At 45.7% G+C, this 115,343-nt stretch carries 110 protein-coding genes, 4 tRNA genes, 1 pseudogene and 1 other annotated feature (2 of these 116 cut by a window edge); of the genes and pseudogenes, 14 read left to right on the top strand and 101 right to left on the bottom strand.

Going from position 1 to position 115,343, the window contains the following annotated elements:
- On the bottom strand, nt 1–426 hold the 5' portion of the coding sequence (locus MKX68_RS21090; protein WP_340914002.1) for a YdhK family protein. 141 nt of this gene lie to the left of the window's left edge; only the first 426 of its 567 coding nucleotides appear in the window; its start codon is at nt 424–426; its stop codon lies beyond the left edge, outside the window.
- Between the two features lie 170 nt (nt 427–596).
- A complete protein-coding gene (locus MKX68_RS21085; protein ID WP_017687397.1) occupies nt 597–1,016 on the bottom strand; it encodes an organic hydroperoxide resistance protein in 420 nt (139 codons plus the stop codon).
- Between the two features lie 258 nt (nt 1,017–1,274).
- Between MKX68_RS21085 and MKX68_RS21080 the strand changes: the two genes are divergently transcribed.
- Nucleotides 1,275–2,486, top strand: coding sequence for a chromate transporter (locus tag MKX68_RS21080; RefSeq protein WP_340914001.1), 1,212 nt, complete (start codon nt 1,275–1,277; stop codon nt 2,484–2,486).
- A gap of 170 nt (nt 2,487–2,656) precedes the next feature.
- Here the strand turns inward: MKX68_RS21080 and MKX68_RS21075 are convergent, their stop codons facing one another.
- The 8 genes and pseudogenes from MKX68_RS21075 to MKX68_RS21040 all read right to left on the bottom strand — a co-directional run bounded on the left by MKX68_RS21075 (nt 2,657) and on the right by MKX68_RS21040 (nt 11,136).
- Nucleotides 2,657–3,343, bottom strand: coding sequence for a hypothetical protein (locus tag MKX68_RS21075; RefSeq protein ID WP_338587899.1), 687 nt, complete (start codon nt 3,341–3,343; stop codon nt 2,657–2,659).
- 2 nt (nt 3,344–3,345) lie between these two features.
- A complete protein-coding gene (locus MKX68_RS21070; RefSeq protein WP_338587900.1) occupies nt 3,346–4,344 on the bottom strand; it encodes a hypothetical protein in 999 nt (332 codons plus the stop codon).
- Nucleotides 4,331–4,603: a hypothetical protein gene (locus MKX68_RS21065; protein ID WP_338587901.1), complete on the bottom strand. Its 273-nt coding sequence runs from the start codon at nt 4,601–4,603 to the stop codon at nt 4,331–4,333. Before MKX68_RS21065 ends, MKX68_RS21070 begins: the two co-directional genes overlap by 14 nt.
- 182 nt (nt 4,604–4,785) lie before the next feature.
- Nucleotides 4,786–6,996: a M1 family metallopeptidase gene (locus tag MKX68_RS21060; protein ID WP_340914000.1), complete on the bottom strand. Its 2,211-nt coding sequence runs from the start codon at nt 6,994–6,996 to the stop codon at nt 4,786–4,788.
- Nucleotides 6,997–7,613: 617 nt separating this feature from the next.
- The gene (locus MKX68_RS21055; protein ID WP_340913999.1) at nt 7,614–7,805 is read right to left on the bottom strand and encodes an HNH endonuclease; all 192 of its coding nucleotides are present in this window, start codon (nt 7,803–7,805) and stop codon (nt 7,614–7,616) included.
- Between the two features lie 283 nt (nt 7,806–8,088).
- Nucleotides 8,089–8,952, bottom strand: coding sequence for a hypothetical protein (locus MKX68_RS21050; RefSeq protein ID WP_340913998.1), 864 nt, complete (start codon nt 8,950–8,952; stop codon nt 8,089–8,091).
- A gap of 297 nt (nt 8,953–9,249) precedes the next feature.
- Nucleotides 9,250–9,645 (bottom strand): annotated as a pseudogene (locus MKX68_RS21045) (transposase); the annotation flags it as partial.
- Between the two features lie 483 nt (nt 9,646–10,128).
- On the bottom strand, nt 10,129–11,136 hold the full coding sequence (locus tag MKX68_RS21040) for a YecA family protein (protein ID WP_340913996.1): 1,008 nt from the start codon (nt 11,134–11,136) through the stop codon (nt 10,129–10,131).
- Between the two features lie 788 nt (nt 11,137–11,924).
- On the opposite strand from MKX68_RS21040, the gene MKX68_RS21035 reads away from it, so the two are divergent.
- Complete coding sequence (locus MKX68_RS21035; protein WP_340913995.1) at nt 11,925–12,245, top strand: hypothetical protein; 321 nt, start codon at nt 11,925–11,927, stop codon at nt 12,243–12,245.
- Nucleotides 12,246–12,629: 384 nt separating this feature from the next.
- Here the strand turns inward: MKX68_RS21035 and MKX68_RS21030 are convergent.
- Nucleotides 12,630–12,702, bottom strand: a tRNA-Val gene (locus MKX68_RS21030).
- Between the two features lie 144 nt (nt 12,703–12,846).
- Here MKX68_RS21030 and MKX68_RS21025 point away from each other — a divergent pair.
- The 3 genes from MKX68_RS21025 to MKX68_RS21015 all read left to right on the top strand — a co-directional run bounded on the left by MKX68_RS21025 (nt 12,847) and on the right by MKX68_RS21015 (nt 14,136).
- Nucleotides 12,847–13,104: a hypothetical protein gene (locus MKX68_RS21025; protein WP_253439181.1), complete on the top strand. Its 258-nt coding sequence runs from the start codon at nt 12,847–12,849 to the stop codon at nt 13,102–13,104.
- Between the two features lie 238 nt (nt 13,105–13,342).
- Nucleotides 13,343–13,786 (top strand): GNAT family N-acetyltransferase, encoded by a 444-nt coding sequence (locus tag MKX68_RS21020; RefSeq protein ID WP_036614958.1) that lies wholly within the window; start codon nt 13,343–13,345, stop codon nt 13,784–13,786.
- A gap of 113 nt (nt 13,787–13,899) precedes the next feature.
- Nucleotides 13,900–14,136 (top strand): DUF3892 domain-containing protein, encoded by a 237-nt coding sequence (locus MKX68_RS21015; protein WP_017687389.1) that lies wholly within the window; start codon nt 13,900–13,902, stop codon nt 14,134–14,136.
- Nucleotides 14,137–14,211: 75 nt separating this feature from the next.
- Here the strand turns inward: MKX68_RS21015 and MKX68_RS21010 are convergent, their stop codons facing one another.
- The 4 genes from MKX68_RS21010 to MKX68_RS20995 form a co-directional block, all read right to left on the bottom strand.
- Nucleotides 14,212–14,493, bottom strand: a complete 282-nt coding sequence (locus tag MKX68_RS21010; RefSeq protein ID WP_340913994.1) for a hypothetical protein — start codon at nt 14,491–14,493, stop codon at nt 14,212–14,214.
- Nucleotides 14,477–14,698 (bottom strand): hypothetical protein, encoded by a 222-nt coding sequence (locus MKX68_RS21005; protein WP_076328059.1) that lies wholly within the window; start codon nt 14,696–14,698, stop codon nt 14,477–14,479. The genes MKX68_RS21010 and MKX68_RS21005 overlap by 17 nt, the downstream gene beginning before the upstream one ends.
- A 195-nt stretch (nt 14,699–14,893) precedes the next feature.
- Nucleotides 14,894–15,214: a DUF3889 domain-containing protein gene (locus MKX68_RS21000; protein ID WP_036614744.1), complete on the bottom strand. Its 321-nt coding sequence runs from the start codon at nt 15,212–15,214 to the stop codon at nt 14,894–14,896.
- A gap of 56 nt (nt 15,215–15,270) precedes the next feature.
- Nucleotides 15,271–15,579, bottom strand: a complete 309-nt coding sequence (locus MKX68_RS20995; protein ID WP_340913993.1) for a hypothetical protein — start codon at nt 15,577–15,579, stop codon at nt 15,271–15,273.
- Between the two features lie 262 nt (nt 15,580–15,841).
- Between MKX68_RS20995 and MKX68_RS20990 the strand changes: the two genes are divergently transcribed.
- Entirely contained in the window at nt 15,842–16,744 is a 903-nt protein-coding gene (locus tag MKX68_RS20990) for a manganese catalase family protein (RefSeq protein WP_340913992.1), read from the top strand.
- Between the two features lie 221 nt (nt 16,745–16,965).
- On the opposite strand, the gene MKX68_RS20985 is transcribed toward MKX68_RS20990, so the two are convergent.
- The 10 genes from MKX68_RS20985 to MKX68_RS20940 all read right to left on the bottom strand — a co-directional run bounded on the left by MKX68_RS20985 (nt 16,966) and on the right by MKX68_RS20940 (nt 25,623).
- Nucleotides 16,966–17,259: a DUF6809 family protein gene (locus MKX68_RS20985; RefSeq protein ID WP_340913991.1), complete on the bottom strand. Its 294-nt coding sequence runs from the start codon at nt 17,257–17,259 to the stop codon at nt 16,966–16,968.
- Between the two features lie 144 nt (nt 17,260–17,403).
- Entirely contained in the window at nt 17,404–17,583 is a 180-nt protein-coding gene (locus MKX68_RS20980; RefSeq protein WP_076328061.1) for a ribbon-helix-helix protein, CopG family, read from the bottom strand.
- Nucleotides 17,584–17,884: 301 nt separating this feature from the next.
- Entirely contained in the window at nt 17,885–18,970 is a 1,086-nt protein-coding gene (locus MKX68_RS20975) for a DUF3626 domain-containing protein (RefSeq protein ID WP_340913990.1), read from the bottom strand.
- 84 nt (nt 18,971–19,054) lie between these two features.
- The gene (locus MKX68_RS20970; RefSeq protein WP_340913989.1) at nt 19,055–19,456 is read right to left on the bottom strand and encodes a DUF5071 domain-containing protein; all 402 of its coding nucleotides are present in this window, start codon (nt 19,454–19,456) and stop codon (nt 19,055–19,057) included.
- A gap of 49 nt (nt 19,457–19,505) precedes the next feature.
- Complete coding sequence (locus MKX68_RS20965; RefSeq protein WP_340913988.1) at nt 19,506–20,075, bottom strand: DUF3221 domain-containing protein; 570 nt, start codon at nt 20,073–20,075, stop codon at nt 19,506–19,508.
- Nucleotides 20,076–20,201: 126 nt separating this feature from the next.
- A complete protein-coding gene (locus tag MKX68_RS20960; RefSeq protein ID WP_340913987.1) occupies nt 20,202–20,531 on the bottom strand; it encodes a hypothetical protein in 330 nt (109 codons plus the stop codon).
- A gap of 232 nt (nt 20,532–20,763) precedes the next feature.
- Nucleotides 20,764–22,479, bottom strand: a complete 1,716-nt coding sequence (locus MKX68_RS20955) for an ABC transporter ATP-binding protein (RefSeq protein ID WP_091028558.1) — start codon at nt 22,477–22,479, stop codon at nt 20,764–20,766.
- Nucleotides 22,480–22,523: 44 nt separating this feature from the next.
- Nucleotides 22,524–23,555 (bottom strand): FecCD family ABC transporter permease, encoded by a 1,032-nt coding sequence (locus MKX68_RS20950; RefSeq protein WP_237174416.1) that lies wholly within the window; start codon nt 23,553–23,555, stop codon nt 22,524–22,526.
- 2 nt (nt 23,556–23,557) lie between these two features.
- A complete protein-coding gene (locus MKX68_RS20945) occupies nt 23,558–24,613 on the bottom strand; it encodes a FecCD family ABC transporter permease (protein ID WP_036614761.1) in 1,056 nt (351 codons plus the stop codon).
- 272 nt (nt 24,614–24,885) lie between these two features.
- On the bottom strand, nt 24,886–25,623 hold the full coding sequence (locus tag MKX68_RS20940; RefSeq protein WP_340913986.1) for a glycerophosphodiester phosphodiesterase: 738 nt from the start codon (nt 25,621–25,623) through the stop codon (nt 24,886–24,888).
- 231 nt (nt 25,624–25,854) lie between these two features.
- Between MKX68_RS20940 and MKX68_RS20935 the strand changes: the two genes are divergently transcribed.
- Nucleotides 25,855–26,121, top strand: a complete 267-nt coding sequence (locus tag MKX68_RS20935; protein ID WP_036614763.1) for a hypothetical protein — start codon at nt 25,855–25,857, stop codon at nt 26,119–26,121.
- A 217-nt stretch (nt 26,122–26,338) separates the two neighbouring features.
- Here the strand turns inward: MKX68_RS20935 and MKX68_RS20930 are convergent, their stop codons facing one another.
- The 5 genes from MKX68_RS20930 to MKX68_RS20910 form a co-directional block, all read right to left on the bottom strand.
- On the bottom strand, nt 26,339–26,467 hold the full coding sequence (locus MKX68_RS20930) for a hypothetical protein (RefSeq protein WP_255319930.1): 129 nt from the start codon (nt 26,465–26,467) through the stop codon (nt 26,339–26,341).
- A 120-nt stretch (nt 26,468–26,587) separates the two neighbouring features.
- Nucleotides 26,588–27,172 (bottom strand): LOG family protein, encoded by a 585-nt coding sequence (locus tag MKX68_RS20925; RefSeq protein ID WP_340913985.1) that lies wholly within the window; start codon nt 27,170–27,172, stop codon nt 26,588–26,590.
- 458 nt (nt 27,173–27,630) lie between these two features.
- On the bottom strand, nt 27,631–28,050 hold the full coding sequence (locus MKX68_RS20920; RefSeq protein ID WP_017687369.1) for a hypothetical protein: 420 nt from the start codon (nt 28,048–28,050) through the stop codon (nt 27,631–27,633).
- A gap of 19 nt (nt 28,051–28,069) precedes the next feature.
- A complete protein-coding gene (ung, locus tag MKX68_RS20915; RefSeq protein WP_340913984.1) occupies nt 28,070–28,738 on the bottom strand; it encodes a uracil-DNA glycosylase in 669 nt (222 codons plus the stop codon).
- A gap of 241 nt (nt 28,739–28,979) precedes the next feature.
- A complete protein-coding gene (locus MKX68_RS20910) occupies nt 28,980–30,200 on the bottom strand; it encodes a MalY/PatB family protein (RefSeq protein ID WP_340913983.1) in 1,221 nt (406 codons plus the stop codon).
- Nucleotides 30,201–30,450: 250 nt separating this feature from the next.
- Here MKX68_RS20910 and MKX68_RS20905 point away from each other — a divergent pair, with 250 nt between their 5' ends.
- Complete coding sequence (locus MKX68_RS20905) at nt 30,451–31,158, top strand: helix-turn-helix domain-containing protein (protein WP_017687366.1); 708 nt, start codon at nt 30,451–30,453, stop codon at nt 31,156–31,158.
- A 151-nt stretch (nt 31,159–31,309) separates the two neighbouring features.
- Here MKX68_RS20905 and MKX68_RS20900 read toward each other — a convergent pair whose 3' ends face one another.
- The 3 genes from MKX68_RS20900 to MKX68_RS20890 all read right to left on the bottom strand — a co-directional run bounded on the left by MKX68_RS20900 (nt 31,310) and on the right by MKX68_RS20890 (nt 35,693).
- On the bottom strand, nt 31,310–34,231 hold the full coding sequence (locus MKX68_RS20900; protein WP_340913982.1) for an insulinase family protein: 2,922 nt from the start codon (nt 34,229–34,231) through the stop codon (nt 31,310–31,312).
- 464 nt (nt 34,232–34,695) lie between these two features.
- Nucleotides 34,696–34,781 (bottom strand) — tRNA-Leu (locus MKX68_RS20895).
- A gap of 462 nt (nt 34,782–35,243) precedes the next feature.
- Nucleotides 35,244–35,693, bottom strand: coding sequence for a general stress protein (locus tag MKX68_RS20890; protein ID WP_124116048.1), 450 nt, complete (start codon nt 35,691–35,693; stop codon nt 35,244–35,246).
- A 207-nt stretch (nt 35,694–35,900) separates the two neighbouring features.
- Here MKX68_RS20890 and MKX68_RS20885 point away from each other — a divergent pair, with 207 nt between their 5' ends.
- Nucleotides 35,901–36,125: a hypothetical protein gene (locus tag MKX68_RS20885; RefSeq protein WP_017687353.1), complete on the top strand. Its 225-nt coding sequence runs from the start codon at nt 35,901–35,903 to the stop codon at nt 36,123–36,125.
- Between the two features lie 193 nt (nt 36,126–36,318).
- Here MKX68_RS20885 and MKX68_RS20880 read toward each other — a convergent pair whose 3' ends face one another.
- On the bottom strand, nt 36,319–36,801 hold the full coding sequence (locus MKX68_RS20880) for a NucA/NucB deoxyribonuclease domain-containing protein (protein ID WP_340913981.1): 483 nt from the start codon (nt 36,799–36,801) through the stop codon (nt 36,319–36,321).
- A gap of 109 nt (nt 36,802–36,910) precedes the next feature.
- On the bottom strand, nt 36,911–38,059 hold the full coding sequence (locus MKX68_RS20875) for a sensor histidine kinase (RefSeq protein WP_340913980.1): 1,149 nt from the start codon (nt 38,057–38,059) through the stop codon (nt 36,911–36,913).
- Between the two features lie 307 nt (nt 38,060–38,366).
- Here MKX68_RS20875 and MKX68_RS20870 point away from each other — a divergent pair, with 307 nt between their 5' ends.
- The 3 genes from MKX68_RS20870 (at nt 38,367) to MKX68_RS20860 (ending at nt 39,915) form a co-directional block, all read left to right on the top strand.
- Complete coding sequence (locus tag MKX68_RS20870; RefSeq protein ID WP_036614780.1) at nt 38,367–38,561, top strand: DUF6199 family natural product biosynthesis protein; 195 nt, start codon at nt 38,367–38,369, stop codon at nt 38,559–38,561.
- A 141-nt stretch (nt 38,562–38,702) separates the two neighbouring features.
- Nucleotides 38,703–39,095 (top strand): hypothetical protein, encoded by a 393-nt coding sequence (locus tag MKX68_RS20865; RefSeq protein ID WP_340913979.1) that lies wholly within the window; start codon nt 38,703–38,705, stop codon nt 39,093–39,095.
- A gap of 46 nt (nt 39,096–39,141) precedes the next feature.
- Entirely contained in the window at nt 39,142–39,915 is a 774-nt protein-coding gene (locus tag MKX68_RS20860; protein ID WP_340913978.1) for an MFS transporter, read from the top strand.
- A 40-nt stretch (nt 39,916–39,955) separates the two neighbouring features.
- Here MKX68_RS20860 and MKX68_RS20855 read toward each other — a convergent pair whose 3' ends face one another.
- From MKX68_RS20855 to pyrR, 21 genes are all read right to left on the bottom strand, one after another.
- On the bottom strand, nt 39,956–40,285 hold the full coding sequence (locus MKX68_RS20855) for a DUF1904 family protein (RefSeq protein WP_133385522.1): 330 nt from the start codon (nt 40,283–40,285) through the stop codon (nt 39,956–39,958).
- Between the two features lie 158 nt (nt 40,286–40,443).
- Nucleotides 40,444–40,557 carry a YjcZ family sporulation protein gene (locus MKX68_RS20850; RefSeq protein WP_082219140.1) on the bottom strand — a complete coding sequence of 38 codons (114 nt, stop codon included), beginning with the start codon at nt 40,555–40,557 and terminating at the stop codon, nt 40,444–40,446.
- A 116-nt stretch (nt 40,558–40,673) separates the two neighbouring features.
- A complete protein-coding gene (locus MKX68_RS20845) occupies nt 40,674–41,348 on the bottom strand; it encodes a hypothetical protein (RefSeq protein ID WP_340913977.1) in 675 nt (224 codons plus the stop codon).
- A gap of 171 nt (nt 41,349–41,519) precedes the next feature.
- Nucleotides 41,520–41,687: a hypothetical protein gene (locus MKX68_RS20840; RefSeq protein ID WP_338587935.1), complete on the bottom strand. Its 168-nt coding sequence runs from the start codon at nt 41,685–41,687 to the stop codon at nt 41,520–41,522.
- A gap of 140 nt (nt 41,688–41,827) precedes the next feature.
- A complete protein-coding gene (locus tag MKX68_RS20835; protein ID WP_340913976.1) occupies nt 41,828–43,384 on the bottom strand; it encodes a tetratricopeptide repeat protein in 1,557 nt (518 codons plus the stop codon).
- 240 nt (nt 43,385–43,624) lie between these two features.
- Nucleotides 43,625–44,047 carry a hypothetical protein gene (locus tag MKX68_RS20830; protein ID WP_036614795.1) on the bottom strand — a complete coding sequence of 141 codons (423 nt, stop codon included), beginning with the start codon at nt 44,045–44,047 and terminating at the stop codon, nt 43,625–43,627.
- A 242-nt stretch (nt 44,048–44,289) separates the two neighbouring features.
- Nucleotides 44,290–44,363 (bottom strand) — tRNA-Ile (locus MKX68_RS20825).
- Between the two features lie 56 nt (nt 44,364–44,419).
- Nucleotides 44,420–44,493, bottom strand: a tRNA-Met gene (locus MKX68_RS20820).
- A gap of 70 nt (nt 44,494–44,563) precedes the next feature.
- A complete protein-coding gene (locus tag MKX68_RS20815) occupies nt 44,564–44,755 on the bottom strand; it encodes a hypothetical protein (protein ID WP_047843730.1) in 192 nt (63 codons plus the stop codon).
- 106 nt (nt 44,756–44,861) lie between these two features.
- Nucleotides 44,862–46,313: an ABC transporter substrate-binding protein gene (locus tag MKX68_RS20810; RefSeq protein WP_340913975.1), complete on the bottom strand. Its 1,452-nt coding sequence runs from the start codon at nt 46,311–46,313 to the stop codon at nt 44,862–44,864.
- A gap of 20 nt (nt 46,314–46,333) precedes the next feature.
- Nucleotides 46,334–47,197 carry an ABC transporter ATP-binding protein gene (locus MKX68_RS20805; RefSeq protein WP_340913974.1) on the bottom strand — a complete coding sequence of 288 codons (864 nt, stop codon included), beginning with the start codon at nt 47,195–47,197 and terminating at the stop codon, nt 46,334–46,336.
- A gap of 2 nt (nt 47,198–47,199) precedes the next feature.
- Nucleotides 47,200–50,121 (bottom strand): ABC transporter permease, encoded by a 2,922-nt coding sequence (locus MKX68_RS20800; RefSeq protein WP_340913973.1) that lies wholly within the window; start codon nt 50,119–50,121, stop codon nt 47,200–47,202.
- Complete coding sequence (locus MKX68_RS20795; protein WP_017687338.1) at nt 50,121–51,230, bottom strand: efflux RND transporter periplasmic adaptor subunit; 1,110 nt, start codon at nt 51,228–51,230, stop codon at nt 50,121–50,123. Before MKX68_RS20795 ends, MKX68_RS20800 begins: the two co-directional genes overlap by 1 nt.
- The gene (locus MKX68_RS20790; RefSeq protein ID WP_340913972.1) at nt 51,193–52,122 is read right to left on the bottom strand and encodes an ABC transporter ATP-binding protein; all 930 of its coding nucleotides are present in this window, start codon (nt 52,120–52,122) and stop codon (nt 51,193–51,195) included. The genes MKX68_RS20795 and MKX68_RS20790 overlap by 38 nt, the downstream gene beginning before the upstream one ends.
- Nucleotides 52,123–52,412: 290 nt before the next feature.
- Complete coding sequence (gene pyrE, locus MKX68_RS20785) at nt 52,413–53,054, bottom strand: orotate phosphoribosyltransferase (protein WP_340913971.1); 642 nt, start codon at nt 53,052–53,054, stop codon at nt 52,413–52,415.
- Nucleotides 53,051–53,791, bottom strand: a complete 741-nt coding sequence (gene pyrF / locus MKX68_RS20780; RefSeq protein WP_339790545.1) for an orotidine-5'-phosphate decarboxylase — start codon at nt 53,789–53,791, stop codon at nt 53,051–53,053. Before pyrF ends, pyrE begins: the two co-directional genes overlap by 4 nt.
- Nucleotides 53,792–53,893: 102 nt before the next feature.
- The gene (gene carB / locus MKX68_RS20775) at nt 53,894–57,112 is read right to left on the bottom strand and encodes a carbamoyl-phosphate synthase large subunit (protein ID WP_253439279.1); all 3,219 of its coding nucleotides are present in this window, start codon (nt 57,110–57,112) and stop codon (nt 53,894–53,896) included.
- A gap of 1 nt (nt 57,113) precedes the next feature.
- Entirely contained in the window at nt 57,114–58,256 is a 1,143-nt protein-coding gene (gene carA, locus MKX68_RS20770) for a glutamine-hydrolyzing carbamoyl-phosphate synthase small subunit (protein ID WP_047843735.1), read from the bottom strand.
- 362 nt (nt 58,257–58,618) lie between these two features.
- Nucleotides 58,619–59,923 carry a dihydroorotase gene (locus MKX68_RS20765; protein ID WP_074095838.1) on the bottom strand — a complete coding sequence of 435 codons (1,305 nt, stop codon included), beginning with the start codon at nt 59,921–59,923 and terminating at the stop codon, nt 58,619–58,621.
- A 126-nt stretch (nt 59,924–60,049) separates the two neighbouring features.
- Nucleotides 60,050–60,961: an aspartate carbamoyltransferase catalytic subunit gene (locus tag MKX68_RS20760; RefSeq protein WP_036674848.1), complete on the bottom strand. Its 912-nt coding sequence runs from the start codon at nt 60,959–60,961 to the stop codon at nt 60,050–60,052.
- Entirely contained in the window at nt 60,961–61,524 is a 564-nt protein-coding gene (gene pyrR, locus MKX68_RS20755; protein ID WP_017687330.1) for a bifunctional pyr operon transcriptional regulator/uracil phosphoribosyltransferase PyrR, read from the bottom strand. The genes MKX68_RS20760 and pyrR overlap by 1 nt, the downstream gene beginning before the upstream one ends.
- 708 nt (nt 61,525–62,232) lie before the next feature.
- Between pyrR and MKX68_RS20750 the strand changes: the two genes are divergently transcribed.
- Complete coding sequence (locus tag MKX68_RS20750; RefSeq protein WP_340913970.1) at nt 62,233–64,908, top strand: YhgE/Pip domain-containing protein; 2,676 nt, start codon at nt 62,233–62,235, stop codon at nt 64,906–64,908.
- Between the two features lie 91 nt (nt 64,909–64,999).
- Here the strand turns inward: MKX68_RS20750 and MKX68_RS20745 are convergent, their stop codons facing one another.
- From MKX68_RS20745 to lspA, 8 genes are all read right to left on the bottom strand, one after another.
- Complete coding sequence (locus MKX68_RS20745) at nt 65,000–66,304, bottom strand: DUF6080 domain-containing protein (protein WP_340913969.1); 1,305 nt, start codon at nt 66,302–66,304, stop codon at nt 65,000–65,002.
- A 59-nt stretch (nt 66,305–66,363) separates the two neighbouring features.
- Nucleotides 66,364–66,666, bottom strand: coding sequence for an EamA family transporter (locus MKX68_RS20740; protein ID WP_036614963.1), 303 nt, complete (start codon nt 66,664–66,666; stop codon nt 66,364–66,366).
- Nucleotides 66,667–66,670: 4 nt separating this feature from the next.
- Complete coding sequence (locus tag MKX68_RS20735) at nt 66,671–66,961, bottom strand: EamA family transporter (protein WP_197997836.1); 291 nt, start codon at nt 66,959–66,961, stop codon at nt 66,671–66,673.
- Between the two features lie 26 nt (nt 66,962–66,987).
- Nucleotides 66,988–67,620, bottom strand: coding sequence for an HAD-IB family hydrolase (locus tag MKX68_RS20730; RefSeq protein WP_036614827.1), 633 nt, complete (start codon nt 67,618–67,620; stop codon nt 66,988–66,990).
- An 18-nt stretch (nt 67,621–67,638) separates the two neighbouring features.
- Nucleotides 67,639–68,529, bottom strand: a complete 891-nt coding sequence (locus MKX68_RS20725) for a decaprenyl-phosphate phosphoribosyltransferase (RefSeq protein WP_133386011.1) — start codon at nt 68,527–68,529, stop codon at nt 67,639–67,641.
- 203 nt (nt 68,530–68,732) lie between these two features.
- Nucleotides 68,733–69,986, bottom strand: coding sequence for an LL-diaminopimelate aminotransferase (locus MKX68_RS20720; RefSeq protein WP_036674844.1), 1,254 nt, complete (start codon nt 69,984–69,986; stop codon nt 68,733–68,735).
- 110 nt (nt 69,987–70,096) lie between these two features.
- Nucleotides 70,097–71,059: an RluA family pseudouridine synthase gene (locus MKX68_RS20715; RefSeq protein ID WP_370739101.1), complete on the bottom strand. Its 963-nt coding sequence runs from the start codon at nt 71,057–71,059 to the stop codon at nt 70,097–70,099.
- Entirely contained in the window at nt 71,052–71,546 is a 495-nt protein-coding gene (gene lspA / locus MKX68_RS20710; protein WP_340913968.1) for a signal peptidase II, read from the bottom strand. The genes MKX68_RS20715 and lspA overlap by 8 nt, the downstream gene beginning before the upstream one ends.
- A gap of 220 nt (nt 71,547–71,766) precedes the next feature.
- Between lspA and MKX68_RS20705 the strand changes: the two genes are divergently transcribed.
- Nucleotides 71,767–72,504: a TraR/DksA C4-type zinc finger protein gene (locus MKX68_RS20705; protein ID WP_338587951.1), complete on the top strand. Its 738-nt coding sequence runs from the start codon at nt 71,767–71,769 to the stop codon at nt 72,502–72,504.
- A gap of 40 nt (nt 72,505–72,544) precedes the next feature.
- On the opposite strand, the gene MKX68_RS20700 is transcribed toward MKX68_RS20705, so the two are convergent.
- The 37 genes from MKX68_RS20700 to MKX68_RS20520 all read right to left on the bottom strand — a co-directional run.
- Complete coding sequence (locus tag MKX68_RS20700; protein ID WP_017687319.1) at nt 72,545–72,904, bottom strand: DUF5665 domain-containing protein; 360 nt, start codon at nt 72,902–72,904, stop codon at nt 72,545–72,547.
- A 165-nt stretch (nt 72,905–73,069) separates the two neighbouring features.
- Nucleotides 73,070–76,168 carry an isoleucine--tRNA ligase gene (gene ileS, locus MKX68_RS20695; protein ID WP_340913967.1) on the bottom strand — a complete coding sequence of 1,033 codons (3,099 nt, stop codon included), beginning with the start codon at nt 76,166–76,168 and terminating at the stop codon, nt 73,070–73,072.
- Nucleotides 76,169–76,918: 750 nt separating this feature from the next.
- Nucleotides 76,919–77,211 (bottom strand) — a binding site (T-box leader).
- 57 nt (nt 77,212–77,268) lie between these two features.
- A complete protein-coding gene (locus MKX68_RS20690; protein ID WP_062835445.1) occupies nt 77,269–77,778 on the bottom strand; it encodes a DivIVA domain-containing protein in 510 nt (169 codons plus the stop codon).
- 239 nt (nt 77,779–78,017) lie between these two features.
- Complete coding sequence (locus MKX68_RS20685; RefSeq protein WP_091014083.1) at nt 78,018–78,800, bottom strand: YlmH family RNA-binding protein; 783 nt, start codon at nt 78,798–78,800, stop codon at nt 78,018–78,020.
- Nucleotides 78,801–78,815: 15 nt separating this feature from the next.
- A complete protein-coding gene (locus MKX68_RS20680; RefSeq protein WP_260632824.1) occupies nt 78,816–79,085 on the bottom strand; it encodes a YggT family protein in 270 nt (89 codons plus the stop codon).
- A 7-nt stretch (nt 79,086–79,092) separates the two neighbouring features.
- A complete protein-coding gene (locus MKX68_RS20675) occupies nt 79,093–79,560 on the bottom strand; it encodes a cell division protein SepF (RefSeq protein WP_036614853.1) in 468 nt (155 codons plus the stop codon).
- Nucleotides 79,551–80,252 (bottom strand): YggS family pyridoxal phosphate-dependent enzyme, encoded by a 702-nt coding sequence (locus tag MKX68_RS20670; RefSeq protein WP_036614854.1) that lies wholly within the window; start codon nt 80,250–80,252, stop codon nt 79,551–79,553. The genes MKX68_RS20675 and MKX68_RS20670 overlap by 10 nt, the downstream gene beginning before the upstream one ends.
- A gap of 6 nt (nt 80,253–80,258) precedes the next feature.
- On the bottom strand, nt 80,259–81,158 hold the full coding sequence (gene pgeF / locus MKX68_RS20665) for a peptidoglycan editing factor PgeF (RefSeq protein ID WP_340913966.1): 900 nt from the start codon (nt 81,156–81,158) through the stop codon (nt 80,259–80,261).
- A gap of 51 nt (nt 81,159–81,209) precedes the next feature.
- Entirely contained in the window at nt 81,210–81,602 is a 393-nt protein-coding gene (locus MKX68_RS20660; protein ID WP_017687310.1) for a YlmC/YmxH family sporulation protein, read from the bottom strand.
- A 174-nt stretch (nt 81,603–81,776) separates the two neighbouring features.
- The gene (gene sigG, locus MKX68_RS20655) at nt 81,777–82,559 is read right to left on the bottom strand and encodes an RNA polymerase sporulation sigma factor SigG (RefSeq protein WP_017687309.1); all 783 of its coding nucleotides are present in this window, start codon (nt 82,557–82,559) and stop codon (nt 81,777–81,779) included.
- A gap of 111 nt (nt 82,560–82,670) precedes the next feature.
- A complete protein-coding gene (sigE, locus tag MKX68_RS20650) occupies nt 82,671–83,393 on the bottom strand; it encodes an RNA polymerase sporulation sigma factor SigE (protein WP_017687308.1) in 723 nt (240 codons plus the stop codon).
- An 11-nt stretch (nt 83,394–83,404) separates the two neighbouring features.
- Complete coding sequence (spoIIGA, locus tag MKX68_RS20645; RefSeq protein ID WP_091014080.1) at nt 83,405–84,385, bottom strand: sigma-E processing peptidase SpoIIGA; 981 nt, start codon at nt 84,383–84,385, stop codon at nt 83,405–83,407.
- A gap of 261 nt (nt 84,386–84,646) precedes the next feature.
- Complete coding sequence (gene ftsZ, locus MKX68_RS20640) at nt 84,647–85,762, bottom strand: cell division protein FtsZ (protein ID WP_017687306.1); 1,116 nt, start codon at nt 85,760–85,762, stop codon at nt 84,647–84,649.
- Nucleotides 85,763–85,912: 150 nt separating this feature from the next.
- Nucleotides 85,913–87,196, bottom strand: a complete 1,284-nt coding sequence (gene ftsA, locus MKX68_RS20635) for a cell division protein FtsA (RefSeq protein ID WP_036614863.1) — start codon at nt 87,194–87,196, stop codon at nt 85,913–85,915.
- Between the two features lie 293 nt (nt 87,197–87,489).
- Nucleotides 87,490–88,257, bottom strand: coding sequence for a cell division protein FtsQ/DivIB (locus tag MKX68_RS20630; protein WP_149846753.1), 768 nt, complete (start codon nt 88,255–88,257; stop codon nt 87,490–87,492).
- Between the two features lie 58 nt (nt 88,258–88,315).
- Nucleotides 88,316–89,599: a UDP-N-acetylglucosamine 1-carboxyvinyltransferase gene (murA, locus tag MKX68_RS20625; RefSeq protein ID WP_338587958.1), complete on the bottom strand. Its 1,284-nt coding sequence runs from the start codon at nt 89,597–89,599 to the stop codon at nt 88,316–88,318.
- A 17-nt stretch (nt 89,600–89,616) separates the two neighbouring features.
- Nucleotides 89,617–90,522: a UDP-N-acetylmuramate dehydrogenase gene (gene murB, locus MKX68_RS20620; protein WP_340913965.1), complete on the bottom strand. Its 906-nt coding sequence runs from the start codon at nt 90,520–90,522 to the stop codon at nt 89,617–89,619.
- A gap of 149 nt (nt 90,523–90,671) precedes the next feature.
- The gene (murG, locus tag MKX68_RS20615; protein ID WP_340913964.1) at nt 90,672–91,781 is read right to left on the bottom strand and encodes an undecaprenyldiphospho-muramoylpentapeptide beta-N-acetylglucosaminyltransferase; all 1,110 of its coding nucleotides are present in this window, start codon (nt 91,779–91,781) and stop codon (nt 90,672–90,674) included.
- Nucleotides 91,782–91,788: 7 nt separating this feature from the next.
- On the bottom strand, nt 91,789–92,886 hold the full coding sequence (gene spoVE, locus MKX68_RS20610) for a stage V sporulation protein E (RefSeq protein ID WP_074095851.1): 1,098 nt from the start codon (nt 92,884–92,886) through the stop codon (nt 91,789–91,791).
- Nucleotides 92,887–92,934: 48 nt separating this feature from the next.
- Nucleotides 92,935–94,356, bottom strand: coding sequence for a UDP-N-acetylmuramoyl-L-alanine--D-glutamate ligase (gene murD, locus MKX68_RS20605; RefSeq protein ID WP_340913963.1), 1,422 nt, complete (start codon nt 94,354–94,356; stop codon nt 92,935–92,937).
- A 3-nt stretch (nt 94,357–94,359) separates the two neighbouring features.
- Nucleotides 94,360–95,328 carry a phospho-N-acetylmuramoyl-pentapeptide-transferase gene (mraY, locus tag MKX68_RS20600; protein WP_047843751.1) on the bottom strand — a complete coding sequence of 323 codons (969 nt, stop codon included), beginning with the start codon at nt 95,326–95,328 and terminating at the stop codon, nt 94,360–94,362.
- 12 nt (nt 95,329–95,340) lie between these two features.
- Nucleotides 95,341–96,753 (bottom strand): UDP-N-acetylmuramoyl-tripeptide--D-alanyl-D-alanine ligase, encoded by a 1,413-nt coding sequence (locus tag MKX68_RS20595; protein ID WP_047844438.1) that lies wholly within the window; start codon nt 96,751–96,753, stop codon nt 95,341–95,343.
- Nucleotides 96,753–98,240 (bottom strand): UDP-N-acetylmuramoyl-L-alanyl-D-glutamate--2,6-diaminopimelate ligase, encoded by a 1,488-nt coding sequence (locus MKX68_RS20590; protein ID WP_074095853.1) that lies wholly within the window; start codon nt 98,238–98,240, stop codon nt 96,753–96,755. The genes MKX68_RS20595 and MKX68_RS20590 overlap by 1 nt, the downstream gene beginning before the upstream one ends.
- Nucleotides 98,241–98,380: 140 nt before the next feature.
- Entirely contained in the window at nt 98,381–100,333 is a 1,953-nt protein-coding gene (locus MKX68_RS20585) for a stage V sporulation protein D (protein WP_036614879.1), read from the bottom strand.
- A gap of 94 nt (nt 100,334–100,427) precedes the next feature.
- Complete coding sequence (locus tag MKX68_RS20580) at nt 100,428–102,770, bottom strand: penicillin-binding transpeptidase domain-containing protein (RefSeq protein WP_340913962.1); 2,343 nt, start codon at nt 102,768–102,770, stop codon at nt 100,428–100,430.
- A gap of 12 nt (nt 102,771–102,782) precedes the next feature.
- A complete protein-coding gene (locus MKX68_RS20575; protein WP_339790217.1) occupies nt 102,783–103,211 on the bottom strand; it encodes a hypothetical protein in 429 nt (142 codons plus the stop codon).
- Between the two features lie 27 nt (nt 103,212–103,238).
- A complete protein-coding gene (gene rsmH / locus MKX68_RS20570; RefSeq protein ID WP_338587969.1) occupies nt 103,239–104,189 on the bottom strand; it encodes a 16S rRNA (cytosine(1402)-N(4))-methyltransferase RsmH in 951 nt (316 codons plus the stop codon).
- An 18-nt stretch (nt 104,190–104,207) separates the two neighbouring features.
- Nucleotides 104,208–104,645: a division/cell wall cluster transcriptional repressor MraZ gene (gene mraZ / locus MKX68_RS20565; RefSeq protein WP_017687291.1), complete on the bottom strand. Its 438-nt coding sequence runs from the start codon at nt 104,643–104,645 to the stop codon at nt 104,208–104,210.
- A gap of 273 nt (nt 104,646–104,918) precedes the next feature.
- Nucleotides 104,919–106,184, bottom strand: a complete 1,266-nt coding sequence (locus MKX68_RS20560) for an adenosylhomocysteinase (RefSeq protein WP_047843755.1) — start codon at nt 106,182–106,184, stop codon at nt 104,919–104,921.
- A gap of 44 nt (nt 106,185–106,228) precedes the next feature.
- Entirely contained in the window at nt 106,229–107,860 is a 1,632-nt protein-coding gene (gene bshC, locus MKX68_RS20555) for a bacillithiol biosynthesis cysteine-adding enzyme BshC (RefSeq protein ID WP_340913960.1), read from the bottom strand.
- Between the two features lie 157 nt (nt 107,861–108,017).
- On the bottom strand, nt 108,018–109,787 hold the full coding sequence (locus MKX68_RS20550) for an ABC transporter ATP-binding protein (RefSeq protein WP_091028470.1): 1,770 nt from the start codon (nt 109,785–109,787) through the stop codon (nt 108,018–108,020).
- A gap of 17 nt (nt 109,788–109,804) precedes the next feature.
- Nucleotides 109,805–110,686: an ABC transporter permease gene (locus tag MKX68_RS20545; protein ID WP_371129057.1), complete on the bottom strand. Its 882-nt coding sequence runs from the start codon at nt 110,684–110,686 to the stop codon at nt 109,805–109,807.
- Between the two features lie 47 nt (nt 110,687–110,733).
- A complete protein-coding gene (locus tag MKX68_RS20540; protein WP_076211567.1) occupies nt 110,734–111,666 on the bottom strand; it encodes an ABC transporter permease in 933 nt (310 codons plus the stop codon).
- Between the two features lie 189 nt (nt 111,667–111,855).
- A complete protein-coding gene (locus MKX68_RS20535) occupies nt 111,856–113,553 on the bottom strand; it encodes a peptide ABC transporter substrate-binding protein (protein ID WP_091028467.1) in 1,698 nt (565 codons plus the stop codon).
- Nucleotides 113,554–113,706: 153 nt separating this feature from the next.
- Nucleotides 113,707–114,081: a DUF3397 domain-containing protein gene (locus tag MKX68_RS20530; RefSeq protein WP_047843759.1), complete on the bottom strand. Its 375-nt coding sequence runs from the start codon at nt 114,079–114,081 to the stop codon at nt 113,707–113,709.
- The gene (locus MKX68_RS20525) at nt 114,081–115,040 is read right to left on the bottom strand and encodes a ketopantoate reductase family protein (RefSeq protein WP_338587973.1); all 960 of its coding nucleotides are present in this window, start codon (nt 115,038–115,040) and stop codon (nt 114,081–114,083) included. Before MKX68_RS20525 ends, MKX68_RS20530 begins: the two co-directional genes overlap by 1 nt.
- A 150-nt stretch (nt 115,041–115,190) precedes the next feature.
- A protein-coding gene (locus MKX68_RS20520; RefSeq protein ID WP_076211575.1) for an RsfA family transcriptional regulator crosses the window boundary here: on the bottom strand, nt 115,191–115,343 show its 3' portion. 498 nt of this gene lie beyond the right edge of the window; only the last 153 of its 651 coding nucleotides appear in the window; its start codon lies off the right edge, out of view; its stop codon occupies nt 115,191–115,193.

Genomic DNA, 115,343 nt, shown 5'->3' with positions numbered 1-115,343 from the left:
TTTCATGTGATCAGCGCTCAACACTACCTCAGAACCTGCCGCATACGGTTGTTCCTTATGGTCCTGTATTTCCTCATGGATAACCCATTTATGATTTTGCACGGGATCTCCGCCTGTTGTTGGTGTATACGTAACTGCATATACCGTAGTTTCATATGCTCCAACGACCTGTGCTCTCGCACCCTTCATGCCTGACATGTGGTCGGCACTCATCAGCGCCTGGCTTCCTACTGGGAAGGTGGGGTTGTTTTTTTCCCGCAGTCCTTCCGGTAGCTCTCCCGATTCAGAATGGTGCATCTCACCTGCGGCAGCTGTATGACTGTCATCGTTGCTTTCAATAGTTTGCCGAGTCTCCTTGCCACATCCACTCAAAATCAAACTGCCTGTAATCAATATAGTCGATAGGGTCAGTAAATATTTTTTCATGTTTTGCACTCCTTTAATTCTATTTGTATCATTCATTATACCCCCTACAGGTATATTGCAATCATTATTATTGCTTTTTCCGGGCAGACGTATCTTACAACGGAGCAAAATAATACAAAAAAACCTCCGATTTCTCGGAGGCTTCTTTTAACAACAAATAGTTTCAATGATTACGCCAGTTCCACGTTAACATTCACGTTCCCTTTAATTCCTTTGGAATATGGGCAGTAGTCATGGGCAAGTTTCACAAACTTCTGTGCTGTTTCCTCATCCAGACCGAGAATCTTAACTTCCAAATCCACTTGAAGCTTCACACCGTTGTCCTCAGAGTCCGTCACCAACATTACAGTAGCAGCTACGGTACTTCTTTCAATTTCAACTTTGTGTTTCTTCAATTGAAACTCCAGTGCGGAGTTAAAACAAGCACTATACCCTGCTGCAAACAACTGCTCCGGATTTGTAGCTGTCGTCACTTGTCCTCCGAGTTCAGGCGGTGCAGCAACATCCAACATAAACACGTTATCTGGGGATTGTACGATTCCTTGACGTCCGCCTGTATTGATGACTGTTGTTTCATATAATGTTTTCATTTGTGAAAACTCCTTTAGTTGATTAGATTTATTTTGACTTAATTTTGACTTCTGTTGTATCGCTAACAATTACATTGTACACAATTAAATTGCGTATGTAAATAGATAATATAAAAAAAATAATATAGTTTAATGCTGCATTTAAATGAATAGCGATGAGGAGGATTATAATGTAGTTATCGGTAGAGGAAATGTATCCTTCCTTAACTTTCATCCATCGGATAACCTAAGTCGAACCGTTAAGGAGGAATAACACGTTTGGAGAATAATTCATTTCTAACCCCAGACAAGCCCAAACATAAAGTCAGAGCACTTTCTGAGGTGTTGGCTGTATCAACCAAACTCGGCTTGACTTCATTTGGAGGACCAATCGCTCATCTTGGTTACTTTCATGAAGAATATGTTCGCCGTAGAAATTGGATGGATGAACGAAGCTATGCAGATTTAGTTGCGCTATGTCAATTTTTGCCCGGACCTGCCAGCAGTCAAGTCGGGATTGGAATTGGCATCATCCGCGGCGGTTTGCTGGGGGGACTGATGGCTTGGCTTGGTTTTACACTTCCTTCTGTCATTGCGTTAGTATTGTTCGCTTTCCTTCTGCAAGGATTTGATATCAGCAGTACTGGCTGGATTCACGGTCTGAAAATTGTTGCTGTAGCAATTGTCGCTCAAGCGATATTGGGCATGGGACAAAAACTAACTCCTGACCGTTACAGGGCAACCATCGCTATCTTTACTGCAGCGGCGACTCTTGTGTGGCCAACTGCGTTCACCCCAATCCTTTTTATTGTTATTGCAGGCATGATAGGTATGATCCAACTTAGAAAAATGACAGGGATTAATACGGTAGACTTGTCTGTCCCTGTGAGTCGTAAGTTGGCAATCGTCTGTTTGGTTACGTTCTTTGGAATCCTGATTCTGCTCCCGTTACTCACACCCTTTGATCGTTCGGGATGGCTGTTATTCTTTGATAGCTTCTACCGTTCAGGATCACTTGTATTTGGTGGAGGGCATGTTGTCCTTCCGTTACTGGAACGTGAATTCGTCCCTACAGGTCTGATGAACAAGTCCGACTTTTTGGCGGGATATGGGGCAGCACAAGCTGTACCTGGACCATTGTTCACCTTTGCCAGTTATTTAGGTGCGATGATGCGTGGGGTTCCAGGTGCTTTGGTTGCAACGATCGCTATCTTTTTGCCAGCGTTCCTTCTGATCGTAGGAGCATTGCCCTTCTGGAATTCTTTATGTAGAAGCTCGAAAATTCAAGGAGCATTAATCGGAATTAATGCAGCCGTAGTAGGTATTTTGTTGGCTGCGTTGTACGATCCGCTCTGGACAACTGCGATCCTAACTCCTGTTGATTTTGCACTGGTATGTATGTTATTTCTAATGCTCGTTTTTTGGAAAGTACCACCGTGGATCGTTGTTGTTACTGGTGCAGCAGGCGGTACAATCATCAATCTTCTCTAATAAAAAAGGTACCCAAACACTGCACTTCTTTATCAAAGTGTCCGTGTTTAGGTACCATTTTACTGCACGTATGTCTTTTTACCGATCCATGCAGATTATCTATTTATTCTGTTCGTCATTCCAATTCAAATCATGCACCTTATTCATCTTCCGGCGTCTCCCCAGTTTGATTAATTACTCCAGATATCCACTTTCATCTGTGCACATTTGAAATACTTGGCCTCTGCCTTACTTGTAGTCAGTTTCAACAGACATTGCAGTTCTCCATGTTGGAACACCCCACCGCTAAGGTCAGCGGCAACACCTCCATATTGATCATCCGCACCAAGCCATACGGACGGTCTCTCGAACCCAGCTGAGAACTGTAATCCGGTACATAGCAGCACAGTGAGATTCTTACGGTTCTGTGCTTCATCTCCTGCTACGCCATGGGTGGTGAAGAACACCATGTTTTGATTAAAATCCGTGTACGTTCCATCTGCTTTATAGGCACGGACCATACCATACTTTTGATTTACGTTTTGAAAAAAGGTGATTCCGGCCTTGCTATCCTTCGATTTAATGCCAACCTGAACTGAGATTCCAATGTTCCCGTTTAATTGTAGCGCTTCCAAAGTGATTGCAATTGCGGTTACTTTCGAGCTGTCAATCAGATATTTCATTTTCAACTCTGCCGTGGCTCCTGCCGTTGTCGGTGTTGTAACGGTTATGGTCCCTCTGTCGGGCAACGGCTCAAACGTAGGGGTGCCCACCACCTCCACCCAATCCGGTAACGTTCCGTAAAGAAAATCGGCCACAAGCTGTTTGTGGACCTTTCCAAAGGGCACGATTTGACCCGCTGCATCACGTATAACCATCTCTACACCCCCACTGAATAGGCTACACCGATATTATGATCGGTATTGTAATACACGTACACTACGCCGTCCATAACGGACACCATCAAGGATTGCATGTTGGTCGTTTCCCAATTCAATGCCGGAAAATATATATCTGTAGGTTTGTCCAACAGTTGACGAAAGTCTGCGCTGATCTTGGCAATGGCAGGCCGAGCTACAGTCGTAACTCCACCGGAAGCATAAGCCGATAACATACCCAGCCACCACATGCTCCCTTTGTACATAAATACACCAGCATTGGGTCTCGAAATGTTTTCTCCTGCACTTAAAGTGGCATCATTACCACCCATTAATGGTCTTGGATCAGCTAACCAGCTACGTCCGTCATGTGAATGCCAGATACATTTACGACCAAAATCCCCACCGCCCATCACCGAGAAACCGATCCATTTGCCGCCATTTCTGAAACACGAGAAGTAACCGGTATGACCATCACCTGGGAACCCGGGAGGTTTGTCCAAAATCAAACCTACTCTTGTCCAGTTGATCATGTCTACAGAGGTTGCAAGTGCCGTTGATTGATTGATCCCCAGTCCGTTTTGTTGATAATACATAAAGAACAATTGTTCTTCATCGTTCCAGATCACAAATGGAGTTTCCGTCGAATTCCCAACCACAGTATCGAGATACACCTGTCCGTGTTTGGTCCATGGTCCTGTCGGGCTGTTGGAGTAGGCTAGTCCAATTCCTCCGATGTGATTATGGTTGGTAGAATACGTAGCATAATAATCTGCTTTTGCATCAGGGATAAGCCCCTTCACCTTGATCGCCCGAAACCAATAGATCGATTGAAGGCCCGCCATTGCAGCGGTATACATAGGATTGTCCATTTTTTTATCAAATTGAGGCGTGTACATCCGTCTGGATTCTGCATCGCAATAATCATAAGGCGCAACGGACCTGTTTGCCTTCATCGCTGCGCCCAGTGCTGCCTGAGCAATATTTTCAGTCATAGACATGGGAACTCAACTCCTTCGTGAGCAGGGTATTACCATTTACCGGTCGCGAATATAGAACATCCGAAGTGTCCTTTAATAGGATTGAAAAATCAACAACATTACCCTCATTCGCAGTCGGCTCCTGAGTAATACAAATGATAGGACAAATTCTAGCATTATATGAATACGCTTTCATTTTGTTCATTCCTTTATTTCCTTTACAGTTGTAATCAGCAACTGTCCCTTTCATTGGTACGCCCGGATAATGTTGATCCTTCATATTAATCCCTCCTATTGTTTTCTCCCGATAAGTATATTCATGAAGTTGCCTTTCTGTTAAAGCATTATGCCCATCTTGCAGCCTATTATTCTAAGTCTGGTTTTCATATAAAACATAAACAGGCTAACCAATACGAATTGGCTAACCTGTTTGAACAAAGAAACTGCAAAACCAATTACTTATTAGTCCGCAAAAAGTGAAGATATGGGATTCGCAACTTTTTTATTGGATTTCTCCTTGCCTTGGTTATCCAATACATAGTACTGATAAAAGTCGTTAGTGAATCCGATAGACTCCTGTATTTTCAGCTTAAAAGCTTCAAATGCCGCATCACTCAGATGATCCTCATTCCAGAAATAATGAAGCAGCAATCGATTCTGGTTATATGGATGTTGGATAACATATGCACCCGCGGCGAGAGGTTGATTCATGGTATTCTTCCAAGCGAAACCCGTCTGTTTCGTCCGATCGATAATGTTGAATTTTAAAGCCTGCACCAATCCGTTTGATTTGGCATTACCAATGACAATAAGGTTGCTGTTGCCGATCTCTTTTTTCATCTTTTGCTTCAGTTCCTTGCGATCCCTTATAATGTCGTATCTCATACCGGTCATATCAAGGAATCCGGTCAACTGATTAACCATATCTTCCTGCTGTTTAGTTGCAAGCTTACTCACCTGATCGCTGAGCACAATGGTTAATTCCTCGCCTTGAAGGGCTTTGTCCATCAATCGATTCATCACTTCATAAGGCAGATTGGGGATCATACCCATGACAGCCTGATATTGCAGTTGTAACATGTCATGTACATAGGCGGCGGTCTCTTCCTGTGATAATTGGTATTCCGGCTTTAAGACAAAGTTAGGCTGATATAGAGCCATCTGCATTTCTGAACGTACTTCCTTACCAAGCACATCTTCAATGGTTTGAAGCAGCCCCTCTATTGTTGCATTTTGATACACGTAGCGTTTGAAATATGTTCTCATCAACTCGTCAAATTTCTCTTCACCTACGGAACGGTAAAGCTGATAGATCGCTTGTCTCCCCTTCTGATAATACACCAAACCTGCCAAATCCCCAGCTTCATCGTTTGTTGACGCAATTGCCATATCTACGGGCGCAGTATCAAACTGTATGGATCTGAACCCATTTATTTTATCTCCCTGTTTCTCGGCAAAATACACCATGGAGAAATCAGCAAAGCCTTCATCCAGGAAGGATTCGGTCTCCGAGTTATTACCGATCAATGCATGGAACCACTGATGCGCTATTTCATGAACAAATGTTGTATCTTCTTCTGGAACAGCACCATTTTGAATCTGTCCCATCTGAATGAGCCTCGTATACTCCACGGCAACGCCTTGTACATACGTCTCGACAATTCGGAACTCTGGATAGGGATACTTGCCATATTTCTCACTATAGAAATCAATGACCTTGAATGCCTGATTAATGTACCGGTCAACGATCTCTTTCTTGGATGGATCATCGTTAAAATAGTAGTATTCCACCGTCAGACCGTTACGGGTAGCGCGTTCCACTTGAAGATTAGGACTTGCAAAGAAAACAAACTCCCTCGTATTCTCTGCTACAGCGGACACAATTTTACGTCCATGTTCTGTACTATTTTGAGTGGTGATCATGCCCGGCATGGCTACCTGATACTCATCAGGAACATTTAATTGAACTTCAAAGTCTGACGAGGTGTAATAATCACTCTCGAATGTTTGACTATACGGTGCCTTATTCCACTGATGTTTAACCTCGTCGTATACAGACATCACCGGGAACCAGTGCGCACCATTGATCATGTCCTTGTAGTAGGAAACTCGCTCTGAGCCAAAGGGTATATTCAACTGAAACTCCAGTTGGAATGATACCGATTCGCCGGGTTGAACGGGCTCTTTCAACTGAATGGTCAACGCTTGGTTTTCCTTATGGAAATCCAGCGATTGGCTATCTGCGGTTACAGCCTGAATATCGATGCCACCCAGAAAGTCCTCCGCTGTCTTCTCCGGATGATCTTCACTAATCTTTTCATTATGCTGTTGGTACATGCTGGCCTGTGTAGACTTGGAGAGGTTTGCATCAGCATATGTATGAAGGACCAGCTGCTGGAGGGTATCCTTGCTTGTGTTGCGATACGTGACCTTCTCGCTCCCCTTGATTGTCATGTCCTTCTCATTCAGCCGAGCCTGGATCTGGTATTGAATCGGCGTCTGCTCTAAAGAGTCTTTAGGTGTGTTATATATCTTCGTAGATACAGGTGCTGGGCCTGCTTCCGCGGCAACAACCCCCATGTTGGCAAGTGGGCTTGCTGCCAGTATTAAAGCCAGTGTACCCGCGATCCCTACTCTGGCTAACTTTGATGTAAATGGGTTTGAATAATTCATAAGTTCTCTCCTCTTTGTCGTGTCTGTTGACGTCAGAACCAAGTATAGGAGACAAACCTTACGTTGAATTTATGTTTTATTTAAGTTTTGTTTAAAAAGAGAGAAAAATGAAGCACTCGGAAACGTCTCATGTTTGTATGTGAAAAAAAAGAAAAGAAGCCTTACATCGTAAGGCTTCTCGTGTATGATCTGTAGTGGGCTCGAACCACTGACCCCTTTGGTTCCGTTAGTCTTTCGCCTCCATTTTCAATAAAGGCGTAGAAGATCATTTCTGTCCATCTGGTGACGTGTGTATGCGTAATAAAAAAGACATTCTTATGAATGCCCTCAATTGAGCAACTTCTTTATCTCGAACCTCAATCCAGCTATCCGAGTCACAAATCTGTCTGTTAAAGGATCTCTACGCAACTTTGTCGTGAATTCATTCCATAGTTGGAATGCGTATGTAGCCACGAGGTTTTCCTTTTTCTTGCTCTTGTCGTTCTTGATCTGATCCATGTATCCCTAAGCGGATGGTTGATATTCACTTAGAACAGCATCCATTCATCATAATTGAGTTCCTTCTGCTGCTTTGCATACTCTTAATTCATTCATGTATTACCGCAGGTCCATTGTCCTCACCTCGTGTCTAATGATCTCGCATTATTGACAAAACCATCATTCTGTGTAACCGTCTTGATGTCATGGCATCTCTTGCATAACGCTTGCCAGTTGTTTAAATCCCAGAACAATATATCATCGCCTTTGTGTGGTGTGGTGTGATCGGCCACAGTGGTCGTTGTGCCTTGTCCCTCTGACTCGCATTCCACACAGATAGGAAGCTTACGCAGATATCCTTCTCTAGCCTTACGCCACTGACCGTTATATCCACACTGGGTTGATGTTCCTCGCCTCTGGTCAATCTCTCTTGCTCTTTACTTCTTATGGGCAGAACAGGAGGCTTCACTTGAAAGCTCGAGGCAGCCAGGATAGTTGCAAGGGCACTTAATTTTAATCGGCACCGCTTGTGCACTTGCAACTCTTATACTCGTACATCCATACCCTCCATCTGAATAACTTAAAAACAAAAAGACGGCTTAAGCCGCCTGTTTACTAATCATTTGAATTATTTCTTTTTGAGCCGTATAACCATTCATAGTGCAAAGGAGCGTCATGATTTAACTCTTGAACATTTATGAATTGAGGTAATAGATCTCTCACTCTTTCATCTTCTGCACAACCGAAATAATAAAACAGCAAATATTGTTCTTCTTTTGAGAATTGAGAAAACAGGATTACGGCATGTTCCGAGTCCTTAGTTTCTTGATTCAAATTTCGAGAATGCTTTTTGATAAGGTTTAACATGCAAACAATATTGTTTAAATAATGAGCTATGCTAAACATTGGGTCACCTACAACTTTGTTCACCCTGGAAACTAATTGTTCTTTGGTTTCGATATTAATTAATGCTGAGGACAGTGCTACATATTTGCCGTGAACAGCAGCTCTTCCACCTCCTGTATGAGAGGACAAAGATTGAACGATAGTGTAGTGAAGCTCGATTAATTTAAAAAATGTATTCTCAAAGCTCTGCTCTATCATTATATTTTTTTGTTCTTCCAACTGATCACCATTTCGAGCCACTTCTTTTCTTTGCATCTCCAGCTCTTTTCTTTGTAGAGAGAGTTCATATCTTTGTATAAAAAGAGTGTATACCAATCCTCCAAATGCAAATGCAGAGAACAAAGCGTTAATTGCCCCAAACGTATCTCCAAAAGTGCCTCTCTCACTCCAATCATCAAAAAACGGATAGATCAACAGAGCAGATAAACCCCATATTATGAAGAAGGCTAAAAGAATTGAACGGAGTTTCCACACCACAAAGCCTTTCGTCTTATCTTTGTCCTGATTTGATTCGTTCGTTTCTAAATTCTCTACAATATACTTATTGTAGAACTTCTGAATCATTTTTTTCATGTGTACAATTCTCCTTTAGTAGGTTTGCTAGGGAAAATTATACATAAGCTCTCAAAGGTTTACTATAGAAGTTATCCGGTTTTCCGAAAATGAACTATACTCTCCGGCCACAAAATTAAGGCATGTATATCCCTTGTCATATTGTTTCTCCTTCTTACAACGTGGAATCTTACATATCTGTATTCCACCTTTAGACCCTCCCTTCATATTTACAATCACTTGGGAGTATCGGCGCAAAAAAAGCCATCGGGTTATGGTCATAACCCTGTCAAGTAGACAATTCAAAAAAGACAAGATTTAAGCTGCGGCCGTTTCCCGGTATTCTACCGGGGAACGGTCGTTTAGTTTTTTTTGAAATCGGTTTTGGTTATAAAACAATATGTATTCGCTTACTTGCTGTTCAACCTTTGCTTTGCTTGCCGCTTTATTTAAATAAATTTTCTCAGTCTTCAAATGAGAAAAGAACGACTCGATACAGGCATTATCTAAACAATTCCCACGCCTGGAGTGACTCCCTAGGATGCCGAGTTGTTTCAGTTTACGGTTAAATGGCTTCGAGGTATATTGAAATCCTTGGTCCGAGTGCAGAATTACGCCACCCAGATCCACATGCTGACAGAGTCTATCCAACGTGTCATGAACCAAAGCGAGGTCATTTCGTTCAGAAAGATGCCACGCTACAATTTCGTTATCGACAAACATCTCTTTTCCCCTTTATTTATAAACAGGGATCAAACTAATTAGTTCAAAGACTCATTTCATCAAGAGATTACATTAATCTAGGAATTTTTGCAAAAAAACAATTCGCTATTGAATGGCATTTTAAAAAATATGAATAAAAATTTAAAGGTCTTTCCAGGACTTGAACTCCGCTATTTCAAACAGGCCACAATAGTATCCGTATTTATATCCCGCCCGGATGGAGCGGCTTTGGGGAATCTAACCCCATCCCCACACTGCACCCTTGATAATCCATGTCTAAGGAAACACCTTCCCACAGCGCAACCTAGTTCGTTGCAACAACGAACAGGCACACCGGGGAAAGAATTATCCTTCCCTATGTGCCTAGTTTAAGCCTGAATCACAGACGTTGTGCCGACTTACTACAGACGCTATTAGCTCCACTCAACATGAGATTAAAATAACTATCAATTACTGAGAGCAACAATAACAAAATCAATCAAAAATATTAAACATACTCTTTCTAGTTTCCTCAGAATGCAAAGGATAAGTGATAGGTTCCCAAAGAGAATAAGTCGCATTATCCGTGTGAACATTTGAATTTAAAGCCTCGATGTCAATCTCAACCATTATAGAGTTGTAATCTAAATCATAGTAGTGGCTATATCCCAAATTTTCTATGTTTGGAAAGTTGTTTTTAAGCAGTTTATTATACTTAGGTTTGAAATAGTTTATCATAGCAGCTTCAATGACGTTAATCATATGACTGTGTAACCTCAAAGGGTTAGAGCCCATTACTTCCCTCATGTGAGCGATATCCTCTTCATCACTTTTCTCATAGTCTTTGCTGACACCATCAAATGAAGTAATTAATTGAGGAGTGAACTCCAATAGAGAAATCACTATCTCACCGCTAGGTTCATTAAAAAGAAAATCCGATTGAATCTCCTGAAGGGTGCTATGTGAGATGAGGCGATCTTTGGCAGTTCGATTTCCGGATGTTCCAAAGGCTCGGCCAATATACAAAATTTCCGAATTTAATTCTAACGTTGTACGTTTTAGGTAAAAATATAATGCCCTTTCTGCGATACCATGCCCATTATTATCAGTGATTTCAATAGTTTTTGAAGCATTATCAAAGTTAATATGTAGGTTTCTATGATCTGATACACCACTAAAATTAAAATCAAATCCTCTTATCTTCTCTTCTTCTTTAATTTTCATGGACATTTCTATATAAATTTTTTCCTTATCAATTCTTAGAGAACTTTTGATAAATGTGAGTTTAGGGATCATATTTATTGTATAGATGTGATACTTTTCATCAAATTCTAATTTCCTTAAATCATTTGGATAAAACGTTATACAATGAGATGTGTAAGCGTTTAGTCCAAACTCTGACATGAATTTTCGTCTAGCAGTATTAATACAACAATTTTTATGCTTCTTTCCACTTCCACATGGACACAAGTCATTACGTCCTACCTTTATGTCTCTTCTCATGTCTTAGCTCCCCTTATAGATAATAGTACGCCAGTTTCCTGGCGCACTTTTCATTATCCTATTAATTTCAAGGTTTCTGCAAGGAATTTTACTCCGCGTACAATCCTTCTGTCAACCGATCTGTCGGTTATATTATAAAACTTACTAACTGTTCCCCATCGGGGTAATCCACGAATGAAGTGGTAATACATATCCCCGAACAATTACACAATTTGAAAATGTAACTTTGCCCTTTCCAGCCGCAAGGCTGTTTACCATACAAAAAACAGAACTTGTGCTCTATGAGAAGGGATCTAGTGGAAAAAGGAAGCGTTGAAAAAAGAGGTGAAATTAAATGGAGGCTTACAGTTGATTTTGGATTAAAAGGGGACGGACTCGCAATCGTCCTCGGAGATCAGTCACAATTGAGGATGCAGCATTATTAAGAATCGAAGTAGAAGCAGGCGCTTATATAGCTCCGGAAAAAACGAAATTCGTTGACTTATTGAAGAATGGCGTAACAAATATGTCAGTAACCCAAAAAACCTTTCTCTAACTACCTAAACTGTATGCGAGAATGTTATTGGATATCGATTAATACCCACATTTAAGAATGATCGTATAGATCAAATTAGCACATTAAAACTCGTGTCTTTTTTCACGATCTAGAAAAACCAAGAACAAGGAAACCTTCTAGTAGCAAGAAACCCCAAACTGAAAAACAAAAAGCCAAGCAGCTTGAACCACCGATGCCAGCACACTAGCACACATCCATCGCGTGCTAAAAATATATTTTTCCGAGCAGTCGAGTGGAAAATAATAAAAGAGAACCCCATGGACGGCGTAAGGAAACCAACCGCAAAAAACGCAAAAGAGAAATTAATTGCGCAAAGGGAAAAACCCAAATAATTGATGAAATGGAGGCGCATGAAGTTGTCGATGCGTTATATAAAGAAACAAGAAAATGGCGGCTTTTAATTTTAGGATCAATGTTAGGAGGATTCAGTCGTGGTGAACTGAACGGATTAGAATGGCCTGAAGTTCTATTCGACAATAACGCGATAAGAATTAAAAACAACATCCCTCTAACTTTGAAGGGTCTGCCCGTTAAAAAGGACCGCAGTCTTTAGCTTCATATAGAGATGTCGAAATGCCAGATTGGTATATGAATGAGCTGAAAATTTATAAAAAAGAGTGGTTAAAAGAAAAGATTTTTTAGAAGACAAGTGGCTTGGTGCTGATCGGCAATATGTATTCCACAATGGAACAGGTACACCCTACTATTACCAACATCCTTCAAAATGGTAGAAGCGATTTTGTGATAGGCATAGTCTACGATACATTTAGTTCCATGGCTTACGACACAGTGCAGGAACCTTGCTACTTGAAGACGAGGATGAGGCTAATTATCATTCGATTCTTCGTCCCCAGTTTGTCCCCAAATCCAATATTACGGCCCTTTATCAGAGCATAGAAAATAAAAAAAGCCCCTGCTGAACAAGGACTCTTACGTATGATCTGTAGTGGGCTCGAACCACTGACCCCTACCCTGTCAAGATAGTGCTCTCCCAGCTGAGCTAACAGATCATGATATATAATTGTTTCCCAATCAAGTAACAGTATCATATCAAGTAACCGTGTTCATTGTCAATGATTTATTTGGTTATAATTCACCCGAAATGGTGCACAATAAAGGAAAGATTACCATTTCTACAACGAGGTGAATTCCCTATGAGAAACTTAACAAAACGGTCAAAATCCAATAAATATACATTTACCAAATGCTTCTTTCTCTTCGCTGGGCTTACGATTCTCATTATAACCGCTACTGGTTGCGGGTTGGAGCGGGATGAACATACGGTTCAATTCCAACAGTTAAAACAACCCAATGAAAATGTTGAATCTCTGCCCGTTTGGCTGGACGTATACTCCAAATCTGTAATTCAAGATGTATATTCTCCACGAGGAAGCAGTGAAGTCTTGCCGTGAAGGTTAACAGGTGAATCACTCCTCTTCATCCCACTTGCGTGAGTATGCTTTCTTCGTAACGAAATACAACAGAGTAATCATTCCCGCCGACATTAACAATGTAATTACCAGGATGCCTGTCATGCCCATCACTACCCCCTCCTCTCCCAATATGTTCCAGACTTCACTATACAGGAAAAACATTTTTTTGTATAATTCAGTCTGATATGTCGCGCAAGAGCAGAAAGAAGGAATGGAATTGGCAGCTGAGATTAGTTATGTATCGACAGAAGAACAACTGGAGCAAGCCTTGGGAATTCGCCATCACGTTTTTGTGATCGAGCAACAGGTGCCTGCCGAGATTGAGATTGATCAATATGATGTCATCAGTCCAGATGTGCATCATGTATTGTTAAGTACGGATGGCCAAGCTGTAGCCACAGGACGTCTGATCTATTACAGCAAGGATACGGCCAAAATGCAGCGGATCGCAGTGCTTGAATCTCATCGTTCATTTGGTTATGGACGTGTGCTTCTGCTCGCGATGGAGGAGCTGGCACGTGAACTCGGCTTATCCTATTCTGTACTGGATGCTCAATGTCAGGCACAGAAATTCTATGAAAAACTGGGTTATGAAGTGATTTCAGAAGAACCTTTTTATGATGCAGATATTCTGCATGTTCGGATGAGAAAGAGCTTGTAAACCCTCGGCATTGGCAGGTCTTTATCAGCATATGATGCATACTTCCGAGGAAATCGGATAGGCTAATCAGGTATACAGATTCCTATCTCGTCATATAAGGAGAGTGTGACATCATGGATCAAACAACACGCGAGAGTTTCACAGCCGTACAGAAAAATGGTGACGGTGACCTGACAGCTTTTCAGACTTCAGCAGGACGTGTACTGGATTATCAGCAGGCACTTGCAGAAGTAAAGGCTGGCGCTATTGCCGGTGTGAATGTATTTAAAGGCAAGGATGGCGAAATGTACATTCGCGGCGATGCCGACGGTGACCCCACCAACAACCTGGACCAACTTCCCCATTTCTAAAATAGATGCACACGTCGTATGTGTGACACAGTAAGCGCCGATCCGGATATCCGGGTTGGCGTTTTCTTATTAGAATTAGTAGTCCGTAAAATATTTTATGGAGTCCCCGGAAGGTTGGCTTTTGCGAATCGGCTGTTGTACCTGTTCCCATGCCTGCAAAATCTGTATCCCTTCGAGAGTAGACCGATTCTCCCACGCGATGTGCCCTGTGCGTTCAAGCTCCAGCAATGACTCATGAATGTAAGCTCTGCTTCGTCCCGTCTTGGTCTCCAGTTCATCCATACGCGGCAGCCTGCGCCGTTGTCCTGCATAGTTCACCATAATACGTAAAATCTTGCGTTCAAAGTCGTTCAGCATACTTTACCTCCCCATTCAGGTCCTTAACAGGACGCCATGCCAGAATACCTTGCTCCAGAAAGGTTCGGGGTGAGCCTTCTTTTCCCGCTGATGCTCTAATCATCCCGCCACGTACACTGTTAATTCGAATCTGTCGCTGCGTTATCTGCCCTGCACGATCCATGTAGACAAGCTCCACCATCTGGCCAATATATTTCCCTAGCATAATCATCCCTCCGATAAGAACGTTTGTTTGTATTTCATATTATATGCGAACATAAGTTCTTTATTCAATAGTAAAAAAAGGATTTTGTAAAATAAAAAAACCAGACTTTCACCTTAACGATCAAGGGAGTCTGGTTCCTCTAATAATGCTGCTCATATAACTACGTGACTTGTAATGACCAAGTTCAGTGACGGATCAGTGTCGGTCCGATTCCGAAAATTGTACTTTCTTTAACTGCTGTGTAGATGGATTAAAATCAACATTTACATAAACTGCGAATTGTTTGCCGTCTTTCGCACGAACCCATAGCTTGAACTGTTCCCGTGATTGATCCGCTGTTAGAGAGGTGCGACCGATATGCTTATAGTCCAAAATATCCACATTATACTTGGTCTGTGTTTCTTTGACCGCAATAATTCCCCACTTCGCATAATCAGGGATGGCGGCGCCTGTGCCTGATGTAATTCCGGCTAAACTCAGGACTACCGACATGACGGTAACGATGAGCATTCTCATTTCACTCACTCCTTGGGACAATATGTTTCTGTTATATTGCCCGTCCGGGTTTCATTTTACACGAATAAACGAAAGATCCAGGCCAGTGGCCATAGGGAAAAAGGAACCACATGAACAAGCCGGTCAAACGAATCAGTAGGCTCCGTCCGGAAACTCATTCCCCAGTCACCCGAGAAAACGTGTTGTTGTGTCTTCGGCTCCTCAGGACGATCCAACCCGTATTTCTTTTCAAGTAACTCCCGCGTTTCTTCATCCACCTGAACCTCGTTCGTAACGACATATGCTGTGGCAGGCTTGCTGCTTATGTACATCAGAATCATTAGAAACATCACAATCCCAACTATTTGTATCCAATGCTTGTTCATCTCTTACTCCTTTATGGATTCATGACTCACTTCTCTTGTAACGTGAAGACTCGTTCGAATGTTTGATTATACATAAAATTCACCGTATTGGAAATAACAAAAGGGAGAAGAGATGAGGCATGCGTTATGCGATGCTTAAGTCCCATTTGGTTGATTTTTTGTTTAAAAAACCCAATAGACGTGTAATAGGGCATGACAGAGTGACTTCACGATCTGAAATTCTACACGATCTGCAATACCAATCTGAGGAGGTTACACCCGAATGTTCAAACGCTTGGATGAAATCCTGATTGAGATTCCCAATGTCGAGAAGCCAGATCCGAATGCTGCGGCAGCTATACAAGAATTACTCGGCGGCAAATTCGGAGAAATGTCAACGTTGAACAACTACCTCTATCAATCGTTTAATTTTCGTTCCAAAGAAAAGCTGAAGCCCTTCTACGACCTCGTCATGAGTATTACCGCCGAAGAATTGGGTCATGTTGAGCTCGTGTCTCATGGCATTAACAAGTGCCTCAGAGGTTCAACCGAGTACAAAGAACCTGACGATACGCCGCTAGGTTCCGTGAAGGATGCTCGTCTGTCATATCACTATCTGGCAGGTGCACAAGGCGCAATGCCTTTTGACTCTATGGGTAATCCATGGACGGGAGCAAACGTCTTCAACAGTGGTAACCTGGTCGAGGATCTGTTGCATAACTTCTTCCTAGAATGTGGCGCTCGTACCCATAAAATGAAAGTATATGAAATGACGGATCATCCGGCCGCCCGGGAAGTGGTTGGTTACCTGCTTGTTCGCGGTGGTGTGCATGTGGTTGCTTATGCAAAGGCGCTTGAGATTGCAACTGGCGTAAATGTGACCAAGCTGGTTCCTATTCCTTCACTGAACAACAAAGCCTTCAACGAGGCTCGTAAATATGAAGAAAAAGGGGTACACACCAAGCTGTATACCTATAGTGATAAAGATTTCAACACGATTGGACAGATCTGGAAAGGAACTCACCCCGAAGATGGACAACCTCTTGAAGTCATCCAAGGGATTCCTGAAGGATTCCCGATTCCAGAAGATCCTGCGGTCGAGGAAGAATTTGCACCAGGTATATCGCAAGAAGACTTTAAGGAAATTGCGCGTCGCCTAAAAATGGCGGGGAATATTGCGGATTAAGGAACAATTTTGTTTAACAGATTCTTTCCATATATATATTGTTAACTCTATGTTTAAGTAAAGCCCTCGAACCCTGCTGCTGAATGCAGAGAGGATTTGAGGGCTTTGTTATAATCAATTTTTGATACCATTTTATGATGCAAAATAAGTATGTTGTATGCCGTCATTTTCTGAGAATTTAGCCGTAAAAGTAAACCGGATCTCTGCTCACATCGTTAAACTTAGTTAAACTCCAACACCGATTCCTCCCGCTGACTCATGACTTCAATCAGCATGTTGGCACCCAGACGAAAACCTTGTGCAAACGCTGCTTCCGTATGCATGCCCTCACATCTGCCACACAAGTCAAATAACTGTTCAAGCTCATGGAATTCTTCATCGCTCAATCGATTCTTCCATTGCTCTGTCAGAGATGCAATCTGCCGCCCTAACGCTTGGTATTCAGGATGTGTCGGCATCATCATCTCATCCGGTCGAAGTCGTCCATTATATAATGCTTCTAATATCGAATTCATGTGCATCCTCCTGTATATCAATTCGCACCTCACTTGAATGAACGTTCTACACATGATAGGATATTTATGCAGTCGCTCATTCAACAAGTGATTGTGGGTTAGGAAGCAGCGTGTTCTTCGTGGGACTTACGCTGCTTCCTTTTTTCATTTTTGGAGTTCGTCGTAAATCTTCTCAATCCCTTTGCGAACGATGTCTGATCGATTCGTATTCAGCTTCTCAGCCGAAATATCGAGCTTGTTCATAATTTCCTGATCAACACGGATTTTGATCGTTTCACTTTTGGGATTGTCAGACAGCGGACGTCCCATCTTCTTGGCGGACATTGCTTCACCTCACTTTTTGTGCCAACAATAATAGTATAGTTGTTGTTGGCACAAAAAGTCAATTCACTTGTAAAACATACGTTCGTTTTTGTCACAACAGATTCATAGATAAATTTATAGTCAGTAATCCGTTTTAATGATAAAAAAACAACCTTGAACGTTTAGGCGCTCAAGGTTGTTAGAGTACTATTATTGAGTAACCATTAAGATTCAGGAGACACGCAAACAAGTACGAAGGAGAATTTGGTGCTTTAGCATTTTCATCACTACGTATTCAATATATTTATCTCGAAAACCGTTTTCACTTTTCCATTGGCTTTCCATATCTCACCAAGACATGCCAGAGTAATTTTAACTCTTGTAGAACTTCTTTGTAGGTTCCTCTATCACTCCAATGGCTTGGATTTTGTTTCAATTCCATAGCTGCAGAACCAATGATATTTGCATCAATCAAATCACTTTTTGCAATTCTTTTGGCCAGTGAAGGCATCGAAGGACCTCGAAAATCCATTGGAACGTCATCAACTAATAGTGTAAAGCCCATGTGCCAGTGGAGATCAATTGAATACTTTAAACATATTTGCTCTAAGATTCTTCCTGTATGGGTACCTTTAAATGATGGGTCGGCAACAAGCATCTTGACATCTTTTTCAAGGGAAATATCACCATGAACCTGAGCTTCGATATAATGGTCCAGATTTCGGTTTGGCTCTTGGTTTGATGGATTTTGGAACGGTTTCTCAAGATTAACGAGCATATGGTCGATCAACTTTTGAACTGTTAGATTTCTTTCACCAATGGCAAAATTACTATAAAATACATCCCTCAAGAGAGCAGCCAAAATGAGATCAAATTCCTCGTACGTTCCCTTTTCCTCAGGTTCTTGGTGAGAATCCAAATATGTATACGTGCAACGATGAGAGACCTCAGCGGATAAAAGGAAATAACATGATCCAAAACGCGGAGCAGGTCCATCGGGATGTAACATGACATTGAGTGCCCCATACTTGGGTCGTTCGCTATTGGTTGAGCCATTTATTTGGTACGCTCCGCCAAACATTTTATTTTCCCAAACGTCACGTTCACCACCTGAAAATGCGGATACACTTCCATTCGATAAGAAAGTCTCAAATTGACTTTTATAAACTCCCTGCTCAAATAGTGCTTCAGCCACGCTTTTCATATTCGGATCTAATCGGTCTGGGTGAAAGTGTAGCGCGATACTTGCATGAGATTTTAGTTTAGTGATAGCATCTTCAAATGTCTTCAGCTCGATGTTGGACACACGAAGGATTTCCTTAATGGTTTGCTCCGCCTCATTTTTGCGGCTTCTTGCATATTTGGTTACATGCTCTTGAGCTAATTGCTGAGACCTTGATAGTTCCATGGGCAGAGGAGTCCTTTCCCTTTTTATAAAATCATAATGGCGTTTTGCTTGTTTATCATATAGATTGTAGCCTAATATCTCCGCCTATCTCTCGTTGGTCTCCCTTATCTTTTCCAAAAGCTCCAAGATAACCCCATCCAACTCCTCAAGTACCTCATCTGGTGTAGGAGATTCCAGTATCCTTACCAAATCCGTCTGTAGCATACTTAGATGAGATACAGGTAATCGATCAATTAATCCGACCAAAATGAAATATTCCCACTGTGGATCTTGGGTTTTTAATACATCCTTGAGATGAGGAATTAAATCCTCCCCCAATCTCAATAGTAGATCCTCTACCGGCTTAGAGATAGGCCAATTCCCGTCTTGCAACCACTCCATAAGCTCTGGGATGATAACTTTTAATTCGACATCACTGAACTCGCTTAACTTACGCACCGCTTCATAATCAAACTTATCGCGGGGAAGGCACTCCCTAATATCCATTTTAATTTCCTTCCTCAATCTCAATGTGCAAAATCATACCCCACCTGTGTTACTCGACTGCCGCTACATCGTCTACTTTGATATCAATCTCATCTTGATTCTCCGTAGTTGACATCGCATCTCTCATGCGAATCGTCCACGTTCCTGCATCCTGATCAAATTGTACATCTTCAATCACAGGAACACGTAATTTTTCTCCATCTGGTGAGTATAGTCCACCCCGAATGGCGTCTGCCTCACTTAGATGGGCACCGTCTGGAGTATTTGGACAAGATACCGCTATCTTTTCTGCTCTGGCCTGCCCAGGATAGGGCTGATTTTCCGGGCCTCCATCCGTCCAGACTTCAACATAGGAGCCGATCTGCGGATCAGGCGCATTGGAGAACCATTTTGCCGGATAATACCGATTTCCTCCTCCGTTCGCACTGAAATCCTCATATGCAGGATCAACCACAAGAATGGAATTGTCTTTGCGTTCAACCACATAACCAGTGAATCCATCTTCACTTGGTGCATTGGCTTGAGTCTGCACAGAGTTGCATTCGTTTGATCCTGAACATCCCGTAAGGCATATGATTAGGGTTGAGAGCAACATAAAGATTTGACGAAGATAGGACATATGTAAATCCCCCTTTACTAACACCTCTTTCTAAGCTTAACGTTTCATATCAGGTTATTGTTACAAATACAGCTGTTAGCTCACCCTTAACTTCCTGACGGACCCAGCACCGATCAACCCAAATAATCACTTCTTTGATTCCCTTTTGTACACGTACCTTCCCCATACCACCAACGCCGCACACAACAAGATTACACAATAAGCCCATACAAAAAACATGGCAAGCCCCAAACCGATGTTGGCATCCAGGCGCTTATCAAAGATCTCTGTGTATAGCGAAAAACCGAGTGGCACAGCGCCAACAATGAAAAGTCCAATGGACCATCCACCCCTGCGTTGGAAACCAGACCCCGCACGAATACTGGAAAGTTTGCGAATCCCTTGAGTCAGAAACCACCAAATCAGAACAAATAATAGACAGGTTATAAGAATTTTCAGCATATCGTTCAACTGCATATCGTGCACCTCCTACATCTTGCAAGATGATGAACATATCTTACACGTTAAGCGTTCTCTTTACTATATTACCCGTTTCTATATCCATGATCACAGGCAGACAATAACGTTGCACCGCAGACTCTCACCCTAATCATGAAATAGAAAAAAACGCCACCGTCCTGACCCCTTCCAAGTCAAGAATGATAGCGTTACTTCTCGTATTTACATTGTTACATCCACATCGAACAAGTTACGCGCCAAACTGCGCATAGTGAAGGCGGCTGTACACCCCACCTGCTGCGAGTAATTCTTCATGACGTCCCTGCTCCGTAATGCCTTGTTCAGCCACAACGATAATGCGGTCTGCATTTTTGATCGTAGCCAGCCTGTGGGCGATAACCAGGGTGGTCCGGCCCTCGGACAACTCAGCCAGCGATTGTTGAATCGCCGCTTCCGTTTCTGTATCCAGCGCGGATGTGGCTTCGTCCAGGATCAGAATTGGTGGGTTTTTCAGGAACATACGGGCAATAGACAAACGCTGTTTCTGTCCACCGGACAGCTTCACACCGCGTTCACCAATTAACGTATCCAATCCTTCCGGCATCGATTGAATCAAAGGTTCCATCTGTGCACGTCTGGCGGCCATCCAGATTTCTTCTTCAGATGCATCCAGCTTGCCGTAGGCAATATTCTCGCGAATGGTTCCATCGAAGAGGAATACATCCTGTTGTACAATACCGATCTGACTACGCAAGGAGTCCAGTGTCATATCCTGTATCTCCTGCCCATCAATCGTGATGCGACCTTCCAGCACATCATAGAACCGTGGCAGCAGACTGCATAGCGTTGTTTTACCTGCCCCCGATGGACCGACAAGGGCTACCGTTTCACCTGCATGTACATTTAGATCAATACCTTTGAGCACAGGCTCCTGATCCGAATAACCAAAGGTCACTTGCTCATAACGAATATCTCCACGCAAATGGGATACCGCAACGGCACCTGGACGATCTTCCACATCCGGTTCCATATCAAGCAGCTCCGTATAACGTTTGAAGCCTGCAATCCCTTTCGGATACGTCTCAATAACCGAGTTGATCTTCTGGATCGGTGTCAGGAACACATTGGACAACATAATAAATGCAATGAACTGACCGTAGGTCATACTGCCATTAATGACAAACCATGTTCCGCAAACCAGGACAAAGAGGGATACCAGCTTCATCAGCATATAACTGACAGAGGAGTTCCAGGCCATGATTTTGTATGCAATCAGTTTGGTCTGACGGAAACGACCGTTGTTCACAGCGAATTGTGCTTTTTCATGCTCTTCATTAGCAAAAGCCTGAACAACACGGATACCTGTGATATTGTTCTCAACGCGAGCATTGAAGTCCGCAATATCTCCGAACATTCGGCTGAATGCCTTGGACATTTTGCTACCAAAGTAGAGCGAGAGATAAATAATCAGCGGTACGATGATAAAGGTTAACACCGCCAGATTTCCGTTAATGCTCATCATGATGCTGAATGCACCAATCAGTGTCATCACCGCAATAAATACATCCTCTGGACCATGATGGGCAATCTCACCGATATCCATCAGGTCGTTAGTCATGCGGGACACGAGATGTCCTGTTTTTGTATTATCGAAGAAACGGAACGATAACTTCTGCACATGATTAAACAGACTTTTACGCATATCCGTCTCAATGTTAATCCCCAGCTTGTGTCCCCAATAGGTAACCACAAAGTTCAGGAATGAATTCAGGAAATAGATGCCGAGCAATGCCAGACACGCCCATAGAATCCAGTCCCAGCGGCCGCCTGGCAGCAGATCATCGACTACCCGGTTGACCGCCAGTGGAAAAGCCAGTTCCAGCAGCGCAACCAGAATCGCACAGCTGAAGTCAAGAATAAAGAGTTTTTTGTAAGGCCTGTAGTAGGCAAAGAAACGGCGAAGCATGGACTGAAGTCCTCCTTATGCAATCACACAATAATGATTACGTTCTATTTCGTCTTGCTTAAGAGATACAGGAAGTATGGCGCACCAATAATGGCAACCAGGATCCCCGCAGGAATCTCCGAAGGCTGCAGGATGACACGACCCAGCGTATCTGCAACCAGTACGAGCAATGAACCAATCAAGGCAGATGCAGGTAACAGGAATTGATGCTTTGGCCCCACCAGACGACGCGCCAAATGCGGTCCGATCAGACCAACAAAACCGATCCCCCCACTCACAGATACACATGAACCGGCAAGGCCTACCGCAGCCGCAAGCAAAATCAGTCGCTCACGCTCAACCGGAGTCCCGAGTCCGCTCGCAGTCTGGTCACCCAGATTCAGTACGTTCAGTACCCGCGCCTTGTACAGAACAAGCGGTACAAGAATGATTAGAAACGGAAGCAATGCCGTTACAAATTTCCAGTTCGAACCCCAGATGCTACCTGCCATCCAAGTAGCCACAAATTGATATTTTTCCGGACTAAGCCGTAATGTAAGCACGATCATGGCAGAACTGATTCCCGCCGCTACCCCGATCCCCGTAAGTAACATACGCGTAGGCAGGATGCCCTCTCCTTTTTTGTAAGAGAGAATGTAGATCAGAAATGCAGCAAAACCGGAACCGATCAGGGCCAAAATTGGCAAAAGAAATACTGGCGCTGCTGTCGTTGTCGGGAAAAAGGAAACAAATAACATGACGACCAGACCAGCACCTGCATTAATCCCGAGGATCCCTGGATCTGCCAGCGCATTTCGAGATACCCCCTGCAAAATACAACCAGACAATGCTAGTCCAGCTCCGACCAGCACCGAAATCACAATACGTGGCAGACGGAATTCAAACAGGATCAATTCCTGTTTCGCCGTGCCTCCACCAAACAGGGTTCGCAACACCTCAAGCGGCGAAAGCTTGGTAAAACCTGTGTTCATGCTCACCACAAAAGCCGTAATAATTAATAGGGCAAGCACAATGAGGACAATCGTACTCTTGGTTCTCTTCTTGCGCTCTGCTCCAACTATTGTTGAGGATTCCATCGTTACAGAGTCCTCCTTTCTTTACGCGCCAGATACAGGAAGAATGGTACCCCGATGAGGGCAACCAATGCGCCAATTGGCGTCTCGTACGGCGGGTTAATCATACGTGCAGCCAGATCCGCAAATACGAGCAACAGACTGCCCATCACAGCGGAACATGGAATAATCCAGCGATAATCGACCCCAACCAGCTTCCGCGTAAGATGGGGAATGATGAGTCCAACAAAACCGACCGCACCCACCACGGACACAGCGGTACCCGCGAGAATCAGTACAACAATCAGGCCTATGAGCTTGATCAGCCCAGTACGTTGCCCCAAGCCTACCGCAATATCTTCTCCGAGACTAAGCAGAGTAATGGAACGGGAGATGAGAAGACCTGCGATCAGTGCCGCGAGTACCCAGGGGAACATGACCTCAAGTTGAGACCACTTCGTTCCGGCTACCCCACCGGCTGTCCAGAAAGCCAGATCTTGTCCAATTCTGAAGTACAATGCAATCCCTTCACTGAGTGCCGACAACATTGCTGATACAGCCGCACCTGCAAGCACAAGGCGTAGTGGTGTCAGACCCGATTTGGAAGCTGCACCAAAACCATACACCAACAGGACCCCAAGCCCTGCCCCAAGGAAGGAATACATGATGATATACATAAATGGCAATCCAGGGAAGAAGGCAAAACAAACTGCAAGTGCAAATCCAGCTCCCGCATTTAACCCGAGCAGACCTGAATCGGCCAGTGGGTTACGAGTCATGCCCTGCATGATCGCCCCAGCTACAGCGAAACATGCACCTACCATTGCTCCTCCAAGAATACGTGGTAACCGAATCTCCCATATGATCTGATGTGGTGTCAGCTCAGGATTGAAATCAAAGATAGCCTTCCAGACTACACTAAGCTTAATATCAGCAGCGCCAAATGAAATGGACAACGCCATACCCAGAGCGAGTAGCAAAACTCCCCCTGTAAGAATAAGTGTGGCTGCCCACGGACGAGTGTGTATCTTCGCTGTGGGTGAATCCGGATTATGTTTTTCTGGTGAAGCTTGTGAACTCATACGCGCCCACCCTCGTTATGAGTGGAGTGGCTCAAACCTATGTACATAACAATCACCTCTCTATAAATACCGAACTTTAATGATATTGATTCTCATTCCCATAGACCATTGTAAGTGAATCCACGGGCTCTGGCAATGGACAAATAGGACATGTTTATTGCATATATGAAGATTTGCACACAATTTTACACGCAAAAAGGCTGCGCAAGAGCCAAATAGCTCGAACACAGCCTTATCATTGCATATGTAGAACATGTAAAATACAGACTCGTTTAACGAGCATGTACCGTAAGTAAGGATGCCAGGACATCCGGAACATCAGTAATGATCCCTTGCACACCCATGTCAATCATGGCCTGCATCTCAGCAGGATCATTCACCGTAAATGGATAGGTAACAACGCCATGTGCCAGTGCAGCAGCAACATCTTCTTGTGTCACCGCCAGCTTGTAGGGATGAAGGCCGGTAGCCTCGAGTTTGGCGGCATAATCATAGGGACGATACAACTTTTCCATATATAGAAGTGCTGTACGAATCTCCGGGGCAAGACGTTTACATCTCACGAGCGAAGCATGATTGAAGCTGGACAGCACAACCTGTTGCTCCAGATTCCAGTCCCGGATTGCCTGTATAACCTTTTCTTCCATCCCCTTATAACTCACAATACCATTTTTCAATTCCAGATTAAGCAGCGTTCCTTTCCCCTGTACCAGCTTAAATAACTCCTCCAGAGAAGGAATACGTTCCCCGGTAAAATCAGCATGGAACCAGGACCCCGCATCCCGTGTGCGCAATTGATCGTAAGTCGTATCTTTAACCCAGCCTTCTGTGCCGCCAGTTCGGCTTAACGTCTCATCATGAATCAGTACCAGTCTGCCATCGCTCGTCATCTGCACATCGGTTTCAATGCCTGTCGCTCCAAGCTCCAGACTCCGTTCAAAAGCGCTCATCGTGTTCTCCGGGCATACGGCAGATGCACCGCGGTGGGCAATAATCTCCATGTTCCTCATTCCAGCGCCTCCTGTGTTCAAGCTTCACTCTATGATCCTTACTATAAACACCGTTTGTTAGACCTGTATTAACAGAGCGTATAATGGGTTACCTGCTTCGCTGATACTAGCGAACGGGTTCAACATCTAACGGGCTGGGGATTCACTCATTTTTGCGAACTCAATCTGAAAATCGACATAACATAGTATGAACGATGGAAGCACTGAACTCCGTTATAAGGAGGTTGACTATTGAATCCCTCAAAGAAAAAATCGATACCTACGCGTCCTCACACATCCCAGTTACAGTCGGCTTCCAGGCTTTCCAGATCATCTGTCCATATCAAAAACAAATCCGGCAAAACGGCTAATCAGCGATCTCTTAACTCCAGTTCACCCAACACACTGGATCAGCTGGCTATTGTTGCAGCAATACTCTCCTTAATTGCAGCCGCCATCGGGCTATATATCGCCTGGAAATCGTTAAGTAATCCGGATCAAACTGCTGTTGTGGTGTAAGCTGCTTGTTACGCAGCAAATGGCTCAGGAGGCTCTCTCCTGCTTCTGACCTTATTCAGGGGCAGGTTTTTGCTTTTTCAATTATTTACGTATGCTGGAAACGTCAAAAAACCGTTCCCCTGAAACGCCGGCATATACCGACGTCTCTTTGGAAAGGTCATTTTTTATTCGGGCGCTGCCTCTGCAGCGTGATCCCCGTCCCGGGATACTGACCGAATTACAGAATGAATGTGCGAGAGATAATAACCAACAGAATGAACAATACCAGAATTGCACCTGTCGATGTCCATGCTCCACCACCGAAGCCTCCGCAATATCCGTAACCTGTACCTTTGAGTTCGCTCATCAGTGACACTCCCCTCTTCATCGAAGTACACTATAGACTATGTCCGATAGCGCAACTTGCTTGGGCAGATCAAAAATTCTCCCGAGGAACGAGTAGGTTCAGGCCCATATTCTTATGCACTCATTTCCCGTTGAGTTGTGACCACTTCTGAGTCAGCTCTGCAGGAATATAGGATGACATTTGTTTGATCAGTTCAGCCGGATCAGCTTCCAGACTCCATAGACTGAGATGCGAGGTGTTGGAGAATCCTTCCTGTACGCTATGTTCTACCATCTTCATCAGCGGTCCATAATATCCGTTGACATTTAATAAGCCGACAGGCTTACGATGAATACCGATCTGTGCCCAGCACAGGACTTCGAATAGTTCTTCAAATGTACCCATACCTCCGGGAAGTGCAATGAATCCATCGGATAATTCCGCCATCGTAGCCTTCCGTTCATGCATGGTTCCCACTTCAATCAGTTGTGTGAGCCCTCCATGAACAACCTCGCCCCGGAACAATCCGGTAGGCATAACCCCGATTACTTCTCCTCCTTGCTCAAGAGCAGCATCGGCTACTGCACCCATCAAGCCCATGCAAGAACCACCATAAACCAGTGCATAACCACTATTGGCAATCTGTTTGCCCAGTTGAACAGCCTTCTCTGTATATTCGGGGTGATTTCCCGGATTGGAGCCTGCAAAAACAGCTATACGTTTCATTGGGTTTCACTCCTTCTCATGATCTTTTTAGATTGAACTAAAGAATATTTACACTTGCCACTTCGATGACAGAACAACCTTCCGATCGCTGTTATCCCCAGATTTTTTGATTTAATTTTACAAAGGTGAAAATCTTGGGATAGCGTATGCTTCCGATGTAGCTTTCTTTCAGAAAGCTTTTAGGCGAACGCTCCGCTTCTTCAGGTTATTTCTGTCCTCTACGTTCTCGTGTAAATGTTTAGTTCAATTTTCTATTTTAATAGTATACAACATGAATGTTATGGGTATGTACAACAGGTTAACAGAACCAATGGACAAAAAAACCCGACCGTTTGCAGCCGGTCGGGCTCCCATTGCAATACACATCAATTTAGAAGGGGTTGTTACTACCTAATATACAGACCAAACATTAAATCCGTATGATTTTTGCATGAAATGAATATTAAATCTTCGTATATCTAACGTATGCCACGGCGTGAACGTACGACAAACATATGCTTGTCTTTACGAAGAACCCGACCATCTGCAAGTTCAACCTGATCCTCGTCATGACGCAGAATCGTCGTGGATAATGCTACAATTTTGGCCCGGCGCCAGATCATCACCTGTGACTTGAAATAGATCGCATTTTCGAACTGAATCGCCTTTTTCATCACATATCCAACCTTGTGCACTTCAGAACGTGCTTTCTTTAAGGGAAGACTCTCTTCGGGAAGAGGTCTTATCATTGCGATATTGTCAAACGACACCTTAATCCGTTTCGGTCCGATCCGTACACATTCCGCTTCTTCATCCCACTCGACCAGCGTTCCCTTTAATGGCTCCCGTATGCCTGTTGCACGATATACCGCTACTTTTCGTCCTATCCAATGTCGCAATGTTCTCACCTCCATCTGTCTAGTTTTCAGGTATCTTCCAATCGATCGGTTCAATACCTTTGGAGGTCAAGAAGTCATTGGCTTTGGAAAAGGGACGACTGCCGAGGAATCCACGATGCGCAGCCAGCGGACTGGGATGTGTAGACTCCAGTACCAGGTGCTTGTCCCTGTTAATAAAAGCACCTTTCTTCTGGGCATGACTGCCCCACAGCATATATACCATCGGCTCCGAACGTTCATTCAACGCACGAATGACAGCATCACTAAACGTCTGCCAGCCCAGTGACTGATGGGAGTTCGGCTGACCTTCACGGACTGTCAGAACCGCATTTAATAGCAGCACACCCTGCTGCGCCCAATGAACCAGAGATCCATGATTCGGAATTGGCAGGTCCAGATCGGCATGAAGTTCCTTATATATATTTTTCAGAGAAGGCGGTACACGTACCCCCGGTCTAACCGAAAAACTTAATCCATGAGCCTGACCCGCTCCGTGATAAGGGTCCTGACCAATAATAACAGCCTTAACCTGATGATATGGCGTCAGCTTCAGTGCAGAGAACAGGTCTTCTTTGGGCGGAAAGACCGTCTGCGTTTTGTACTCAGCGGCGAGAGTGTAACGAATCTTGTTAAAATAGTCGGCTTCCGTCTCTTCCTGAAGCACCTTGTCCCAATCGTTTCCAAACATATGTATAGGCTCCTTTCCCCTGATGAATGCAGTTTCGCTCAGCCCAACTACTGGGCTCTACCTTCTGAGAGCCGCATGTCATGCAACTCATAGACTATCCACCATTTTAACATAACCGGGGACAGCAGACCAGAATTGCACATCAGGGTATACGTTCACCTCGGAATAAACCGTGTTCTTGCTACACTAAGTATACTCATACAAAAAAGTCACCACGCTGTTGCGCGATGACTCGATGACTTTATACTTGAACAGGTACCTCTTCGACTTCTTTCACAAGCACACTGCTGATTCTCCGTAATCCTTCCTGAAGGACAGAACGCGGACAAGCCAGATTCAACCGAATACAACCCTCACCATTCGCTACAAACATATGTCCATCTTCGAGTAACACACCCGCTTGCTCCGCAAAGAATAACGGTAAACTTACATTTTGGGGAGCATATGCCGAGATATCAATCCAGGCCAGATATGTGGCATCGGGAATGTGAAAGACAGCCCGTGGCAGATGCTGCTTCACATACTCTTCTACGCATGCAAAATTGGCATCGAGATAACCTTTTAATTGTTTCAGCCACTCATCCCCTATTTCGTAAGCCGCTTGTGTGGCAGCAATACTCAGTGGGTTTTTGAAACCATAATGGCGTGCCTGCCAGATGTCTCGAAGTGCCTTATTTGGAATGATGACATTGGAGAACATCAGACCAGCCATGTTAAATGTTTTGCTCGGAGACATACATGTAATGATTCGATCCGTATCCGGAAACAGCTTCGCGAGTGGCGTATGTCTTTTACCAGTCCGCAGCAGATCACAGTGAATTTCATCCGAAATAATCCATACATTGTTCCTAAGACAGATCTCACCCACACGCTGTAACTCTTCTGTTGTCCAGACGCGTCCAGACGGATTATGGGGGTTGCAGAAAATACATACCCTTACCTTCTCATCCTTGGCCTTGGCTTCAAAATCCTCAAAATCAATCGAGTAATGCCCATGCTCATTGATCATATTCGAACACACCAGTTCAAGATTGTTATGCTCTGCAGCTGACTTGAAGAAACCATAAGACGGGGTCACGATCAGTACTTTCTCATCCGATTGACAGATATATTCCACCAGTTCATACAAAGCGGGGATTATTCCGTTGGAGGTCTCCAAATGCTCCTTCGGGAAGGACCAATCATAGTGTCTCTTCATCCAATTCGAGACAGCTTCATAGTATGCCGGATCAAATACCTGAGAGTAACCCATGATTCTACGGTCCAGACGCTCCTTAACTGCATCCAGTATCTCGGGAGGTGTGGCGAACTCCATATCTGCAATCCACATGCGAATGAATTCTTCATCTTTGAATGGAAAAGTCATGTCCTCTGTGGCGTTAAAAATATATTGACGGAAACCATCCGTATTCATGGCATTTGTTCCTGTGCGGTCTATAATCTCATCAAAGTTATATTTCATAGCTTCTGCTCCTCTATCTGCTTTACTTTTTCATTGTCGTTTCATGTCGTATTAACTCTATTATTCCATGACGTAGAAATTGCATCAAATGTAATACAATCTATTCTGACGAAACAAATGAAGTTTATTGTTTCTCCAAAATAGGTATTTCGATGAAAAAGTGATATATTTCTCATATAACATCATTTTTATGAATGACTTTCATCATTTTCACGTACTCTCAAGAAACATTACATAAGGAGAACCGTTTATGAACAATATCAATCAGGAAGTTGGCAAGAAAATTCGAAACTTTCGGAAGTGGCGGGGATTGACCATTCAACAGCTTGCGGATCAGATCTTCAAAAGCAAGGGCACTCTGTCCAAATATGAGAGCGGAGATATTACACTTGATCTGGTCACGTTACATCATATTGCTAATGCGCTCAACATTCAGGTGGAGCAACTCTTGTATCAAGAACCTAGGCATGCATCTCCCCTGATGAATGCGGTCCCGTCCAGCTTTTTCAAGAACTCCACACGTTTCTATTCCTACTTCTATGACGGGCGTAATAACAGTCTCATTCGTTGTGTCATTGACATGATGGCTCAGTCGGATGCCAACCGTTATCGCACCGTGATGTATATGAATGTGAAGGATTTTGAGAACTATCAAGAGTGCGAGAATATGTATTGGGGCCACACCGAGCATTATGATACACTCACCACGCTGATTTTGAAAAATCAGGCCACGCCGCTGGAGAACCTATATATTAATATTTTGGCGTCTTTTCAGGAATCGGAGAAAAAATGGGGACTGATGGCTGGTGTCTCTTTCAGACCTTTCATGCCTATCGCGCTCAAAATGTTATTCTCCAGAACCCCGCTGCCCGAGAATCAGGAGTTATATAATGAATTAAAAATCTCAAAGGAAGATCTGCGGACCCTGAAAATATACAACATGCTCGCTGTCACCTGAACAACGCAGCGTGTCACACATTCTCATATCATATGGATGGAGACAGTCCCTCCCCATTAGAAAAGGCACTTCTAAAAGCTGTTGAAACCAGCTCATAAAAGTGCCTTTTGCTTTGACGCTTATTGGATCAGGGAATAAACGAGACTAACGCTTAGTTTTTAATTAAATCCAGCGTCTCGTCAAACATTTGCTTCTGTTCCTCAATCTTGTTCTCATTACCGATCACGCAGCGCTGTTGCTGTTCAAGTATGACCGATAAAAGCTCAGCAAAACCGATAATGTCGGTTTCCTTCGTGCTTAACACTTCGTCACGTTCCTGTTGCAGATCCGCTTCAGTCACATTCGACAGATAACACTCCAGCGAGAATGCTCCTTCGCCATAAGGTGTTCTCGGCGTATCGAGATCCTGAATCGCACCAATGATATAACGTGTCATTTCCCGCTCGTCTGCCCGGAAATCGGTCAAATATTGCGGTATCTCTTCATATACTTTGTACGTTTTATCGAGATTTGGATCGCGATACGATGCAACGTAGCTGTCTCCGTTCCGTCTGAAGCCTGACATACAGCCATAAGCTCCGCCTTTGGCGCGGATATTGGTCCACAAGTAATCCAGAGACAGGATTCCCTGCAAGACCCGTAGTGAACCGGTATATTGATATCCTTTGTCGATATAATTGCCCGTTTGCACCACGTACTGCACCTCTGACGGGGAACGGAATCCTTCCTTATGAATAGCCGGTGTGAACGTAAACTCTTCCTTGGCAACCTCATGTGTGAATAGCTTTGCTTTCAGATCGGATACCTGTTGCTCCAGTCCTTCATATCCCTGCTCATCGGCAGTGTAACTAACAAGCAAGTTCTCCGGTCTAAAAATATGCCCCGTCAACTCTTGCAGGCTGGAAGATAACTCTTCTTTTCTAGCCTCAAAGTTCGCTTGAAGATCCTCAAGCCACTGGTAAAACGCGATACCACTCACAGCTTCTCTGAAATCCGCGACCGCTGAATGTTTGGACGAAGACCGGCCAATTCCCGCAGAGTGTCCGCTGTTGATCAGATTACGTTGCAGATTACCTTTCATCTGAGAGATGATCTCATACAACCGCTTCGAATTATCGAATTGGGATGTGAACACAATTTCTTTGATCATATCAAAGGCAAATCCAAGCTTGTCATACAACACTTTTGCGTTGAACTCATAGGTCGCCTTGAATTCATTGTGCTTATGCGCGTTAGCATAAGATCCAATCCCGCTATGAATACCGCCTGAATGGATGTGGATTTCATTGGACAATTCATTAAACGAGTAGTTTTGAGTATCCACGTAACCCAGTACATTTTTCAGCAATCCTGCATACGGCAGGAGATGACGTGGCACTTCTTTAATATCAAATAGCAGTCTCAGATAACCAATTCCGTTGGTGTAGAGGTTATGATGGAGAATGGTTGTGCCGTCGACCTGGTTCACCGTTTGATGCAACGTAGAGGCCTTCGGTTCAATATCTTCAATCGATAACGTCGGAATGACCTGCTGCTGCTCTTTGGTTGAAGGTGTATTCTGATACTCGGCGAGTGCCTCCGTTTTTTGAATCAACGTCTGAACTTCTTCCTCACTAAGACCAGCCTGAATAGTTTTCAGACGTTCTTTCAACGCTTCCTCCTTGCGTGAGTTCAGCCCCTTATCCGGGGTAAGCGCCACAAAAGAAGTATGTGTGTTCTGCAAAATATATTTCTCAATCAGTTGCTCGAAGTAACCTTCGTTCATTTTTGTCCGCAATTCAGCAAATACGTCATTGGCTTCCAAATGAGTGAAAGGTGCTTCTTCATCATACAACCAGCCTTGCAGGGAAGAGAATCCGTAGATCAGGCCTTTCGGCATTCTGCCATAGTCCGCTTCTCTATGATTGAACTCATACGAGTTAATTCCAGCAAGCAGCGCTTTCGGATCAAAACCTTCTTTTACCACACGCTCAAGCACTTCTTTGACCGTTCCCAGGAAATCCTCTTTGCTCGCCAGATTGCTCTTCTTCAGTCCCACCGTGAACACAGGCTGGTATAGACTGTCATCATACGAACCGTAGACATCCTTCGCAATGCCTTTATCCAGCAAAGCCTGTTTCAATACCGCTCCCGGAGCGTTCAGCAGGGCGTATAACAAAATTTGAAACGAGATGTTCAGTTCCTTATCCAGACTTGTGCCGATTACCGCGTTGTAGGTCAAGAAGCTGTTATCCACTTCCGATTCCGTACTTCCCGCAGAGTAAGTCTTAACTGTGTCTACCCGTTCTGCAAAGGCAGGTTGTAGTTGAATGGCCGAATCAATATCGATGCGATCATATGCACTCAGGTAGTTCTCATCCAGCCATTGCAGCTTCTCTTCCATATCCATATCCCCGTACAGATAAATGTAACTGTTGGAAGGATGGTAGTATCTCGTGTGGAAATCCAGCAGCCCCTGATACGTTAGATCCAGAATAGCTTCTGGGAATCCGCCAGACTCGGAGGAGTATGTGGTATCCGGGAAAAGGGAGTTCAGCACTTCTCTGCGCACCATTCGTTCCGGTGAAGAAAAGGCACCCTTCATCTCGTTATATACAACTCCGTTGTAGGTTAACTCATCGTCAGCAGAGGTCAGGTTGTAGTTCCAGCCTTCTTGCAAAAATATCTTTTCATTCTCATAAATATTCGTATTCAATACTGCGTCCAGATATATATCCATCAGATTATGGAAGTCATGATCATTACGACTCGCGATCGGATAGATCGTCTTATCCGGATACGTCATGGCGTTAAGGAATGTATTCAATGAACCTTTCAGCAACTCAACAAAAGAATCCTTGGCCGGAAATTTCTTGGACCCACAGAGCACGGAGTGTTCGAGGATATGGGCTACCCCTGTATCATCTTCCGGAGGTGTGCGGAAACCGATACTGAATACTTTGTTGTCATCCTGATTGGACAAAAGTACAATTTTGGCCCCGGATTTCTGGTGTTCAAGCAGATACGCATCCGATTTCAGTTCTTCAATTCTGCGCTCCTGTAACACCTTGTATGGCTTAAGCTGTTTCAACATAAACTTGAGTCCTCCGTCCATAAGATTGTTTTATTGGTTTTGTGACTCTACATAAGTTCAAATATGGTTATTTACACAGGCACTCCGATGACAGAACAACCTTCCGATCGCTGTTATCCCCAGATTTTTTTGATTCCCTATTAAACGGGAAAATCCGGGGATAAAGGCGCCCGCTTCGCTTCTTCAGGTTATTTCTGTCCTCTCCGTTATCGTGTAAATGTGTAGTTGAACCTATATCGTTCAGCAAGGTAAAGGTAATATATGCCTATGGATAGTATACACCATTGTTCCGTCTCTTCATAAAAGTCAGATAAATGTACCTTCTGATATGTATTATGCAGGGTATATGTTTATGAACTGCATGGTGATGTGGTCTGCAATGAAGTGACATTGATATTAAAGAACACAAAAAAAGATCGCATGCAGCTTGGTTAACAAGCGTCATGCGATCTTTCTTTTTAAGATGCCGAGGACCGGGATCGAACCGGTACGGTAGTCACCTACCGCAGGATTTTAAGTCCTGTGCGTCTGCCAATTCCGCCACCCCGGCAGGATTATGTATTTCTTGGCGACAAGAAATATCTTACCATGAACTAATTAACTTTGCAACACTTTTTATAAAAAAATTTAACTATATAAGTTTAACTAATGATTTACACGATAACGGAGAGGACAGAAAAAACTGAAAAAGCGAAGCGTTCGCCTAAAAGCTTTCTGAAAGAAAGCTACATCGGAAGCATACGCTATCCCCGGATTTTCCCTTGAGAAAAGGGAATCGAAAAAATCTGAGGATAACAGCGATTAGAAGTTATTCTGTCATCGGAGTGTCAGTGTAAATAATCTTTAGTTCAACTTATATAAATGAAACAGGCACTGCAAGCGTCAGCTCACAGTGCCTAGAAAGTCCGAGTTGCGGTCCCGGACTTCCGGTAAACCAATCTATATTAAGGGAGGTGTGAGATAAGAATACCTCCCCAACATTAAAGAAACCTAAAATCAGCCTTAAATTAAACTAAAAAAGTAAAATAGGTCGAACACGAGCCGCTTCTTCCTCACTGCACTCCACGATAACCAAGATATGGTCCTTTAACAGCCAATCTTCGTAATACCGCGCATCCTCCTCCGAGATCCCCGCTTCAGTCAGTGTGAGCACCAAATCATCGGTCTCACTCCCAATCTCATTACCAGCGAGTCTACGCACTGCATTTCCGATCGACATCGTCTGATCCATTCGCTTCCCCAGACCAGCCAATATGCCTTTTAGAGCGCCAAAGGCACCATCCGTTCCGGCACCCTTCAAAGGTTTGGGCAGCCCCGTCTTTTCGCTCACCAGCTCCAGATTAAGCTGCTCCTTCGCCACCGCTCCCAAATATTTATCCTTGATGCCTTCCTCTTTCACCTGATTCAGCATCAATATAGCCTCGTTTTCGGTACGGGCCAGCCCAATAATCAATTGTGTCATTCCGTTCCCCTCCTTTTACCCTAATATAACCCCGTAATCCCCATTCAAAAACGGATCGTCCACAGCTAAGACAAATCACCTAGAAGAATGTTGATTTCTCTTCTGGAAATCTATACCTAGTTCTGATAGACTAGATAAAGAAGACAAATTAACCATTGAAAACATTGACATATGGATTTAACATCTCATAATCAGGAGCAATGACTTATGAAAAAAGAGGTAGAAATTGCCATCCGGCGCAAACAACAGATCATGGTTCGTAATACAAGCGGTCAGACGGTAACTGGATTTCCCGAGCGTACCGCTGATACATCCATTCTTTCCTTACGTACGGTTCACGGCAGTCTGTGGATACCGTTTGATGAGGTTGAACATGTTACGCGTCTGTTAAGCATCCGGTCCCATCATTTAAGCGGAATGCAACTCGTATAGTCGGATCTGTAATCCTAGAAACTCAGTTCCCGTATAGATACGTTAACTGGATCTATTTATGCCAGCACATCATACCAAAAAACCAGACGCATGCACGTCTGGTTTTTCTCTTCTACTTATGCTGTACCACGCTGCCACTAGCCTCACAACAAAGGCCTTACTACTCTTGTTTCTGTCCACCCATATCCTGTTGTTACTTCACTACAAACTTCACTCGTGTTCCATCCGGATATGTACTTAACTGATTCCCTACCCATGAACCTGCACCACGATTATCCTTCGGGGTAATGTACTGGATATCTGCACCTGCGCCTCCCTCAGCACACATCGCCATGGGCCACTCGTCACGATCCTTACCTTTTTTGACCGGAACACCCTTAAGTGATAAATCCCGATTGCCTTCGGCTCCATTACGATCAATGGTGCATACATCCGAATGCCCTGCCTTGATAGCAGCTTTAATATGTTTGGCTGTTTCGGGATAACGCTCTGAAGGGAACGTAATGGTATGGTCTACACTCTTATTAGTCCCACCGAATGGATTAGGTATCTCCTCCGGCCATTCTCCCCCAGCCCAGGCGTAGAGGGCTACCAGCAGCATCGCTACCAGCGTCAGTACCTGCTTTTTGAAACCTTGCTTACCTTTACGCTTTCTTCTTGTGCGTCTCTTACTCATGCTGTGTCTCCCCCATTCAACACTTGCATTATAACAGAACGCCCGTTCGTAAAACAATCCAATAACATAAAAAAACAGCCGAGACCGCCCGGCTGTCCTGCTTGATTGATTATCCTACATTGGGAATGGCCTCTTGGCGCAGCAAGGGCAGTGTCACCTCAAACTGTGTGCCTTTCCCTTCTGTACTCTCCACCGAAATCTGACCATTCATCAGTTCCAGCAGTTCTTTGCAGATGGTCAGACCAAGACCGCTTCCACCAAATCGACGCGCATGGGAGATGTCGGTCTGGGTAAATGCATCAAACAATTGTTCGATCTGATGCTGAGGAATGCCAATTCCCGTATCACGCACAGAGAATACCAATACAACGGTATCCGTCAGTTGTTGCCTCACATCCACCTGTAACTGCACTTTACCCTGTTCCGTAAACTTGATTGCATTACTCAGCAAATTATCCAGAACCTGCCGAAGTCTTAGCGGATCACCGATAAGCACATCAGGAACATTCAGATCAGCATGACAGAGCAAACGAATTTGTTTATTCCGTGCCGCAGGCTCATGTGTCTTCACAATCTGTTGAATCAGCTTCAGAGGTTGAAACTCAATGTGTTCAACATCCATTTTGCCTCTGCCCAGTTTCGCCATATCGAGGCTATTGTTAATGATGTTCAGCAGCGCCTCACCTGATTGACGTGCAAGCTCCAGATATTCTGTCTGCTCATCCGTAGTTTCACCCATACTGGCAAGTTCGATCATGCCCATAATACCGTTAAGCGGGGTACGTAGCTCGTGATTCAGCTTGCCGATGAATTCCAATTGCCCTCTGCTGTTCATCTCAGCCATGGAAGTTGCAAACTTCAACTGCTGTTCAGCATACTTCCGTTCTGAAATATCGTATTGAATGCCTACAAAATATAAACACTCTCCGGATTCATTAAAGATCGGATCAATATTCAGTTCGTTCCAGAACTTCTGACCACTTTTTGTATAATTTAAGATATCAATCTTAATGGACTGTTGTTTCTTTATTGCATCACGAATCTGCATTACCGTTTCGGGGTCTGTATCCTGCCCTTGCAAAAATCGGCAATTGTGTCCGACAGACTCTTCATACGTGTATCCTGTCAGTTGGGTAAAGTGTTCGTTTACATACATGAGCGGAAGCTCAGGCAAGGTAGCATCGACCACGGTCACGGAGGATTTCACTTTCGAGATGATAAATTCCCATTGTAATGAGAGTTGATTATGTTGGCTCATGCCTTCCTCCTTCATCTCACACACGTTAATGTTTATATATTCTGCAATCGTACAATATAAGGAGAGAAAACTAACCAGTCGGAATGTGTTGATATAAAATCAATATATTTTAATTGTAACATAGTTATTCAAGTCATGTGGTTCTTGGGTAATAGTTGATAACTAACATTCCACAATAACCTAACTACTCATCAGGAGGAACATACATGAAATTTCTGTTAATTATCATCATTATTATTTTGATTGTAGTCTTTTTTACCAGACGCAAACGTTAAAATAAGATCCGTTATGTAAGTGAGAAAGGAAGATGGGTATGAGAACCCTCTTTTTTATATTCATGGTCCTCTGTATCATCAATCTCTGTTTCCCAAAATTCGGCTGGTACCTGCGCTATGGCTGGATTTCCCGGGGTGAAGCCGAACCCAGCAGGCCTTATATGACTATGGTCAGAACGACCAGCCTGCTGATGTTGCTTATCGCCTTCACACTCGCTATGGCATGAACTATAAGTATTAGAAGATGACTGCCCTGTTGGGCAGTTTTTTTTGTGGTGAAATGACGGGAAAATGATAACTTTGTTTGTGGTGCAATGATAACAATGCTCGTAATATAGATATATCGTTTCGGAAAGGACATCATTGGCATGAACATCGCATTTTATCCGTACTGGGCCGCCAAAACGCTGCTCTCGCTTATTAATGTCATATATATCATGGTCATTACTACGTATATATACGGTCTCACTGGATCGGTACTCTCTGCTGCAATGTTCCCACTTATTCAGATCATTGCACGCATAATAGCAGGTTTTACTTTGCCATTACTTGTGAACCGTTTCCCATTTTCCAGACTATTGATCAGCATTTCCATAGCCAAAACATTCATCATGACCTGTATAGCCATTTCGTTGAATCACTTGATTTCACAACTGCCGCTTCTATTGATCGGAGTGGTCATACTATCCTTACTGGACGGATGGGAAACTCCGTTACTGAAGACTTTAACGCCACGATTGGTTCAAGGCGAAAGCAAATAGCCTTCTATCTTTCTCCAATCAGACTGTAACCATTGTCGGTTATGCCATGACGGGATTCGCCGTGATGAACTGGGGGGCGTCACAGACCTTCTGGGCAGCTACAAGCCTGTCCTGGGCCGTTCTGATCTTCATGATTGCCATGGGCTCGCTCACACGGGATGTAGAACAACCCCAGAAATTTGGTGTATCGCGGAATGTATTGAGGGAAGGTTGGAGTATACTTTGGAACAATCCATCATTACGACTGATTACGCTGATGGACATTGCCCAGGCGCTTGCGGGTTCCATCTGGATCGGAGCTGTTACGCTAGCCTTTGCAAAAGAAGCTCTGGGACGAGGAGAAGGTTGGTGGGGACTCATGAATTCGAGTTACGCTGCTGGAACCATGCTTGGAGGTATTCTGGCTCTTGCACTGGCCAAACGTATTCAGAAACATCTAATCGCTAGTATGACCATGGGATATCTTCTCTTCAGTCTGCTGACCGTCGTTTATGGTCTAAACAACCTGCCATGGCTCGCTCTGGTGTTATGCATACTCATGGGTCCAGTTCATCAGATTCGTGACGTGGCTCAGCGGACAGCGCTTGAGAACAGTGTACCTGTCGAATCCCTAACCAAGGTATACGCCGCACATGGCGTCCTGATATCCACGGTTATGAGTGTATCCATAGTCATCTTTGGTCTAGTCGCCGATCAACTGGGTGTTCGATGGGTATACCTTATCGGAGGAGCCTTGTTTATTGTGTCTGCGTTATGCTCATTATCGTTGAGCAGGGTTCACAGGAACCATCCCATTGCTAAACGTACGAAAAATATGTAAATCAAAAAGACGAGCAACATTCTGCTCGTCCCTCACAATCTCAATCCAATCGATAATCTGTCAGCGGCTTACCTTGTTTATAATACAAAGTAGGTGACAATATATTGAAGAAAATATGCACATCCGGCATGTATGCTTCTTCCAAAATAGCTTGCACCGACGATGCAATCCGATTATGAATCTCCTGGTCACGTTGAAACATCAGAATCTCTATAGAAGCCGGAGAAGGTGTTAGCGCTTGTACATCATGACGCTCTGCCTTCATTCTCTCCCTTGGAATATGAGTAATTAGGGCCATCTGCTCTGTAATTTGGGGTACAACTTCCTCTAGCTGAGGACCTGTGAATCCTTTAAAGCGAATAAACGGCATTGCTATCCCTTCAATCTCTGTTAATAGTCTCTTATGTGATTTTAAGCACATTGTTTTCAGTTGTCAAATATCATGGATGGCTATGTTGCTGCTTATAAATAGGAAAAGCCCCGCTGAAGTCTCAGCGGAGCCACTGTTTGCACGTTTCTATACGTGACTTACAGCCAGAAAGATTTTGTGATGATCACGAGCAGGATGAAAAGCACGAGAATTGCACTTGTGGAAGTCCATCCGCCACCAGCATTACAACAACCGTATCCAACTTGACTCATTTGATTGGCCTCCTTTGAATTTCAAGGTATGCCATAACATATGCGTATTCCGTGCAAGTGACCGGGCGAATCGGCAAGTTCATCAGCCCATTCATCAAGGATTCCTACCCGGTGATTTAACCGGATGGAGCGATAGAGATTTTCAGTTGTTTTTGTCTTGTCTCCTGAGGTGATGGGTCTGTATTTTCTCTATCCAGAAGGATTGTACGAGTACGTGTATCACTTCTGGATGCCAGAACAACCTCTCCAACAGGTGTTATACAATAGGCGATCGGAATGGAGATCTCGCTATCACGGTACGAACCATCCGCATGGCTTGTCCCCATGACAATACATTGATGCTTTAAGGCGATCTGCCGAGCCTCTTCGACCCACTCACCGTACTGCTCTTCACTGAACATGCCCACACCAATGGAATGCATCACAATGTCCACATTCCCTATATTCTCATTGCCAAATCCTTGCAGGACCAGCTCATCACACAATAAAGTGCTTATTACCCAACCCTGTTCCTGAGCCGTCTCAGCAGGTGTATATTTAGCTTTCTCCAATAGAATCTCTCCAGCCTTACTGATGATAATCGATCGGTCCTTTGGACGTTCGTCCAATCTGCGATGACCTGATACAATCATGGTCCCATATTCTGCCGCCAAGCGGCAAGCGTCTTCGACATTCTGGTTCAGATAACCTTCAGGAAAGAACAATATATCTGCATCAGGGTGTTGCTTGAGTTCGGCTTCAAGCTGCAGCAAATGCTGTTCCAGCCTCGGTTGTCCAATGATAATCTTCATCTGGCATCCCCCATTCATAAATAAAAGCCGGTTCATACCTGAATAAGGTACGAAACCGGCTTAAAGATTGTACGGACAGAACTCCTGCTCACCGTACTTCGCTTCAAGAGTAATTGGTTCTCATGTTATTGCTAGGTGAAACAATTACCTTTACAGTTGAATGATATGTAGTTAGGCATTTCTACGTTCAATACTATCATAGATAGCCTGTCCATCATAGCTTCGATCTGTAGCGATATCTTTCACCAATAGGACACTGTTTGCATTTCCAGATAAAATACTCAGTGCCCCCAACACCCAAGCAAATGGATATAATGCAACGGATAACATTTTCTTCATAGCTCTGTCTCCTTTATGTACTATAGAAATAATTGGTTGAATATCCCATTAATACGATGAAGTCCAATTAAAGGTTTCAATTTCTATATAAATATTACCATTTACATCCTACATACAGGAGACAAACTAAAATTGTTCGTTCAGTTCAACTCGAAACTCTGCAGCAACGCTGCTGCCTCTTCATGATCAGGTTCCAGAGCCAATACTTTATGGGTATATGACAGGGTTTCTTCTTCCAGTTCAAGTTCATAACAGCACACAGCCAAGTCATACAAGACTGCCGGATTATGGTTACTCGGATCTGCAACCAATGATATCTCCAGAAAACGTTTTGCATCCTCATACATATACATCTCATATAATAGCTGCCCTGCCAGAAATGCGAGACCTCCTTGCTGCTCCATCACATAATAGGACGACCACATCGTATGAATACCAGACTGAATATCAAGCATTTCCTCATCACTTGCATCGGGAAGAAGACTGGAAATGTGCGTCGCACTGTGAATCAAGAACTCTGCATCATATCCGCCCAGACGCCAAAACGGTAAAATATGCTTCAACTCCATACTCTCTATTCGAGAGTCTACCCATTGTTTCATGCTGAAAAAGTCATCCGGTCCAAAACGTTCAACAAATCGATGGTAGGCGAGACGTGTATTCACATAACTGATGGGTTCGTCCACCATTAACATGCACCCAACATTCAGATCTTTATAATGATGTGTGGTGAATCGTGTATGGGCACCCTGTTGTTCCAAGACATACTGAATGGCATGGTAGTTGGCTGTTAAAGAAAAACTTCCGTGCAGAACAAATTCAGGCGGCTCTGCGAACTTCCAATTATCCAGGCGATGATCCCCTTTATCAGCGGTAATCAACACATAACCTGACTGTGACAGCTTGTTCAACCGTTCGAGACAAGACAAACCAATTGCAGGGAACAGAATGTGCGAATCCTCCAGTTCCTCTTTGTACAATGTGATAAGCTCCTGATACGGATAGTTATCCGCACTGTATTCCGGCGCTCGGCGATATTCATAACTCAGCGTCATGTTCTTCAGCATCTCAGCGGGCTCAAGATCAAGACGACGATCCGGAGACTGAACAAGCAGATCACACTCGTATATCTCGCCATCCCCAATGTAGATTAATTCCTGCGGAATGCTGTCAAAAAAATAATTGGCAATCAACAACAACGGTTGTTTCAGGTCACCGGGCCGAATAACCGTGCCTGCAACGACCAGATTCAATTCCGTATCCGCTACAGCGTCAAAACGTGCAAAATCCACTATACCTTGTTGAATAAAGGATTGCATGGATGGATGCTCCTGCCAACCCAGCACATTCTCCGCTACGAGATCCGTCATCACATATCTGAAAGGCGGTAACTGTATTCCAGCAAATTCTTTTAACTCAATCAGTTTCAGGAGAACTTGATGTGCCAAACGCCCTACACCCGCTCCTAGTTCAAGAATGGTTACGGTCTCAGTGATCTTTCCTTGGTTCGAGAGGTCCTGAAGAAACCCAAAGATCATCTCTGCATACGCCGTGGCAATCATCGGATTACTCGTAATATATTGAGGGACTTGGTTCTCTGTCCAAGCTTGTAGCCCCTTCTGTTCATAATAAGCTCTCTGCCAATCCCAGACCGGAGCTTCACTGTAACGAAAACGTTGACTTTCATTTGACGTCATTAAAATGGAAACCTGCTTTCTATCACTAATTTCATACGTTTCTCAGATGTTCACGTACTATTGTATGTCCAATACCATTATTCAATCTCTGTAATGCATTATATCATAGAACCCCATTTACTCGATGAAGTTCAGTTTTCCCCTTCAACAAGAAAAAAACCTGCTTTTGAGGGCAGGTCCGTGAGGCCTTTCAATTAAGAAGACTATTGATCTAGTATACTCAGGCAAGGACACTCAACATTAGTCGGAATACACGGCTCCGTCAAAGTTCTCAGGGCCTACACGGATCGTTCCGAGCAAGTTGGAGCTAATAAATGCAGTGTACGTCAATTGAGGCGTGATAGGCGGATTGAAGTCATCCGCAGAGAACGTAATAATCTGAGGTGCAAGGACACTCAAGCTAAACGTAGACGTTGCGGAATAAATCACAGGGTCCGTAGCCAAAGTCCCCCTAACAATTGTAATAGTTACACCAACGAGCGCCAAAGGAAGTTGCACAGACACCGTTCCTTTGAATTGTACCCGTGGGTTTGCCCCTGCTCCTGCTGTTTGCAGACCAATCTGGCCGAATAATTGTGGTGTGTTAATAACCAGGATTGGTATTGCGATAGAGTTAGCCAAACTCGCATTCTGAGATGTTCTTGCATCAAGAAATTGACTCATGAAATCTACCTCCTATGGGTTGGGATAAGGTAGTATATGCGAGATTTGAGATATGGCATGGACATACATCGTGATTCGAAAAAAAGGGCATACTAGAAAGACACCATTAACAAGATACCTTTTACTCCAGAGCTTACATGCAGACAGAAGAGCTTACATGCAGACAGAAGAGCTTACATCCAGACAGAAGAGCTTACATGCAGACAGAAAAAAACCCTTGCTAGGCAAGGGTTTTAAGAGTATGGGCCCTACAGGACTCGAACCTGTGACCAATCGGTTATGAGCCGACCGCTCTAACCAACTGAGCTAAGGGCCCTAGACATAATGTATAACGTGCAGATGATGGCTGTGAATCATCCAAGTGAAACTAAATTGCGGGGGCAGGATTTGAACCTGCGGCCTTCGGGTTATGAGCCCGACGAGCTACCGGGCTGCTCCACCCCGCGTCAGTAAAAATATTAAAACAGCGACTTAATTAATATACACCATTCTATCCCGATAAGTCAAGGGGTAATGTCAGGGAATAAATCGAACACCATAACGACCTTTACGTGATCGATAAACTTCCACTTCCGCTGGTTCATTATGACCGTAAATCCACCCATCCTGCTCCATACGTTTGGCCAGACATCCTGCCTGAAATTTGGTTGCATACAACTTGCTGAAATATACCCAGTGCATACCGCTCGTCCTTTCCGGAGTCGTCATTTATTCCTGCTTTTTGTAGAATACCCCATTTTCATAAAAATAGCCGCCAAAGATTAAAATCTTCAGCGGCTATCCTTAACTTATGATATGACTACTTCATCAAATCTCATTGAAACGTAGCTTTAGGATCCTTTTTCAATTTCTCCAGCATCTCGTTTCCTTTAGCTGCCCACTCACCAAGTGCTTCTTTTGGTGTCTTTTTGTTCTCTAGTACTTGGTTGAAATATTCCATACCTTTTTCATTTACTTGCCATAAACCTGGGGATTTTTGATACATTTTATCCAGATTGGTATTTGTTGGCGGAATCGGCTTCAGCGCATAGAATGCTTGAATGTTATAATCCAGGCCGTCTTTGGGCTTAATGAAGCTCTTCCGTGATACCATCTCATAGCTGCTACGTGCTTTGATCTTAGCCCAGTCCTCACTGTTCATGTACTTGATCAGTTCCCACGCATCATCCGGGTTCTGAGCCGCACTATTAATCGCCATGAGGTTGCTCAGGTAGATGCTGCCTCCAATTTCAGGAGCTTCCGGGTGAACTGGAGGTGTTACCACATCCCAATCCACTTTCGTAAAGTCTTTCATTTTATCCGCATTTTTATTGGCATCAATTAATTGATTAATATAGCTGTAATCACCAATAACCATGGCTGACTTGCCACTCAGGAACAGGTCACCCTGTACTGGATCATAACGCCCACTCGGATTCTGATCCTGAGGTTCGTCGCCTTTAGGAATAACTTTGTCAATCGCAAGTTTGCTGATGGTGCTCCACACTTTCTCCCATTGAGGAGAATCTACGGTCATCTTCTCTGCTTTGTCATCAAACGTCTTCAGCTGCAACGCGCTGTAGTACTGTTGCATGGAGTAGTACGGCGAACCACCCTGATATGTCGTGAAGGAGAAACCAAATACATGATCTTTACCTTCACCTTTCGTTAAACGGGTACCCAGATTGAAAATATCGTCCCATGTCATGTTGTCTGTTGGCGGTTCCACGCCTGCTTTTTCAAACAAACCCTTGTTATAGAACAAAGCGGATGAGGAGAACGTTGGTGTCAATGCATAAATGCTCTGATCCCCAAGGTCCTTAATTCCCTCCAGTACACTAGGCACGATATCACTGGTATCAAACTTGTCTTCCTGCATCAGTGGGTCCAGCTGTTTCACCAGATTCTCCTGAATTAATGATTTCACTGTGGCGGTATCAGCCACGATAACGTCAACCGGGTTATCCCCAGTCATAATCTTCTTCAGACTTTCCATCGTATCCGGAACTTCCTGCTGTTCTTCGGTGTTCCCATATCCATACATGCTGCTCTGATCAACAGCAGCTACAATTTCGATGGTTACATTGGGATGTGTCAATTCAAAAGCATCAGTGAATTGTTGACGGAAATAACTGTCGTCTTGCCCTCCCCACATTGTAGCCACACGTAATACACGTTGCTCCGTATCTTTGGCCTCACTTGCCGTACAGCCAGCAATCAGCGGTAATGCCAGCGTTGCTGTAGCCATGACAGCCAGCACACGTTTTCCCCACATACTATTCTTCATTTCCCAGTTCCCCCTCTTAATTATCTTGGCGGTGTAATGACAATACGTTCACCGTCAAATTCCAATGTAGCCCGGTTATCAATGGATAAGGCCTCCAGATACTCTTTTGGCACCTGAAGTCGTCCTGCACGGTCTATAATGACAAATGCTTCATGGATGTCTGGCATACCCGCCTCGGACAAGTTATGCTCATCATCCAGATTCGGGTTGCGCTTCACAAACTCGGTACTGGTCAAGCCGTCCCGAATCGCAACGATCCGGTCTACCTTGCCAGCAAGCGTCAAGTCATGGGTAACGATGACAATCGTAACGCCCAGTTCCTTGTTCATTCTTCGGAAAATGCCCATGATTGTATCACATGTCTCGGAATCGACCGAACCGGTTGGTTCATCTGCAAGCAGAATTTTGGGACGATTGGATAATGAGATCGCAATCGCTACCCGTTGCTGCTCTCCTCCTGACAATTGATGCAATTTGTTATGCATCCGATCCTTAAGGCCTACCCATTCGAGCAACTGTTTCGCGTAAGAACGATCACGCTTGCCTCCCAGAATCATGGGAGTCTCTACATTTTCCAGTGCAGTTAGATAAGGCAGCAAGTTACGACCGTTATTTTGCCAGATAAAACCTACCGTATGACGTTTGTATTCAACCAATTGGGCGTCTGTCATCTTGAGTAAATCCCAATCTCCCACAACAGCGGTACCAGCTGTAGGACGATCAAGTCCGCCCAGAATATTCAGCAGCGTGGATTTACCGCTACCGCTGTTACCGATGATGGCCATCATTTCACCTTGATTGACAGTCAGGTTGAGACCCTGTAGGGCAACGACTTCCACATCGCTGGATTTGAAAATTTTGACAAGTCCTTCGCATTGGATCACGTTTACCTCTCCTCTCCCATTTTGACTGCCTGGTGAACCCGCAGTCTGCGAATCTGCCAGAGCAACATCGTTGCACCAATGACCAGCATCACTACGGTGACCCCATACAGTTGCAACATATCTTGCTGTTCAAACACAATCCGGAATGGAGGTACCTGAGCAGATACATTATCTGTCGTTTGCAGGAATGGCAGGAATAAACGACTGGATACCTGACCAATCCCGATACCTAGCAGGATCGATAGCCCTGCTGTGAACACCTGCTCCAGCAGCAGCATACCGCTCAGTTGTGCGCGTGATAACCCCATGGCTCGTAATACACCAAACTGCACAACACGTCCGGACAGGTTGAAGAACCAGTACAGCACGTATCCGATCAACGAGATAATTACCGATACCAGGAAACCAAGGCTCAGAATCCCGAATACGCCACCTCGTGACGGGTGTTTACCTTGGGATACCAATTCGGTGCGGACGTCACGCACAGAAGATAACTCAATGCCTTCTGCTGCAAGTTTCTCCATTAGTGGAGCCACTTTGGCATCCGGTTCCATTTTCAGCCATACCTCATAAGGAATCAGAGGCACCTGATCATAGATATAATCCAGATTCGCCACGAAGAATGGCATCTGATCCGGATACTGGGCTGGCCAGTAAGGAATGATACCAAAGACGACGAATTCAATCGCCTGTCCCTGTACACCCATGGAGACGAGATCTCCAGTTTTGAGTTTGAACTTGTCAGCAAATTTGGAAGAGATCAATACAGCCCCTTCGTATTTACCAAGCAAGTCAAGGTACTTGTAGGGATGTGCCGGGAACAGATCGTTGCGGAACCACGCCACTTGAGCAAAGTCCACATTATCAATTCCGACGAGCATCCCCTGTCCGCCCGATTTACCAGAGACGATAATATTGCCTTTGGTCTGCAGCACTCGTGCTGCATGTTCCACACCATCTAATCTGCGGAACACTTCGAATGGAGGTTCGGAGTAGATGACTTTGGATGGCTGCGAAGAACCGCCGCCACCACCCGGAGCACCTCCACCGCCATTGCCTCCGCCGGAACCCCCACCAGCAGAACCTCCTCCTCCATTGCCACCACCTTGTTGACCTCCACCCGTACCGCCATTCTGTCCGGAACCACCGGGTTTAACCTCAGGTGTTCCTTCCCACACTGTCTGCATAATCACATCAGAACCATAACGGTACAAGGTACGCTCAGTTGAATTCAGATCAATCGTCCGAGCCGCAGCCGAGTTGTACACCCCAAGTCCCAATGTCAGTACAAGGAGGATCATCAGCGGATAATATGAAGAAGATGAACGCGATAACTGTGTTAATGTCAGATACAACGGGACCGGGAGAAACTTGCGACCGATCAACTGAATAAGCTTCAATATCCACGGGAACAAGCGCAGGAAGAATAGTCCGAGCGCAAAGATCGCGAGTGCGGGTACAAAGAACAGAAACGGCTGTACCTGCAACTGATCGGTTGTCATTCCAGTCTGAAAGGTCAACATCTGACGTTCATAGAACAGGTAGTATCCATATCCGGCCAGACCCAGCAACACAACGTCCAGGAACCAGCGTTGCCATACTGGAGCACGGTCTGTCCGTGCTTGCCGCCGTTTGGCAGATACAATGGTTGCCCGTGCATAGGTTATCGCAGGGATAAGTGATGCGATGATTGCTACAAGGACCGCTGCTACGCCCAGGAGAATAGCTTCTTTGGATACACCGATCGGAATAGACTTCCGATCTACGAACGAGAGAAAACCACTTGCTGAACCGATACTCTTGGCCATAGACCAACCGAGCAACGGCCCAATAACCAGCGCAATAACGCCCAGGAATATACCTTCAAGCAGGTAAAGAGAGAAGATCTGCCGAGCTGAAGCTCCACGGCTACGCAATACCGCAATATCACTCTCTTGCTTCTGTAAAGACTGTCTGGCGTTCATCGCAATAAAATAAAAGACCATCGCAATCATCGGTGCTGCCAAGGTAAACAGCATCGTCTGCAATTGCAGACTCTGACTGCGGAACTGCTTGAGCAGATCACCGAAGGTAATGTCCACTTTTGTATCTTTCAACCGCTGATACAGATCGATATCCAGCCTTTCCAGCATGGAAGTCAGACCTGATAACTGGCTAGTTTGAATTTCTTTCAGATCAAAGGCATAATACCAGCGTGAATTTTGAAGTGGAATCCCTTTTTCCTTCAGTAAAACATCATTAAAAACCGATTCATCCACATATAGTCCATTCATCATGCCGTCAAATCCTTGTACCCAGTAGGGGCTGTTCGGATCATCTGCCTTGAAGGACCCCGTAATCTTCACACGTAACGTGATATCAAGACCGCTATACACCGGATATTCCAGAATATCGCCGATATGCAGATCGTTACGGTACATGCCTTCTTCCAGCATGACTGCCTCGATAATGTCGTCTTTAACCTGATTGCCAGGTTTCACTCCGGCAGAGTAATTCACCTGTGCATCCAGCCCACTCATCGTACCCAGACTCATACTGCGTACCCTGCTGGCATCCACTTTGGTTGGATCTTCCGGGCTCACCTCTGTGCTGCGTATAGATCTGGAATTCACATACGTATGAAAAGGAAAACCGATTTCGCGAGGAACATCCTCACGAATATAACGATCTACTTCGTCCAGACCCCGAGTGTCTGTCTTCACCCCACCAGGTGCCTGATAACTCATAAGTAACGAACCGGCTGGTAACCCTTCACTGTTATCCTGCAGCGTTTGCGCGACGACCCGTTTCAACGCACCATCGGCATACATTGGAATACTGACGGTGAACGCAACCGCCACAATCAATCCGATCAGTGTGCTGAAGGTCATCCAGCGCGTGTTCCACATTTTGCGGAACAGCAGCCGAAGCAATGGCAGCCCCATTAGCGTCCCACTACTTTCTGGCCTACGGTCAGACCTTTCAGAATCTCGACATCTGTCGATGTCTGTTGTCCAACTTCAACGTCCACTTCACGCTTGCTGCCATCACTCTCCACGACTTGTACGTACGTTCTTGAACCGATGGAGCGTAAAGCGGATACAGGAATCACAATCGCGTTCTCGGTACGCTGCGTTACAATCGAGACTGATAGTGGTGTGCCACGTTCCACACCTTTTGGCATTTTTGCAAGTGTAACGATAACATACTTATCCAGCGTTTCCTTGGTTGGAGGCGTACCGCCTTCACCCGTTCCTTCGCCACTGCCGCTTCCCGATGCTTCCGCGATAGGCATAACTTTAATTTTGCCAGCGACTTTACCGGCTCCATTAATATCTACTTCTGCCTTCATCCCGGCTGAGAACTTCTCCAGATCTTCCTTGGCAAAGGTTGCAGCCACAACCAGATTCGATGTATCCGCAATTGTAGCAATCGGATCATACGCTTTCACTGCTGCACCTTTCTCTACCTGCACAGCAATAACGGTGCCGCCAAACGGAGCAGTCAACGTGGCTTTGCCCAGTTGTTCTTCCAGATCAGCGAGTTCCTGGCGCAGTTCTTCAAAAGCAATCGTTGCTTCTTCGAACTCCACTGGGTCCATCTCATCCTTCTTGCGGAGTGTTTCCTTCATTTGAACTTCGGATTTGCGAATAGCCAGTTTCTTGCCACGGATCTCCTTCTCCACACTCTCCACATCGAGCACCGCGAGAAGTTGACCCTTTTTCACTTTATCCCCTGGTTTAACATTCAACTCTTTGACATGCATGCCATCGAGCGTGAAGTACACCTTCTCTTCCCGCTGACTCATCATCTTGCCACTACCACTTACTTTTTTCTCCAACGTTTCCGTCCGGACTTCATATTCCGGTTTCTTGGAGATCGTTGGTGGTGTGATAGGCGGAAGCACTTCTTCCTCTGTTTCTGACGGCAGCAATGAGCAGCCGGACATCGTTGCAACCATTATCGCACCAAGTACAATAAGTGCTGCGCGTTTCCCCCTCTTCGGAGCGGCACCTTTACTTGATAAATCTGCCGTCCGCCATTTCATAAACATGGTCCGCAACCTCCAAAATTGTAGGATCGTGTGTAGTCATACATATCGTTACTTGTTCTACTTCAATAATATTGCGGAATACGGCCATGACCTGAGCGCCCATCTTGGAATCCAGTTCCGCTGTAGGCTCATCCGCAAGCAACAATCTGGGTCTATGAGCAATCGCCTTGGCTATAGCCACCCGCTGTTGCTCTCCCCCGGACATCTCGAAAGGTCGGTGCTTCACCCGTTTGGATAATCCAACCAGATCCAGACAGTGACCAACCCTGTCCTTCCACTCCGCTCGCGGAACGTCCGCCATACGCAGCGACAGTTCTACATTTTCCCAAGCAGATAATAAGGGCATGAGTGCATATGCCTGAAAAATAAAACCGATCTCTTTGCGCCGCAAAGCGGTCCGCCGCCGATCTCCCCAATCCTGAAGAGGCTGACCAGAGAACAGAATATCTCCACTTGAAGGCTGATCCAGTCCACCGAGCATATTCAGCAGCGTTGTTTTGCCTGAGCCTGATCGCCCCTTCAGCATGACCAGTTGTTGTGGATTCACTTCCATATCAATACCTTTGAGCACATGGATGATACGACTGCCTGTCTGGAAACTGCGATGCACGTTACGGACCTCGAGTACAGGTCCATCATATGGAGGCAGCATATCCTTCTTTGGTTTGATCTTCTTCTGGGGTTCATCAACGGTAGTGACAGCAGCTGCAGCCACTTCATCTGAAGCGATTTCACTTTCAGGTAACGGAGGTTCACTCGTCGGGTGATCGTGTTCATTGTTGTATGTATTTTCTCCCGAAACCGTCGATGCCTCCAGCTGCGCTTCCCCCTGTTGATCTTCATCGCCTGACTGGCTCTTGGCAGGTCTTTTTCTGAGAAATAAATTCTTCATGCCAGCAATCACGCTCATCCTTTCTTGATATCCCGATCACTTCTTCAAAAAACCTAAAAATAGAAATCTGTTCCAACCTACACTGAATTATAAACGACCGATCCCAACTAAAAGTTACAAGCTTTTTACAACGGTAGAGGGAAAAAGTTAATATTTTGATGAACAAACGAAAAAAGCACCCCAAAGTGCGGGATGCCTCTTGCATATTCCATGGTTTTGCCGCTATGACGGCAATCATTACAATTTTGATACCGTTCATTCATGAACACTTTTTCGAGCTATCAATGATATTATTTACCAAATGAAGAAGGATCTTCACGCCAGGATTTAAGCAACTCAAAGTCACTCTCCTGAATCGTTCCCTCAGCCAAAGCCACATCCATCAGCGCCGTGTAATTGGACAGCGTCTGAAGTGGAATTCCTGCGTCTTCGAATGCTTTAACACCTTTATCCAGCTGGTAGCTGAAAATGGCAAGTACGGCGAGGGGTGTTGCGCCTGCTACACGTACGGCTTCGGCTGCTTTGATCGAGCTTCCACCTGTAGAGATCAGATCTTCGATGACAACCACTTTCTGTCCTTCGGTAATCAGACCTTCGATCAGGTTCTCCTTGCCGTGTCCTTTCGCTTTATCACGAATGTAGGCCATCGGCAGATCCAGCTTCTGAGCCACCCAGGCAGCATGCGGAATACCTGCGGTTGCTGTACCTGCGATGACTTCTGCATCCGGGTACTGGTTCCGAATGATTGTTGCAAATGCTTCAGCGATATCGTTGCGAATCTCCGGATAGGACATCGTTAAGCGGTTATCACAGTATATTGGTGATTTGATGCCGGATGTCCATGTAAATGGCTGCTGCGGACGTAACGCCACGGCTTTAATTTTCAAAAGTTGGGAAGCAATATGATTCGGAATCTCATTCAGTTCGATCATGCGTTCAACATCTCCTTCAAAATGGTTTCTGCCGCTTCACGCGGATTGGGAGCGCCTGTAATGGGTCTGCCTACAACAATGTAATGGCTACCTCTGGAAATGGCTTCACCCGGCGTCAAGACGCGTGTCTGATCTCCCAGACCACTACCCGCTGGACGAATTCCTGGTGTAACGGTGTGAAAAGCACTGCCACACGCTGCCCGAATTGCAGGTACTTCCAGCGGAGAAGCAACAACCCCATCCAGTCCAGCCTCTTGGGCCAGTCCTGCATAACGGACCACAGCAGCTTCCACACTTCCCGGAATGCCAATCTCGTTATTCATCGTTTCCAGACTTGTACTGGTCAGTTGGGTGACTGCAATAATCTCGGGCTTGCTAAGGGAAGGATCAGCAGCTATAGCTGCCTCAGCCCCTTCACGTGCAGCCCGCATCATGAGGGCTCCACCTGCTGCATGTACATTGAACATGTCTACACCCAGACGTGTGATACTTTCAGCACCGCCACGAACGGTGTTGGGAATGTCATGCATTTTCACATCCAGAAAAACGGAGTATCCTTTGGATTTTAGCTCCCGAATAAAGTCCGGTCCTGCTGCGTAGAACAGCTGCATACCCACCTTCAGATAACAGGGAATGCCTTCAAGAGCTTGTACCAATGCTTTCGCTTCTTCTGCTCCAGGATAATCCAGTGCCACCATCAGACGGCCAGCCATTTCATTGAAACTCGCTTGATTCATCACCAGCGCTCCCCTCCACTTGCTCATTTTTTCCGTTTTTGCCCGATATAAAGGACATCCCGCCAGCCCGCAGGCTGACTGATGTCCTTCATCAGAGAGTTATTATTTTACAAAGACAGGCATTGCTTCCGAAGAGAAGTTGATTGTTTGCAGCATGATCAGCAGCGCACGAATCGTATCCAATGAAGTCATACATACAATGCCGTTCTCTACCGCTTCACGACGGATACGGAATCCATCACGCTGCGGTGTTTTGCCTTTGGTGAGTGTATTGAAGACAAAGTTTGCTTCGCCGCTACGAATCATATCGAGAATGTTCGGCGAACCTTCACTTAATTTGTTCACAGTCGTTACCGGAATGTTCGCAGCTTCAAGCGCAGCTGCTGTTCCGCCGGTAGCCATGATTTTGTAACCCAGTCTGTAGAAACCTTCGAGCAAAGGAACCGCTTCGTCTTTGTCTTTGTCTGCTACAGTCACAACAATTGCTCCGGTTGCCGGAATTTTCATTCCTGCGCCGATAAGACCTTTGAACAATGCTTTAGCGTAATTCGGGTCACGACCCATAACCTCACCTGTAGACTTCATCTCAGGTCCGAGGGTTGGTTCTACACGACGCAGCTTCGCGAAGGAGAAGACCGGAACTTTAACAGATACATGATCCGATTCAGGCCACAGCCCGTCAACATAACCAAGATCTTTTAGTTTCACACCCAGAATGGCTTGTGTTGCCAAGTTCGCCATCGGAATGTTGGTTACTTTGCTCAGGAATGGTACGGTACGGGATGAACGTGGGTTCACCTCGATAATGTACACTTGGCCATCATGGATAACAAACTGGATGTTGACCAAACCTACCGTTTTCAGTTCTTTCGCAATTTTGATTGTAATCTCTACAATTTTCTCTTTCATATCCTGGGACAGGTGTTGAGGAGGATATACCGCGATGGAGTCACCAGAGTGAACCCCTGCACGCTCGATATGTTCCATGATTCCTGGAATCAATACCGTTTCACCATCACAGATGGCGTCAACCTCAACTTCTTTACCCATCATATAACGGTCGATCAGGACCGGATGCTCTGGATTGATTTTAACCGCCTGTTCCATGTATGTCAGCAATTCAGCATCGGAGTATACAATCTCCATCGCACGACCGCCAAGTACATAGGAAGGACGAACCAGTACCGGGTAGCCCAGACTTTGAGCTGTTTCTACCGCATCATCAACGGAAATGACTGTTTTACCTTTTGGCTGTGCAATCTCCAGACGGGAGAGCAGACGTTCGAACTTCTTGCGGTCCTCCGCCTCATCGATGCTTTCCAGATCCGTTCCGAGAATGGTTACACCTGCATTACGCAGTGGTGCTGCCAGGTTGATGGCCGTTTGACCACCGAACTGTACGATAACCCCTACTGGTTTCTCCTGTTCAATCACGTTCATGACATCTTCGAAGAAGAGCGGTTCAAAGTATAGGCGATCTGATGTATTAAAGTCCGTAGACACCGTCTCCGGGTTATTGTTGATAATGACTGCTTCATATCCTGCTTTTTGCAATGCCCATACTGCGTGTACAGTAGAGTAGTCGAATTCGATCCCTTGACCGATCCGGATTGGTCCTGAACCCAGTACCACAACTTTTTTCTTGTCTGAAGGGATCACTTCATTCTCTGTCTCGTAAGTTGAGTAGTAATATGGCGTTGTTGCTTCGAACTCAGCTGCACATGTATCTACCATTTTGTACACTGGGCGCAGGTTCTCTGCCTCCCGACGAGTTCTAACTTCCGCTTCAGTTGTTAATGTGCCTCCAGGTTGACCTTGCGCACGCAGTTCAGCAATGGCACGGTCTGTGAATCCAAGGCGTTTCGCTTGATACAGAATGTCGGAAGACAACTCGGATTCTTCGCGAATGCGATCTTCGAATGCGATCAGACCTTCAATTTTGTCCAGGAACCACCAGTCAATCTTGGTCAGATCCTGTAGCTGTTGCAACGTATAACCTCTGCGGAATGCTTCGGCAATCAGGAAGATACGCTCATCATCTGCTTTGATCAGACGCTCGTTCAGGGTAGCTTCGTCCAGCGTTTCGGCATCCTTCAGGTAGAGGCGATGTACGCCAATTTCCAGGGAACGAACTGCTTTGTGAATCGACTCTTCGAATGTCCGGCCAATAGCCATTACTTCGCCTGTTGCTTTCATCTGAGTTCCCAGTTTACGGTTCGCCGAGATGAACTTGTCGAACGGCCAGCGTGGGATTTTGCTCACGATATAATCCAGCGTAGGCTCGAAACAAGCGTACGTTTGGCCTGTTACCGGGTTCACGATTTCATCCAACGTGTAACCCATCGCGATTTTGGCAGCCATTTTGGCAATCGGATAACCCGTTGCTTTGGAAGCCAGAGCTGATGAACGGCTTACCCGTGGATTTACTTCGATAACATAGTATTGGAAGCTGTGTGGGTCCAGTGCAAACTGTACGTTACATCCACCCTCGATGTTCAGGGCACGGATGATTTTCAGGGAAGCTGAACGCAGCATTTGATATTCACGGTCCGACAGAGTTTGGCTTGGTGCTACAACGATACTGTCGCCTGTATGAACCCCTACCGGGTCGAAGTTTTCCATGTTGCAGACAACGATACAGTTATCGTTTTTGTCCCGCATAACCTCATACTCGACTTCTTTCATGCCTGCAATGCTCTTCTCGACCAGACATTGCCCAATCGGGCTGTAACGAATTCCCGCTACCACCGTCTCGCGCAGCTCTTCTTCGTTCGCACAGATTCCGCCGCCTGTTCCGCCCAGCGTATAGGCTGGACGCACGATGATTGGATAACCAATCTCATTTGCAAATTCAAGTGATTCTTCAAGTGTCGTTACGATCACACTCTCAGGTACAGGCTGTTCCAGTTCACGCATCAGGTCACGGAACAGATCACGATCTTCCGCTTTCTCGATGGAAGTCAGCTGTGTTCCAAGCAATTTCACATTTTCACGTTCCAGCACGCCTGCACGTGCCAGTTCTACCGCCATGTTCAGACCTGTCTGACCACCCAGTGTTGGCAGCAAGCCGTCTGGACGCTCCTGACGAATGATTTGGGTTACAAAATCCAGTGTAATTGGCTCAATGTAGACTTTGTCAGCCATGTTTGTATCCGTCATAATGGTCGCCGGGTTGCTGTTGATAAGTACAACTTCCACGCCTTCTTCTTTCAGAGCCTGGCAAGCTTGTGTACCGGCATAGTCAAACTCGGCCGCTTGACCGATGACGATTGGACCGGAACCAATCACCAGGATTTTTTTGAGATCTTTGTTAATCGGCATGTTATTGTGCTCCTTTCACTGCGGCTGCCAATACGGCTTGACGCGGCTTTTGCGGGTTAGTGATCTTGTGCTCACGAATCATCTCGATGAAGCGGTCGAACAGATAGCTGTTGTCGTAAGGACCCGGGGCTGCTTCAGGGTGATATTGAACCGAGAATGCCGGGAAGGATTTATGTTTCAGACCTTCAATGGTCTTATCGTTATTGTTGATATGTGTAACTTCCAGGTCTGTACTCTTCACAGACTCTTCGTTTACGGTAAATCCATGGTTCTGGGATGTGATGAAGCAACGTCCGCTCTCCAGTTCTTTCACCGGGTGGTTTCCTCCACGATGTCCGAACTTAAGTTTTTCGGTGTCTGCTCCTGCCGCAAGTGCGAACAACTGGTGACCCAGGCAGATACCGAAGATCGGGTATTCGCCAAGCAGTTCACTGATCATGTTAACTGCGTGAGGTACGTCTTTCGGGTCCCCAGGGCCGTTGGACAGTTGAATGCCGTCCGGGTTCAGGCGACGAATCTCGTCTGCTGTTACATCGTGTGGAACAACAACAACGTCACAGTTACGTTTGCTGAGTTCGCGCAAGATTCCTGTTTTAGCACCGTAATCCACAAGCACAATACGTTCAGCCGTTCCCGGGCTGTTGTAGACATGCTCCGTAGAAGTCATTGGCACCTGGTTACGCAGCTCGGCGATGGTTGTGTCTCCCATCATCTCCAGCAGTTCTTCCACAGGCTTCGATCCTGTTGTGAGAATTCCCTTCATTGTGCCGTGGTGACGAATCCGGCGAGTCAACATGCGTGTATCAATTTCGCTGATTCCTACGATGCCGTATTCTTTGAGCAGATTGTCTACACTGTATTCCGCACGCCAGTTGCTTGGCGTTGGCTCATGACGACGCACAACGAAACCGTGTACGTATGGACGAATCGACTCAAAGTCATCACGCGTAATACCGTAGTTTCCGATCAGCGGATACGTCATGGTTACGATTTGACCGCAATAGGAAGGATCCGAAAGCACCTCTTGATAGCCTGTAATTCCCGTATTAAAAACGACCTCACCTGTAGTTTCACCTTCAGCACCAAATGCTTTCCCGGTGAACAGTGTGCCGTCTTCCAACAATAATCTTGCCTGTGCCTGCATCCCATTTCACTCCTCTGTGTTTATCAACGTTGAATGGCATTTGGGTTGAACATGGGGGACGTTACGATTGTGCGGCTCCGCTGACAGAAAACCCTTTGATCGCTGTTATCCCCGGATTACTTTTTATCATTTTTCAAATGATGTAATCCGGTGATAAAGGCGAACGCTTTGCTTCTTCGGGTCTTTTCTGTCCGCTCCGCAGTTACGTTAGTGTCCAAGTTCAAAATCATGACATTCAACTTTGCTTGTTTCGTATGTTAGACTCTCGGCATGATTTGCCTCGAGTTAGTTGAAAAGATGTTACTGATTTAAAGAGTTAAAAATATAGAGTTACTAATTTATTAATTTACTAAATTACCGTTTTACTGTTGTACCGTGTTATGCCACACGCTTTTGCCATCCACCCAAGTTTGTACGGCCCAGCCTTTCAGCTTCCAGCCTGTGAATGGTGTGTTTCTTCCTTTGGTTGCAAACGTTGCAGGATCAACTGCTTTTTCCTCGTTCAGGTCAATCATCGTGATATCCGCTGGTGCTCCCTCTTCAAGCTTGCCAGTATCCAGTCGGAATACACGTGCCGGATCAGCTGTCATGCGTTTCACCAGGAAGTCCAAGCTCCACAGTCCTGTTTCCACAAACTTGGTGTATAGCAGCGGGAAGGCTGTTTCGAATCCTACGATTCCGAAAGGTGCCAGCTCCATGCCTTTGGCTTTCTCTTCTTCACTGTGTGGCGCGTGATCAGTTACGATCATATCCAGCGTGCCGTCCAGCAAACCTTCGATACACGCCTGCACATCGCGTGGTGAGCGTAGCGGCGGGTTCATTTTCCAGTTGGCATCCATGCCCGGGATATCTTCATCCGACAACACCAGATGGTGTGGACATACCTCAGCAGTTACTTTAATGCCGATGGACTTCGCCAGACGAATCAGGCGAACCGATTGCTCTGTACTTACGTGGCAGACGTGGTAATGAACTCCCGTTGCTTCTGCGAGCAGAATATCACGGCCTACGTGGATAGCCTCGGATTCATTAGGAATGCCTTTGATGCCATGACGTTTCGAAAACTCGCCTTCCGTCACATATCCACCTACAACCAGTGAGTCATCTTCACAGTGAGCGATCACTGGCATATCCATGCTTGCTGCGAGGCTCATGGCATCTTTCATCATTTGAGCGTTTTGTACGCCTACACCGTCATCTGTGAATCCAATAGCGCCTGCTTCTTTTAATGCGGCAAAATCGGTAAGTTCACGACCCAGTTCGTTTTTTGTAATGGCTGCATAAGGCAACACTTTAACAAGATCAGCTTCTTTGGCTTTATCCAATACCAGTTTCACAACTTCCGCTGTATCTGTAACTGGTCTCGTGTTTGGCATGCAAGCGATTGTCGTAAAACCACCTTGTGCTGCTGAACGGGCACCTGTCTCGATTGTCTCTTTGTGTTCGAATCCAGGTTCACGCAGATGCACGTGCATATCGATCAATCCCGGAATGACCAGTTTGCCTGATGCGTCTGTCACACTTTGCGCTGACTTTTCGGCATCCAGAACGGCTTGGTCTTCCAGACCAGCGATCTTTTTAATTTTACCTTCATCTATAATGATGGTTTTCCGTTCAAGTTCCCCTTTTTGGTTCAAGACGTTCGCGTTTTTTATAATCTGTAGCATAATTGCCCTCCGCTTCGGTTCTGTCCGGCTTACCAGGCAAGCCGGATGATTTTCTTTATCGTGTACTCTCTTATTGCTCTATAAGAACTACCGTACCGTCAGCCTATGACCCACAGCCAGACCCTGTTACAGTTTCATCGCACGTTCCATAACCGCCATGCGGATTGGAACACCGTTTGCCATCTGCGGGAAGATCCGTGATGCTTCACTTTCCACAACCGCGTCATCTACCTCGACGTTGCGATTCACTGGAGCAGGGTGCATGATAATGGTGCTTGGTTTTAGGCGTGATGCCCGTTCTTCCGTCAATCCGTAGTGTTCGCGATAATCCTCAGCTGAAGTAATTAAGCCATGTTGATGACGTTCCAGTTGAACACGGAGCATCATGACTACATCTGCATCCAGCGCTTCTTCAAGACCGACATAAGGAGCATGCTCTGCGAGTTCCGGTGCCTGCATCGTTTGCGGTGCACAGAAGCGTACATCTGCACCAAACTTTTGCAGTGCCCACAGGTTGGAACGAGCTACACGGCTATGCAGGATGTCACCAATGATGGAAACACGCAAACCTTTCAGTTCGCCAAATGCTTTCCTCATCGTGTAGAGGTCCAGCAGCGCCTGTGTGGGATGCTCATTGTTGCCGTCTCCGGCGTTGACGAGTGGTACATTCACTTTCTGAGCCAGTTGTTGCAGAACCCCTGCCGGTTTCAACCGGATCACGCCTGCATCAATGCCCATCGACTCAAGTGTTCGTACCGTATCGTAGATGGACTCTCCTTTTTCCACACTGGATGCGGCTGCCGTAAAGTTCAGCACTTGTGCGCCCAGGCGTTTCTCTGCCATTTCGAAGGAGAAGCGGGTACGTGTGCTGTTCTCGAAGAACATGTTTGCAACGAAGCGTGATTCCAGTACAGGAACCAGTTTCTCTTTCTGCGCTTCCCAGTGAGCCGCTCTGTTCAGAATGGACTCGATTTCTCCTCGACTAAGTTCCTTCAGTCCAAGCAAGCTCCGGTCTCTCAATGCTGTCTGTGTAATCATCATGCTTGCTCCCCCCGGTTCTGAGTGATTTTGACTTCATCCTGTCCGTCCGTTTCCATGAGTGCAACTTCGATCTCCTCTGATTTGGAAGTCGGTACATTTTTACCGATAAAATCAGGTCGAATTGGAAGTTCCCGGTGTCCACGGTCTGCGAGTACAGCCAGCTGAATGTTCTGTGGTCTTCCACAGTCCATCAGGGCATCCATCGCTGCGCGAATCGTCCGGCCGGTATAGAGCACATCATCGAACAAAATCACTTTTTTGTTATGGATCGAAAGTGATTCAGGTGTCATAATCAACATTTCCTTGCGATTCGCTTTATTTTCGTCCAAGCGGTCATCGCGGTAAGGAGTTACATCCAGTTCTCCCCAGGGGACTTTAGCGCCTTCGATTTCTTCAATCTTCGCGGCAATCCGTTCTGCGAGGTAAACCCCACGTGTACGGATACCGACCAGCACACAATCGTCGATTCCTTTGTTTTTCTCCAATATCTCATGGGCGATCCGTGTTAATGCGCGGCGGATCGCCGTCTCATCCATAATGACATGTGTCTCTGTGCTCATGCGTTCAGCCTCCTCAGGATTTCCCTTCAGCATCATGGCCCCGTGACGAGGAGAAAAAAAAGACTCCTTGCCGTGTTTATTGGCAAGGAGTCTCCGAACTTCAGACCGCTCTGAAGAAAGTTTACTCTCGGGGATGCATCGCTTCATTTGCCGCAGCAAAAAAACGATGTATCGTTCACGTTACCTTGCCAGTCTCACGGGACTGATTTAAAGGTGCTATTCATGTCGTTCATATTGCAGGACCTCACAGGGTTCTGTAATCAATATGTCCGTTTGTCTTCATGAATTATGACAGAAAGACAACCCCCTGTCAACACCTCACCATCGCAGGTGAAAACCCTCTGCTACGTTCTTCTTAGAATCAGCAGTTAGGCTGAAAAACATCCATGCACAATACATCTCATTGGTTACTCATAATTATACAACATTTCTGCATATTTATCCATAGGCAAATGAGAAATTTGATATAACCAGAATAAACCTTTGAAGATGCTTATGTAGAGACAAAACACTTCTTTTTAGAAGAAACGGTGAGTTTCATTTACGCAATATATGAAAGCTCTGCATTAGGTCCAATTGAAATGGGTACAGTTTATAAACATGAACCCATTCATAGATGCTGCAATAATGCCGATATACATAAGATTCACAAATATGCGTCATAGAAATAAGATACGCCCTACATTTATGTACATTTAGGAGGAAGTCATGCGTCACATTTGGCACATTTACAAAACAGACTGGTTACATATTCTGAAGGTTCCCACAGGGATATTTCTAATTGTGGCTATTATTTTACTGCCCGGGGTGTATGACTGGGTCAACGTGAAGTCCGTATGGGATCCGTACAGTAACACCCAGGGGATCAAAATTGCAGTGACAACCGAGGACGAGGGTGCGACTGTTGCAGGAACCAATGTTAATATCGGAGACGAACTGGTATCCAGCCTCAAACATAACGAAAAGCTGGGCTGGACTTTTGTAGATCGGGCTGAGGCTAGTCGGGGTGTACAGACTGGAGATTATTATGCAAGCCTGCTCATTCCCGGAGACTTTTCATCCAAAATTACAGGTATCGTTGACGGAAAGCTGGAGCGCCCAGAGGTGATCTATACCGTTAATGAGAAGGTGAATGCCATTGCTCCTAAAATCACAGGCTCTGGTGTATCTGCCATAACAACACAAATCAATGAAAACTTCACTGAAGCCGTCAGTGAGGCCGTTCTAACCAAGTTGAAGGAAGCCGGGGTTGAAATTAACGCCCAGCTTCCAACTTTGCGCAAGATGGAGAATGGCATTTTCACACTGGAGAAAAATCTCCCGGCCATTCAAGCCGCAGGTCAAAAGGTACTGGAAGTGGAAAAAGCCATGCCTGAGATTGTAAAAGATGCTCAAAAGATCGTTGAAATCGAGAAAAAACTGCCTGAAATCAATGAAGCGGCACAGTATGTGCTCAAGGTGCAGGAGTATTGGCCACAAATTAATGATGCGGCTTCCGAAGTGCTAGCTATTCAAGGGCGGATACCTGATATACAAAAAGCAGTAGAACGCATTCGAGAAGTCGATGAAAACTTTGGTCAGGTGTCCGGTGTCATCCAAACAGCCCTGGATAAAACCAACAAAGCTCTGTCTATCGTAACGGCCGCAGAACAAGATCTGGACAAAGTATCACAAATCGCTGGCAACGGGATTGAGCTGGCCCAAGGCTTGAATCAATTTGTAGATTCTAGTGAAGAAGCGTTTCAGGCTATTGGCCCAACGATCCGCCAAAATCTACTGCTGGTGCAGCAAATTACTAACGCTGCTGGAGACGTATTTGCACAATTGCAAAATTCGGATCTCGAAAACCTTCCTACAGCAGAAGATCTCGACCGGATTGCTTCGCGTTTAGGGATTGCGGTAAAACTAGTCGACAGTATGGCAGAACTACTGGGCAAAATAGACAACTTGCTCCCAAGCCATCCACTTGCTGATAAAATTACGCAGCTGAACTCCGTTTCAGATAAACTTCAGTTGCAAATCCGCTTGGCTGGGATTATCAGTGATGCCATTCGTCGCAATACAACTCCGCCGACAGACGTCATCGCTCAGTTAAATGCGCTCTCGAAGGACATTAGCAGCGGGATTGGCAATATCTTAAACACCTATGAAAGTGAAATATCGCCTGCACTTGCAGCTGGTGCGGATAAGCTCAGGTCTATCCTCTCCACTTCAGCAGAAACTCTACAAGGTGCAAAAGATCGAATTCCTGATATTGCGGACATTCTTGCATCGGCCAAAGAAGGGATTACGTTTGGGCAGACCGAGTTGACAAAAATCCAGAGCGACTTGCCTCAAATACAATCTAAGATCCATGAGATATCAGAAACACTCGCGAACAAAAGTGAAGGTTTTATCCAAGCTTTGAACACCGTGTCTTCATTAATTCGAAATGATCTGCCCAAGCTGGGAACCAAACTGAACGAAGCGGCTGATTTTGTTCGTAATGATCTGCCTAATGCCGAGAAACAGATAGGCAAGGCATCCGATTTTGTTCAGAACCAGCTTCCGGAGGTCGAAAAAGGAGTACATCGTGTTGCCACGCTGGTACGTGATGATCTGCCAGCATTGGAAAGTGCCATCAGCAAGGCTGCAGACAAACTTAGGGAAGTCGAAGGTAATAACCAGTTTGCCGAGCTTGCCAAACTTCTGCGCGGCGATATCGAAGAAGAGAGTGCTTTCCTTGCAAGTCCGGTGAAAATCAAGGAACAACAGCTTTACCCGATTCCGAATTACGGATCGGCCATGTCACCATTTTATGGCGTGCTGTCCTTGTGGGTTGGCTCAACACTGCTGATTTCTCTGCTTCGTGCCGAAGCTGAGAATCCAGAGGGCAAGTTCCGGGGATATGAGTTATATCTTGGACGTCTCGCTACTTTTCTAACCATTGGATTACTTCAGGCGATATGCGTCACCCTGGGAGATATTTTAATCCTGGGTACCTATGTCGCAGATAAACTGTGGTTTGTCCTGTTTGCCATGCTGGTGAGTGCCGTATTTGTCACCATAACGTACACCCTGCTGTCCGTTTTTGGGAATATCGGAAAAGGGATCGCTATCATCTTCATGGTGTTCCAGTTCTCCAGCTCAGGCGGTACGTTCCCAATCAGCATGACATCACCCTTTTTCCAGGCATTGAATCCGTTCATGCCCTTCACGTATGCAATCAGTCTGCTGCGTGAGTCGGTCGGCGGTATATTGTGGTCTACTGCCATCAAGGATATTCTGTGGTTGTGTATGTTCATTGCGCTGAGTCTCATTGTTGCTCTCGCTTTGAAACGTCCACTCAGCAGTCTCACCAAACGTTCAGCCGAGAATGCCAAGAAGACCAAAATTATTGCTTAACTCATCTGCTCGACACTAAATAAGAAAAGACCATTGGACTTTCCATCCAATGGCCTTTTTTTATTTTCTTATATAAATCGATACCCTTTGATTATTTCACTGAGCGTTCCTGTTCCAATTGATCATAGGATTGCTTGATTGTTGTTAATGTTTCGACATGGCGATAGATGTTGTTACTCGCCGTAACGATAATACATAACATAATTATGCCTATAACCACTTTTTTCCCCAATCCCGGACGAAGGCTGATGACAAAACCTCCACCCAACAGGAAGAACGCAAACAGATAATGCCCCGCATACAGGTACATATCATATTGAAATACAGCCAATCCAAAGCCCACGGCTACATGAAGCAAAAAGGCAAACATAATATATGGCACAAGGGTCCATACTTCACGTTCACGAATGCCCTTAATGAAGCCCATGAATGCCAGTAGTAAAATAAAGATACCTGTAATCTGCACATAGATTGGATTGGAACGGGATAGATCCGTAACAAAGGCTGCCATGCCCGGGTCCAGTAAATGCATCTTCGGTGTCAGCATCGGATTAATAGTTAGCATGTTCAACGCTCTCCAATGAATAGCAAACTGGAATGGCGTTGCATAGCTAGTTCCACCATTTTGAATGCCCAACAGCCAGTTACTAACCCAGCTGCGGCCTCCAAAGGCAACATACTGAATACCAGTTAATACGACGATGATCAGAACCGCCAGTGCCATGATGCCGATGTATTTTTTCAAATTTGCCTTATTGCGCCATGCATGCATATTGAAGAATGTGGCAGCAGCAAATGGTACGATATTGGTCGAGGTTAGTCCAAAGTTAATGGACGCAATCAATGCATTGGGTACATATCGTACGTCTTGACGCTCACGAGTATACTGCATGTAAACCACTGAGAACAGAATAACAAACTGTACATACGGATACGAATCCGGGATCAACGCGGTATACATCAGGTAGGAACTGAAACCAAACAGTAAGGCGAACAACAGCGGTACAATGGTTGGTTTATCTTCTTTTTGACTCAGGAACAGATACGCCAGCACCACTGAACCCGCATTAATCAGCGATTGCAGGATTAAGAAGAACCAGTTGCCTCCCAGCAGTTTCGCTACAGCCGCAAGGGTGACTGCGAGAAAGGAGATCAGCGGATGGATCACGGAAGAACTGTTGTCCCCATAATACATTGAAGGATCAAAGTTGAATAAATTGATTGGAAACAGCGTTGTATTAAATGGGGTATACTTCCCAAGCATCTCTGCATTATTTTCAATGTACAGAATATACGAGCCGTTCATTAAACCATAGAACAAAGCAAATCCTGCAAACAGGTAAAAGGCTGTCCAGTTGGCTCTGCGATTATAAAATAAGTAATCTAAAAAGTTCATGCTTTCATTTCACATCCAATAAATTTTATAGTGCTCGTGTAAATAATCTTTAGTTCAACTCAGAACACCAATAAACATAGGCCACCCATAATACATGCCACACCTATCCAGCGTAAAGGGCCCACCGTCTCTTTAAATACCAGTCGCGCTATGATGAGAGTCCAAACATATGTTAATGCGTTCGCAGGCAACACTACGGTTAATGGAAGAAACTTTAGCAATACAATATTCAGCAACGCACCCGTTCCGTAGAATCCAAGTCCCATGAGTACATGCAGACGATTGCGACTGGATGCATAAGCTTTCAGTCCGGCCCCGCCCAGTGCACCACACAACGTCATGACAATTAATACGGCAACCATCCAGCTATCGATCAACACTGGTTAATGTCACCCCGATTCCAAGCAACACAACTGCTGCCAGCTTCTGCACCGTAATTTCTTCCCCAAGCAAAAAGTATCCATAGATTAAGGCAAATACGTAGCTGGCACACATCAGAGGATAAGCAACAGAGAGTTTTTCCAGAGCAAAAGCTTTAATCATCAAAATCGCTCCAAGTCCATAACACAGAAAACCAACACCCAGGTAGATCCACTCGGTTAATCCCCATTTCCAGAACAATTGACCCGTTGCTGTCAGAAATGCGGAAACGAGCATCAACCATTTACCAGTATGACGCGATTTTATTTCCCCCACGTTAATGCCTCCATGTCCGGAACACGCTTGTTAATAAAGTATCGTTGACTCACTAGCTGCATGACTGGAAGGTCGGATAAGGAGTCCGAGTAGGAACATGACTGGTCATAATCAATGACCATATTCTTCTCACTCAGATAAGCCTGAATTCGGCGTACCTTCTCTTCCCCTTTGCAATTGCTGCCATCAACTCTGCATGTGTAACCATTCTCATGACGGACAAGTTCAGTTCCAATTACATGATCCACCCAGGGGAAATTATTAAAGTATTTCATATAGGCATGCGGAGATGCAGTTACCAGTAAGACATGATAGCCTGCTTCTTTACGATGTTGCATCTCTACACTGGCCTCGGCAAAAATGGACGTACGCAAACGAGTATCAAAGAAATGTTCGAGATCTTTTTCAGACATACGCTCAATCTCTTGAAAGTAGGATCGTTTGACTTGTTCAACCGTCATGAAGCCTGCCTTGAATAACACGGTATGTAATGCGATGACAGGTAATCTCCATACCTGCCACGGGTAACGGCGAACACCGTAATGCACAAATTGAAACATGGAATCACTGCGTATGATCGTTTTATCAATATCAAAAATGGCGACTTTCGTGCTTTTCACCCTGATCCCCCTCAGCCTTTATTCAAAGATAGCAAAGATTGTAACAACACTTATCACATACAACATAACCGTAATTAATATGGGCTTGTCCTCAAACAGCACCCGATCGGGCGAACCTCCCTGGTTCTTCATGTGGATCAGATACAGGTAACGGAACATGCCATAAATGACCAATGGAATCGTCCACATGAGATGAATGGTTCGATCTGAAGTGAATGTGAACAGGGAATAACTGATAATCGTAGCTGTCGTCACAATCGTATTGAATTGATCCAGTAATGTAATGGAGTAGTTATCCAAAACCTTACGGTGTGATCCCGTATTTCCCTCAAGCAACGTAAGTTCATTTCTGCGTTTGCCAATGGCCAGAAATAACGACAACAGCATTGTACAGATCAAAAACCACGGTGTGAATGGCACATGGATCAACACACCACCTGCAATGGCACGAAGTACAAACCCGGCTGCAATAGTCATCATATCCAGGATAACGAGATGTTTCAGCACAAATGAATAAGATACATTCAACAGGAAATAGACGATACATAACACCCCGAATAGAGGGTTCATCATGAAGGCCGTTCCTACGGAAAGGATTAATAGAATAATGCCAAACAACAAAGCATGACTCGGATTCACCTGCCCAGAAGCCATAGGACGATACTTTTTCACCGGATGCTGTCGATCCCTGTCCCGGTCTACAAAGTCATTTAAAATATACACACAGCCTGCAACGAGGCTAAATAGAATAAAACCGAGCAACGTCGCAAGAATGGTTTCCGTCCGAATCTCCTCAAAAGAGAATAGTAACGCAGCAAATAACAGCAGATTTTTAGTCCACTGTTTGGGTCTTAACAATCTGAATAATCCTGACACTGTACTGCCTGTTCCTGTAGCCGGTGAGGACACCGTACTCGTTCGTGATGATAACAATTGTAATAACTCCCTTCAAAAACAACTTCTGTATATAACAAATAACGTAAAGATCTAATCATATGTTGCTTGTATAATTTTGTAAAGGGAGTAAATGAAAAAAATCTAATATGGGCATAAAAAAAGAGACCGTTACCGGTCTCTTCGTTTTCACATGTTTAATCTATAGGGTACTACATTTAAAATTCGAATTGCACGTCGCTCAGACGACGTTTGATCTCAGCAATAACACGTTTCTCTTCTTCTTCACCCTTCGCTTCAAAGGTTACGGAGAAACGAACAAAGTTACCCGCATCATCCCAAGGTACGGATGAGATCAGTTTCTCACGGATCAGGAATTGGGAGAAATCTTCGCCTGATTCGAAGCGACGTCCGCCAACCACACCTTTTGGTGCTTCAACATACAGGAAGAATGAACCTTTAGGTTTTTCAGCCTGGAAGCCCAGTTCGTTCAACGCGGCAACGAGCATGTCGTGACGACGGGAATATTTCTCTGCAATTTTTTCCGTAATTTCAGGGTGATTCAATCCGTAAGCAGCAGCCTTTTGAATCGCGATGAACTGACCGGAGTCATTGTTGTCCTTCACGTCACTGAATGCTTTGACTACAAGCGGGTTACCCGCTACAAATCCGATTCTCCAACCCGTCATGTTGTAGGACTTGGATAGAGAGTGCAGCTCTACGCCAACATCCTTCGCACCAGGTACCGACAGGAAGCTGAACGGTTTTTTGCCATCATACGTCAATGCTGCATATGGAGCATCATGTACAACCACAACATTGTATTTCTTAGCCCATTCCACAACTTCAGTGAAGAACTCCACCGTCGCGCTTGCGCCTGTTGGGTTGTTCGGATAGTTCAGGTAGAGCAACTTCGCACGTTTTGCGATGTCTTCCGGGATAGCCGTCAGATCAGGCAAGAAGTTGTTCTCTTTCGTCAACTGGATGTTGAACACTTCTCCACCCAGATACTTCGTATGTGTACCCATAACCGGGTAACCTGGAACGGTCATGATCGTCACATCACCCGGATTGATGAAGCATGAAGGCATCATCGCCAAAGCCGGTTTGGAACCAATGGAGTGTACGATCTCAGTATCTGCATCGATACCTTCTACGTTGAATACGTTTTTCAGGTAAGAAGCAGCAGCAGCCTTGAATTCAGGAATACCATTATCGGCATAACCACGGTTCTCAGGTCTGGAAGCTTCTTCTGCAAGTGCAGCTACAATGCCTGCATCCGCCATTTCGTCCGGTTCACCTACACCAAGGTCGATCAGTTCCACATCGGGAAAATCTTTTTTGGCCGAAGCTTTGGCACGTTTGATTTTCTCGAATTTATAAATGTTCGTGTCTTTACCATAGTTGGAGCCACCGATACGGTCGGCAAAATTAGTCTGAATGTAAGTTTCTTGATATTTATCGATACTCATAACGTTGTTCATCTCCTCATTTGACGCAAATTTCTACACTTTAATATGAAGCATTTGCGTGATCAAAGCCATGGACAAAGTATCCGAACATTTGTACTTTCTTGGAACTGTTAACGACTGCGCAGCGAGGCAAGCACGTCTTCCATATCTTGCGGAATCGGAGCTGAAAATTCAAGGTATTCTCCCGTTGTTGGATGCACAAATCCAAGAATAGCCGCATGAAGAGCCTGTCCTTGCATTTTGATGCCTTTATTCCGTCCATAAGTTGGATCTCCTACAAGCGGGTGACCAATAAATTTCATGTGAACCCGAATCTGGTGAGTACGTCCTGTCTCCAGTTTCAATTCCAGCAAGGTGTAATCATTAATTCGCTCTGTAACGGTAAAATGCGTAACGGCATGTTTACTGTTACGTTCTGTGACCGTATACATTTTGCGGTCATTGGTATCGCGTCCAATCGGTGCATCAATGGTGCCTTGATCATGATTAAGATGACCATGAACGAGCGCAATATACCGTCTGTTCACCGTATGTTCCTTCAACTGAGCAGCCAGTGATGCATGAGCACGATCGTTCTTGGCAGCCATGATCAGACCGGATGTATCCTTATCGATACGATGCACAATACCAGGACGTAACTCCCCATTAATACCCGAGAGGTCTTTGCAGTGATGCATAAGTGCATTAACGAGCGTACCCGACGTATGTCCTGGTGCCGGATGCACCACAAGACCACGCTGTTTGTTAATCACGATCAGGTCGCTGTCTTCATATACCACTTCCAGCGGAATATCTTCGGCAACGATCTCAACGGCAGCCGGTTCAGGAATCTGTAGTTCAACAAGATCACCTTCGGATAACTTGGCATTGGCTTTGACAACAGCACCATTTACCGTAACCATCCCGTCTCCGATCCACAATTGAACCTGGGAGCGAGATACGTTATCCACAGCTTCCGTAATATATTTGTCAATTCGTTCTTTTTTATGTTCAGCGGCAACGGTCCATTCCATACGTTCATTGCCATTCATTAGTTCTTCGTCGTTAATCTGTTCCTTATTCGGATTACTCATGATGTTCATTCCCTTCAATCTTCGCGGCTGCTTTTTCGCGCCGTCCTTCAAGCAACGTCTCCACAATGATCAACGCTACACCGATGCAGATTGCTGAATCAGCGATGTTGAAAATGGGGAACGTGTAACTTCCGAAATTAAGTTGTACAAAATCTACAACTTCTCCGGTTAATGCCCGGTCAAGGAAGTTGCCAATTGCTCCACCAAGCACCAAACTAAGCGCCACAGGCAGCAATTTGTGCGGGGTATCTTTTACCTTTTGCAAATACCAAATCAAGGCAACGACCACAATCAACGTAACCACGATAAAGAACCAACGCTGGTCTTGCAAAATGCCAAATGCTGCTCCTGAGTTACGATGTGATGTGATGACAAAGAAATTGCCGATGACCGGAATTTCTTCTCTGAGTTCCATCCGGGTTGCAATCAGATACTTGGTTCCCTGATCCAATAAAAATACGATAAAAGCGAAGATATAATACACCACGTTTGTTTGTCACTCCGTTCTTGTCTTTTCCAAACGATACCAGCATTACGCCGGACTTGTTTATTGTAGCACAGCTGTTTGGAAATCGTCCACGACGCCTACATCGCAATGTTGATGGCAAAAACGATAACATTTCCCTTCTGTAATCTTGCCCTCAATGGCACATCCTACATTAGAGTCAAAATCCGGATTCCAGCATGAACGCAGAAAGGGGAAAATCATGTCACATTTTACTAACGAACAACTGCAATTTTTACGTTCCCAACTGATGTCCGATAAGCGTGATATTGAACATAGACTGTCGGAAAACGAACATTATGGCCTTGGAGACTCCCTTAAACTACAGACAGGTGAACTATCACCGATTGATAACCATCCTGGGGACTTAGCCACGGAGGTGTATGAACGCGAGAAAGATATTTCCCTGCTTGAACATGATGAATTCCAATTGGAACGAATCGATTCTGCACTGCACTCCATCGAAGAAGGACATTACGGTACATGTGCGGTCTGCCAGCAACCCATCCCTTATGAACGCATGGAAGCTGTTCCCTACACCAAATACTGCAAAAAACATCAACCGGAAACCGTTGTCTCTGAGAACCGTCCTGTAGAGGAAGAATTCCTCGCCCCGGCATTTGGTCGAACCAGTCTGGACGAGCGTGATGATCAAAATGGCTTCGATGGTGAAGACACCTGGCAGATTGTTGAAAGCTGGGGCACATCGAACTCACCAGCCATGGCTGAAGGACGTGATATCGACAGCTATGATGTTATGGCGATTGAAGCCACCGATGAAGTGGAAGGCTGCGTTGAAGCGTACGAAAGCTTTGTTGCCACGGACATCTATGGTCATGACGTCTCCATCGTGCGTAATCGACAATATCGCCAGTACCTGGAGAACCGTGAAGGCGATGGTCTGTTAGAACCGGATATGGAGACGGATGACATGTACTAAATGCACTTTGATATCTTCACCTTTAATCGCTGCTGATCGCTTAGTATGTGTTCATATCAAGCTGGCGCTGGACAATGCGCACAATATCAGCGATGTAATCTCCAACAATGGGAAGATTGAGCGCCCCAAGTAGCTGCAAAACGTAAATAATCGTTGCTGCAAAAAAGGTAAACCCAATCGCAATCCCCACACCTCGTGCGGCTCCAGACAACAGGTTAAGTCCAATCAATTTCCATGGCCTGTTCAGCAATTCTGTGTATTGCGCAATTCGTGAACGCTCCAGTTCATTCGCCAGACGGTTCGTCAGGGTATGTAACTCTTCAATTTTGTCATGCGAATTTAGATTATCTGATGTTGATTGTTGTGAAGTGGATGCGGTTTGCTTGTCATGTTCGCTCATGTTTTGGTCAGTTCCTTTGATCAATATAGATTGACTGCACTATAGAATCATTGCCTTATTGCCTAAAAAACAAACGAGCCCAGAACCAGGGAATATGTCCCTGCCTCTGCGGCTCGTTGGTTTATACTCTATATTCTATCCCTGTTGAATGAGACATGCTCCGAATTACGCTTCGATGTAAATACCGATCGATTTGCCTCCGGCTTCAACGCGTTCCATGGACTCATTCGAGCCAAATGTAACTTCAGTTACGAGAACATTTTCACGCAACACATCGTCAAACGCCTGAATAGCTTCCTGAAGGGATGCATCCACATCCAGTGTCAAACGTACTCTTTTCTCAATTGGCAGGTCCAGTCGTTTCCGGGTATCCTGCACAGCACGAACCACTTCACGGACCCAACCTTCCTGTTCCAAGGCTGGCGTGATTTCGGTATTGAGCGCAACCGTCAGACCGTAACCTGATGCTGAAGCAAAGCCTGATTTGGCCTGTTTATCAACCAATAATTCTTCGCTCGTCACTTGCAGCTCTTCGCCTTCCGGAGAAACGATGTTCAGCACACCCTCCGAAACCACTTTACGCGTCTCATCGGCCGTCATTCCCTTGAAGAAGTTTTGCAGGAATCCTACGTTTTTACCGTATTTCTTACCTGCAACTTTCAGGTTCAGCTTCAATGTAAAGTCAACGAATTCCGCATCATTATGCTCCGTACGGATTCCTTTTACATTGATCTCTTCCTTGATGATCTCTTCATAACTTGCCAGGTCAAACCCTTTATCCAGAGAAACGATCAATTCGGACAGCGGCTGACGTGTCTTGATGCCTGTTTCGTTACGAACGTTACGGGCAAGTTCAACCACGCGGCGAGCCGTCTCCATATCCTGTTCCAGTCCTGCATCAATCAGCGCTTCATTCGCTACCGGATAGTCTTCCATGTGCACACTCTCACCTGTTGCAAGGTTCAGATAGATATCTTCTGCAAGCATCGGTGTAAACGGAGCAACCAGTTTCGCGGTAGTCACCAATACCTCAGTCAATGTACGGTAAGCGTCCAGTTTATCCTCTGTCAGGCCACTTCCCCAGAACCGGTCACGGGAACGACGGATATACCAGTTACTCAGCTCATCGACAAATGCTTCAATCGCTTTGGAAGAGTTTAGATAGTCGTTAACCAACAGCGCTTTTTCTACAACCAGGATCAAGCTGTTCAACCTCGACAGAATCCAGCGATCCAGCTTGTGGGCGGACAGTTGGAACGGGTGCTCCTGTGGATCAAATCCATCAATGGTCGCATAAAGCGTCAGGAATGCATGGGTGTTAACCAGCGTATCCACCATTTTGGATTTGGCTTCGCCTACGATACCTTTGGAGAAACGTTTGCTGTTCCACGGTGCACTGTCAGACAACAAAGCCCAGCGGAATGCATCTGTACCGTATTCTTCAATCACTTCCCAAGGATCGATAACGTTACCTTTGGATTTGGACATCTTCTGTCCGTTCTCATCAAGAACGTGTCCTGTAGCCATAACCGCTTTGTAAGGCGCTTTGCCTGTCAAAAGGGTAGAAACCGCCAGCAAGCTGTAGAACCAGCCACGTGTCTGGTCAATTCCCTCACAGATCATATCAGCAGGATACTGCTGTTCAAATACTTCTTTATTTTCAAATGGATAGTGCTGCTGGGCAAACGGCATGGAGCCGCTGTCGAACCAGACATCAATCACTTCCGGTGTACGTTTCATTTCATATTTGCCGCAAGAGCTCATGACTTTAACGTCATCCACATATGGTTTATGCAATTCAAGATTCTCAGGCACATCACCTACCGCACGGGCACGCAATTCTGCAATACTGTGTGGAGCAAATTGTTCGCCAGTCTCCTCGCACACCCAGATGTTCAGCGGAGTTCCCCAATAACGATCACGGCTGATGTTCCAATCCACCAGATCCTCAAGGAATTTCCCGAAGCGACCTTCACGAATGTGACCCGGATACCAGTCCACTTCACTATTGTTGGAAATCAATTGGTCCTTGATGGCTGTCGTTTGGATAAACCAACTGTCCATTGCATAGTACAGAAGCGGTGTATCACAACGCCAGCAGAATGGATAGCTGTGCTCATATTTTTCTTTGCTGAACAAACGTCCATTTTCGGACAGATAGCGAACGATATCAATGTCACAATCCTTCACGAAACGTCCGGCAAAGTCAGTAACCTCAGCGACAAATTTACCTTCCAAGTCCACCATGTTCACAAAACTGATCCCATTCTCACGACATACACGGTAGTCATCTTCACCATGGGCAGGAGCCATGTGTACGATACCCGTACCACTTGCATCCGTTACAAAGCCTGCACCCAGAATGATGTTGGCCTTCTCAGCCTGTACGTAGTTGAACGGAGGATCATACGTTTTGCCAACCAGGTCAGCACCTTTCAGTGCACCAATGATTTCATACTCACCCTTGGTATCTTTCATGACTTTCTCAACCAGATTGGTTGCCATGATGTACACTTCATCACCTTGACGAACTCGGGAGTAGTCCATATCCGGATTCACGGCAAGTGCAACGTGTGAAGGCAATGTCCAAGGTGTTGTCGTCCAGGCGAGTACAAATTCTCCGCTGTCATTCAGTTTGAATTTCGCTGTAGCACTCAGATCTTTAACGTCTTTGTACCCTTGTGCAACTTCATGGGAACTTAGTGTTGTCTGACAAGACGGACAATACGGGCTCACACGGTGACCACGATACAGCAATCCTTTCTCGTGGATCGTCGCCAGGATGTTCCATACGCTCTCGATGTAGTTGTTATCAAGAGTGATGTATGGGTTATCCATATCCGTCCAATATCCGATGCCTTCTGTCAGATCACGCCATTGTTGCTCGTACTCGAAAACACTCGCTTTACATTCGTTAATGAATTTCTCCACGCCGTAATCTTCGATTTCCCACTTGTGGGAGATGCCAAGCTTCTTCTGTACACCCAGTTCTACAGGCAGACCGTGTGTATCCCAGCCCGCTTTACGAACGACACGGTAACCCTTCATTGTGTTATACCGTCCAACGAAATCCTTGATTACACGTCCCAGTACGTGACCGATATGTGGTTTACCGTTTGCTGTAGGCGGCCCTTCATAAAATACGAAGTTAGGCTTGCCCTCCCGGTTTTCAATGGATCTTTTGAATGTATTCTCCGTTTTCCATTTATCTAACACGCGTAATTCTCTGGCACGTGCCTTCTCTTTGACGTCAACTCGTTGCATGATGATTATCTTCCCTTTCTTTGGTTGGATTGTGGACCGTCCACAAAAAGCGTTTCAATCCCCCTAAATCCCCCTTGCCAAGGGGGACCCCATAGGCGCTCCGCCCTCTGGACACCCGGGATGGGTTGTCGGTGGGGGATCGGTTGCGCTTATGGACGAGGGGTGGATGTGCGTAGTGGCGGCCATTTTGCGGCTGTTCCCTACGTGAACGCCGCATGGCCTTACCGCGAGGCGGGTGGCTCTCTCCCTGAGGTCCCTGAGGTCCCTGCGGCCCTCATGGACGTTCGCCTTAGCGAAACCCTTGTGCCGGGCGCTTCGCTCTTCCGGCGGGCGGCTCTCTCCTTGAGGTCCCTGCGGCCCTCATGGACGTTCGCCTTAGCGAAACCCTTGTGCCGGGCGCTTCGCTCTCCCGGCGGGCGGCTCTCTCCTTGAGGTCCCTTCGGGCCTCATGCACGTTCGCCTTAGCGAAACCCTTGTGCCGGGCGCTTCGCTCTCCCGGCGGGCGGCTCTCTCCTTGAGGTCCCTTCGGGCCTCATGCACGTTCGCCTTAGCGAAACCCTTGTGCCGGGTGCTTCGCTCTCCCGGCGGGTGGGCTCTCTCCTTGAGGTCCCTTCGGGCCTCATGGACGTTTGCCTTGGCCAAACCCGTGTGCCGGGTGCTTCGCTTTCCCGGCGGGCGGCTCTCTCCTTGAGGTCCCTTCGGGCCTCATGGGCGTTCGCCTTTTTTGGACACAAAAAAGCCCCGTCCCTGGAAAGGGACGAGGCTATACTCGCGTTACCACCCTAATTCTGTTCATCACAAACCACATCCAGGCAAGCCTGGGTATGCTCTGTCATCAACAGCGCTTATGCCCCGCTATACTACCGCAGGGTGCCGTTATAACGTACGGCTTACGGTTCGGCTTACACACGGCAATCAAGATCACCGCTTCAGCGTCACTTCTCCGGGGAGATATTCGGCTATAACTCATCCATTGGTTTGCACCAACCACCAACTCTCTGAGGGATGAGATCATAACGTACTGAACCCGTCATGGAATCACTATTCATTATGAATATAGTTATAGCCTCTTTGCAGACAAAAGTCAACCAGGCGACAGACTAATAAATTTCTTTCATCTCCCGCTCACGGTCACGCACTTCCTGCTCCCGGCTCTCCAGCACTTCCCAACCATCCTGAGTCAACAGTTCAAGCTGCGCTTCAACAAGCGTGCGGAAACGGGCACGATAAATCGATGCCTGCTTTTTCAGTTCTTCCACTTCCAAAGCAATTTTACGTGATTTGCCCAGCGATTCGTTCACGATCCGGTCTGCATTTTTCTCTGCTTCCTTCACGATCAACTGCGCTTCTTTCTTCGCATTGTTCTTCACATCATCAGCAGCTTCCTGCGCAATGATGATCGTTTTGCTAAGCGTCTCTTCAATCGTGGCAAAATGATCCAGCTTTTCCTGAACGGACAGCAACTGATTGCTCAGCTCTTTGTTCTCGCGAATGACGCCTTCGTAATCTTTGATGACTTGATCCAGGAATTCATTGACTTCATCCTCGTCATACCCGCGCAAACGTCGGGAAAATTCCTTGTTGTGTATGTCCAGCGGCGTTAATGGCATGCTGTCCACCTCCTGTTAAAGTTCCTTCCCGTGCAGAGAAGGTTGCAGCATATGGGTACCACCCAAGGGGCCGTATCGTTGATGCCTAACCTTGGCAACGTATACGGAATGCAGGATCAGAATTACATCCTCCAACGTTCATATAAAGCTTTGACTTAATGTATATCGGATACACCGCGTATTTTCTACACCTTTATGATAAACATTTCGACAAGAAAGCGGATTTTCCTGCAACAGACTCAGGCAAATTTGCCGATTTTCACTCGGCAACGCCCTTTTTTGGTCATCCCATCCTGTTCCATAACCTTGAAACGGCCAAATCCCTGAATGGATACGACATCACCCGCTTTTAGCGATTTGGAGGGATCTTCCTCAACTTTCCAGTTCACACGGCAACGACCAGCTTTGATCGGCACCAGCACTTTACTACGACTAAGCCGATACACATCTGCGCAGATTCCATCCAAACGAAGCGAAGCAACCGTAATGTCCATCGTCTCCAGTTTACTCTCTGACCATCGCATCTGATCCAAAGGAAGTAACTCTGTGAACACATGTAACCGATGCACCTGATTCAGTTGAAGCGATAAAAAAGCGCCGGTTTCCGCCGCCACCACTGTATGGCAACCGTCCTCCAGCACTTGGATATCCCCGATCTTTCCACGTTTCATCCCAAGCCCGAGCAGGGAACCCATATAGTCCCCATGCTCCAGCTCCGAGATTTTCTGATCATCAGACGTAATACTGAGCACCTGCATACCCATATCCTCATCATCCAGATACATATAATCAGGTGCAACCAACGCACGCTTGCGTTCAGCAGCCTCGTAACCACCATCCAGACGAATCTGAACGTCGTTACGGCGATTGGCAAGAGTCTGTAAGATAAAAACCTGTCTTGGATCAAGGAAGTCAGTTAGCTTCATGTCATGATACTTACCTGCCCGCTCAACCCAATCCGAAGCTTTATCTACGAAATCCCGCTCATCATGGCTAAAATGTTCGTAAATTTCACCGCTCATCTATGTCACCCTACCCTAATATACAAAATATCGAAGTATGGAGATCAGCCCATTAAGCGCGAGTTGCAGAACGATCAGCGCCACAATCGGGGAAATATCCAGCACACCGAACAAAGGGGGGATAAATCGACGGAATGGTCTTAGATATGGTTCCACTAATTTGCCCAGCCATTCACCGATGAAGCTTTCCCGCGCATTGGGAAGCCAAGACATCAATATGTAGACAATGACCATGTAAAAGTAAATCTGGTATAACGTGTACAACACGCTTTCAATCTGATACAAAAGTGGCTCACCTCATTCTGTTATAATCTTGCTCGCTGTCAGCCAGTATTTCCGTAATTGAGCCCTGAATTTCAACCGTATCTGGCGTACAGAGAAAAATGTTTCCGCCGATTTTGGAAATACCGCCACCCAATGCATATACCGTGCCACTCAAAAAATCAATAACTCGCAGCGCTTGGTCCTGACGAATTCGTTGCAAGTTCACCACAACGGTACGATGCGAACGCAGATGGTCGGCAATTTCCTGAGCCTCGTCATAAGAACGTGGTTCATACAGGACAACTTTAACATTTTTCTGGGAATGAATGCTCACCACATTATTCCCCCTTTGGTTTCTACGTTTATCGAGACTGGAGGTTTCAGCTTCCTGATGTTCAGCCTCATTTTCCTCCTGCGCAGCCATTCGTTCACGTTCCACAATCTCTTCCTCTTCCTGAAGTCCGAGGAAATTCATAAATTTATTCATTACGCCCATCGTGAACCCTCCTCTTTTCCTACGAGAATCGATCCTAGCCGTACCCAGGTTGCACCTTCTTCAATGGCCACTTCAAAATCATTGGACATCCCCATCGACAGCTCAGTCAATGGCTCTGCTGTAAGGGCTTGTCCATTCAATTGATCTCTCAGCTCACGCAATCCACGAAATACGGGACGCGTCAGCTCCGGATCTTCCTCATGAGGTGCCATGGTCATCAGGCCAACGACCTTGAGATTGTTGAACGAACGAATATCACGCAAAAAAGAACTTGCCTGTTCAGGCTGTAATCCATACTTGCTCTCTTCACCCGAAATATTCACCTGCAAAAACGTTTCCACTTGGATGCCAAGTGAAGCTGCTTTTTTATCCAACTCCTTCGCCAATGACAAACGATCCAGTGAATGTATGTAACGAAACTTGCCAATCACGTCTTTCACCTTGTTTGTCTGCAAATGACCGATAAAATGCCAGGTACCCTGCTGACCAAAAGCTTCCCATTTGGCCTGTGCATCCTGCCATCGGTTTTCTCCAATATGCTCAAGACCATGATCCAGCACCGATCCCGTTGTTTCAAGTGAGACATATTTCGTGACCGCAATCACATTCACATCATCACGATGACGGTTACTGCGCCGACATGCATCCTCGATCTTCTGATTTACCTGTTGTATACGCTCCTCCAATGACACAGAGGGTCACCTCTCTTCCAGCCCAATCCAGCTCGCCATCCGCCCTGTAACACCATTTTCCTTCCTATAGGAGAAAAATAGTTCGGGATGACAACTTGTACACCATGTTGTACATTCGATATGATCCGGCATTATTCCTGCTTTCATCATAATGTGTCGATTACATTCTTTCAAGTTTAACATCGTTTTACCGTTATTCACGGCTCGATATGCTTGTTTAGAAGCAGAATCCTCGTATTTATCATTAACCGGGGAATCATCAAACCAAACCCGTACATGCTGCATGACCGCCTCATCCACTTCATAACAGCAATCCCCAATCGACGGACCGATTGCAGCTCGAATGTCCTGCCTACGGCTGCCATACTCCCGTTCCATCGTCTCCACCATGGATACAGCGATACCCGCGACTGTACCTTTCCAGCCGGCATGCGCAAGACCTACCGCCTGCTGCACAGGGTCATAGAAATAAAGCGGAACACAGTCGGCATAGAAAGAAGTCAGCAGCACACCAGGCACATTCGTGACCAATCCATCCGTATCCTGCAACGCAGATTGACGATCAAGTAATCCTCTGCTCCGATCTTCAGCGGTAATTACAGCCACATGTTTGCCATGCACCTGCTCTCCACAGGTCCATGCTTCTGCTGCAAAGCCAAGCTTCTCGGTTACAAGCCTGCGGTTGTTAAGTACAACTTCAGGGTCATCCCCCACATGATAAGCACAATTGAGCGTGGCATACGGAACTTTTCCAACTCCACCATGGCTCGTCGTAAACCCGACTGACAGCTGTTCAAATTGCTGTTTCCAGGGCTCAACATATAATAATAACGGATCAGGACCGAAATCTGAATTTGGGTTCTTGGTCCGTTCAAGTAATTCCTTATCCAATACAAAGGGTTCCATTATCTCACCTCACCACTTCCAGTGTACCAAATGAGCCACATTCTGTCTCATTTATATCGTTCGACGCTGATTACGTTCCGACCGTTCAATGCGTTCCACTCGCTCTGTCCGGTTATGCTGCTGTTCATCATACAGGCGTGCTTCGCGATCACGCTCGTCATACGTATTTTCCTTCACCTCATCCATCTTCACCAGAATCACATCTGAACCAATCTTCACAATATTTCTCCAGGGAATTACCAGATCCGTCCCCCCGCCAAAAAGACCCATAAAACGGCTGTACCCTGGGACTACAATCGCTTCAATTCGTCCCTGCTTCAGATCCAGCTCCAAGTCACTGATCTGACCCAGGCGTTTACCATCCGTAATGTTAATGACATCCTTTGTCTGAAAGTCCGAGATTTTCATGCCTCGTGCCGCTACTTCGCTAGTATTTACTTTCATTCATCTCCGCCCCCTGTTATTCCTCTTCTGCCCGTTCTTCACGCTTCTATACAATATATGTTTCAGGGGCGAAAAATGTCCTGTTTTTCATCGAATGTGGAAACGGTCCAAAACAAAAAGACGACCAACGGTATACACTGCCCCGATTGATCGTCCTTCTGCCCTTGCATCGCGTTACGACTTTACATGTTTTTGCATCTGCTGTATCGCTGATTTCTCCAGACGTGATACCTGAGCCTGGGAAATGCCAATTTCATCAGCCACTTCCATCTGGGTTTTCCCTTCGAAAAACCGCATCGACAGAATCATTTTTTCCCGCTGACCAAGACGATGCATCGCTTCACGGAGTGCAATTTCCTCGATCCATGACACATCTTTGTTTCGGTCATCACTGATCTGATCCATAACATAGATCGGATCTCCACCATCATGATAAATCGGTTCGAAGAGCGAGACCGGGTCCTGAATGGCGTCCAATGCAAAAACAACATCTTCCTTCGGCACATTCAGTACTTCCGCAATTTCAAATATCGTCGGTTCCCGGGAATTTTTATTCGTCAGGCTGTCACGGACCTGAAGTGCTTTGTAAGCAATGTCCCTCAAGGAGCGAGATACCCGAATTGGGTTATTATCACGCAGGTATCGACGGATTTCACCGATAATCATCGGCACCGCGTAGGTTGAAAATTTGACATTCTGGGATAAATCAAAATTATCAATGGCTTTCATCAGGCCGATGCAACCAACCTGGAACAGATCATCGACAAACTCCCCCCGATTGTTAAAACGCTGAATGACACTGAGTACCAGACGCAGGTTGCCATTCACTAATTTCTCTCTTGCTGAGCGATCATGGTGTTGCTGAAGGGAATGAAACAATTCCCGCATTTCAGTGTTGGTGAGGACAGGCAATTTTGCGGTGTCCACGCCACAAATCTCGACTTTGTTTCGGGTCATCGTGATTTACCTCCCAAGGAGAAACATTAATGTACATTATCTCCGGGGCAGGCTTTTTTATTCGTACTTGGCATCCTTGCCAGTAATACCCATTCTGACCAATGATGTATTTCAGACCATTTTATTGAACTCCTTGCGAAGTCTTTTAATGATTCTTTTTTCGAGTCGAGAGATGTAGGATTGGGAGATTCCGAGGAGATCGGCTACATCTTTTTGTGTCTTTTCTTCCCCATCCGTCAGGCCAAAACGTAGCTCCATAATCATTCGCTCGCGCTCCGTTAATTTTTCCAGTGCCTTGTGCAAAAGTTTCCGGTCTACCTGTTCTTCAATATTCCGATAGATTGTATCGTTTTCAGTACCCAATACATCAGATAATAATAGTTCATTTCCATCCCAATCAATGTTAAGCGGTTCATCAAAAGAAACTTCAGTTCGGATCTTACTATTACGTCTCAGGTACATCAAAATTTCATTTTCGATACAACGTGAAGCATAGGTTGCCAGTTTGATTTTCTTTTCCGGGTCAAATGTATTAACTGCCTTGATCAATCCGATGGCTCCAATGGAGACCAAATCTTCAATGTTGATTCCTGTGTTTTCAAACTTTCGTGCAATGTACACCACCAGACGCAGATTGCGCTCAATAAGCATCGCGCGAATGGCCGAGTCTCCCGAGGATAGTTTTTGCAGTAAAAATTCTTCCTCTTCCCTTGTCAAAGGCGGGGGAAGTGCCTCACTTCCCCCAATATAATAGATCTCTTCGCTTTTGAGTCCCAACAAAAATAACAGACGGTAATATTGCAGCTGCGCCACCAGTTTCCATTTCACAAGCATGTACGTTCCTCCTATACCACATTCAGCGGCTTTTCTGTTGCTCCCGCAGAGAGAGCCGTAGACTGCGCAGAAGCAGCGTCTTGCACTAGTTCAGGATGAATCACGGCCTGGTATTTCCCATCCGACGACAAAACACCTCCATCCAGCCCAATGAGTACCCTTGTCGTCTCATAACATGTTTCCTCCATCGTCACCTTCACCCGGTCCGGCTTCATTGCAAGCATAAACGCAGTCCCTTTGTTAATGCCCCGATAAGGCACAAGCCGCAGTCGATCCTGCCACTGAAAACTTTCCTGATCAAGCTCCAGAATAAGGTTGTCCGGCGCCTCGTCCTTGAGTCTGCCCTTCCATGAAGCGGGTAACATGTCTTGCCATAACGAAACCTCCATCACCATGACCGGCATACGCGATAAGGGATCTGTAAGTTGATTGCCCGTATCCAGAAGGCCTGTACAAGAAATGACTACCTCATCGATGCAGACCTCAACTTTACCCAAATAGGTCGTCATGCGATCCGTTTTCCGTTTTGAGCTCTGCACAGCTTTGAATAAAAACAGGACAGCAAAAAATACGATAAATGTGAACCAGAAGGCAATCTTCAGATCAAATGACATACCGCCAGAAGCCGTGAACCAAATGCCGTTAAACAACTCACCGGAGCTCTGAAGCATGTAATGCACACCCAGAATACCTCCGGCAGCGACAAAATTAATCACATAGAAGGTACCGAGCGTCCTCGCAAAAGCCTGCAGACCTTTAAACCCAAAAGCAATCGTAAGCATAACCAGCGAGAACCCGAACTTGATCAGAAAGGTGAACATAAAATCAAACTCCGGTACAAACATCATGACCACGTATAATGCACCCACAATGGCTGACAGCAACCATCGCCACCAAACCAGCTTTGTCTTGCGCATCCAGGCGGTCATTCCGATGAGTGCACCGTCAATACACAGGTTTGTCAAAAAAATTAGATCCACATAAACAACCAAAGTCTTCACCTGCCTGCGCGCAACATATCGAAATACCGATACCCGATATCCTGATATTCATGAGCATATTCACAAGTATACGGAGCCCCCTGTTCAAAGTCTGTCTAATCATGGGGGTGTGGTTCCAACTTTTTTTGTCGGAATTGCTCAGGCCCTTTGTTCAGAATTTGTTCATTGCTGTATGCTATGATATCTAAATAAACAGAAAAAACCCGGTCGCTCCATAAGGAGTACCGGGTTTCCAATAAACTGATTTGTGTATTAATCGTTGTTATTATTGCGTGAACGATTGCGTAAAAATGTCGGAATGTCCAGCTGATCATTGCTCGGCTGATTTCCGAAAGGACGCAGGTTCGGCGAACGCGTATCCGTCGTCTCCGCTGTTGCTGGAGCTGGCTTACGTCCTGGTGGTGGTGGAGCAGGTTTATCTTCAAAACCAGTTGCAATAACTGTAACCTTAATCTCCTCTTTCAGGTCTTCGTCAATGATGGCACCAAAGATCATGTTTACTTCCGGGTCGGAAGCAGACGTTACGATCTCTGCCGCTTCATTCACTTCATACAGGGACAGATTAACGCCACCCGTAATGTTCATGATTACCCCGCGAGCACCTTCAATAGAAGTTTCAAGCAAAGGACTCATAATGGCTTTCCGTGCTGCTTCTGCGGCACGATTCTCACCAGTTGATTCACCAATCCCCATAAGGGCTGAACCACGTTCGTGCATAATCGTTTTGACGTCAGCAAAGTCAAGGTTGATCAAACCCGGTACAGCGATCAAATCAGAGATACCTTGTACCGCTTGACGAAGTACGTTATCCGCTTGACGGAATGCTTCAAGCATAGGTGTCTTTTTATCTACGATCTCGAGCAAACGATCATTAGGAATCACGATCAGTGTGTCGACTTTTTCTTTGAGAGCCTCAATACCTTGCTCTGCATGGCTGGAACGCTTGCGTCCTTCAAAAGTAAATGGACGAGTTACGACACCAACGGTAAGTGCACCACACTCTTTAGCGATTTCGGCAATAACCGGAGCCGCACCTGTACCTGTACCACCGCCCATACCGGCTGTAACAAATACCATGTCTGCACCTTTCAACGTGTTCATGATCAGATCGCGGGACTCTTCCGCTGCTTTTTTACCTACATCCGGGTTGGCGCCAGCACCAAGACCACGAGTCAATTTATCACCGATTTGCAATTTATGCTCGGATTTCGCCAGGTGTAACGCCTGAGCATCCGTATTCACCGTAATAAATTCAACACCTTGTACACCATTTTCAATCATACGGTTGACTGCATTGCTTCCGCCGCCGCCTACACCGATGACTTTAATTTGAGCCAAGCTCTCCATCTCGAAATCAAATTCCAACATATTATTCCATCTCCCCCTCAATGTGCATGGATGGCCCGTCCAATTTTTGATTTGAACCGAATCAATTTCATATATCGACGAACGAAAGCGTTTATTTTAGTACCGGCGCATTCAGACGGCTTCAAGAATGTATGAAATGGATCCAACCTGTTATATAAATTCGCTGAACATATTCTTCAGCCGCTCGAACAGACCGGGTTTTTGCTCCGATTCCTGTGCCGTATTTGGCTTCGGACGGTTGGTCGGTTTCTTGTTGTTATTATTGTTGTTGTTATTTCCACCGCCGTTATTGATCGAGGGACGAATGCGCAAACTGCGAATTACACTGTGCAATATGCCAACTCCGCTTGTAAACCCGGGATCACGCACACCAATATAATCCGGAACTGCAACTCGTACCGAAGCAGCAAGCTCATGCTGAGCGACCTGCAGAACCCCCGGCATAGAGACCGTACCTCCCGTTAGTATATAACCTCCAGGAAGCTCGTTGTAACCAAGACGCTTCACTTCTTGGGATATCATCTGGAATATTTCCTGAACCCTAGGTTCAATAATTGCTGCCAGATCCTCCTGTGAAAACTCCTTGTCTACATTACTGCCAATTCGGGTGACTTTGAACATCACATCCGCAGCAGCATCATCCAGCCAGGCGCAGCCATATTTCAGTTTCACTTTCTCTGCCTGATCCGTTAACGTGCGTAAGCCATAGGCGATATCATTTGTTACGAATTCCCCACCTATAGGCAACGTTGATGTTGCAACAAGACTGTCTTCTTCAAAAATGGCGATGGTTGTAGCACCCGCTCCAATATCAACAAGCACTGAACCCATCGTTTTTTCATCTTTGGACAAAGCCAGTTGACCCGCTCCAAGCGACATGAGAACCAGATCGCTTACTTTCAGACCCGCTTTTTCCACGCAGCGCAAAAGGTTATGTATCGCGGTTTTTGCACCCGTTATGATCGTTGCTTCAACTTCCAGACGAACACCAATCATACCACGGGGGTCCTGTATGCCCTCCAAGCCATCTACAACATATTGCTTGGCGACAACATCAATAATTTCCCGTTCCGGCGGAACTGCAATGACTTCGGCTGCTTTCAACACCCGTTCCATGTCTTCTTCTCCGATTTCACGATCCTCGTTAGACACAGCCACGACGCCGTGACTGCTCATTAGTCCGATATGATTTCCCGAGATTCCAACATACACTTCGGATATTTGAATACCTACCATACGTTCTGCATGATCCACTGCGTTGCGAATCGACTGCACCGTCTGATCGATATCTACGATTACACCTTTGCGAATTCCCTCCGAGTCGGCAGATCCAACTCCTATAATATTAAAGGTTCCATTATTCATTTCCCCAATAATAGCGCGAATTTTGGATGTACCGATGTCCAAACTAACAATGATGTCATTGTTGCTCAAGTCTGTGGCACCTCCTGACTCCAATAGTAAATTACGTTCGAATTTAAACACTATTAAAACATATTCAACACACTTCAGGCTTTCCCTCTTTTTTCTACAATGTTTTTGGGTGTCAAAATCTGGTTGCCAGACATAAAACATTGAAGAAAAAAGAAGGAGGCAACTCATGTGCCATAAGTTCAAGTGTATCATTTTTTCTTCATCTCAGAAAGAACAAGTTTCATTGCTCTGACGGGGTCAAACCCCGACCTGCCTAGGCTTTCATATTCAGTCCAGCCTCATCATGGCAAAGATCAGGGGGTTGCTCCTAGTTCAGCATCATCTTCCGGGTCATCCGGGATGAAAGGGACATAGGTATCTGCCTCAAGCATGGTGATTTTCCCAGGCCGTTCGGTCTCAATCACCTGATTCAGATACTCCACTTTATCCGATAAAAGAGAGACGGTTGTAATCACTTCAAACTGCGATTTGGTATACATCCGAATCTGATCCGGAAATGAAGGCGTTGGATTCGGAATAATTTCCGAAATATCCGTCGTCAATTCATTCGGAATTTTAGCCAGTGTCTGGCTCAGTTTGGCTTTGAGTGGATCATCAGCCTTCCATTGGGTCAATATGGGCTTCTCCACAGCAACACCAATTGTTGCCGGAACCGTCAAGCTTGTCCCACTGGCTAATATCGCTTTTAACGTACCGTCAGAACCAAGCTCATAAGCAACCGTGGCATATTCCTGAACCTTGATATGGATAATACCCGGAAATTGCTTGTCCACGGTAACGGTGGAAATCGCCTTGATGGTCTTGAGACGCTCAATAACCTCGGCAGTACTTGTCCCAAAAAATTGTTCGCCTTCTTTCAGCCCGCTTTTCTCCAGCAGTTCTGAAGTTGCTGTATATACATTACCCGTAATTTCAATTGCCGAAATCCGACTCATGGAAGAACGAAAGAATAATACAGCGAGCAATACAATAAATAATAATAAGAGAATAATTACAATTTTGCGGCTTGTGTTTCCTTTTGGCCGATTCTTCTTCAGAACCGGAATTTGACTTTTAGGCATAAGTAGCGCTCCACAAAGCCTCAGGTCCCCTCCCTTCAAGAAGGGGACTCCAAGGACGTTAATTGGCAAAATCCAACTGTTTCGAAACGGGCGACTGTCTCTCAACCGATGCTCCAAGACTTTGGAATAACTTCTCGATTTGATCGTAGCCCCGGTCAATATGATGCACTTGCTCCACAACCGTTTTGCCTTGAGCAGCCAGACCAGCAATGACCAGAGCTGCACCTGCACGAAGATCGGTTGCTTCTACTGTAGCCCCGTACAGACGGGGAACACCACGGATAAATGCTGCGTTCAGATCGACTGAAATATCAGCCCCCATCACATTCAGTTCATCCACATGTTTGAACCGACCCTCGAATACCGTTTCCTTCATCACACTGAATCCGTCTGCCAGACTGAGCAGCACCATGATTTGAGATTGCAAATCTGTCGGAAACGAAGGATACGGAGAAGTCACAATACGGTCTACTGATTTGGGACGGCTCATACAGCTCACCGTCATTATATCATTGCAGACTGTGATTTGAACACCAGTGCGCTTCAATACATGTATAAGTGAAGTAAGATGAGCAGGATTGCAGTGTGTAAGCGTAACATTGCCTCGTGTTGCTGCTGCTGCAATCATCACGGTTCCGGCCACGATTCGATCCGGTATAATCTCATAGGAGCAAGGCTCCAGTTTCTCAACGCCATTGATCGTGATTGTATCCGTTCCTGCACCAATAATGCTTGCACCCATAGCATTCAAAAAGTGTTGCAGGTCTTGTATTTCAGGTTCTCTTGCCGCGTTGCAAATGGTTGTCGTGCCTTTAGCCAGGACGGCTGCCATCATGATGTTTTCGGTCGCTCCCACACTTGGGAAATCCAAATGAATATCTGTACCCACCAGATTGTGCCCATGACAGATAATCTGTTGGTCCTGCTCTTCAATCAAAGCTCCGAGCGCTTCCAGGCCCCGGAGGTGAAGATCAATTTTGCGTTCTCCAATGGCACAGCCGCCTGGCTGATACACTGACACTTGCCCAAACTTAGCCAGCAATGGTCCCATCAAAAAAATGGAAGAGCGCATCTGCTTCATTAGATCTTCTGGCACATCATATGACCGGATAGACGAGGTATTAATCGTCACTGTTCCCTGTTCATGCCGACACGTGCATCCAAGCCGTTCCAGGATATACAGCATCACCTCAATGTCCAGCAAGTGTGGAACGTTATGCAGTGTAACTTCTCCATCTGCCAACAAACTTGCGGCCATAATCGGTAAAGCGGCATTTTTTGCTCCATGGATGCGTATGGATCCTGAGAGGGGTTTCCCGCCTTCAATCACCAATTTGTCCAATGTATCACCTCCGGGGTTTACCGCTCACCCACTACGAAGACTTCCGGTACCAGGTTAATACCGTTTTGAGATGATATAGTGCTCTGTATCTGCTGCATTAGGGTGATAACGTCCTCTGCTGTTGCTTGGCCTGTATTAACAATGAAATTGGCATGCATGGTGGATACCTGTGCGCCTCCCTGGGTCATTCCTTTCAGCCCTGCTGCTTCAATCAGGCGGGCTGCATGATCACCCGGTGGATTTCGGAATACACTACCTGCACATGCCATCTGCAGTGGCTGTGTGCGGCGCCGGCGATCTTTGTAAGCCGCCATCGTTTCCGAAATGACGTTGCGCTCTCCATGCTGGAGTTCAAATGTAGCTTCCAGCACGATGCCTCTCCGATCATGCAGAACAGAGTGGCGATAGGCAAAATCCATGTCCTCCTTGCTGTAACGTACCAATTCCCCTGTCTCCAGTACAATCTCAGCGAATTTGAATATCCGTGACACATCCGATCCATGCGCGCCTGCATTCATGTACACAGCTCCACCGACAGTGCCGGGGATACCGCTGCCGAATTCCAGACCGGCCCATTCCTTTTTGGCAGCAACCACACTGAGTTTTACAAAAGAATGCGCCGCTCCGGCGGTTACACCGCCTTCGTGAAATTCGGCATAATCAAAGCCCTCGCCTGGTTTCACCACAACACCACGTATTCCTTTGTCTGACACCAGCATGTTTGAGCCCCGTCCAAGTTGCATCCACGGAATCTGATACGTGTGAAGCAATTGAACGAGATTCATCATCTGCTCTTTATTCTCGGGAATGACCAGTGCATCCGCAGGACCGCCGATCTTCCATGTGGTGTATTTGGCTAGCGATTCGTTTTCAAGAACTCTGCCAACATTATTCTGGGATAGTAACGATATCCACTGATGCATGTTTGCTTCCTCCTTTGCTTCAAAACCGATGAGCACGGTATGTTCTGTTGTTACAGACCGTGTTCTGGCGCCATGGAACGATGGTCACGATTTATACGGTATCTTATGTCAGCCCCGTCTTGTGTGTGACAATCGCCCACAATCGCACTTTATCGGCGTGCAGCAAGACGCTGAATTTCATGAACAAGCACTTCAGCTGCATCGGGTTTCCCCAGTTTTCGGGAGGCTTCAGCCATTCGTTTACGTCCCGATTCATCATTCATAATCTTGGAGATGGCTTCATACAGGACTTTGCCTGTAAGATCCTTCTCCAGCATTGTGAGTGATGCGCCTCCACCTTCTAGCGTGCGTGCATTGGCTTCCTGATGATTATTAGTCACGTTAGGTGACGGAATCAGGATCGAAGGAATACCCAGTGATGTAATCTCCGCAAGGAATGATGCACCTGCGCGGTTTACAATCAAGGATGTGCAGGCAAGCACCTCAGGCATATTATGCACGTAAGGCAGGACATGCAGGTGGTTTGGCATCGTACCCAATGAGCTGCGAATGGCTTCACGCGTTTCATCAAAATAGGTATCCCCTGTCACGTAAACGACATGTACATCATCCAGTTGTTCCAGCATTGGAGCCATGTCCACCATGGCCTGATTGATTGCTTTTGCCCCGCGACTGCCACCAACCACAAGAACAACACGGCTGTTCATCGGTACACCTAACGTGGCAAAACCACGATCACGGCTAGCCTGGGCTACCGTAGTCGCTCGCGGATTACCGGTGTAGATCACCTTTTTTGCGCCGGAAAACGATTTTTCAGAACCTTCAAAGCTAACGGCAACCGTGTCCACATAACGCATCAAAAATTTGTTCGTCAGACCAGGGATGGCGTTCTGTTCATGAATTATACTCGGAATTCCCAATTTTGTTGCTGCATATACCACAGGTCCACATACATATCCACCTGTACCAATCACAACATCCGGTTTGAATTCCTTCAGCATTTTTTTGGACTTGCGTACTCCTTGAATGAAACGCATGACCGTTTTCAGGTTTTCGATGGACAATTTCCGTCGAAAGCCTGTAATATCAATGGATTTAAAAGGAATATTTTCTTGGGGAACCAGTTTGCTTTCCAGCCCTCTGGTTCCTCCGATGTATAGAAATGTCGAGTCCGGGTTCTCCGCCTCGCATTGTCTTGCTATGGCAACGGCCGGATAGATATGTCCACCCGTACCGCCACCGCTTAGAACGACTCGCATCGCATAGTCACCTCGCATAACGGGATAAATTCACTAAAATGCCCAGTGCTGTGAGCATGAGGGTCAATGATGATCCGCCGTAACTGATCAGAGGCAATGTAATGCCCGTAACAGGCATCATGCCAATGACAACACCAATGTTAATAATGACCTGTACGGCGACCATACCTACGATACCAACACCAAGCAGACTGCCGAAGGCATCCGGAACGGTCATGGCTACACGCATCCCTCTCCACACCAGCACCAGAAACAACAATAATACAATCATTCCACCTATAAAGCCGAGTTCTTCGGCCAAAATACTAAAAATAAAGTCCGTTTGCGGTTCAGGTACATAACTGTACTTCTGCCGGCTCATACCCAGTCCCAATCCCGCTAGTCCACCAGGACCAATTGCGTATAAGGATTGAATGATCTGATATCCGGCACCCAGCGGATCGGACCACGGATCCAAAAACGCTGTGATACGCTGCAACCGATAGGGTGCTGCTGCAATCAAAGCTGCAAACCCCGCTACGCCGCCAAGAGCAAGCAAGCTCAGATGTTTCATTCGCGCTCCGGCTGTGAAAATAATAAGCATCGATGCGCCCATCATCACGGTGCCAGTCCCCAAATCAGGTTGCAGCATAATAATCCCAAAAGCCAACCCGATCAATCCCAGCGGTGGCAGAAGCCCCGATGTGAAGGTTTTGATTTTACCCGGTTCCTTGCTCAGCCAATGAGCGAGAAACAGAATCATGCCCAGCTTCATGAATTCTGAGGGCTGAATACCGAACGAACCAATGCCCAGCCAACTTCGTGCACCACCGCGAACCACACCAATTCCAGGAATGAGCACCGCAATGAGCATAATAAAACAGGCAATCAATATAGGCTTGGCATATTTCCTCCACACCCGGTAGTCTACATTAGCAGTTACGAACATGGCCACAAGCCCAAGCACCGCAAACAGGGCCTGTCTTTTTACAAAATAAAATGAATCGCCATAGTCATGAAAGGCAAGCACCGAGCCCGCACTATATACCATAATAATGCCGATGGCAAGCAATGCCAAAATACAAATCAGCAACCAAATATCTGGTGCCGGTCGCGTCTGTTTCATCAGGAGGCCACCCCTTGCATGGAAGTAGGGGCTTTTCCACCCCCCTACTTACAAGTTATGCGCCGCCTTTTTAAAAATGCGTCCCCGCTCTTCATAGGAAGCGAACATGTCCCAACTTGCACATGCCGGGGATAACAAAACGACATCACCGGCACTGGCAAGCTTCGATGCTTCCTGCACAGCAACGGTTAACGTCCGGGCAGCGTCCTCCTCATTATCGACGACCTTAATTTGCTTTAATCCGGCAAGTTCCGCGACCTTGGCAATTTTTATCCGTGTCTCACCAATTGCAACGACAGCTTTTACCCGTTCCTGGAACAAGGGCAACAACTCCATCATGTCTGATCCACGATCCAGCCCTCCTGCAATCAATACGACCGGTTCCTTGAACGAATTCAGGGCCATAACCGTAGCTTTCGAATTGGTCGCTTTGGAGTTGTTGTAGTATGCAGATCCGTTATGCTCCAGGACATATTCAAGTCGGTGTTCAACTCCCTTGAAGTCTGCAAGCGGAGCAGCCAGCACCGCAGGATCAGCTCCTGCCGCTACAGCAATAGCCACAGCAGCCAGTGCATTTTCCACATTAAATCGCCCAGGAAGGCCAATGTCCTCAACGTCGATAATGATATGGTGATCTCCGTTTTCATCCGCGTAGATTACCTGACGCTTCACATCATCCTCTTCTCCATCCACATAAGGGGGATCTGCATACACACCTGTATCCAATTTCTCTGTCACGGAGAAGGGGATCAATCTGCCTTTGATGTAAGGAACCAGACCACGACATACCGCATCATCCCAATTTAGAATGGCTACGTCGTCAGGCTGCTGATTGGCGAACAGTTTTGCTTTGGAAGCCACATAATCATCCATGTTCCCGTGATAATCCAGATGCGTCTCTGCAACGTTAAGCAAGCTGGCAATCCGGGGACGGAAATCAACCGTTCCTTTGAGCTGGAAACTGCTAAGTTCAACAACCATCCAGTTATCTGGAGAAGCTTGCTCTGCCGCTTCACAGAGAGGTGTTCCGATATTACCGGCAACGATCGGGTTGAGGCCGGCATGTTCCAACATTTTACCCACCCAAGTGGTCGTTGTTGTTTTGCCGTTGGAGCCCGTAATCCCAATCATGGGTGCAGCACATAGGTGATAAGCAACCTCTACTTCGGTCACCACTTCAATGCCCAATGCCAAAGCTTGCTGCACAGGAGCTGCATGGTATGGGATACCCGGGTTTTTGACAACCAACTTCACACCACTGTGAATCAGATCATCCGGATGCCCTCCGCATACAACAGAAATTCCCAAAGCCTCCAATTCGGAAGCTTCGGGACATTGATCTCTCTCTTTTTTATCATTTACTGTAACCTTCGCTCCGGCGCGATCCAGCACCTTGGCGACCTGTACGCCGCTTTTGGCCAATCCGAGCACGACTACTTTTTGTCCGTGATATGATTCAGGATGGTTCATGATCTACAACCCCTTGTTGAGATAAAGTCCAAGAGCGGCCAAAATTGCGCCTACCGCCCAAAAGGTAATAACAACCCGCCATTCTGACCAACCACTTAATTCAAAGTGATGGTGAATGGGGCTCATTTTGAATACACGCTTGCCACGAGTCTTGAAAGATACCACTTGAATGATGACAGACAGGATCTCGATAACGAAAATACCACCAATGATGACAAAAAGAAGCTCTGTCTTGGTGACAATGGCAACCGCACCAATCGCACCGCCAATACCCAGAGAACCGGTGTCTCCCATAAACACTTTGGCCGGATGTGCATTGTATACCAGAAAACCGAGTACGGCTCCGATCATCGCTGCTGCACACACTGCTGCCGGCATCGACGTGGCTTGCATCGCCACAATGGCAAACGCGCCAAAGGCAATCGCACTCACCCCTGACAGCAAACCATCGAGACCGTCGGTAAAGTTAACCGCATTGGTAATGGCAAGCATCATGAATACGACAAACGGATAATAGAACCATCCGGTCCAGTCAAACGAGAATGACGTACCCGGAATAGAGATGGCTGTGCTGTGTCCATTCTGGATCAGCAAGAAACACATCACTGCACTGAAGAACAATTGGCCCAGCATTTTTTGTCTGGCCGTCAGTCCCAGTGAACGTTTGAACACAATTTTGATGTAATCATCTAGGAAGCCAATCAGCCCGAATCCCAGCGTAGCCACAAGCAAGACATAAAAGTCTGTATTCTTGACTGCCGAAAATTTCAAAAAGGCCAATGTGAACGCAACTAAAATGACGACTCCACCCATTGTAGGTGTTCCGCTTTTTTTCAAATGGCTCTGAGGCCCATCTTCCCTAACTTGCTGTCCGAATTTCATCCGGCGTAACAGCGGAATCAGGAGCGGTGCGGCAATCACCGCCAGAATAAATGAAACGCCGATTGTTAACAGTAATACCTGAAAATCCATGGGTTCACCCCTCTAGTCTACTCGATTCTGTAATGGTGCTATTTGTAGTGCTTCGACCACGTCCTCCAGCTTCATGCCTCTTGAAGCTTTGAACAAAACAACGTCTCTGGGATGTAGTTTCTCCAGTAGATAACGGGTCATTTCTTCTTTATCTATAAAAGCATGCACAGCCTCTGTAGGCATATGCTTGCTTGCTCCTTCAGCAATCTTGGCTGATAGCGGACCATATACCAGCACCATGTCCATTTTGGCCGATGTGATATACTCTCCGATTCCGTAATGCAGATCCTGCTCTTGGGGACCGAGTTCAAGCATATCACCAAGCACAGCCACTTTCATGCGGTATCCTTTCAGACCTTCTAGTACATCGATTGCGGCCTTCATGGAGGTTGGACTTGCATTGTATGCATCATTCAGCAAGGTTAGACCACTAACGCCTTGCGTAACCTCAATACGCATGCCTGTCAGTTTCAAGCGAGACAATCCCGCGGCAATCTGCTCCGTCGTCACTTTGAAATGACGGGCTACTGCCAAAGCAGCCAGACAGTTAACGACATTATGCGTTCCTAGCAGAGGTAGCGTAAATGCATGTTCTCCAGACTGTTTGGTGGTGAAAACTACCCCGTTCTGCGCATTCATAAGTCCGGTAGGATAGTCATCATTATCGGTTTGCAGACCAAATGTAAACCGCTGCAATCCATCGGGTTGTTTCGTTGCGGGCTCTTCAAGGACTTGTGCAATTAAAGGCTCGTCTCCGTTGTAGATCAGTAACCCGCCAGGCTTCAATCCCGCGGCAATCTCGGCTTTGGCTCTGGCAATCTCCAGTCTGGACCCCAGCTGAAGCAGATGTGATTCACCAATATTGGTAATGACCGCTACATCAGGCTGCGCAATAACCGACAAATCGTTAATTTCCCCGCGACCACTCATACCCATCTCCAAAATGATAATCTCGGTATCCGGGTCCATGCTTAGTACAGTCAGTGGTAAACCAATGTGATTATTGAAGTTGCCTTGCGTCTTATGCACTTTGAACGTCGTCGAGAGAATGGCATCCACGATGTCCTTTGTTGTTGTCTTGCCGTTGCTGCCTGTAATGCCGACTACAGCCGCTTTATTCTCCGTTAGATAAGCAGATGCGAGTGCTTGCAGCGCGACAAGTGTGTCGTCAACAACAATGACAGCTCCTTGTGGCGGAATACCATGATCCTTTTGCCAGATCGCGCCTGCAGCCCCCTTCTCTAAACAGGCTTGCACAAATTCGTGTCCGTCAAACCTTTCACCCACTAGCGGAATAAACAAACTGCCTTCCAGAGGTTTACGCGAATCGGTAAACACCCCTTCGACCATTACATTGCCATGAGCGGCAACATCACTTAATGTTCCTCCACACATCTCGGCCAATTGTGCCAATGTTCTTTTTATCAATTGGATTTGCCCCTTATCGCTTCTTTGGCTATGATTCGGTCATCAAAATCGGTTTTGGTTGTGCCGATAATCTGATAGGTCTCGTGACCCTTGCCCGCAATCAATACTACATCGGCTGGGCTTGCCATTTCAATAGCTTCATGAATCGCCTGGCGTCGATCCACAATCATCGTATAACGTTCAGCAGGAACGGATTCTTCAATCAGGCCCTGTTCAATGTCTTTGAGAATCAGATCCGGATCTTCTGTCCGTGGATTATCGGAAGTAATCAGTACAAAATCACTATAATTCGCAGCAATTTTCCCCATGAGAGGGCGTTTGGTACGGTCCCTGTCACCACCACAGCCAAACACGCAAATTACACGCCCTTCGGCAAATTCCTTCACCGTCCGCAACACATTCTCCAGTCCATCCGGTGTATGGGCATAATCGACAATAACAGCAAATGGCTGTCCTTCGTCCACTCCTTCAACACGTCCATCCACGCCCGGAACCGTCTCCAGACTGCGCTTGATCTCTTCCAGCGGAATACCTTCCACCAGCGCTGCAGAGATGGCTGCCATTGCATTGTACACATTGAATTTGCCTACCATGCGCAAGCGAATATCTGCGCTGCCTGCAAATGTATCCACGTGGAAAGAAGTTCCCTGAGACGTGATTGAAATTTGGGATGCGCGTACATCCGCCTTTTCACCCATGCCATATGTAATCACTTCAGCCGCAGTCACAGAGATGAAATAAGCCGCAGCCGGATCATCTGCATTGATGACAGCGAATTTACGCTGTGAGACATCTTCCGTATAACCGTTACCCAGACGTGCAAAGAACAATCCTTTGGCCCCGCGATATTCCTCCATGGAATGGTGGTAGTCCAAATGATCCTGCGTCAGGTTAGTGAATACCGCAGTACGGAAATTTGTTCCCTTTACTCGCCCTTGTTCCAATGCGTGAGAAGAAACTTCCATAACACAGCAGTCCGTACCCTTCTGAACCATATCATGCAGACTACGCTGCAGATCAAGCGCCTCTGGTGTTGTTCCTGACATCGGGTAGGTGCGACCGTCATACCGCATTTGAATAGTACCGATCAATCCCGTCTTGCGTCCGTAATCACTCATGATTTTTTCAATCAAATAGGTGGTCGTTGTTTTTCCGTTCGTTCCCGTTACACCAATCATATTCATCTTCTGGCTTGGCGAGTCAAAAAAGAAATCTGCCAGAACAGCCATCGCAAACCGGCTATCCTTCACCAGCAATTGTGGTACAGGAAGATCCAGCTGCCGTTCAACCACCAATGCAACTGCACCAGCATTTACAGCTTTTTCTGCATAATCATGACCATCTACCGTATGTCCCGGAAGACAGATAAACAGATCACCCGGTTTTACCTGCCGGGAATCTGTCTGAAGGTTTTGGCATTCTGTATTTGATTCGCCCACGAGGCGGGCGGTGGTCAGCATCGATGCAAATTGTTTTAAAAGCACATGAATAACCTCACTTTTCCAATTATACTTCTGTTTTAACATATGTCTGTATTTATTAATATCGTCAATACAACCCAATAATGAAACGCACTTGGATGAATTTTGTTGCGCTAGAAGCCCCAAACTACCCCTAAGCCCCGTTATTCATCCTTTGTGTGATCATGTGCATCGTTCAGTACATTCCCCATATAAATGCGGATGGTTGATCCCTGATCTACCCTCGCCCCAGGTTTGGGTGCCTGATTAATCACGTATTTACCACTGCCAGACTTCGCCAGCATAAAATTCATGTTCAGGTCTTCGTACAGATCTTCAACAGTAGCTCCTGTCAGGTCTGGGACTGTCACGATTTTGGTTTCACCATACTTGTATTCTTTGGCGACCTGATCCTTACGAACAGGTACATTCATATAATGCAAAGCATCTTCAAGGATGTTCTGCACAATCGGGGCGGCAACCACGCCTCCGAACTGAATTCCTTTGGGATTATCAACTGCGGTATAGACCACAATCTGTGGATCATCTGCCGGTGCAAATCCGATAAAGGATACGATATGCTCGGTTGAGGAATAACGTCCGTTGATAACCTTCTGGGCTGTACCTGTTTTGCCACCGACCCGGTATCCATCAATGAATGCCGGACGCCCGGTGCCTTTTGCGACAACACTCTCGAGTGCTTCACGTACTTGTTTGGATGTATTCTCCGAGATCACCTGACGAACCAGTTCCGGCTTGGCCTCTTCCATGACTTCTCCCGTTACCGGATGGACCCACGCTTTCGTAACATAAGGCTTGTAAAGTTTACCCCCATTGATGGCCGCTGACACAGCTGCTACTTGCTGAATAGGCGTAACCGATACACCTTGACCAAAAGCAGTTGTTGCAAGTTCGACAGGTCCCACTCTGGACAGTTTGAACAGAATTCCACTGGCTTCTCCACTGAGGTCGATCCCTGTCTTGGTACCGAAGCCAAAGTCTTTAATATAGGAGAAGAGCGATTCTTTGCCCAGCCTCTGCCCCAAAGCCACAAAGCCCGGGTTACATGAGTTCTCCACAACTTGTAAGAAGGTCTGACTTCCATGGCCGCCCTTTTTCCAGCAGCGCAGACGTGCTCCACCCACCTCAACATATCCAGGGTCAAAAAATTGATCCTGTTGCAGATTAACCTTTTTCTCTTCAAGCGCAGCTGCCAAAGTAATGATCTTAAATGTGGAGCCCGGCTCGTAGGTCATCCAGATCGGTAAATTGCGATTGTATATCTCCGCGGGATATTGCTGATAATCGGCAGGTTCGTATCCCGGTCTGCTGGACATACCCAAAATTTCACCCGTTTTGGGATTCATCGCTATAGCCAATGCTGAGTTCGCCTGAAACTTCACCATGGCCTGATCCAGTTCTCTCTCCATGATGGACTGAATGGATTTATCAATGGTCAGCTTGAGGTTAAGGCCGTCCTTCGGTTCCACATACTTCTCGGATGAGCCCGGCATTAGCCTTCCGGCCGCATCGGACAAGTAGGACACACTGCCATTCAAACCATTCAGCTTATCATCATATTTCTTCTCGACACCCGTTAAGCCCTGATTATCAATGCCCGTAAAACCAAGAATATGGGCAGCCAAATCATCATAAGGATAAAAACGTTTATTGTCCTCAGCAACAACGATACCCGGAAGCTTCAAATCACGGATGCGCTGAGCTTTCTCCATCGTAATTTTGCGGCCGCCGGGTTGTAGTCTTACAATGAGTTCTCGTTTCTTGATGGTTGCAAGCACTTTTTCTTCCGTCATCCCAAGCAATGGGGCCAGCGCTTTAGCTGTGGTTTCAGCTTCTTTAACCTGAGCCGGAATGGCCATAATGGTCGGTGTTGTCACATTATAGGCCAGAGAGGTTCCATTTCGATCCAGGATCTCCCCCCGCTTGGCTGAGTAAGGAATATTACGCCGCCAGGATTCTTCTGCTTTTGCTGACAATTCAGGGCCTTCCCCGAGCTGTACATAAGCAAGCCTGATCATCAGGGCCGAAAATAACAAAACTAAAATCATTAAACTCCATAGCAACCTGCGTCGCAGATTTACGCTTGATCCCTTCACGAAAAGATCCCCCCACTCGTCCCAAAATCATGACATTCGTTCCATTCATGAATATTCAGGACAACCGGGGGTTAGAACAAGCTGTCAGAGCTCCCTAAGGAAGCGAAGCTCCGTTTGTTGCTGGATCGTCAGAGGATTCGGATTCATTGGCAGGAGCCTTGTTGTTATCTGTTTCATCTGTTTCGTCTGTTCCGTCGGTTTTACCTTCTCCGCCCGAAGGCTCTTGTTCCTTCACTTCAGCTTCTGACGACGGATCAGATGAGATTGGAGCCTCATCGGCTATACCTGTCACTGCAGCTTTGGCAGTTTGCAAGTTTAACTGTACAGTTCTCTGCTCACCTGCGACCTGCTCGGTTTGCTTCACGACATAACCCTCGCCCTTGACCGTAACCCCCACTTTCATGAGAGAAAGTACTTCTAGGGCATCACGGAGAGATTCTCCTGTTAGATCGGGAATCTTCATCTTGCTGCTTTCTTCCGTTAGCAGATAGATTCGTTGGCCTGGATTCATAGAGGCGCCAGCAACCGGATACTGCCGAATTACATTATCACCTTGACCAAGAGTCACATAAGCAATACCTGCGCTTAGAAGCTGGCTTCTGGCCTGTTTGGCTGTCTTGCCACTCAAGTCAGGCGCCTTGGCTTGCACGACAGAGACTTCTTTTGACTTTTTGTCAGGAGTTTTGGCTGTATCTTTGGGTATTCCCATGTATTGAAGAGTCTGGCTGACAATCTTTTTGAACACCGGCGCAGCTGCGGTTCCTCCCCCAATGTTGGTTCCATCCGGTTGGTCAATGACAACAAGTATAGCAATCTTCGGATTATTCACGGGCGCGAATCCAATAAACGATACAACGTCTTTCGATTTGCTGTATTCTCCGTTAACGACCTTTCTTGCCGTACCTGTTTTACCAGCTACACGGTAACCTTCAATATAGGCGTTACGACCGGTACCAATCGTTTGATCTGCAACCACTTGTTCCAGATAACCGCTCACCAGTTTGGAAGATTCCTTGGAAATCACCTGACGAACAACTTTGGGTTTGATCACTTCCGTTGTCCCATCATTCGGGTTCTTGATCTCCTTCACCAGATGTGGCTCCAGCAACTTGCCGCCATTGGCAATCGCCGAGATCGCTGCGACCTGTTGTATTGGTGTTACCTGTACAAGACCGTGACCGTAGGCAGCAGTAGCAATTTCTGATTTGAAAACCAGTGGTTTAATTGGTGATGCCGCCTCATTCGGCAGATCAATACCTGTCTTTTTACCGAAACCGAATTCGTCTATGTAATGACGCAGACGTTCACCACCAAGCATGTTGTAACCCAGATTAACAAAAGCAATGTTACTGGAGCGTTTTACACCTTCAAGGTAAGATATTCGTCCGTAAGAATGACCGTTATCACTAATCGTATATCCGCCAATATAGGTCGGTTTCGATTCAAAACTTGCATTGGGATCAAAGAGTTTTTCTTCAACAGCCCCTGCTAGCGTAACTATTTTGAATGTACTACCCGGCTCATAGATTGATTGCGTAGCATGGTTGATAAAATTCTTTTGATCAGGTGTACTTCCATACGAATTAGGGTTAAAGGTTGGCCAGTTCGCCATCCCTAGAATCTCCATCGTGTTTGGGTCCGCAGCAATGACCGTCATGCTCAGTGGATTATACTTGGCAACGGCTTCTTTCATTGCATCCTCAATGTAGAACTGGATCGTATCATCGATGGTCAGCGTAAGGTTCTTACCGTTCTGAGGTGGCAGATAGTTATCCTGTGAATCCGGAAGTTTAATGCCTTTGGCATCCTTCTGATAATTCAGATATCCGTCTGTACCTGTCAGTGCTTCATCATATGAGACTTCAAGTCCATTGACAGCTTTCCCATCACGGCTCATATATCCCAAGAGGTGAGAAGCAAGTGTTTCTTCAGGGTAAAAACGCTTCGACTCCTGAGCCATCACAATTGCATTACGCGCCTTATATTCATCTTGCAGTTCTTCACGCAACTCGTTGACTTGTGCCGCAAGTTCAGGACTTATCTTATACCCTTCACTGCGTACTTCACGTTGCTGATAGAACTTGCCATCTTCCTTTTTGGCTGTGACCAGAGCACGCATTTCACTCTCATTTTTTCCAAGAAGGGAAGAGAGCTTCTCCGTAACAACATCCTGAATTCCGAGTTCATTAATTAATAACGGATTAACAGAAACCGTATACGCAGGGGAATCGGTAGCCAAAATGTTACCATTTCGATCCGTAATCGTTCCACGTGCAGCCTTAATCGTCTGTTCCCGCTCTACCAAACCGGCCGCCCGTTCCTGCCATACACCGCCATTCACAACTTGAATGAAAAAGATTCGGGTTACGAGTACAAGAAAAAAGAGGGTAATACATCCCCCTATAAGCAACGTGCGCATCTTTATTCTTTTTATCATCGGAACACCTCTTTACTTACTGCTTGCTGTATTGGAGGACGACTCAGTACCAGTTGATTTCGTACTTGTTGAACGAGGTACATAAATGACATCTTTACCAGAAGCTTCAACGTAACCAAGTTGTTTTGCATTTTCGATGACCTGGTTGTTCAATGTTTCTTTCTCCACCTGCAGGTCTGCAATTGTCTTTTCATACCCCTTGATATCCGAAATAGTGGACTGCGCCTGCTTGTTCAGATCATAGATATGAGCATAACGAGACATCAAGGCTCCTCCAACAAGGATAACTGCAAGCAGGGTAATCAGATACAAAATCTTCTCGCGTGCCGGAAGACCCGTACGACGGGTCACCACTTTGGTGGTTTCTTTGTATCGTTGCTGGGTCACACGTTCCTGGGACGCTTTTTCTTTTACAGCGAGATTACCACGTGTATATGCCATACTCCGATTCTCTCCTCCACTCTTGATCTACAATTTCTCGGCTACGCGCAGCTTGGCTGAACGAGCACGTGAATTTTCGGTCAATTCCGTTTCCGTTGGAATCAACGGTTTTCTGTTAACTAAACGCAGGCTCCCCTTGCCGCCGCATACACACAACGGAAAATCGGGTGGACATGTACATTTTTCCAGATAACTGCTGAAAATCTGTTTACATATCCGATCCTCAAGGGAGTGGAAGGTAATAACAGATACACGTCCTCCTGGTGCCAGACAACGAACAGCCTGATGCAAGCCTTCTTCGAACGCACCCAACTCATCATTGACGGCAATGCGTAATGCCTGGAAGCTGCGTTTGGCAGGATGTCCACCAGTACGGCGAGCTGCCGCCGGGATGCCTTCCTTGATCAGTTCCACGAGTTCACCTGTCGTCTCAATGGTAGACTGCGCTCGTTTTCCGACGATAACACGGGCAATTCTTCTCGAAAACTTCTCTTCACCATAGCGATACAAAATTCGAGCAATCTCTTCTTCTGGCCACTCATTCACAATCTCTTTGGCCGTTAGCATTGCATCCTGGTCCATTCGCATATCGAGCGGAGCATCGTGATTGTAGCTGAAACCACGTTCTCCTTCATCAAATTGCGGAGATGACACACCCAAGTCGTACAAAATACCGTCGACCTGTGGTGCACCATCCTTCATTGGTACATCCAGATCCTTGAGTACCTGTTCCAGATCTCGAAAATTGGTTTTCACCAATGTTACACGTTCTCCATAAGCAGCGAGCTTCTCGCGAGCATTATCCAAAGCCCAATCATCCTGATCAAGTGCGATCAGACGTCCCCCTGGACCGAGCTTGGAAGCAATCACGGAGCTATGTCCGCCACCGCCTAAAGTGCAGTCCACGTATATACCGTCCTGCTTGATGTTTAATCCCTCTGTTGCCTCTTCTTTGAGTACGGTTATGTGGTGAAACAACCTGCACCCCTCCTGACTTTATAAATCAAAATTAAAATCGACCAGCTTTTCGGCAATGTCGTTGAATGCTTCTTCGGATTGATTGAAATAACTCTCCCATATGCCTTTGCTCCAAATCTCCACCCGGTTCGACACGCCAAGAACAACACAATCCTTGTCCAGCTTGGCATACTCTCTTAAATTGCCCGGCAGATTTACCCTGCCCTGTTTGTCCAGTTCACATTCGGTTGCACCCGAGAAAAAAAACCGGGTAAACGCACGTGCATCAGATTTCATCAATGGCAGTGCTTTGAGCTTCTGTTCCATGACCCCCCACTCCTCCATGGGGTACACGAAAAGACACTGGTCCAAACCCCGTGTGACAACGAAAGACGGTCCCAGAGATTCGCGGAATTTAGCCGGAATGATAACCCGACCCTTATCATCAATGCTATGTTGGAACTCCCCCATAAACATTGGCCCACTCACTCCTCACCCGTTTCTCCCACTTTGCCCCACTTTCCACCACCTAAGCATAATAGATTCGCACAAAAAAATCAAAACCCTTCTTGCATTACTTGATTTTTTAATTTTTCAGCATAAAAAAACGTCCTTGATCCTGTCACTCAGGATCAAAGACGCTTCCCGTAAACGGGCAATCGTATGTCTACCCGCACATGAGCCATATCATCAATAAACCATTCTATACCTATTGAATCATTTCATCAGCTTGTAATTATTGGATAGTGCTTAAAATTTCCAGCTATCCAGGTATTTCTCTTGCTCAGCTGACAAGGAGTCGATACCAATATTCAGGCTTTCAAGTTTATAGCTGGCAACCTGCTGGTCAATATCATAAGGTACATTAACAACGTTTTTACCCAAGTTTTCATAATTCTCACTTACATAACGCAGACCAAGCGCCTGCAGAGCAAACGTCGTATCCATGATTTCGGCAGGGTGACCATCTGCTGCACCCAGGTTCACAAGACGACCTTCTGCAAGAAGGTACATTTTACGACCGTCTTTGAAACGATATTCCTCAATGTTGCGACGAACTGTGCGAATCGATTCGGAACGTTTAGCCAGTTCAGGTTTATTCACTTCAACATCAAAGTGACCTGCATTACTCAGGATCGCTCCGTCCTTCATCACATCGTAATGCTCACCTGTGATAACATCCTTATTGCCTGTAACTGCAATAAAGAAATCTCCCAATTTGGCGGCTTCCACCATCGTCATGACCCGGAACCCGTCCATGTGTGCTTCTACCGCTTTGATTGGATCGATCTCGGTTACGATCACATTCGCACCAAGACCTTTGGCGCGCATCGCTACACCTTTACCACACCAGCCATAACCTGCTACCACTACGTTTTTACCAGCGATAACCAAGTTAGTTGTACGAATAATTCCGTCGAATGCAGATTGTCCAGTACCGTAGCGATTGTCAAACAGATACTTGCAGTATGCGTCATTAACCGCAACCATCGGAAACTTTAATTGGCCTTCTTTCGCCAATGCTTTCAAACGAATAATACCCGTTGTCGTTTCTTCTGCTCCTCCGCGAATGGTTGCTGCGAGGTCAGGGCGCTCGGATGCAATAATGGTTGCAAAGTCTCCACCATCATCAATAATGAGATCAGGCTTCACCTCAAGCGCACGCAGTTGCAGTGATTTGAATTCCGCAGGCTCCGGATTGTACTTCGCATACACCGTAACGCCGTCTTCCACCAATGCTGCGCAAACATCATCTTGTGTAGACAATGGATTGCTGTGCGTAATCGTTACTTCCGCCCCACCCGCTTGGATCACTTTTGCCAAGTAAGCTGTTTTTGCTTCCAGATGAAGACAAATGGCAACCTTCAAACCTTTAAAAGGAAGATCCTGTTCAAATTGGCGACGAATACGGTTCAGTACCGGCATATGCGCTTCTACCCAGTCAATTTTCAGATGACCCTCTGAAGCGAGTCCCATATCTTTAACAATACTGTTTTGCAATGCAGGTGTAGTCATTCCATGTCCTCCTCGTTTATGTGTTTCTTCTATTATAAAGGGCTCTATAGTGCAATAACCTTATGCTCTCCAAGGAATTCACTTGAGGCCTTAATCAGTTCGTCGATCCACTCGGTGCCATAACGATTCAGGTAAAAGAGTGCATTATGTACTCGTTCCTGTGGTTTGCCCGTTGGGAATAAGGAGTTCTGAATGCCGTTCCAGTGCCTTAGACTCACATTATGTTTGTCTTCGATGGCTTTGTGAGTCTGCTGTTTCAGATATTGCATTTGCTCGTTGATTTTACCCAAATTGGTATCGCCAATTCGTTCCAGCCCCGGATGAATCTCCGCGATCTCATCTAGCAATGGTCCATACAGATCAAGAAACGCTTCCTGAACCTTGTCAAACTGTTCATCTACCTGGAACGTCTCCTGTTGTGCGAGCCACTGTTCCTTCTTTTCTTCCATATGATATTGAACATCCTGATAAGAAAGTCCATATTGTTTCATATGTTTGTGATGAATATCTTCCATAATGGTGAAAGACAACCGCGGCAACAAAATGGGCATTTGCAGTCCGAACTGACGGAATGCTTCCCGAGTCAAACCCCAATATGCAATTTCACCATGCCCCAAAATAACAGCGGCTACAGGCAGCACGGAATCTTGCATTAATGGTCGTGTCAATACGTTGTTACTGAAGCGCTCCGGATGTTCTCCCAGTTCCTGAAGCAAACGTTCCTCTGTGAAAGAAACCAAACCTTTGCGATCACTATATAAACCGTCCTTCAACAACAAGAGCAGACGCGTACCTTCATGAATGTAGAACAGATTGGCTCCATCCTCCGCTACTTCGGCAGGCATAGCATAACCAGCTTGTTGTACCAGCGAAGCACCTTGTGTGTATGCGCTGCGCAGCACTTCATTTTTTCGTATCAACCGCTCAAACACGGGCTGTTCCAACCTGCGTAAATCTGGATCCGATGCATCCATTAGAACAAGTCCACTACTGGCAAACAAGGCAGATATCATGCGGGCAAATGCATCACTCAGATTTGAACTGGATTGATGGATCTCTGTGATACATTTCATCAGTCCTGGTTTATGTATCGTATCAGGTAAAAGATGTTCCACCTGTTCGAGTACATTCATCCACTGCTGCGTATCCACATGAACATTACTCACAGAATCCCTTCCTGCGAATCGTCCTTGTAACTTGACCTTCTTCATGTCTCCCTGATGATCAGGTAGATATGTGTGGTTAACCTCATCCCAGTCATGGTCTTCACCAGCAATCCAAAATACTGGGACTACCGGGCGTTGAAGTCTTTCTTCCGCTTCACGCGCAGCTGCCACTACGCTGGCGGCTTTGTATATGACGAACAGTGGTCCGGTGAGCAGACCGCTCTGCTGTCCTCCTGTAACCACTAGTGCATCTTGTTCGGCAAGACGTGTGATGGACGCATGAACCTCTCCATGGTCGTTCACCCGCTTATTATATATACGTAAATACTCTGCCAGATCACGACGATCAATACGTGTGTTTTCCGATTGGTCCAGCCACTCGGCACGCGCCTGAAGTCCTGATTTCCAGCGAATGTCATACTCGTAAAGGCCACGCGCAGCATCTCTTGAACAGATATAATCTTCTGCAAGTCTTGATCCGCTGCGGAGTGCCTCGGTAATACCGTTCATGAGGTCTGCCTCCTATTCTGCTTCAAAGAGCCTTTCTTGATTGTACCGAATTCAAGGCCTCTTCGTCAAAAGAAAGTGATTAAAATACGAAAAAAACCGCCGAACGAGTCGGCGGCATTTAATACATCAATAATAGCATATCGCATTAATATTCCTATTATACGTAAGGTTCTGCAACCCAGTGACCTTTGGAAACCTCAATCAATTGAGCATTTTCCAGGTTGTACGGGTCATTTGCAGGACCACCAGATCCATTCTGAATCGGGCTCATATGCTCTTCCGGCAGCAAGATGCGACGTTTGTTCGCTTCCACTTCCGGATCAGGTACAGGGATTGCTGAGAGCAATGTTTTGGTATAAGGGTGGATAGGGTTCGCATATAGTTCTTCACTTTCTGCGAGCTCAACCACTTTACCCATGTACATTACAGCGACACGGTCACTGATATGTTTAACCATCGACAAGTCATGCGCGATAAACAGGTAAGTCAAGCCGAGACGTTGCTGAAGTTCTTCAAGCAATTTAACGACCTGTGCCTGAATGGATACATCCAGTGCAGACAATGGCTCATCACAGATGATGAATTTAGGGTCTACAGCGAGTGCACGCGCAATCCCGATCCGTTGTCTTTGACCACCGGAGAATTCATGTGGATAACGAAGAGCATGACTTGGATTCAAACCTACCAGATCAAGCAGTTCCTCCACTCGTCTCTTACGCTCTTTAGAGCTGGAAGCCAGACCATGAATATCGAGGGACTCCCCGATAATATCCATAACATTGAAACGCGGGTTAAGAGATGCATATGGATCTTGGAAGATCATCTGCATATCTTTACGCATTTCTTTCATTTTACGCGGGGACAACTTGTAGATATCCGTTCCGTTGAAGTTAACATTTCCGCCAGTTGGCTCATAAAGACGCAGAATGGTACGACCTGTTGTGGATTTACCACAACCAGACTCGCCTACAACGCCAAGTGTTTCACCTTCAAAGATATCAAAGCTTACGTCATTGACCGCTTTGAGAATGTTACCTTTACCCAAATTAAAGTACTGTTTCAAGTTTTTCACTTGTACCAGAGGCTTATTGCTGCCTTTGATAATACCAGCCGGAGCTGGTTTTTCCTTTTTGGGCTCGTCCAGACGAGGCAAGGCATTCAACAATTTAATCGTGTATGGATGTTGAGGGTTACTAAAGATTTCAGCAGTTGTTCCTGTTTCAACAACTTCGCCTTCCTTCATAACAACAACACGGTCACACATACCCGCTACGACACCAAGGTCATGCGTAATCAGCATGATCGATGTTCCCAGCTTTTGCTGCATGTCTTTCATGACATCCAGAATTTGAGCCTGAATTGTAACGTCAAGTGCAGTTGTCGGCTCATCCGCAATCAGAAGGGATGGACGACATGCAAGTGCGATCGCAATCATGGCACGCTGACGCATACCACCAGAGAATTGGTGAGGATAATGATTCATGCGAATAGCCGCATTTTTAATACCTACAAGTTCCAGCATCTCCAAAGCCGCTTTATTCGCCGCTTGTTTGGACATGTTCTGATGCTTGCGCAATACTTCGGTAATTTGTTTACCAATTTTAATGGTAGGATTCAAAGAAGTCATTGGATCTTGGAAGATCATACCGATATCTTTACCACGAATCGCTTCCATTTGTTTGTCTGTCTTATTCAGCAGGTCTTGCCCGTGAAAAGTAATTTCTCCGCTTTTGACCTTCGAAGGCGGGGAGGGAATCAATTTCATGATGGTTTGGGCGGTAACACTCTTACCACTACCCGATTCACCTACGATCCCCAGCGTCTCTCCTTTGCCAAGTTCAAAACTCACATGTTTAACGGCATCAAATTCACCAGAACGTGTTGAGAACGACACACTCAGGTCTTTGACAGTTAAAATCGGCTCCATAATCCCACCTCCTGTTTCTATTTACGTAATTTCGGATCGAGTGCGTCACGCAGACCGTCTCCGAGCAAGTTAAATGCAAGCATTGTAAGAACCATTAGACCTGCTGGGAACCACATCCGCCACGGGAATAGCGTCCAGCCTGTAAGTGCATCATTGATCATAGAACCAAGTGAAGATCTTGGTGCTGATACACCCAATCCAAGGAAGCTCAGGAACGCTTCAGCAAAGATTGCATTTGGAATAGACAATGTCAATGTTACAAGAATCGGTCCTATTGCATTGGGCAGCAAATGACGGAACAATTGACGCCCTGTGCTTGCTCCCATGGACCTTGCAGCAAGAATAAAGTCTCTGTTTTTGAGTTGCATAATCTCACCACGCACAATCCATGACATGCTGATCCAGCCTGTGATGGTGAGGGCAATGATAATCGTTGTCAGACTTGGTTCCAGTACAACCAGCAACAAAATTACAACAAGCATGTACGGCAAGGAGTAGAGGATTTCGGAAAACTTGTTCATAATTCCATCTACACGTCCACCGTAGAAACCCATGATCGCTCCATAAATAACCCCGATAACAAGGTCAATCAAGGCTGCGGCCAAACCTACAGTAAGGGATACACGTGCTCCTACCCAAGTTCTTACCCACACGTCACGACCAAGCTCGTCCGTACCGAACCAGTGCTCCGCACTCGGCGCTGCATTGGCATTCAACAAATCATTGGAATAATAATTATAACTTGTAAACAAAGAAGTTGGACCAATCAAAGAGAAAATCACGACAAGAACCAATACACCCAGACTTATCATAGCAGCCTTATTGGTTGCAAGTCTGTACATGGCATCTTTAAAAAGGGATACACTTTCTTGCGGTTTTACCGCTGCCTGACTAGTCAGGTTCGTGTTCGCCGTTTCATTTTTTTTATTATTCGTGCCAGACAACGTTATGCCCCCTTCCGGCTTTCCAGCTTAATTCTAGGATCAATCAGCACGTAAGCGATATCCGTAAAGAAACGAGCCAACATCAGGAGGATACCATAGAAAATTGTAATCCCCATGATCATAGTGTAATCACGGTTTGTGATACTCTCTACGAATACTTTACCAATTCCCCCGATGTTAAAGATCTGTTCAATTACAACGGAACCTGTGATGATATTCGCTGTCATTGGACCAACATAAGTTACTACTGGTAGAATACCGTTTCTTACAACGTGTTTAAACATAATTGCAGGCCATTTCAGACCTTTGGCTTTAGCTGTTTTGATATAATCTGCATGTAAGACTTCAAGCATGCTCGAACGCGTCAAACGAGCGATAAAAGCAATCGGAGATGCAGATAGCGCTGCAACCGGAAGAACGTAATCCAATGGACCATCAAAGCCCATAACGTTAAACCAGCCTAATTTAGTAGCAAAGAGATACTGCAATAGTGACGCAAGCAAGAAGCTCGGAACAGCTATACCTATAACAGCGAGGATCATCGTGATATCATCAATGAGTTTACGATGGTAAACTGCAGCAATAAGCCCCAGCAAAACACCCACGATAATGGAGATAACAATTGCAAACACTCCAAGCTTCAGCGAAGCGGTGAATGTTTCGCCGATCATTCCGGCTACATCTCGATTGAGATATTTCATTGAGACTCCGAAATCTCCCTTAAGGATTCCACCCATATACTTCAGGTATTGTTCATACATCGGTTTGTCCAATCCATACTTCTGTTCCAGCAAAACCCGAATTTCAGGCGATACTTTTTTCTCGGATGTAAAAGGGTCACCCGGAATAGCCTTCATCAGGAAGAAGGTTGCAGATGCGAGTATGAAAAGCGATAGCAGCATAAATAATAGTTTTTTCAACACATACTTAACCAACCCTTGCACACCTCCACAAACAATATTTTGTATACAAATCGATTGTAGAATTAGACAGAAATAAAGTCCAATCCATTTATCGGAAATTTCAAGAATTATAAGGAAAATCGGTGCACATACAAAAAATCGGGATATATATGGAATTCCACATATATATCCCGAAGTATTCATATTAGACTTCAGAACAACTTATTTCTCTTCCAGATATGCACGCGTGAAGTCAATAGCTCCACTGAAATCAAGTTGTACGCCTTTCAGGTAAGGCTTGGTCAAAGATACGTTAGTGTAGTAATAGATTGGCATAACGCCCATTTCATCTTGAATCAGGATTTTCTCAGCGTCAGCAAATGCAGCCATACGTGCAGCTGGATCAGCAGATTTTACAGTGTCTTTAACATCTTTGTCATACTGTTCGTTGCTGAATTTGGAATCATTGTTTGTGTTTCCAGTAGTCCACATTTCCAAGAAGTTGTATGGATCGTTGTAGTCAGCAGACCAACCTGCACGAGCTACTTGGAAGTTTTGGTTTTGACGGTTCTCAAGGAATACGCCCCACTCTTGGTTTTCTGTTTTCACATCAACACCAAGATTTTGTTTCCACATGTCAGCAACCGCCAAAGCGATTTTCGCGTGACCATCACTAGTGTTGTAGATCAACGTAACAGCTGGCAATGTTGTGTAACCTTCTTCTTTCATACCTTCAGCAAGCAATGCTTTAGCTTCTTCCACATTTTCTGTGAAGTAATCGTCTTTGTGCTCATCACGGAATTCGCCGTTTTCACCACGGATACCTGGAGGTACAAAGCCGAATGCTGGAATTTGTCCACCTTGTGTAACTTTGTCAACAATCAGCTGACGTTGAATTGCCATTGCAAATGCTTTACGGATTTTAACGTTGTTAAATGGTGCTTCGTTTACGTTGAACTGATAGTAGTACGTACTTGCAATACCAGTAGCTTTGAACTCGTCCGGCAATTCCGCTTTTACAGAAGGAATTTGGTCGGATGGAATTTCACCGTTAGGTGCACCAGTGTAGTCCAATTGTCCTGATTTGTAAGCTTGCAGTTCGGAAGCACTGCTGTTCGTCAGAGACATATCGATTTCAGCCAATTTAATATCGGCAGCTGCATGGTAACCATCGTTTTTCTTCACAACAATTTTTTGACCTTTGGAGTATTGATCCATTACAAATGGTCCGTTAACGATCATGTTTTTGTAGTCTGTGAAGAATTTGTCATTTGTGTCAGCAGATGCATGTACTGGGTAGTACGTGTAGAATGCTGTCAGACCCAAGAAGTAAGGTGTTGGGTTTTCCAAAGTTACTTCCAATGTGTGCTCATCAGTAGCTTTAACGCCTACTTGTGAGAAATCTGTGACTTTAGTACCTTTGTATGTTTCATCTTTGCTGAGGTTGTAACCTTCAGCGCCTTTGATGTAGTACAATTGGTATGCATATGGAGAAGCTGTTTCCGGTTTCAAAGCACGTTCCCAAGAACGAACAAAGTCTTCGGCAGTGATTGCATCACCGTTGCTCCATTTAGCATCCGGGTTCAGGTTGAAAACATATTTCAAACCATCTTCGGAGATTGTCCAGTCTTTAGCTACGCCCGCTTGTTCTTTACCATCAGCATCGATGCGTACAAGACCTTCATACAAGAATTTCAGAACTGTGTTGGTTTGGCTGTCTTTTGCTTGAGCCGGGTCCAACGTAGGAGGTTCAGCTGACAGGTTGATTTTCAGAATTTGATCTTTTGCAAGACCATTTCCTTCGCTTGCAGAACCAGTATCGGTGTTACCTGTGCCTTCGTTTTTCGATCCGCACGCTGCAAGTACGGTACCGAACGCCAAAATCAGCGTCAAAAGGACTAATAGACTTTTCCTTTTCATCTAACACGTTCCCCCTAAATTGATATGGTTTATATGTTTATAGATTATACAACCACCGGTCAAAAAAATCTACATTACTTTTTCAGAAAGTAATGTTTTTTTCAGTTTTCGACAAAATCGACACATTTTTTGCCTCTTTTGCGTTATGTAACCTCACATCTGTTTCATGAAGTATCTAAATAATCCAAATAAAGTAAACAAAACATACCCGAAACTCATAATGATGAAGGCCATGCGCCATACGGCCCGGAACATTCTCCCCCCATCGACCTTCCCCTTTAGTCGATTTTGCGCACCTCCGATGAATCCAAGTGCTAGTAGTATGAGTAATAGTGTCAGATAAAAACCAAAATTCGAATCAAATGTTAAGTTGAATAACGCCGATACTGAAAAAACAAGAAAAAAAGTGGTGACATCCATTGCCATCCGCATGGCGTTCCGTTTGTCTTTTTTCCATACGTACATGCCCCAATAGACAAGAAAGAACGGAAAAAAGGGCAATATGCTCAACACAATAAAAAGTCCCATTAATTCACTCCTTCCGGTTGCATTCCTTCAATCAGATGAAGCAGTATTTCATGTGTAGGTGCAACAAGGTCCAACTTCTGTGCCATCTTTACAACATGACCGTTAATTGACCTCACTTCTGTACCACGTCCAGCGAGAACATCTGCAAGCATAGAGGAAGTATTCGTGGCAGTAGAACGACAGACCGATATCAGTTGATCCCACATATCCTGATCCAAACATATTCCACTTGCAGAGTAGATTAACAATACTTCATCATATAACTGGCGCATTAGCCTCTTTCGTTCTTCCTTGACGATCAATTCTCCATTAGGGATTCGCCATAGTGCCGTAAGCGGGTTAATGACTGAATTAATCAATAGTTTCCTGTATATCAGCTTATCGATTTCATTCGACACTGTACAGTCAAATCCTGCCTGCTGCAACGATCCCGACAGAGTAAATGTTCTCTCCTCCTCTATAGAGGTAGAAGCTACTATATGTATGTTGTACCTCCCCAGCCTGGTTTCACCTGTACCTGCACGAGTTACCTGACTTTGTGTACGCTTCGCACCTTCTGTTGTAACCGCACTACACAAAAGCGACTTTGGCAAAGCTGCCTGAAGTTTTGCCAGATGGCCCATCCCATTCTGAAAACAAGCGATATTCAGCACATGATCTTGTAACGGACTAATCTCATGAATGAAATCATCAATGCTTGTCTGCTTAACCATGAGCAGTAACCATTCTCCTGGTGTGTTCATCCATGTGTCAGTCAGCTCACTTATTGGTTTCGCCTGTATTTGATCCGGTAAAATGTGTATCTCTTCGTCTTGTTCCACAATGGTTACTCCATTATGGCGGAGGAGGTCAGCCTGAGCTGTTGTTCTCGTCCAAAATCTGACCTGGTTACCTGACGCCAGCAGTCTCCCGCCATATAAAAGACCCAGTGCCCCCGCTCCTACGATGTCAATGATCATATGATGCACTCCTCTCCGCTTCAGTAGTTGCTCTTCTATTATCTATAATAGAACAAAAACACCAAACTAAAAACCCGTCATACCTGCCGTTGTGTAACGGAGGTGTGGCGGGTTCATACCTGACTTTCACAAATCAAACGTCTGAACTTGTTATTCAATTCGTTCCAGATTCCCGTTGGCATCCATCTTGAAACGTGTCTTAAGTTCCTCTTCTTCTTCGGACAAAAATGCGAGTCTGCGAGCCCGATCCATAATCTGAATCAAAGCTTTGTAGTCGTCATTCACCACACGGTAATCCGTCTG

This window comes from Paenibacillus sp. FSL M8-0212 (assembly GCF_038004645.1).
Taxonomy (GTDB): Bacteria; Bacillota; Bacilli; order Paenibacillales; family Paenibacillaceae; genus Paenibacillus.
This window is presented reverse-complemented; position numbering and strand designations above follow the sequence as displayed.

Excerpts from the sequence above, each read along its gene's own strand:
- MKX68_RS21085 (WP_017687397.1), bottom strand. The coding sequence starts at position 1,016 with ATGAAAACATTATATGAAACAACAGTCATCAATACAGGCGGACGTCAA.
- MKX68_RS21075 (WP_338587899.1), bottom strand. The coding sequence starts at position 3,343 with ATGGTTATACGTGATGCAGCGGGTCAAATCGTGCCCTTTGGAAAGGTC.
- MKX68_RS21070 (WP_338587900.1), bottom strand. The coding sequence starts at position 4,344 with ATGTCTATGACTGAAAATATTGCTCAGGCAGCACTGGGCGCAGCGATG.
- MKX68_RS21065 (WP_338587901.1), bottom strand. The coding sequence starts at position 4,603 with ATGAAGGATCAACATTATCCGGGCGTACCAATGAAAGGGACAGTTGCT.
- MKX68_RS21060 (WP_340914000.1), bottom strand. The coding sequence starts at position 6,996 with ATGAATTATTCAAACCCATTTACATCAAAGTTAGCCAGAGTAGGGATC.
- MKX68_RS21050 (WP_340913998.1), bottom strand. The coding sequence starts at position 8,952 with ATGAAAAAAATGATTCAGAAGTTCTACAATAAGTATATTGTAGAGAAT.
- MKX68_RS21040 (WP_340913996.1), bottom strand. The coding sequence starts at position 11,136 with ATGAGAAGAGACATAAAGGTAGGACGTAATGACTTGTGTCCATGTGGA.
- MKX68_RS21025 (WP_253439181.1), top strand. The coding sequence starts at position 12,847 with ATGAGAAACTTAACAAAACGGTCAAAATCCAATAAATATACATTTACC.
- MKX68_RS21015 (WP_017687389.1), top strand. The coding sequence starts at position 13,900 with ATGGATCAAACAACACGCGAGAGTTTCACAGCCGTACAGAAAAATGGT.
- MKX68_RS21010 (WP_340913994.1), bottom strand. The coding sequence starts at position 14,493 with ATGCTGAACGACTTTGAACGCAAGATTTTACGTATTATGGTGAACTAT.
- MKX68_RS21005 (WP_076328059.1), bottom strand. The coding sequence starts at position 14,698 with ATGCTAGGGAAATATATTGGCCAGATGGTGGAGCTTGTCTACATGGAT.
- MKX68_RS21000 (WP_036614744.1), bottom strand. The coding sequence starts at position 15,214 with ATGAGAATGCTCATCGTTACCGTCATGTCGGTAGTCCTGAGTTTAGCC.
- MKX68_RS20995 (WP_340913993.1), bottom strand. The coding sequence starts at position 15,579 with ATGAACAAGCATTGGATACAAATAGTTGGGATTGTGATGTTTCTAATG.
- MKX68_RS20990 (WP_340913992.1), top strand. The coding sequence starts at position 15,842 with ATGTTCAAACGCTTGGATGAAATCCTGATTGAGATTCCCAATGTCGAG.
- MKX68_RS20985 (WP_340913991.1), bottom strand. The coding sequence starts at position 17,259 with ATGAATTCGATATTAGAAGCATTATATAATGGACGACTTCGACCGGAT.
- MKX68_RS20980 (WP_076328061.1), bottom strand. The coding sequence starts at position 17,583 with ATGTCCGCCAAGAAGATGGGACGTCCGCTGTCTGACAATCCCAAAAGT.
- MKX68_RS20975 (WP_340913990.1), bottom strand. The coding sequence starts at position 18,970 with ATGGAACTATCAAGGTCTCAGCAATTAGCTCAAGAGCATGTAACCAAA.
- MKX68_RS20970 (WP_340913989.1), bottom strand. The coding sequence starts at position 19,456 with ATGGATATTAGGGAGTGCCTTCCCCGCGATAAGTTTGATTATGAAGCG.
- MKX68_RS20965 (WP_340913988.1), bottom strand. The coding sequence starts at position 20,075 with ATGTCCTATCTTCGTCAAATCTTTATGTTGCTCTCAACCCTAATCATA.
- MKX68_RS20960 (WP_340913987.1), bottom strand. The coding sequence starts at position 20,531 with ATGCAGTTGAACGATATGCTGAAAATTCTTATAACCTGTCTATTATTT.
- MKX68_RS20955 (WP_091028558.1), bottom strand. The coding sequence starts at position 22,479 with ATGCTTCGCCGTTTCTTTGCCTACTACAGGCCTTACAAAAAACTCTTT.
- MKX68_RS20950 (WP_237174416.1), bottom strand. The coding sequence starts at position 23,555 with ATGGAATCCTCAACAATAGTTGGAGCAGAGCGCAAGAAGAGAACCAAG.
- MKX68_RS20945 (WP_036614761.1), bottom strand. The coding sequence starts at position 24,613 with ATGAGTTCACAAGCTTCACCAGAAAAACATAATCCGGATTCACCCACA.
- MKX68_RS20940 (WP_340913986.1), bottom strand. The coding sequence starts at position 25,623 with ATGAGGAACATGGAGATTATTGCCCACCGCGGTGCATCTGCCGTATGC.
- MKX68_RS20930 (WP_255319930.1), bottom strand. The coding sequence starts at position 26,467 with ATGAGCGAACTCAAAGGTACAGGTTACGGATATTGCGGAGGCTTCGGT.
- MKX68_RS20925 (WP_340913985.1), bottom strand. The coding sequence starts at position 27,172 with ATGAAACGTATAGCTGTTTTTGCAGGCTCCAATCCGGGAAATCACCCC.
- ung (WP_340913984.1), bottom strand. The coding sequence starts at position 28,738 with ATGTTTGGAAACGATTGGGACAAGGTGCTTCAGGAAGAGACGGAAGCC.
- MKX68_RS20910 (WP_340913983.1), bottom strand. The coding sequence starts at position 30,200 with ATGAAATATAACTTTGATGAGATTATAGACCGCACAGGAACAAATGCC.
- MKX68_RS20905 (WP_017687366.1), top strand. The coding sequence starts at position 30,451 with ATGAACAATATCAATCAGGAAGTTGGCAAGAAAATTCGAAACTTTCGG.
- MKX68_RS20900 (WP_340913982.1), bottom strand. The coding sequence starts at position 34,231 with ATGTTGAAACAGCTTAAGCCATACAAGGTGTTACAGGAGCGCAGAATT.
- MKX68_RS20890 (WP_124116048.1), bottom strand. The coding sequence starts at position 35,693 with ATGACACAATTGATTATTGGGCTGGCCCGTACCGAAAACGAGGCTATA.
- MKX68_RS20885 (WP_017687353.1), top strand. The coding sequence starts at position 35,901 with ATGAAAAAAGAGGTAGAAATTGCCATCCGGCGCAAACAACAGATCATG.
- MKX68_RS20880 (WP_340913981.1), bottom strand. The coding sequence starts at position 36,801 with ATGAGTAAGAGACGCACAAGAAGAAAGCGTAAAGGTAAGCAAGGTTTC.
- MKX68_RS20875 (WP_340913980.1), bottom strand. The coding sequence starts at position 38,059 with ATGAGCCAACATAATCAACTCTCATTACAATGGGAATTTATCATCTCG.
- MKX68_RS20870 (WP_036614780.1), top strand. The coding sequence starts at position 38,367 with ATGGGTATGAGAACCCTCTTTTTTATATTCATGGTCCTCTGTATCATC.
- MKX68_RS20865 (WP_340913979.1), top strand. The coding sequence starts at position 38,703 with ATGAACATCGCATTTTATCCGTACTGGGCCGCCAAAACGCTGCTCTCG.
- MKX68_RS20860 (WP_340913978.1), top strand. The coding sequence starts at position 39,142 with ATGACGGGATTCGCCGTGATGAACTGGGGGGCGTCACAGACCTTCTGG.
- MKX68_RS20855 (WP_133385522.1), bottom strand. The coding sequence starts at position 40,285 with ATGCCGTTTATTCGCTTTAAAGGATTCACAGGTCCTCAGCTAGAGGAA.
- MKX68_RS20850 (WP_082219140.1), bottom strand. The coding sequence starts at position 40,557 with ATGAGTCAAGTTGGATACGGTTGTTGTAATGCTGGTGGCGGATGGACT.
- MKX68_RS20845 (WP_340913977.1), bottom strand. The coding sequence starts at position 41,348 with ATGAAGATTATCATTGGACAACCGAGGCTGGAACAGCATTTGCTGCAG.
- MKX68_RS20840 (WP_338587935.1), bottom strand. The coding sequence starts at position 41,687 with ATGAAGAAAATGTTATCCGTTGCATTATATCCATTTGCTTGGGTGTTG.
- MKX68_RS20835 (WP_340913976.1), bottom strand. The coding sequence starts at position 43,384 with ATGACGTCAAATGAAAGTCAACGTTTTCGTTACAGTGAAGCTCCGGTC.
- MKX68_RS20830 (WP_036614795.1), bottom strand. The coding sequence starts at position 44,047 with ATGAGTCAATTTCTTGATGCAAGAACATCTCAGAATGCGAGTTTGGCT.
- MKX68_RS20815 (WP_047843730.1), bottom strand. The coding sequence starts at position 44,755 with ATGACGACTCCGGAAAGGACGAGCGGTATGCACTGGGTATATTTCAGC.
- MKX68_RS20810 (WP_340913975.1), bottom strand. The coding sequence starts at position 46,313 with ATGAAGAATAGTATGTGGGGAAAACGTGTGCTGGCTGTCATGGCTACA.
- MKX68_RS20800 (WP_340913973.1), bottom strand. The coding sequence starts at position 50,121 with ATGGGGCTGCCATTGCTTCGGCTGCTGTTCCGCAAAATGTGGAACACG.
- MKX68_RS20795 (WP_017687338.1), bottom strand. The coding sequence starts at position 51,230 with ATGTTTATGAAATGGCGGACGGCAGATTTATCAAGTAAAGGTGCCGCT.
- MKX68_RS20790 (WP_340913972.1), bottom strand. The coding sequence starts at position 52,122 with ATGAAGAATTTATTTCTCAGAAAAAGACCTGCCAAGAGCCAGTCAGGC.
- pyrE (WP_340913971.1), bottom strand. The coding sequence starts at position 53,054 with ATGATCGAACTGAATGAGATTCCGAATCATATTGCTTCCCAACTTTTG.
- pyrF (WP_339790545.1), bottom strand. The coding sequence starts at position 53,791 with ATGAATCAAGCGAGTTTCAATGAAATGGCTGGCCGTCTGATGGTGGCA.
- carB (WP_253439279.1), bottom strand. The coding sequence starts at position 57,112 with ATGCCGATTAACAAAGATCTCAAAAAAATCCTGGTGATTGGTTCCGGT.
- carA (WP_047843735.1), bottom strand. The coding sequence starts at position 58,256 with ATGCAGGCACAGGCAAGATTATTGTTGGAAGACGGCACACTGTTCACC.
- MKX68_RS20765 (WP_074095838.1), bottom strand. The coding sequence starts at position 59,923 with ATGCTACAGATTATAAAAAACGCGAACGTCTTGAACCAAAAAGGGGAA.
- MKX68_RS20760 (WP_036674848.1), bottom strand. The coding sequence starts at position 60,961 with ATGATTACACAGACAGCATTGAGAGACCGGAGCTTGCTTGGACTGAAG.
- pyrR (WP_017687330.1), bottom strand. The coding sequence starts at position 61,524 with ATGAGCACAGAGACACATGTCATTATGGATGAGACGGCGATCCGCCGC.
- MKX68_RS20750 (WP_340913970.1), top strand. The coding sequence starts at position 62,233 with ATGCGTCACATTTGGCACATTTACAAAACAGACTGGTTACATATTCTG.
- MKX68_RS20745 (WP_340913969.1), bottom strand. The coding sequence starts at position 66,304 with ATGAACTTTTTAGATTACTTATTTTATAATCGCAGAGCCAACTGGACA.
- MKX68_RS20740 (WP_036614963.1), bottom strand. The coding sequence starts at position 66,666 with ATGGTTGCCGTATTAATTGTCATGACGTTGTGTGGTGCACTGGGCGGG.
- MKX68_RS20735 (WP_197997836.1), bottom strand. The coding sequence starts at position 66,961 with ATGCTCGTTTCCGCATTTCTGACAGCAACGGGTCAATTGTTCTGGAAA.
- MKX68_RS20720 (WP_036674844.1), bottom strand. The coding sequence starts at position 69,986 with ATGAGTATCGATAAATATCAAGAAACTTACATTCAGACTAATTTTGCC.
- MKX68_RS20715 (WP_370739101.1), bottom strand. The coding sequence starts at position 71,059 with ATGAGTAATCCGAATAAGGAACAGATTAACGACGAAGAACTAATGAAT.
- MKX68_RS20705 (WP_338587951.1), top strand. The coding sequence starts at position 71,767 with ATGTCACATTTTACTAACGAACAACTGCAATTTTTACGTTCCCAACTG.
- MKX68_RS20700 (WP_017687319.1), bottom strand. The coding sequence starts at position 72,904 with ATGAGCGAACATGACAAGCAAACCGCATCCACTTCACAACAATCAACA.
- ileS (WP_340913967.1), bottom strand. The coding sequence starts at position 76,168 with ATGCAACGAGTTGACGTCAAAGAGAAGGCACGTGCCAGAGAATTACGC.
- MKX68_RS20690 (WP_062835445.1), bottom strand. The coding sequence starts at position 77,778 with ATGCCATTAACGCCGCTGGACATACACAACAAGGAATTTTCCCGACGT.
- MKX68_RS20685 (WP_091014083.1), bottom strand. The coding sequence starts at position 78,800 with ATGAGCGGTGAAATTTACGAACATTTTAGCCATGATGAGCGGGATTTC.
- MKX68_RS20675 (WP_036614853.1), bottom strand. The coding sequence starts at position 79,560 with ATGGGCGTAATGAATAAATTTATGAATTTCCTCGGACTTCAGGAAGAG.
- pgeF (WP_340913966.1), bottom strand. The coding sequence starts at position 81,158 with ATGGAACCCTTTGTATTGGATAAGGAATTACTTGAACGGACCAAGAAC.
- MKX68_RS20660 (WP_017687310.1), bottom strand. The coding sequence starts at position 81,602 with ATGAAAGTAAATACTAGCGAAGTAGCGGCACGAGGCATGAAAATCTCG.
- sigG (WP_017687309.1), bottom strand. The coding sequence starts at position 82,559 with ATGACCCGAAACAAAGTCGAGATTTGTGGCGTGGACACCGCAAAATTG.
- sigE (WP_017687308.1), bottom strand. The coding sequence starts at position 83,393 with ATGCTTGTGAAATGGAAACTGGTGGCGCAGCTGCAATATTACCGTCTG.
- ftsZ (WP_017687306.1), bottom strand. The coding sequence starts at position 85,762 with ATGTTGGAATTTGATTTCGAGATGGAGAGCTTGGCTCAAATTAAAGTC.
- MKX68_RS20630 (WP_149846753.1), bottom strand. The coding sequence starts at position 88,257 with ATGCCTAAAAGTCAAATTCCGGTTCTGAAGAAGAATCGGCCAAAAGGA.
- murB (WP_340913965.1), bottom strand. The coding sequence starts at position 90,522 with ATGCATCAGTGGATATCGTTACTATCCCAGAATAATGTTGGCAGAGTT.
- murG (WP_340913964.1), bottom strand. The coding sequence starts at position 91,781 with ATGCGAGTCGTTCTAAGCGGTGGCGGTACGGGTGGACATATCTATCCG.
- spoVE (WP_074095851.1), bottom strand. The coding sequence starts at position 92,886 with ATGAAACAGACGCGACCGGCACCAGATATTTGGTTGCTGATTTGTATT.
- murD (WP_340913963.1), bottom strand. The coding sequence starts at position 94,356 with ATGAACCATCCTGAATCATATCACGGACAAAAAGTAGTCGTGCTCGGA.
- mraY (WP_047843751.1), bottom strand. The coding sequence starts at position 95,328 with ATGGATTTTCAGGTATTACTGTTAACAATCGGCGTTTCATTTATTCTG.
- MKX68_RS20580 (WP_340913962.1), bottom strand. The coding sequence starts at position 102,770 with ATGATAAAAAGAATAAAGATGCGCACGTTGCTTATAGGGGGATGTATT.
- MKX68_RS20575 (WP_339790217.1), bottom strand. The coding sequence starts at position 103,211 with ATGGCATATACACGTGGTAATCTCGCTGTAAAAGAAAAAGCGTCCCAG.
- mraZ (WP_017687291.1), bottom strand. The coding sequence starts at position 104,645 with ATGTTTATGGGGGAGTTCCAACATAGCATTGATGATAAGGGTCGGGTT.
- MKX68_RS20560 (WP_047843755.1), bottom strand. The coding sequence starts at position 106,184 with ATGACTACACCTGCATTGCAAAACAGTATTGTTAAAGATATGGGACTC.
- bshC (WP_340913960.1), bottom strand. The coding sequence starts at position 107,860 with ATGAACGGTATTACCGAGGCACTCCGCAGCGGATCAAGACTTGCAGAA.
- MKX68_RS20550 (WP_091028470.1), bottom strand. The coding sequence starts at position 109,787 with ATGGAGCCGATTTTAACTGTCAAAGACCTGAGTGTGTCGTTCTCAACA.
- MKX68_RS20535 (WP_091028467.1), bottom strand. The coding sequence starts at position 113,553 with ATGAAAAGGAAAAGTCTATTAGTCCTTTTGACGCTGATTTTGGCGTTC.
- MKX68_RS20530 (WP_047843759.1), bottom strand. The coding sequence starts at position 114,081 with ATGGGACTTTTTATTGTGTTGAGCATATTGCCCTTTTTTCCGTTCTTT.
- MKX68_RS20525 (WP_338587973.1), bottom strand. The coding sequence starts at position 115,040 with ATGATCATTGACATCGTAGGAGCGGGGGCACTGGGTCTTTTATATGGC.